Genomic DNA, 89,571 nt, shown 5'->3' with positions numbered 1-89,571 from the left:
GGTACTGCAGGGGGGACCCTGTGGGAGAGTAGGACGCCGCCGAACAATTATTCCGGGAAAGCCCCGTGCCCTTGTGGCACGGGGCTTTTCTGCGTTCGGAGCGTCTAGGGTCGAACCATGCGCTACGAACTGGTCATCTTCGACAACGACGGCGTGCTCGTCGACAGTGAGCCGATCTCCAACACGGTCCTGGCCGGCTACCTCACGGAGCTCGGTCACCCCACCTCGTACGAGGAGTCCCTCCGCGACTACATGGGGGCCGCCATCCACCGGGTCCACGACCTGGTGGACGAGCGGACGAGCCAGAAGCTCCCCGCGGACTTCGACGAGGAGCTGCACCGCCGCACTCTCGCCGCGTTCCAGGAGGAGCAGCTGGCGGCGGTGGACGGGGTCGAGGAACTGCTGGGTGAACTCGTGGCCGACGGGGTGGCGTACTGCGTCGCCTCGTCCGGAAGCCACCAGAAGATCGCGGCCGGGCACCGGAAGACCGGGCTCGACCAGTGGTTCGAAGAGGAGTGGATCTTCAGCTCCGAGGACGTGGGGCGGGGCAAGCCGGCCCCCGACCTGTTCCTCCACGCCGCCGAACGGATGGGCGTCGCCCCCGACCGGTGTGTCGTGATCGAGGACAGCCCGCTCGGCGTCGAGGCGGCACGGGCGGCCGGGATGGAGGTGTACGGATTCACCTCGATGATGCCGGCGGACCGGCTCGTAGGGGTCACCGGGCACTTCTCCGACATGTCGCAGCTCCGCAAACTGCTCGCCTGACCGATCTACTCAGCGGTAGACCGGGGCCTTACGCTCGCGGCCATGACGGATGCGCGGTTGCGGTACGGCAGGGCCTCCCTCGCCCTGAGCTTCCTGGTGCAAGGGGTGACCTTCGCACTGCTCGTGACGCGCATCCCCGCCATTCAGGACCGGTACGGGATATCCGACGGGCTGCTGCCCGTCTTCCTGGCCGCCGTGCCCGTCCTGGCGGGGGTCGCCAGTGTGGCCACCGAGAAGGCCGTCGCGCGGTTACGGCCCGGGGTCGTGCTCAGGTGGGCGCAGCCCGTCGTGCTGCTGGCCCTGCTGGGTGTGGGCGCCGGCAGCGAGCTGTGGCAGGTGGCTGTGGCGCTCGGCGTCTTCGGGCTCGCGGTCGGGGCCCTGGACGCCTCGATGAACATGATGGGTGTCAGCCTCCAGCGGGTGTACGGGCGCAGCATCATGCTCGGGTTCCACGCGGCGTACAGCCTGGGTGGCATCGCCGGGGCGTCGATGGCGTGGGCCGGGGCGCACTGGGATCTGTCGCTGCTGGTCTCCTATCTGCCGGCGGTGGTCGTCCTGCTGCCCGCGGCTCTGGTCGGGAGCCGGTGGTACACGGAGGGAAGGGCCGGCGGCCCGGACAGAGGGGCCGAGGCGTCCGCCCGGGGCGCGTCCGTGCCGTGGCGGCTGCTGCTGCCGCTCTGCCTCGTCATGGCGTTCGCGTACATCGGGGACTCGACGGTCTCCAACTGGAGCGCGAAGTACCTGCAGGACGTGCTGGGCAGCTCGGAGCAGCTGGCGACGGTTCCGTACAACGTCTACATGGTGACCACTCTGCTGGGGCGGGCCGTCGGTGACCTCGGGGTGCGCCGGTTCGGGGCGGTGGCCGTGGTGCGGGGCGGCAGTGTGCTGGCGGCCGTGGGGTTCGCGGTGGTGGCTGTGGCACCCGGGGCGTGGTGGGGGATGCTCGGCTTCACGCTGCTGGGGCTGGGGCTCTGTGTGATCGTGCCGCAGACCTTCGCTGCCGCGGGGCGGATGTTCCCGGGGGCGAGTGACGTGGCGGTGGCGCGGCTGAACGTCTTCAACTACGTGGGGTTCCTCGTGGGGTCGCCGCTCGTGGGGGCGCTCGGGGACGCGTGGAGCTACCGGGGCGCGATGCTCGTGCCCATGGTCCTGGTCCTGGCGACGCTCGTGTACGCCCGGTCGTTCGGCGAGGAACCCGCCCGATACGGTGGCGGGCATGAGCGGGCGCGCGCAGCTGATGTGGGATGAGGCAGTAACGGGATACGACTTCGGGTCCGGTCACCCCATGGATCCGGTCAGACTCGCCCTGACGATGGGGCTGGTGCGGGCGTTCGGGCTGGACGGGTCGGTGGATGTCCGGTCGGCCAAGTCGGCGGGGGATTCCACGTTGCGGCTCGTCCACCGTGAGGACTACGTGGCGGCGGTCCGGGCGGCGTCCGCGGAGCCGGGGGCCGCCGACCAGGCGTACGGGCTCGGGACCCTCGACGATCCCGCCTTCGCGGGTATGCACGAGGCCTCCGCGCTGATCGCCGGGCTGTCGGTGGGGGCCGCGGAGGCCGTGTGGCGCGGCGAGAGCCCGCATGCCGTGAACTTCACGGGTGGCCTGCACCACGCGATGCCGGGGGCTGCCGCGGGCTTCTGTGTGTACAACGATCCGGCGTTGGCCATCGCCCGGCTGCTGGAGCTGGGTGCGGAGCGGGTGGCGTACGTCGATGTGGACGTCCACCACGGGGACGGGGTGCAGGCGGCGTTCTGGGAGGACCCCCGGGTGCTGACCGTGTCCCTGCACGAGCACCCGCGCACGCTGTTCCCGCAGACCGGGTGGCCGGAGGAGACCGGTGCCGGGGCGGGTGAGGGAGGTGCGGTCAATGTGGCGTTGCCGGCGGGTACGGGCGACGCCGGGTGGCTGAGGGCTTTCCACGCGGTGGTGCCGGAGCTGCTGGAGGACTTCCGGCCGCAGGTGCTGGTGACCCAGCACGGTGCCGACACACATTTCGAGGACCCGTTGGCGCATCTCGCGGTGTCGCTGGATGCCCAGCGGGCCGTCATGACGGCCTGTCACGAGCTCGCGCACGCACACGCGGAGGGCGGCCGTTGGGTGGCGCTGGGCGGGGGCGGGTACGCGGTGGTGGACGTGGTGCCGAGGTCCTGGACCCATCTCGTGGGGATCGCCGCCCATGCGCCGGTGGACCCGGAGTCGGTCGTCCCGTCGTCGTGGCGGGACGAGGTCTACGCCCGTACGCGGCAGTTGGGCCCGGCGCGGATGACGGACGGCCGTGTGCCGTCGTGGCAGCCGTGGGAGGACGGGTACGACCCGGCGGACCGGCTGGACCAGGCGGTGCTGGCGACCCGGCGGGCGGCGTTCCCGCTGCGCGGGCTGCTGGCCTGAGGGCGGGGCGCTTCCGCGCCTGAGGGTGGGTTACGCCAACGGTGGGGCGGTATCCGGGTTCCTGCCCGGGGGTGCTTCCGGTGCGGGAGCATCGGGGGGTGTTGAGCACCGGAGCGCTGCGCGCTCATCTGCTGGCGGCCCGGCTCGCCGGGCCCGTGGCCACGCCGCGGGAGACCAGTCTGCGGAGTTACCGGCTTTTCGCGGCGAGGGACCCCCGGGTTCTGCTCGGGCTCGCTCCGGACCGGGCCTGGGGGGAGCGTGACCTGCTGCGGCTGATGGCCGACAAGTGTGGGGTGTCGGACGATCCTGGCCATGTGTCAGGTCCTGATGTGATCGATCCGGAGCGGACCCTGGCCGCTCTGGACGCGTTCGCGGAACGGCTCGCCGGGGCTGCGGAGCGGCGGGCTCCGGTGCTGTTCGGTACCGGGCATCCGCACCGGCTGCTCGGGTTCTACGCCGGTATCGCAGACGCTTTGTCGGCGGCCGGGTGCACGGTGCTCACCCCCGCGCAGGGCCGATGTGTCGACATAACGACCCGGTTCGGCGTACGCACGTACAACCTCGACTACGTACGGGGTGTCGCGCTGGTGCGCGAACCGGGCGTGCGGGTTCCCGGGAGTGCGACCGGCGCGCACACCCACTCGCCGCTGCCGGTCCGGGCGGTGCTGGAGGGGGCCGTGGAGGACCGGGGGGCGTTGCCCGAGCTGGTGGTCGGGGACCACGGGTGGGTCTGCGGAGCAGGTCAGCTGGGCATCGAGGCCATCGGGCTGGCCGATACGGATGACCCCGCGTTGTTCGTGGGTGAGGCGGAGGGGCGGGTGTCCGTCGCCGTTCCGCTCGATGACGGCGTGCGGTCGGACTACTACCGGCCCCTTACTCGGTATGTACTCAATAGGGCGTGTCTGTCACAGTAGGCGGCCGATCGTCTCACCTCTTCCCCACTCGCATCACCCGCCCCTAATCTGGGGAGTGAGCGCACAACGACGAAGAGTCACCGGAGGGGAAGCCGGTGCGCGTCGCGTGCGGAAGGTGCAGGTGGGTCATGGCTGCTGGCAGTGAGAGGCCTCTCAACGAGGTCAAGTTTCTGACCGTGGCGGAAGTCGCCTCGGTCATGAGGGTGTCGAAGATGACCGTGTACCGCTTGGTGCACAGCGGTCATCTGCCGGCGATCAGGGTGGGAAGGTCCTTCCGGGTCCCGGAGCAAGCGGTTCACGAGTACCTTCGTGAGTCCTTCGTGGGGGTGGAGTCAGCCTGACGTTGCCCTCGGATTACGTCCCTCACCCGGTGGCGGGTAGGCTAGGCCGACGTAGGTCGTGTGGGCCCAGACGCCCCGCACCAGTGAAGAAGAAGTGAGCGAGGGTAGTCGTGGGCTCTGTTATCAAGAAGCGGCGCAAGCGGATGGCCAAGAAGAAGCACCGCAAGCTGCTCAAGCGCACGCGCGTTCAGCGTCGCAACAAGAAGTAAGCGAACGCAGTTCGTGAGTACGAGGCCCTTCCGCCGTCCTGGCGGGAGGGCCTCGGCGCGTTCCGGGCTCGTTTCCGGGCTCGCTCTCCGTGGCCTGGTGCCGAGCGGCGCGGTGCGGCGGATCCGGTGGTATTACCGCCAACGGTTCGGTAAAGCCCGCCTGGGGTCGTCACAGGGCAACGTCCACCGGCTACGGTGACGGCCAGGGGAAGACCCCGCTCGGTGAACGATCGACGGAAGGCGCTGATCTTGGGGAAGATCGTGCTCGTCACAGGCGCGGCCCGGCAGCTGGGGGGCCGTTTCGTGCGGCGTATCCAGCGTGACCCCGGTGTGGACCGGGTGATCGCCGTGGACGCGGTCGCGCCGGAGCATGAGCTGGGCGACGCCGCATTCGTCCTGGCGGACATCCGGCAGTCGGCGATCGCCAGGGTCCTGGCGGAGTACTCCGTCGACACGGTCGTCCATCTGGACGTGTCGGCGAAGGCGGTCGGCGCGGGTGGCCGGACGACGGTCAAGGAGACCAACGTCATCGGCACGATGCAGTTGCTCGGCGCCTGCCAGAAGTCTCCGGCCGTTCAGCGGCTCGTGGTCAAGTCCAGCACCAACGTGTACGGGTCGGCTCCCCGCGACCCCGCGGTCTTCACCGAGACGACGCCGCCCAAGTCCCTGCCCAGCGGCGGTTTCGCCAAGGACGCGGTGGAGGTCGAGGGATATGTGCGCGGGTTCGCCCGCCGCAGGCCGGACGTGGCCGTGTGCGTGCTGAGGTTCGCCAACATCCTGGGCCCCGAGCCGGACTCGCCGCTCGCCGACTACCTGTCGCTGCCGGTCCTGCCGACGGTCCTCGGGTACGACCCGCGGCTGCAGTTCGTCCACGAGGACGACGTCGTCGACGTACTGGAGATCGCCTCCCGCGAACCCAGGCGCGGCACGCTGAACAGCGGCACGTTCAACATCGCGGGCGACGGTGTGCTGCTGCTCTCGCAGTGCTCGCGCAGGCTTGGCCGGCCGACCGTGCCGTTGCTGCTGCCGGCCGTCACGTGGGTGGGGTCGGCGCTCCGTACGATCGGCATGACGGACTTCTCCCCGGAGCAGATCCGTCTGCTCACGCACGGCAGGGTGGTCTCGACCGTGCAGATGCGCGAGACGCTGGGTTTCCGGCCGAAGTTCACGACGGCCGAGACGTTCGCGGAGTTCGCGCGGAGCCGGGGGCCGGGGCTGCTGCCTCCCGAGCGGGTGGCGAGGGCGGTCGGGAGGCTGGCCGAGCTGCCGTCCGGCGGGGGACCGGCGGGTACGACACATTCGACGCACAGCGCCAGGTAGAGGAGCGCGACCGACGATGGCGGACGCCAAGGTCATTCCCTTCGACGACGACCGTTCGCGCTCCGGCGCGGGGCGGCGCAGAGGTGTGCTGCCGGGTGGGCGGGCCCAAGGGCCCGCCCCGGCCGGTCCCGCACCTGTGAGCGCCCTGCCGGGCGGCCAGGTGCCGGAAGGGGCCGCTGAGGCTGTCGGTGACGCCTCCCAGGACGGCACGGGCGGCCCCGGGAGCGGCTGGGACCGGCGGATCGCCGGGGGGCTGGCGTTTCTGCGGCGCCGGCTGACGGGTGATTACGACGTCGACGAGTTCGGCTACGACAAGGAGCTGACCGACCAGGTCCTCATGTCGATGCTGAGGCCGCTCGCGGACAAGTACTTCCGGGTCGAGGTGAAGGGCATCGAGAACATCCCGTCCGACGGCGGGGCGCTCATCGTGGCCAACCACTCCGGCACCCTGCCGCTCGACGGGCTGATGCTCCAGGTCGCCGTCCACGACAACCACCCGGCGGAGCGGCATCTGCGGCTGCTCGCGGCCGACCTCGTCTTCATGCTTCCGGTGGTCAACGAGCTGGCGAGGAAGGCCGGGCACACCCTTGCCTGCGCGGAGGACGCGGAGCGGCTGCTCCAGGGTGGTGAGGTCGTCGGGGTCATGCCGGAGGGCTTCAAGGGCATCGGCAAGCCGTTCGGCGAGCGGTACAAGCTGCAGCGCTTCGGGCGGGGCGGGTTCGTGTCCACGGCGCTGCGGGCCGGGGTGCCGATCGTGCCGTGCTCGATCGTGGGCGCGGAGGAGATCTACCCGATGATCGGCAACTCGAAGACCCTGGCCCGGGTCCTGGGGGTTCCGTACTTCCCGATCACGCCGACCTTTCCGTGGCTGGGGCCGCTGGGTGCACTGCCGTTGCCGACGAAGTGGACGATCCAGTTCGGGGACCCGATCCCCACGGACGGGTATCCGCCGGAGGCGGCGGAGGACCCGATGCTGATGTTCAACCTGACGGACCAGGTGCGGGAGCAGATCCAGCACACGCTGTACAAGCTGCTGGTGCAGCGCCGGTCGGTCTTCTTCTGACGGCACTTCCGCCGGTGCGGCGCACGAGGAGGGGGCCGTCCGGTCGGGACGGCCCCCTCCTCGTGCGGTTGCCGTCAGGGCTCGACGTTCTCGCCGTCGATGCCCAAGCCGGGCAGGAGGCCCGGGAGCAGCGGCGGGAGGGTGACGTCGGGTGCGGGGGTCGCGCCGGACGTCCCGCCCGGGGACGACGGGGTGGTGCCGTCCGTCGGGAGGTCTTCCAGCAGGTCGCCCGTACCGCCGTCGAGCAGGCCGTCGGCCGGGCTGCTGCCGGAGCCGGACGGCTTGGGCGCGGTGCTGGTGGACGGGCTGTCCTGCGGGGTGGCGGAGGGGGAAGGTGCCTTGCGGTCCGGGGCCGACGAGTCCCGGTCCTCCTGTGTGGAGCCGGCGGGCGGCGCGCCCTCCTCGGTGCCCGGTGTGCGGGGCAGCAGGGATTTCAGTGGTGCGACTTCCTGGTCCATGGCCTCGAAGACGGAGCTGACCTTGTCGCTGATGTCGGTCAGCTGGACGGGCAGCCGGTCGCGGAGGCTGCTCCAGGTCGCGCGGTGCGAGCGGGAGAAGGAGTCCAGTGTCTGGATGGGGCCGAGGGAACCGTCGCGCTGATAGGCGGTGTGGAGCAGGCGGTGGCCCTCGGTGGCGTCGTGCGTCATGCCGTCGAGTGCGCGTCTGACCTCGCCGATCGATTCGTGGTCCAGGGCGCCCGAGCGGCCCCGCTCCATGAGCCGGCGGGCCTCGCTGAGACGTGTCGACGCCTGGTCGAGGTAGACCTCGCCGCGGTCGGCGTCGCCGTCGGCCATGCCGAGACTGATGTCCTCCATGCCGCGCTTGAGCGGGTAGAGGGAATCACCCGGCAGGGCGTCGGAACTGGCAGCGGCCACTCCGCCGAATGCTCCCGCGGCCACACCGACCGTGAGCCCGCCCGCGGTGAGGCCCTTCGCCCAGCGGGAGCGGGGACGCAGCCTCCGGATCGGGGAGGCCCGGTGGGCTCCCTTGCTCCGCTGTTCGGGCACCGTAGGGCCCGTGGACGCACCGCCTTCGGCGAACATGGTCTCCATGGCCGCGACGAGCTGGGCTCGTTGCACCACTTTGACCTCGGGATCGAATTGCGGCGCCGGTAGCTCACCGAGGCCGTTCGCCAGGGCCAACAGCGTTCCGTGGTCGGCCGGTTGGGCCGGGTCCTCGGGCTGTACGGCCGCCGCACCCTGGGGGGACTGCTCCTCCAGGGCCTGGGCGAAGGCGTTCGCCCGCCGGTGTGCCGAAACGTTTGCGATCACTGGCGGCACCTCCTCTCGTCATGACGGTCGACTCCCCTGAGGGTCCGGAAGGTTGCCCACCGGAGACGTTTCCACACGATCGAGCGAGTGGAAACGGTCAGGTGTGGCGACAGGGGGCCTGCATCCGGCACAACGAGTGGCGCGGCAGTTGGGTTACGGACTGAGGATGATCCGATCGGTGTGTCACGGACACGTCACGGATGGTGACGTCAGCGGGCGTCGTCCGGCAGGAGCCGTGCGAGCGTACGCACTGCCCGGTACTGCAAGGTTTTGATCGCGCCCTCGTTCTTTCCCATGACCCGGGCGGTCTCCGCGACCGAGAGCCCTTGCAGGAATCTCAGGGTCACGCACTCCTGCTGCTGCGGGTTGAGCCGGCGTACGGCTTGCAGCAGCGCGGCGTTGGAGAGGGATTCCAGGACGGAGTCCTCCGGGCTCCGCGCGACCTCGTTGGCGTCGAGCATCTCGCCGGTGGTCACTTCCAGTCGGAAACGACTGGATTTGAAGTGGTCGGCGACCAGATTCCGAGCGATCGTGACCAGCCAGGCGCCGAAATCGCGGCCCTGCCAGGTGAAGGTGGAGATACGGCGCAGTGCGCGCAGGAACGTCTCGCTCGTGAGGTCCTCCGCTGTCGCCTTGCCTCCCACGCGGTAGTAGATGTACCGGTACACGGTGTCGCTGTACTGGTCGTACAGGCGGCCGAAGGCCTCGGCCTCACCGGCCTGCGCGCGCTCGACGAGATCCATCATGCGCGCGCTGTCGCTGTCGGCTGTCGGACGGCGGACGGGAGCCGACGACGCAGCGGCCGCGGTGCCGCGGTTGCTGCGTCTTCCGACGGCAGCGCTGCGTTCGGCCAGCGCATAGCAAGGGCCGGCAGGTACAGGGGTGGCAAATTGGGGGACGGCGTACGCGGTGGGGACGAAGCCGCGCAAGTGGTCGAGGACCGTTGCGCGCAGCGTAGCCAGGCCCGAGGTGTCAACCCCGACGTGTGGGTACACGGGACTCCCAGAGGCAGAGCTTCCATCACGTGCAGTTCGAAAACCGTCACTCGTGGTAGCGGGTGGCGGGCTCCTTGTGCGTCTGAGGAGAATAACGCTTCGTACAGGCGGCGCTACACCCAGTTGCTCAAATCACCGATTACGTCGCTTCCCTAACCTCTAAGTGACGGTTTGGGGTGTATATCGTGACCGGTAATTGATCGAATAGCTTCGGGATCTGTCGTCGGCGGCGACGGGTTGTGGTCGCCCGGACGTAACGCGACTGGCCGGAGCGATGGGTGCCCGTGCCCGCTGTTCCGCTCCCGAATGGGCGTACGTCCCGGCATGCCGATCGCGCCCCCCGTGAAGGGGACGGGTGTACGGATTCGGGGTGAGGGGTCAGCGGCGGCGGCGGTGGAGCGCCACGGCGGCGGCCGTGCCGCCGGCCAGGGCGCCGACGCCCGCCGCGGCCGGGATGCCGACCTTGGCCGCCTTGCGGCCGGTCCGGTAGTCGCGCAGCCGCCAGTCCAGGGAGCGGGCGTGCTTGCGGAGTTTGGAGTCCGGGTTGATCGCGTACGGGTGGCCGACCAGGGACAGCATCGGGATGTCGTTGTGCGAGTCGCTGTACGCCGCGCAGCGCTCCAGGTCCAGGCCCTCGGCCGCGGCCAGTGCGCGTACGGCCTCGGCCTTGGCCGGGCCGTGCAGGGGCTCACCGACCAGCCGGCCGGTGTAGACGCCGTCGACCGACTCGGCGACGGTGCCGAGGGCGCCGGTGAGGCCGAGGCGGCGGGCGATGATCGTGGCGGTCTCCACCGGGGCGGCGGTGACCAGCCAGACCCTCTGGCCCGCGTCGAGGTGCGCCTGGGCCAGGGCGCGGGTGCCGGGCCAGATGCGGTCGGCCATGTACTCGTCGTAGATCTCCTCGCCGATGGACATCAGCTCGGAGACGCGGTGGCCCTTGACGATGGACAGGGCGCTGTCGCGGGCGTCCTGCATGTGTTCCGGGTCCTCGACGCCGGCCAGCCTGAACCAGGCCTGCTGCCAGGCGAACCTGGTCAGTTCCCGGCGCTCGAAGAACTTCCGCTTGTACAGGCCCCGGCCGAAGTGGAAGATCGCCGCGCCCTGCATCACGGTGTTGTCGAGGTCGAAGAAGGCGGCGGCCCGCGCGTCCCCGGCCACCGGGAACACGGGCTCCCGCGCGCCTTCGTGGAGGGCCGGCAGCTCTTCGGTGCCGTCCGGAAGCGCCGACTTCCGCGCGGCCTCGGCTGCGGCCTCGCCTGCGAGCACGCTGCGTGCCGTGGCGGGGCGCCTGCGGGGGGTGAGCCATCCAAGAGCGGCCATGGCGTGAGCATAACCATTCCGTCCGGCTCTGCCCGACCCGGCGGGATGCGGCGGCGTGAACTCTCCGGGGCCGGGGCGTTAAACGGGTGATTCCGCTCGCCCGCCGGCTCCGGAGGGGCCCGGCGGCAGGCGCAGAATGAAGGTATGAGTGCTCTGCTGCGTCGTACGAAGAAGAAGCCCGCGGACCGGGTGGTGACCCTCGTGGGGAAGCCGGGGTGTCACCTCTGCGAGGAGGCGCGGACGGTGGTGAGCGCGGTCTGCGAGGAGACCGGCGCGTCCTGGGTGGAGAAGGACATCACGCGGGACGAGGCGCTGTACAAGGAGTACTGGGAGCAGATCCCGGTGGTCCTGATCGATGACGAACAGCACACCTTCTGGCGGGTGGACCCCGCGAGGCTGCGCACGGCACTGCGTACGTAAGGGGGCTTCCCCGGTGAAACCCGGATAACATCATGGGCGTTTTGAGTGGTCTCGGGGGCGTGGACATGAGGAGTGTGTACCGTCTTGCCCCCTTCGGGCCCGCAACGGGCTGATGGCGTCCCGGGTTCCGGGATCGCGCAGGGAATATGCGTGACCCCGGTCACTTTGACCAGACAAAACGGACACCATCTTTGTGCACGCGTTCACAAAGACATAGCCTGCTGTGGACGGGGCGGTCATAGGACATACGGCCGCCTGCAGCCCCGCTCATCCCGCAGGAGCACCGTGGCAACTGGCCGAACTCACCGACCGGCGACCCGTAGCCGAGGAATTCCCGAGGCCACCGTCGCCAGGCTTCCGCTGTACCTCCGCGCACTGACAGCGCTCTCCGAGCGCTCGGTTCCCACGGTCTCCTCCGAGGAACTCGCCGCCGCGGCGGGAGTCAATTCCGCCAAGCTGCGCAAGGACTTCAGCTATCTGGGGTCCTACGGCACCCGTGGTGTCGGGTACGACGTCGAGTATCTCGTCTACCAGATCTCCCGCGAACTCGGGCTCACCCAGGACTGGCCGGTCGCGATCGTCGGTATCGGTAACCTCGGCGCCGCCCTCGCGAACTACGGCGGCTTCGCCTCCCGTGGTTTCCGGGTCGCCGCGCTGATCGACGCCGACCCCGCCATGGCGGGTACGCCCGTGGCGGGGATCGCCGTCCAGCACACCGATGACCTGGACCGGATCATCAGTGAGAACGGTGTGTCCATCGGTGTCATCACCACCCCGCCCGGTGCGGCCCAGCAGGTCTGCGACCGGCTCGTCGCCGCGGGTGTGACCTCGATCCTGAACTTCGCGCCGACGGTGCTCTCCGTGCCCGACGGTGTGGACGTGCGCAAGGTCGATCTCTCGATCGAGCTGCAGATCCTCGCCTTCCACGAGCAGCGCAAGGCCGGCGAGGAGGCCGCTGCCGACGGCAGGGCGCCCGTGGACACCGACGCCGACGAGGCGCCGCCGATGCGCGCCACCCCCACCGGCCGGAAGGGACCTGACGGGGACATGCCCGCCGTGATGCCGGCATGAGTCTCCTGGTCGTAGGGCTGAGCCACCGCAGTGCCCCCGTCTCCGTACTGGAGCGGGCGTCCCTGGCGGCCGAGGCCCGGACGAAGCTGCTTCAGGACACCCTCGCCGCGGAGCCCGCGACCGAGGCCACCGTCCTGGCCACGTGCAACCGCATCGAGCTGTACGCGGACGTGGACAAGTTCCACGCGGGTGTCGCCGAGCTGTCGACGCTGCTCGCGCAGCACAGCGGGGTCGGGCTGGACGAGCTCACTCCTTATCTTTATGTGCACTACGAGGACCGCGCCGTCCACCACCTCTTCTCGGTGGCGTGCGGGCTGGACTCGATGGTCGTCGGCGAGGGCCAGATCCTCGGCCAGATCAAGGACGCGCTCGCGCTGGGGCAGGAGCTCCACACGGCGGGCCGTCTGCTGAACGACCTCTTCCAGCAGGCTCTCCGGGTCGGGAAGCGCGCCCACAGCGAGACCGGGATCGACCGGGCCGGGCAGTCGCTCGTCACCTTCGGTCTCGAGCAGCTGGCCGACGGGGCCGAGGTGCCCGAGTGGGCGGCGGGCAAGCGCGCGCTGGTGATCGGCGCGGGCTCGATGTCCTCGCTCGCGGCGGCCACCCTGGCCCGGGCGGGCGTCGAGGAGATCGTCGTCGCGAACCGCACCATGTCCCGTGCCGACCGGTTGGTCGAGATCCTCGGCCAGGCGGGTGTCCCGACGGTGCGCGCCGTGGAGATGGCGGGTGTCCAGCACGAACTGGCACGTGCCGATGTCGTCGTGTCCTGCACCGGTGCGACGGGGCTCGTCCTGACCGCGGAGGCCGTCGCCGCCGCGCTCGGCGTCGACTTCGCCACCGCCGGCCATGCCCCGGAGGCCCCCGCGGCCGCCGCCCCCGACGCGCTGGACCAGCACGCCGCGTGGGTGGAGAACGGTTCCGCCACGGCTGCCGCTCAGGACCGGGCCGTGCGCCGGGTGCCCGTGCGGCCGGCCGTCACCGGCCCCGCCCGCCTGTACCTGCTCGACCTCGCGATGCCGCGTGACATCGACGGAGCGGCCCACCGCGTCGCCGGTGTGCGCCTCGTCGACATCGAGTCGCTCGCCGAGGCGTCCGCGGACGCCCCGATGGCCGCCGATGTGGACCAGGTGCGCACCATCGTGACCGACGAGGTCGCCGCCTTCGGAGCCGCCCAGCGGGCGGCCCACATCACTCCGACCGTCGTGGCTCTGCGCACCATGGCCGCCGATGTGGTGGCCGGCGAGATCGCGCGGCTCGACGGACGCCTCCCCGACCTGGACGTGAAGCAGCGCGCCGAGATCACGCAGACCGTGCGCCGCGTCGTCGACAAGCTCCTGCACGCGCCCACCGTGCGGGTCAAGCAGCTCGCGAGCGAGCCCGGCGGCGCCGGGTACGCCGATGCGCTGCGGGAACTCTTCGACCTCGACCCGCAGACGGTGGCCGCCGTCTCACGGGCCGACCTGAACGACCCGAATAGAGGGCGGTCATGACCGACAACTCACCCCTGGGCGGGGGAACCACCACACCGCTCCGGCTAGGCACCCGGCGCAGCAAGCTCGCCATGGCGCAGTCCGGCATGGTCGCCGATGCTGTCCGCGAGGTGACCGGGCGTGCCGTCGAGCTCGTCGAGATCACCACGTACGGGGACGTCTCCCGGGAGCACCTGGCGCAGATCGGCGGGACCGGTGTGTTCGTCGCCGCCCTGCGCGAGGCGCTGCTGAGCGGTGAGGTGGACTTCGCCGTCCACTCGCTCAAGGACCTGCCGACCACGCAGCCCGAGGGTCTCGTCCTGGCCGCCGTGCCGGTGCGTGAGGACCCGCGCGACGCGCTGGTGGCCCGGGACGGGCTGGCCTTCGAGCAGTTGCCGCCCGATGCCCGGATCGGCACCGGTTCGCCGCGCCGTATGGCGCAGCTCAACGCGTACGCCCGCTCGCACGGACTCGAGATAGAGACCGTCGCGATCCGCGGCAACGTGGATACGCGCATTGGTTTTGTACGAAGCGGGGAGCTGGACGCGGTGGTTCTCGCCGCCGCCGGGCTCAGCCGCCTCGGACGCACGGACGAGGTGACCGGCTTCCTGCCGGTCGACACCGTCCTGCCTGCTCCCGGCCAGGGAGCACTGGCGATCGAATGCGCTGAAAGCAGCGCGGACCTCGCCGCAGCGCTCGCCGAGCTCGACGACCCGTACACCCGGGTCGCCGTGACCGCCGAGCGCGCCCTGCTCAACGCCCTGGAGGCCGGCTGTTCCGCACCTGTGGGTGCGCTGGCCGACCTCTTGGCCGACGGGCAGGTTGTCAACGAACTGCGCCTGCGCGGTGTCGTCGGTTCGACCGACGGCACTTCCCTGGTGCAGCTGTCCATCACCGGTCCCGTCCCCACGTCGCACGACGACGCGGCGGCCCTCGGTCGCGAGCTCGCGGCCGAGATGCTCGCCAAGGGTGCGGCCGGTCTTATGGGGGAGCGAGCACTTTGAGCCCCACCGGCCCTGTCGTATCCGACTTCCCTGTCCTGTCCTCAGGGCATGTCACCTTCCTCGGCGCCGGTCCCGGCGACCCGGGACTGCTGACTCTGCGCGCCGTCGAGGCGCTTGCGAGCGCGGACGTCCTTGTCGCCGAACCCGAGGTTCTCGACGTCGTCCGCTGCCATGCACGGGCAGGGGTAAGCACGCCTGAGATGACGGTTGTTGACGTGGCGTCAACACCCGCCGGAGTACCCGTCCTCAGGGATGCCGCCAATCTTGTCATGGAGGCAGCGAAGGGCGGGAGGCGGGTGGTCCGTGCTGTCACGGGCGACCCCGGCCTGGACGGCAACACGGGTGCCGAGATGCTCGCCTGCGCTGCCGCGGGTGTGCCTTTCGAGGTCGTGCCCGGCATCGCGAACGCGGTCGGTGTGCCCGCGTACGCCGGTGTGCCGCTGCGCGACGCGCAGGGCGCCGATGTGCGTTTCGTCGACGCGCGTACGGCGTCGGACCGCTGCTGGTCCGAGGTCGGTGCGAGCGACGCGACGGCCGTCGTGTCCGCGTCCCTCGACTCGGTGGCCGCGGCCGCCGGTGAGCTGGTCTCGGCCGGACGCAAGCCGGACACCCCGCTCACGGTCACGATCGCCGGGACGACGACCCGCCAGCGCACCTGGACGGCGACCCTCGGGACGATCGCCCAGGTCCTCAAGCAGGCCAAGGTCCTGCCGTCGCCGGACGGGCACCTGCCCGTGATAGCCGTGGTCGGGGAGCGCAGCTCCGCCGCCCAGCGCGACCAGCTCGCGTGGTTCGAGTCCAAGCCGCTGTTCGGCTGGAAGGTGCTCGTGCCGCGCACGAAGGAGCAGGCGGCGTCGCTCTCCGACCAGCTGCGTTCGTACGGTGCCGTGCCGCACGAGGTTCCGACGATCGCCGTCGAGCCGCCGCGTACGCCCCAGCAGATGGAGCGCGCGGTCAAGGGTCTGGTCACGGGCCGTTACGAGTGGATCGCGTTCACCTCGGTCAACGCGGTGAAGGCCGTGCGGGAGAAGTTCGAGGAGTACGGGCTCGACGCCCGTGCCTTCGCCGGGATCAAGGTCGCGGCGGTCGGCGAGCAGACCGCCGCAGCGCTGATCGACTTCGGTGTGAAGCCGGATCTCGTGCCGTCGGGTGAGCAGTCGGCCGCGGGTCTGCTGGAGGACTGGCCGCCGTACGACCCGGTCTTCGACCCGATCGACCGGGTGTTCCTGCCGCGTGCGGACATCGCCACCGAGACTCTGGTGGCGGGCCTCATCGAGCTGGGCTGGGAGGTCGACGACGTCACCGCGTACCGCACGGTCCGCGCCTCGCCGCCGCCGGCCGAGACCCGGGAGGCGATCAAGGGCGGCGGTTTCGACGCGGTGCTCTTCACCTCGTCCTCGACCGTCCGCAACCTCGTCGGTATCGCGGGCAAGCCGCACAACGTGACGGTGATCGCGTGCATCGGTCCCGCCACGGCGAAGACCGCCGAGGAGCACGGCCTGCGGGTCGACGTGCTGTCGCCGGAGCCCTCGGTCCACAAGCTGGCCCAGGCGCTGGCGGACTTCGGCGCGCAGCGCCGGGACGCGGCCAAGGAGGCCGGTGACCCGGTGACCCGGCCGAGCGAGCGGCGCCCGGGTGCGCGGCGTCGCAGGTCGACGACCTGACAGGTCGGAACGGATGTGCGGGCCCGGCTGCTTCCTCGCGGAGCGGCCGGGCCCGTCCTGTTCCCGGTCCGCGGGTCCGCGCGTCGCGTACGATCCCGGGCGGGACGGGGCTCGTAGCGCAGTGGTCGTCGCGCCTTCACCGCATGTAGGAGGACGCCGGTTCGAATCCGGCCGGCCCCGTCCCGTCTCCCAAGGCACGCTTTTTCCGGCTCGGGTGTCGGTAAACCGGTGATGTGTGCGGGTCTAGTCTCGAAGGATGACCGATTACGGAAACTTCCCCGGCTCGCGGCCCCGCCGGCTGCGGACGACCCCCGTCATGCGGCGCATGGTCGCCGAGACCCGGCTCGACCCGGCGAACCTGATCCTGCCCGCGTTCGTACGCGAGGGCATCGACGCCCCGGTCGCCATCTCAGCCATGCCGGGCGTGCGGCAGCACACCGTGGACACGCTGCGGAAGGCCGCCGTCGACGCGGTCACGGCCGGTGTCTCGGGGATCATGCTCTTCGGCGTCCCGCTGGACGAGAAGAAGGACGGGCGGGGCACGGCGGGTACCGATCCGGAGGGCATTCTCCAGGTCGGCCTGCGGGCGGTGCGGGAAGAGGTCGGGGACGACCTCGTGATCATGTCCGACCTCTGTCTGGACGAGTACACCGACCACGGCCACTGCGGGGTGCTGACCGAGGACGGCCGCGTCGACAACGACGCCACGCTGGAGCGGTACGCCGAGATGGCCCAGGTCCAGGCCGACGCGGGCGCCCATGTGGTGGGCCCCAGCGGCATGATGGACGGCCAGGTCGGTGTGATCCGTGACGCGCTGGACCAGACGGGTCATGAGGACGTGTCGATCCTCGCGTACACCGCGAAGTACTCCTCGGCCTTCTACGGCCCGTTCCGGGAGGCGGTGGGCTCTTCGCTGAAGGGCGACCGCAAGACGTACCAGCAGGACCCGGCGAACATCCGCGAGTCGCTGCGTGAGCTGGCGCTGGACCTGGAGGAGGGCGCCGACATGGTCATGGTCAAGCCGGCCGGCCCGTACCTGGACATCCTCGCCAAGGTCGCCGACGCGGTGGACGTGCCGGTCGCGGCGTACCAGATCAGCGGTGAGTACGCGATGATCGAGGCGGCTGCGGAGAAGGGCTGGATCGACCGGGACGCGGCGATCCTGGAGAGCCTGACGGGGATCCGGCGCGCGGGTGCGCGGATGATCCTGACTTACTGGGCGACGGAGGTTGCGCAGAAGCTGCGGCGCTGAGGCCCTGCGCAGAGTCTTGGAGGCGGGTCACGACAGGTCGTGGCCCGCTTTTCATGACATAAAAAACCCTACCGCAATTAGTGAGAACCCCACTTCTCACAAGTGGCGCACCAATGAGGCTTCCCATCCGGGAAGAGAGGCGCTAGGTTTAACTCATCGCAGTGAGGGGGCGTCAGCTCGACTCTCACGGCGGGAACAGTGACGCCCTGCACTGCCTAATTGCGGTGGGCAGTACAGGGCGTATCACCAGGCTCTGCCCTGGGCTGTGTGCTATGCGGCGAAGCAAGCGGTGACAGGACTCCAAGGCGTACCCGGGAACCGTAACACGGGGACCGGTCGGAAGGAAGTGCAGGCGATGACGAACAGTGGCGAGGAGCAGTTAGTCCAGGCCATCTCTCCGGAGCGGTTCCAGCCGTTCCTGGACGAGTGCCGCGGTGACGTGGTGGTGGCGCTGCGGCTCTATGCCTGGGACGCGGAGGCGGCCCGGGCTCTGCACAGCCCACTGCGTGACCTGGAGGTGAGCCTACGCAACAGGATCCACCGGCAGCTCACCGGAAAGTTCGGCCGGAGTGACTGGTGGAACCTGCCGCGCGCGCAGCCGAACCGCTGGGCGATGGAGGACATCCGTGATGCCGAGGACAAGCTGAGGCGGCGGGGGAACGGCACTGCGCCGTGCGATGTCGTCGCCACTTTGTCGTTCGGCTTCTGGGTCGGCCTGGTCAGCACGGGCGGCCATGGAAACTACGACATGAAGTACTGGTACCCGGCGCTGCGGCACTGTTTCAAGGGAGTGCGCCGTACTGACCTCCACAAGCAGCTGGAGGTCATGCGGACCCTGCGTAACCGCGTCGCTCACCACGAGCGCATCTACCACCGTCGGCTGGACGAGGACTTCAGGACGGCCGTAGAGCTAACTGCGCTGGTCGCTCCCGCTCTGGCTGCCCGCCACGAGAAGTACAGCCAGGTCCCTGCGGTCCTGGCCCGCAGGGCCCGGGTTCTTTCGGGCGAGGAGGAGATTGTGCTGTGACGGAGCGGCGGTACGAACCGGTGACCCTCGGCGAGATCAAGGAGCTCGCCGAGGTGGGCCGGCCCACGGTCAGCAACTGGCGGCGCCGGCACGCCTCCTTTCCCGAGGCGGTCGGTGGCTCCGAGAGCAAGCCGTTGTTCGACGCGGAGGAGATCGCGGGCTGGCTGGACGAGCGGGCCGTGCCCGACGGCGAACGGCACCCGGACGGCACGCTGCCGACGTACGGAGAGCGATTCCGTGAGGGACTCCGGCTACGGCGGTTGGTGACGCTCGGGCACGGGACGCTGGGCGCGGACGAGCTGATCGTCCGGGCGCTGGCTGTCGCTGCTATGGAGGGGGAAGGCGGAGGCAGTAGCGAAGACAGCCTGCCTGCCGGCCTGCTGGCCGACTTCGACGCCGCCGATGCGGAGTTGCTCCGTACCGTGCACGGATTGATCGCGGATCTGGGGGGCACGGGGGCTGCTGCCGAGGCCGTGCTTCGACTGGCCGGGCGCCTGGAGTCCGATCTCACGATGGACATGACCCCCCGGCCCGTCGTCGAACTGATCGACGCCTTGGCCCAGCCCGTCCTGTCGACGGCAGGGCCTGTGACGATGCTCAACCTGTGCGCCGGTACAGGGGATGTGCTGCTGGAGCTCGCCGCCGAGGACGGAGAGAACCGCGTCGCGGCCGTGGAGCCGGATGCGTTGCGGCGCACGGTGCTGAGATACCGGCTGCTCGCGCACTGGGCAGCCGGGGAGACTTTCGTGTGTTCGGATCCCGGGGAGCTCGACGAGTACCGGCTGCCCTTCGATCCGTTCACGGAGCCGGACCTGGAACCGGTGCCACAGGGATTTCCACAGGCCGACCTTGTGGTGGCCGATCCGCCCTACGCCTCCGGGGAGCGCGAACGGGACGAGGAAGGCCCGCTGCGGTGGGCGGTGGAGACGCTTGGGCGCCTCAGGGAAGGGGGCAAGGGGTTGGTGGTCGTTCCATCCTGGACGCTCTCGCGGCCCCGTGGTGCGACGGGTACGGCCAATACCCGGATGCGCGAAGACCTACTGAAATCCGGCGCTGTGGAAGCGATCGTCCAGCTGCCTCGTCGCATTCACACCTTCCGCACCGGCGCTGAGCACGCCTTGTTGGTGCTGAGGGGAACCCAGCCACCGTTGGCGGACTCCCGTGTGCTGCTGATCGACGCCGACCGTCTGGCACGCCGGGTGGGTGACGCATGGCAGCAGACCGTCGTGGCGTTGTTGAGCAATGCCGGTACACCGGTGCCGCAGGAGGCCCAGCGTGTGCCGGTGGCCGGTGCCGGGCCCGGCAGTTCGTACCTGCTGGACGGGCGGTCCCTTCTGCCTGCACACCGGCTTGCAGCGCCGGAGAAGGGACTCGATCATTTCGCGGCGACGGTGGAGGCGCGTCAGAACGCCTATGTGGCCCTGCCCCATCTGAAGCAGTGGATCGGCGATCTCGGCGTCGGCAGGAAGGAGGACCGTGCCGGGCACTTCAAAGTCGGTGGGCAGCTGAGGGCAGGACAGCTCAGACTCCTGCCCGGCCACCGCATCAGGGAGAGCGACATCGGTGACGCGGGTGTCCCGGTGATCGGCCGGGAAGAGATGCTGGGCGCTCTGCCGATCGGGGAGCGGCGCATCATGCTGGAGGACCTCGCCGCCTACCCGCAGAGCCTGATGACCGAGCAGGGTGATGTCTTCCTGCTCACGGAACACGGTGTCCGCACACAGGTGGACGACGCGGGCGGCTGCGTCCTGCTGACGCCGGTGCAGGGGCTGCGGATTACGGCTTACCGGAAGTACCTGACCGACCTGGCGGAGGGGCGGACGGCTCGTCCGGAGAGTCTGTGGATGCGCCCTCATGCACTGGCCCGCCTGCTGGCCGCGCCCCGTAACCAGCAGCGGGGCAGCGGATCGCTCGTGCGGCGGGTGAGCGTGAAGGACATGGACCTGCCGCACCTGCCGGCTGAGGAGATCGCCGATCTCGAAGCCGTTCTGGCAGAGACCGAACGTCACCGTGCCGACGTACGCCGCCAGTTGTCGGCGCTGGACACACTGGCCGAACGGCTGGCGGCAGGCGTCGCGGACGGAGATCTGCGACTGCGCAAGCGCTCCGATCCGGGCTCCCGGGTCTGACACACCCTTTGTGAACCACGAGAGAAACGAGTGCCCCGTGCCACCCCGTAAGAAGAAGACCGAACCCGCCGACATGAAGCAGATCCTGTGGCAGGCCGCGGACAAGCTGCGCGGCAGCCTGGACGCCGCCGCGTACAAGCACTTCGTGCTGGGCCTCGTCTTCCTCAAGTACGTCTCCGCCGCGATGAGCGAGAAGCGCGCACAGCTGGAGGTCGAGCTGCGGGAGGAGGGCGGCTGGAGCGAGGAGGACATCCTCGTCACGTTGGAGGAGCGGCGCGAGTACACCGGCGCCGGCATCTTCTACGTGCCCCCGACCGCTCGCTGGGAGGCCGTCCTCGAACGGGCCGGCACGACCGTGGAGGGCCAGACCGTCGGTGAGGCGATCGACGCGGCGATGCTGGCGATCGAGGCGCAGAACCCGGCGTTGAAGAAGACCCTGCCCAAGATCTACGCCAGTGGGCGGGTCGACGAGGAACGCCTCGTCGGGCTGATCAGGCTGCTCGACCGGCTCGCCTTCCAGGAGCAGCTGGGCGACGACGGCCGCCGTAAGGGCGCGCGGGACATCATGGGGGAGGTGTACGAGTACTTCCTGGCCGAGTTCGCGCTCAAGGAGGGCCGTAAGGGCGGGGAGTACTTCACCCCGGAGAGTGTGGTGCAGCTTCTGGTGGAGGTGCTGGAGCCTCAGCCGGGCGAGCGGGTCTACGACCCGGCATGCGGGTCGGGTGGCATGTTCGTGCAGGCGGAGAAGTTCATCGAGTCGCACGGCGGCAACCCGCTGAACGTCGCGGTGTACGGGCAGGAGCTGAACCAGACAACCTGGCAGCTGGCCCATATGAACCTGGCCATCCATGGGGTCGAGGCCAACCTCGGGGACGAGCCGGCCGACACCTTCCGCAACGACCAGCACCCGGCGCTCAAGGCGGACGTGGTGATGGCCAACCCGCCGTTCAACATCTCCGACTGGGGCGGGGAGATGCTCGGCATGGACAAGCGGTGGGTGTACGGGGCTCCGCCCGTCGGCAACGCGAACTACGCGTGGCTCCAGCACATGATCAGCAAGCTCGCGCCGAGCGGCCGGGCGGGCGTGGTCCTGGCCAACGGCTCCATGAGCAGCAAGCAGTCCGGCGAGGGCGACATCCGCCGGGGCATGGTCGAGGACGACCTGGTGATGTGCATGATCGCGCTGCCGGGTCAGTTGTTCCGGTCGACGCAGATCCCGGCATGCCTGTGGTTCCTCGCGGAGGGGAAGGGCCGCCACTCGGGGTGGGTGCGGGGGCGCAAGGGCGAGGTCCTGTTCATCGACGCGCGCGAGTTCGGGGTGATGAAGAACCGGACGCTGCGGGAGTTGACCCCGGAGGAGATCGTCGGGCGCATCGGAGATGTGGTGCGGGCGTGGCGCGGGGTTGAGGGGGCGGCGCCGTACGCGGATGTGCCCGGGTTCTGCGCGAGCGTGGGCGTTGACACCATTGCGGAGCACGACTTCGTGCTGACGCCGGGGCGGTACGTGGGGACAGCGGAGGCGGAGGTCGACCCGGACGCGGAGCCGGTGGAGGCGAAGATTGCGCGGCTCACGGCGTTGCTGCGGGAGCAGTTCGCGGAGTCGGAGCGGTTGGCGAAGGTTGTGGACGAGCAGTTGGGGAGGGTGTGATGGGGGAGTGGCTGGAGCTGACCATCAATGATGTAGCTCAGGTCTTTGATGGACCGCACGCGACGCCGTCCAAGACGGAGGTAGGTCCTTGGTTCTTGAGCATCTCCAGTTTGGTCGGGGGGCGCCTGGTTCTCGGAGAGTCGGCTCACTTGTCCGAGGCTGACTATGGGCGATGGACCACCAGAGTCACGCCGCAGGCGGGTGACGTGCTGTTCTCGTACGAGACCCGGCTAGGGGACGCTGCGCTCATGCCTGCAGGTGTGAAAGCGTGCTTGGGCAGGCGTATGGGGCTACTTCGGCCTAAACGGAATATGGTCAAACCAGAGTTCCTCCTCTATGCCTATATGGGTCCCGAGTTTCAGCGAGTAATTGCTGAGCGTGCGATCCATGGAGCCACAGTCGACCGAATCCCGCTCGTGGACCTACCGAAATGGCCCATCCGCGTTCCAGTGCTAAGTGAGCAGCAAGCCATCGCCGAGGTGCTCGGTGCGCTGGACGACAAGATCGCGCTCAACGAGCGGATCCGCCAAACAGCGTTGAGCCTCGCCGGTGCTTGCTACGAGTCGGTGGGAATCGGCAACGAGCCCGAGGTGCTCGGTGACTTGGCGGAGCTCTTCGACGGTCCGCATGCCACTCCCCACAAGACACCAACCGGGCCATGGTTCCTCAGCATTAGCAGCCTCAAGAGCGGCTATCTGGATTTGGTGGAATCGGCGCACCTCTCCGAAGAGGATTTTCCTCGGTGGACGCGTCGCGTGCAGCCTCAGGGAGGAGATGTGCTCTTCTCCTACGAGACGCGCCTCGGTGATGCCGCACTCATGCCGCCAGGGGTGCGCGGCAGCCTCGGGCGCCGTATGGCGCTTTTGCGCAGCAAGTCAGCAGCAGTGAGCGGGTCGCTGCTGCTGCACGCCTATCTGGCGCCTGCATTTCAGGAGGAAATCAAGCGGCGCACGATTCACGGAGCCACCGTGGATCGGCTTCCGCTCAAGGAAATGCCCGGCTGGCGAATCAGCTTGCCTGCTGCGGGTGAGCGTGAGCGGCTCTCCGAGAAGCTTGACGCATTGCACACCACCGTGATGCAGACCGCCGACGAGAACCGCACCCTCGCCGACCTCCGCGACACCCTGCTCCCTCAGCTCATCACCGGCAAGCTCCGCGTCAAGGACGCCACCCGTGTCGTAGAGGAGGCCGTATGACAAGCACCCACCCCGCCGGCGAGCCCCCCACCGCCCGGCTCACCGAGAACGAGCTGGAGCTGCACGCCCTCGGCATTCTCGGTGAGATCGGGTGGCAGCACGTGCCCGGGGCCGAGGTCGGGCCCGCGTACGGGGTGAGGAAAGGGTGGGGGGACCTCGTCCTGTACCCGAACCTCCGTAAGGCCATCCGGCGCCGATATCCCCAGCTGCCCGAGAGCGTGGCCGACGACGTCATACCCCTGCTCCTCACCCAGCTCACCCAGCACGATCTGCGCGAGAACCACCGGTTCTACGACCGGCTGACCGGTGGCGTCTCCGTCCCCTACGACGACCCCGTCACCGGGGATACGCGGCACGTCAGGATCCGGCCCGTCGACTTCGGCGACCCGCATGCCAATGAACTGCTGGCTGTCAGCCAGGTACGGGTCAAGAGCGTCAAGGACCGGACGTTCATATTCGACATCGTCCTGTACGTGAACGGGCTGCCACTCGCCGTCGTCGAGCTGAAGAAGGCCGACAGCAACGACAGCGCCCGCACCGCCTACGACCAGCTCCAGGGCTACCGGCGCGAGCTGAAGCAGACCGGCACCTTCGCGACGTTCCTCGTCATGCTCGCTTCCGACGGGATCACCGCCCGGATGGGCACGCCGTTCACGCCCTGGCAGCACATGGCCCCCTGGCACGCCGACGACCAGGACCGCATGCTGCGCAAGCAACAGCGCGAGGACGGGAGGGCTCTGGAGCGCATGCTGTACGGGGCGTTCGAGCCGGGCCGTCTCCTGGACCTGATTGCGCACTTCCTCTCCTACTCCTCCGAGAAGTCCGGCGACGTCAACACGGTCAAGCTGGCCAAGGCGCACCAGTACATCGCCGTGAACAAGGCTGTCCGGGCGACCGAGTCGGCTCTTGCGACCGACGGCCGGGCGGGGGTCGTCTGGCACACGCAAGGGGCGGGGAAGAGCGAGGAAATGCTCTTCTACGTGGGGAAGGCGGCCTCGACGCCCGAGCTGTCCAGCCCGACCTTCCTCATGCTGACGGACCGGATCGACCTCGACGACCAGCTGTACCGGACGTTCGCCGCCAGTGACACCCTGCGTAAGAGGATCAAGGAAGAGCTGGAGACAGCCGATGACGCGGGGCGGCTGCGTGAGCTGTTGGACAGGCCGAAGAGCAACGGCGGGGTCGTCTTCGCCACCCTGCAGAAGTTCCGGCTGACCGAGGCCGAGCGCAGGGCAGGCGTCCGGCATCCGCAGATCTCGCCGCGCCGCGATGTGATCGTCGTCGTCGACGAGGCGCACCGCAGCCACTACGACTTCATCGACGGCTACGCCCGCAACCTGCGCGACGCCCTCCCGAACGCCACCTTCATCGCCTTCACCGGCACGCCCATCAACAATCACACGGGCAGCACCCAGGGCGTCTTCGGCGGGAACATCCATACCTACGACCTCACACAGGCCGTGGACGACGGGGCGACCGTTCCCGTCTTCTACGAGCCTCACCTCGTCCAGGTCGACCTCATCAGGGACGCGGACCTTGATGATCTGGACGCCCGCGCGGAAGGCCTGATCGAAGGGCTGAGCGAGGACGAGAAGCGCACCGCCCGGCAGCGGTTCGGGCGGTACGAGGAATTGATCGGGTCGCCCGCCCGAATCCGTGAGCTGGCCGGGGGCCTGCTGGCGCACTGGGATGCGCGCAGCACGGAGATGGAGAAACTGACGGGCTGGAAGGGCAAGGGCATGGTCGTCTGTGCCTCCCGAGCCATCGCCGCGCGGCTGTTCGAGGAAGTGATCCGCCGTAGGCCCGACTGGAAGGGCGAGCGCGACCCGAAGTCGCAGCTGCTGACTGACACCACGGGGCGTATCCGGGTCGTCTTCACCGGGAACGCCGCCACGGACACCGCAGAGGTTGCCGACTACATCCGCACGCCCACCCAGCTGAAGAAGATCCAGGAACGGGTGACCGACCCGGAGGACGAGCTGGAACTGGTGATCGTCCAGTCCCTCTGGCTGACCGGTTTCGACGCGCCGCCGCTGCACACCCTCTACCTGGACAAACGTATGCGCGGGGCCGCGCTCATGCAGGCCATCGCCCGCGTCAACCGCACCTGGCCCGGCAAGCCCTCCGGGCTGGTCGTCGACTTCCAGGGGGTCATACGGGAGATCAAGGAAGCCCTCGCCGAGTACTCCGAGCAGGACCAGGCGGACCCCATGCTGGGTGCCGACCTCGCAGGCGCGGTTCAGCTCGTCAGGGAGAGTCACCAGCAGATCGTGGACATCCTGCACGGGTGCCGGTGGAAGCAGACGCTCGCGGTCGGCGACCCGCGCTCCTACCGGGAGGCACTGGTCGAGGTCCTGGAGTTTCTGATCGCGCCGGAGCCGGGGCTGGAGTTCGAACAGGCCACTCGCAAGCAGCGGTTCATGTATCACTCAGGGCTGCTCCGCCAGGCTTTCTCTCTCTGCCCGACCGATCAGCGCGTACAGGACCTGCTGCCCGACATCCGGTTTTTCGAGTCCGTGCGGAAGTCGCGGGAGAAGTACACGGCCGACGAGCGGCAGGAGCAGGACACGGCCACAGCGGCGGACGTGGAGCCGCTCATCGCGCAGCTCCACGCGTCGGTCATCGCAGCCGATGGTGTCGTGGACATCTACGACGCCGCCGGCCTGACCAAACCGGACCTGTCCCATCTGGACGAGTCACTCCTGCGGAAGCTCCAGGCGTCCAAGCATCCGAACCTGGCCATCGAGGCGCTGCGGCGAGCGTTGCTCAAGGAGATCAGGGACGCCCACCCGCGCAACCTGACGCGGCAGGAGAGTTTCACGAGCCGGGTGCGGGCCGCAATGAACCGCTACACGAACGGGCTCCTGACAGCCGCCGAGTTCATGAAGTTCCTCATCGAGCTGGCACAGGAGGTGTCCGCCGACCGGGGCCGGGCCGAGACGCTCGGGCTGACGGAGGACGAGTTGGCTTTCTATGACGCCCTGGCCGCCGATCCTTCCGCGGTCGAGCAGATGGAGGACTCGGTTCTCGCGCGGATCGCGCACGAGCTGTACGAGCAGATCCGCAAGGACGTCACCGTCGACTGGAAGCTGAAGGAGCAGGCCCGGGACCGGATCATGGCCCGGGTGCTCCGGCTCCTGCGCAAGCACGGGTATCCGCCGGACAAGCAGCCCGCGGCGATCGAGCGGGTGCTGAAGCAGGCGGAGGACCTGGCGGAGGCGATGGCGTGAGCCCCGGTGCTCGACGCTTGGGCTCCGAGCACCGGGATTCGGGGGACGAGCTTCGGGAGGGGCGGTTCACCCTCCCGGGGGACGTTTCCGGTAGCGCGGGTCCGATGCTTGAGCTTCGGGATTCGGGCGCCGAGATGCGGACTTCGGGATTCGAGCGCCTTCTTTACCCGGTAGGTAGAAGAGGGTTTGGGTAAACCTCCCCGACCTCCCTGACCCGTCACGATCAGCAAGTATGACTAATCGTGACCAACTTGCAGCGGAGTGTGGCGACTGCTTACGGTGCGGAAAACAGAACGACCCCGACGCGGTGCTAGCAACACCGGGCCGGGGTCTCACCCTAAGATCGAAAGCACCGATCCCGTGGCTATCCAGCACCTTAGCTCCGCCCCGAGCGCCCCCGCCTCCTCGCGCCCGTATCCGATGGCCAGTCCCGGCTACGGCAAGCGACCCGCGCCGGACCAACAGCCGCGTCGCGCGGACGACTTCATGCTGCTGCCGCTGCGGGAGCGGAACATCGCCGGGTTCATCGACCAGCTCCCCGAGGGCGCGGCGATGGACGTCAAGGGGCTGGCCAAGCAGTTGCCGCTCTACGGTCAGCAGGCGGTCGGTTCGGCCCTCAAAGCTCTGTCCGTCGCCGGGTATCTGCGCCGTGTGCGTTGCCTGGTGACCGGTGAGGGCGGTCAAGTGCGCTGGGTCTTCCGCACGTTCTGGTCCCGCACGGCGCGCGACAACGAGTGGTGGGGCGCGCTCGTCGGCGCCGAGCGCGAGCAGCCGACGGTTGCCGAGCCCGTTGCCGTCCGGCCGGAGACCCCCGCCGTACCGCAGCAGCGGACGCCCGAGCCGGTTCCGCCCGCGCTGGAGGGTGACTCGGCCGCGTACGCCGCCCTGGCGCGACTCGGCCGCGTCGATGCCCGTCTGGCGCTCTCCGCCGCCGACTGCGCGGTCCTGGAGCCGCTGGCCGCCGAGTGGTTCACGCGCGGTGTGGACGCCGACTACCTCGTCCGGGCCCTCGTCGCCGGGCTTCCCGCCCGGGTCGACTCACCGGTCGGTCTCGTCCGCCGCCGTCTCACGGACAAGATCCCGCCCCAGGTGTCCGTCACCCCGGTGCCGCCCGCGCCTGGTACGCCGGTCCGGCGGGTGATGATGGAGTGCACCAAGTGCGGCGTGCCCGGACGCGCGGAGGCTCTTCCCGATGGCCTCTGCCGTGCCTGTCGGCAGCCGGATGAGGGGGCGCCGGAGGTCCCCGTCGAACTGCCCGCCGAACGGGACGTGCGTACCTACGTCGCCGAGCTTCGCGACCTGCTCAAAGCCCCCTGACCGTCTGCTGTTCGCCCGGTCAGCTCCGGGCCGCGAACGCGGCGAAGGCCGACCAGGCGGTGGGGGCGACGGTGACGGTGGGGCCCTCGGGGTCCTTGGAGTCGCGGACGTGGACGGCGGTGGGGTGCGTGGCGACTTCGAGGCAGGCCCCGCCCTGTTCACTGCTGTAGCTCGACTTGAACCACTCAAGTGCGGTGCTCATCGCTCTCCTAGAAGCCGTTCCAGCAAGCCCCGAGTTTCTTCGGTGTTGAGGGCCTGTGTTCGCAGCATCGCATATTTGCGTTCCAGGATGCTCACGTCATCTGGGGCCGAGATCAACTGGCTGCCGCGCTGGGTCTCGGTGTAGGCGAGGCGCTGGTGTTCAGGGGTCTCCAGAAGGATGAAAGGACCTGAGAGGCCCGCGTGCGTGCATCGGCCCAGCGGCATGATCTGGATGGTGACTCCTGGGATCTCGGTGCAATCACGTACGTGCCGGAGGGTGTCCGCGTACACGTCGTTCCCGCCGAGGCGATCCCGCAAGATCGCCTCTGAGATGACGAAACTTGCGGTAGGCGGCTCTTGCTGGTGCAGGATTTCCAGACGTCCCATTCTCGCGGAGGCCCGTCTGTCGACTTCCTCGTCATTGAGGGCCGGAACGTCGGTACGGAACACCGCCCGCGCGTAGCTCTCCGTCTGGAGCAGCCCCGGCAGCACCTGGTTCTCGAACCAGGACAGCGCCAGCGCCTCCCGCTCCAGGTCCATGTACTGCTCCGCCCACGCCGGGATCAGATCCACCTCCGGCATGTTGTCCACCGCCGTCTCCAGCGCCCCCTTCGTGTCCAGCAGTGCGTCCAGGCGCCGGGCCAGGTCGGGGAGGAGGGCGCGGCGGCCCTGTTCGATGGAGGCGATCGTCTCCAGCTGTACGGCTGCCCGGTCCGCGAGCTGGGCCTGGGTCAGGTCCGCCGTGACGCGGAACAGGCCGACCAGCTTGCCGACGAGTTTCATGGCGGACGCGTTCCTGCGCTGCCGGTTCCTGGGGTGCATACGGTGCGGCCTCCCCGCCCTGGTGCGTACTTCACACGTCGGCGACCCGTACAAGAGATCTGTACGTGCTCACCTACTGCTGAACAGTAGGCACACAGGGTGACGCTCGTCTCATGAACGAGACGATGCAACTCTCGCCGCTCCGCGAGCGCTTCTGCCGGCGTGAACGCTGCTCGGTCGCTGCGGTACGGGAGTTCGTCCGCGAGGCCGTGACCGACTGGGGGTTCGGGGCGCGGCTCGACGACGTGCTGGTGTGCGTGAGTGAGCTGGCGACCAACGCGCTGCTGCACGGGGTGCCGCCGGGGCGTGGGTATCTGGTCCGGCTGAGGCTGGAGGCGGAGGGATGCGTGCTGTCCGTGGAGGTGCACGACAGCGGGGGCGGGGTGCCCACGGTGCTGCGGCCGGAGGGGGAGTCGGGGCGTGGGCTGCTGCTCGTCGACGCGCTCGCCGATCGGTGGGGCGTGGGAGAGCGGGACCCGGGAAAGTTCGTGTGGTGCACGTTCACGCAGGACTGACGGTTCAGGACACCAGGCCCTGGCGGTAGGCGTAGACGACTGCCTGCACGCGGTCGCGGAGTCCGAGTTTGGTGAGGATGCGTGAGACGAAGGTCTTGACCGTCTCCCGGCTGATCACGAGGGACGCGGCGATCTCGTTGTTGGAGAGGCCGTCCGCGATGAGGCGCAGGACCTCCAGTTCGCGTGGCGTCAGGGGGATGTCGGGGCCCTTGCCGTCCGTGGGGCGGATCCGTGCGGCGTACCTGCCCACGAGCTGGCGGGTGACGTCCGGGTCCAGGAGTGCCGCGCCCGCCGCCACGGTCCGGATGCCGTGGAGCAGCCGGTCCGGCGGGGCGTCCTTGAGGAGGAAGCCGCTCGCGCCGGCGCGCAGCGCCTCGTAGACGTACTCGTCCAGGTTGAACGTCGTCACCACGAGCACCTTGACGGGGTGGGGCACTCCGGCGCCGGCCAGCAGGCGGGTGGCGGCGATGCCGTCGAGCACCGGCATGCGGATGTCCATGACCACGACGTCCGGGCGCAGTCTCTCCGCGAGGTCGACCGCCGTCCGTCCGTCCCCGCACTCGCCGGCGACCTCCAGGTCGGGCTGCGCGTCGATGATCGTCGCCAGCCCGGTGCGGATCAGTACCTGGTCGTCGCAGATCAGGACACGGATCGGCTCGGTCACGAGGGGCTCCCGGCTGGTATGCGGACCCGGACGGTGAAGCCGCCGTCCGGCTGTCGGCCCGCGCTGAAGTCACCGCCGAGCACGTCGACGCGCTCGCGGAGACCGGCCAGGCCCCGCCCGCTCCCGCCGGTGGGTGCGGCCTTCGAACTGGAGCGGTCCGTGCTGACCTCCACGGTGATCTCCCTTTCGCAGTGGCGCACACGGACCGAAGTGGCGCTGCCGTGAGCGTACTTGAGGGCGTTCGTCAGGGACTCCTGCACCACCCGGTAGGCAACGAGGTCGGCGCTGCCGGACAACTCGGCGGGTGCGCCCTCCTCCGTGAACTCCACCGGCTGCCCAGCCCGCCGCGTCTGTTCGACGAGTGTGAGGAGCCCTCCGACGGGCGGCGGTGCGGCCTGGGTGCTGTGGTCGGGGTTGAGCAGGTCGAGCAGGTGGCGCAGGTCGGTGATGGCCCGTCGGCCGGTGTCCGTGACGGCGGTCAGGCTCTGGTCGAGGCGGTCGGGCGCGGCGGTCAGATAGCGTGCCGCCTCGGCCTGCACGACCATCGCGGTCACGTGGTGGGTCACGACGTCGTGGAGTTCGCGGGCGATGCGCGTCCGTTCGGCGGTGCGGGTTTCCTCGGCGACACGGCGGCGGCGCTCGGCCTCCACGGCCCGGGTGTTGCGCAGCCACACTCCGACGCCCCACGCGAGTGCCACGGCCAGGTAGAACGTCACGAACTCGCTCGGCGGGTCGCCCGGGCCGAGCCGGTGGAGCGCGACCGCTAGCGGGATGTACGCGGCGGAGATGGCGATCGCGGTGGTTCGCCGGTGGTGTTCGACGAGGGACGCCACGCTGATCAGCGCGATCGGCAGCGCGGTGCCCGCGAGCGTGTGGTAGCCGCGGAGCTGGTCGAGGGCGAAGCCCAGGGACACCGCCGCGAAGCAGATGACGGGCCACCGCCGGCGCCCGGCGAGCGGGAGGCACTGGAGGGCGATCGCCACGACGGCCAGGGCGTCGAAGGGACGGTTCGGCAGGCCGCCGAGCTCCGTGCCGTTGTTACGGAACCCCGGCAGGAACGACGCGGCCAGGATCAGCAGTGCCAGCGGGGCGTACCAGAGCGCGGCGTCCGGCCGGCGCCACCGTTCCGGGATCCGCGGGAGTCCGGTCATCGGGGGAGTGTAGTGGCGGCAGCCTTGTCGACGCCGCGGCGGCGGGGCACCAGGTTGCCGCGCCGGTGGGCCAGCCACAGGAACGCGCCGGTGATCAGGGCTCCGAACACCACCGAGTACACGCTTCCTTCCGGGCCGAAGTCGCCGCCGGTGACCCATGCCGGGCCCGAGGTGACGGTGTCCAGCAGTCCCTGCGGGGTGTCGTTGCCGGAGACCTCGGTGCTGAAGATGCCGGCCGCCGCGAAATTCCAGCCGAAGTGCAGGCCGATCGGGACCCACAGGGTGCGGGTCGCGGCGTAGGCGGCGGCGAGCATCCCGCCGGCCTCGATAGCGATGGCGACGGCGCCCCACAGGTCGGCGTTCGGGTTCAGCAGGTGCGAGGCGCCGAACAGCACCCCGGTCAGCGTCAGCGCGATCCAGGTGCCGGTGCGCTCCTCGATGATCCGGAACAGGACGCCACGGAACATCACTTCCTCGGTCACGGCGGCGGCCGCCATGAAGCCGACGAGCCCGACGGCGCCGACGGGGGAACCCAGGCCGTTGATCTCGTAGTGCGCGTTGAAGTAGATGTTCGTGATGACGGCACCGAACATCGCGACGCCGATCAACAGCCCTCGGCCGAACGCGGCCCCGGCACCCTCGCGGGCCACCTCGGTGGACGGGCGGTGCTCCGTCCTGCGCACCACCCATCCGTAGACGAGTACGGCGGCCACGGCGGTCAGGAGCCCCAGGACGAGCTGGAGCCACGGGCTGCCCTCGACGGCGCCTACGGCCTGACCGCCGATCATGGCGACCAGAACGGCGGCCAGCAGTTGCCAGACGAACCTCATGAACGCTCCTTCGACGGGTCCGCGACCGGGGGGCCGCGGCGCCTCGAACGCTACGGATCGGGCGGTCTCGAAGCGTCACCTCACGGTGGACACCTGCGCGTAGCTCGCACGGGGGACAGGTGCCATGGGGGCGATCAATCCGGCTGAGGGCCGTTCCCGGCTACAGGGAGGGTCGCCCGCATGTCGTATTGACTGGACACGTTCAACATCGCCTACGGGCCCGGTCGGCACCGATGTGTTCCTGTCCTCGCCCACCGTGTTCGTCGACGAGCAGGGGCCGGTCCGATAACCCCGGTCCGCGCGGCGGCCAGGGTGTCGGACGGCATCGCGTCACCGAGCCCGGGGGGCGGGCCGGGGTTATCGGACCGGGCCAGGACTCCGGCGCCCGGCTCTCGAAGCCCGGGTTTCGAGAGAAGGGGCCGGGCACCCAGCAGGACGTCGGCCGGACCCAGCCACAGCCGGTATCCGCAGCGATGTCAGACCCGTGCGCGAGCATGGTGATCGTTCTTCGTGGACCGCACCGACAGGAGTCAGCGACGTGGAGCTGATCAGGGATCTCGGAGATCCGAAACGGCGGCGGGCAGCGGGTGAGGCGCTGACCGCCCTGGGGCCGGCGGCCGTACCGCCCCTGTTGCGGGAGATGCTGGACGAGTCCTCGCCGGTGGACTGGTTCCACATCAAGCTGCTCATCCATGCCATCGGGCCGGCGGCGTACGACGATGTGCTGGCCGTGCTGGCGACGGCACCCGACGACGAGACGAGGCGGCGGGCGAGCGCGGCGTTCGTCGGCCTGGGCGTGGTCGAGCGTTACACCGAGGCGCTGTCCCACCGCTCGGCCGACGTACGCGAATCCGCGGCGTCCGGTATCCAGTCCGCGTGCTCGGTGATGTTCGGGCGCACCCCCTCGTACCGGGGCGACATGGGCCCGGTCGTCGAGGCACTCGTCCCCCTCATGGCCGACGCGGACCCCGGTGTGGCGCAGCGCGTCCGCTGGGTGCTGCCGATGCTGGGGGACGTCGTTCTCGAACCGCTGCGGCGTGTACGGCGGGAGGGTCCGGGGGCCCTGCGGGCGGAAGCCCTCGCGGTTCTGGCGGCGGCCGGTGGCGAGGAGGCGCTGGCCGAGCGGGACCGGGCGGCCGTCGCACGGCTGATCAGGATCAAGGCGATCGACGACCGGGCCGAGTCCCTGGAAGGCTGCTCCACCTCCTGGTTGGCGGTTCCGAGCGGGGACCGCACGGGGATCGCGGACGTCCTGGGCCTGTCGGGGGAACGCCTCGTGACCTTCGCGCTGGGTCACAGCGTCGTCCTCCACGACAGCGACGACTGGCCTGATTGCCGCCGCGTGTACGTCACCCCGGAGGTGGACGGCTGGACACTGGTGATGGGGCCGTGGTGCAACCCCGTCGATGCGGAGCGCGCCGGTGAAGTGCTCGATTCCCTCGTCGAACTGAGCCGCCGTTATGGCCTCGCTCAGGCGTACTACTTCGGCGAGCACGGCGGGGGATCGGGCTGGGCCCTGGCCGAGAAGGGGGCCGTGGTCCGCCGCTTCGACGCCTCCACCTGGGGCGACGAGCAGCTCCCGGAGCTGGGCGGACAGCTTCCCGAGGAGGCCGCGCTGCACGCCGAGTGGGCGGAATCGGAGGCCGGCGCGGACGACGACTGGGAGGACGTCGCCCCGTACATGGCACCGGACCTGGCGCTGCGGCTGGGTTCGGTCAGCCCCTTCGCCCTGGGGCCGCAGACCAGGGTTCGTGGTCACGGCGTCGTCGCCCTCACCGCGCTCGCCGCCCAGCAGGGTGTGCCGGGGACGGGGGCTTACAGCATCTGAGTGCAGCCGCCTGCCTGGGGCGTACTCCGGTGTGGTGGGCGGCAGTCGACCGGTCAGCGGCGTTCACTCGTCCGAGGGGGCGTGGGGCGGGCGCGGTCCCGACGCCCGAGCTTCGGGATGCGAGGGCCGGGACCCGGGATCCGGGATCCGAGCGCCTTCTTACAACCGGTAGGAAAAAGAAGGGTGGGGAAACCTCCCCCCCTCCCTGACCCGTCACGGCCAGCAAGTATGACTATCCGTGGTCGACTTGCGGCGGAGAGTGGCGAGTGCTTACGGTGCCGGAACAGAACGACCCCGACGAGGTGCTGACAACACCAGGCCGGGGTCTCACCTCAAGGTCGAAAGAGCGATCTCGTGGCTACCGAGCACCCTAGCCCTGCCCTGCGCGCACCCGCATCCTCGCGCCCGTACCCGATGGCGAGTCCCGGTTACGGCAAGCGATCCGCCCCGGACCAACAGCCGCGCGGTGGGGACGACTTCATGCTGCTGCCCTTGCGGGAGCGCAGCATCGCCGGGTTCATCGACCGGCTGCCCGAGGGCGCCGCCATGGACGTCAAGGGCCTGGCCGGGCAACTGCCGCTCTACGGTCAGCAGGCCGTCGCCTCGGCGCTCAAGGCCCTTTCGGTCGCCGGGTACCTGCGCCGTGTGCGGTGCCTGGTCGGCGGCGGGGGCGGGCCGGTGCGCTGGGTGTTCCGCACCTTCTGGTCCCGGACCGCACGGGGCAACGAGTGGTGGGCCGCGCTCCTCGCCGACGAGGGCGAGCGGGCGGCCGTGCGGCCTGCGGGCGCCTTCGCCGTGCCGCAGCAGCGGACGCAGGAGCAGGCGCCCGCCCGGGCCGCTGGTCCTGCTCCGGCCGCTGGTCCTGCTTGGGCTGCTTCCCCCGTTCCGGCCGCCGGTCCTGCTCCGGCCGCTGGTCCTGCTTGGGCTGCTTCCCCCGTTCCGGCCGCCGGTCCTGCTCCGGCCGCCGGTCCTGCTCCGGCCGCTGGTCCTGCTTGGGCTGCCCCCTCCGTTCCGGCCGCTGGTCCTGCTTGGGCTGCTTCCCCCGTTCCGGCCGCCGGTCCTGCTCGGGCTGCGGCGCCCGTCTCCGCTGTAGCGCCCGCCCCGGCTGCTGCCCCTGTCGCCGCCGGGGTCCGTGCTCCGGTCGCGGAACGTCCCTCGCCCGCCTACCTGGCGCTGGCCGGACTCGGCCGCGTCGACGCGCGCCTGGCTCTCTCCGGCGCCGACTGCAAGGTCCTGGAGCAGCTGGCCGCCGAGTGGCTGGCGCGCGGAGTCGACACCGCCTACCTCACCCAGGCGCTCACCGCCGGGCTGCCCCCTCAGGTCGACTCGCCGGTCGGCTTCGTCCGCCGCCGCCTCACCGACAAGCTCCCGGCCCGGATGCCGTCGGTGGTCGTGCCGCCGGTGCCCGAGGGGCCCGTCCGGCGGACGATGATGGAGTGCACCAAGTGCCGTGTTCCGGGGCGCCCGGAGGCCCTTCCCGACGGCCTCTGCCGCTCCTGCCGGTCGCCCGGGCAGGAGGTGCGGGAAGCCCCGGTCGAGCTGCCCTCCGAGCGGGACGTGCGCGCCTACGTCGCAGGCCTGCGCGACGCGCTCAAGGCCCCCTGAGGCCCTGCGTGGTCCGGCAGGCCCTCGTCGCCTGCCGTGCTGCGGTGTACACGGCCGGCCGTCCCCCGGCAGGCCCCGCCCGGTGTTCGCCGACGGGTCGGGTCGCGTGGAGCGGGTGCTGCGGATCACCAGCGCGACGAGCGGCGTCCGGTCGCGCACCGGCTCTCATAACTGTACCTTTCGAAAGGTACAGTTACGAGGGAGCAGAGATGTCGGCGGATGGACGTGCGGGGATGGTTCTGAGTGCGCGGCGGCGGTGGCTGCTGCTGACGGTGGTGAGTGCGGGGCTCCTACTGATCACCCTGGACAACTCGATCCTGTACGCGGCGCTGCCGACGCTGGTGGAGGAGCTCGGGGCGAACAGTTCCGAGGGCTTGTGGATCATCAACGCCTATCCGGTGGTGATGGCCGGGCTGCTGCTGGGCAGCGGCACCCTGGGCGACCGGGTGGGGCACCGGAGGATGTTCCTGATCGGCCTGGCGGTCTTCGGCGTCGCCTCGCTGGCCGCCGCCTTCTCCCCGACTCCGGAGACCTTGATCGCGTCGCGGGCGTTCCTGGCCGTCGGTGCGGCGGCGATGATGCCCGCGACGCTCGCACTGATCCGCGTCACGTTCGAGGACGAGCGCGAACGCAACGTGGCGATCGCCGTCTGGGGCACTCTGGCGATCGTGGGCAGCGCCCTGGGTCCGATCATCAGCGGGCTCCTGCTGCAGAGCTTCTGGTGGGGGTCGGTCTTCCTGGTCAACGTCCCCGTCGTCATCGTGGCACTGGTCGCCACGCTGGTCCTCGCGCCGCCCAACGACGCGGACCCCACCAAGCGGTGGGACCTGCCCTCGTCGCTTCTCGCGCTCGTGGCACTGGTCGGCCTCGTGATGGCGATCAAGGAAACCGCGAAACCGGAACCCGCTCCCCTGTTCATCGGCGTCGCCGTCCTCGCTGCCGCCGTCGGCGGGTGGGCGTTCGCCAGGAGGCAGCGCCGCCTGCCCTATCCGCTGCTGGACTTCGCGATCTTCCGGAACCGGGCCTTCCTCGCCGGAGTCCTGGCCGCCGGGTTCTCCATGTTCGCCGTCGCAGGGGTCCAGCTGATCACCACGCAGCGGTTCCAGCTCGTGGAGGGCTTCACCCCGCTGCGGGCCGGGCTCCTGGTCGCCGCCGTCGCCGTGGGGGCACTCCCGACAGCCATGGCCGGGGGCGCCGTCCTGCACAGGGTCGGGTTGCTGCCCCTCGTCGCGGGTGGGCTGGCCCTCAGTACGGTCGGTTCCGTGCTGATCCTGCTCAACTTCGACACCAGCATGGGGCTGCTCGTCACCGGGCTGCTGATCACGGGCGCCGGCCTCGGAGCGGCCATGTCCGTCGCCTCCAGTGCGATCATCGGTAACGTCCCCGCCCGCCGCGCGGGCATGGCCTCCTCGGTGGAGGAGGTGTCCTACGAGTTCGGCAGCCTCATCGCGGTCGCGCTGCTCGGCAGTCTCATGACCGCCGTCTACGCCGCGACCGTCGACCTGCCCGCCGGGGCCCCGGACTCCGCACGCGACAGCCTCGACAGCGCGCTCGCGCTGGCCGGCGGGGACCCCTCGTTGATCACAGCCGCATCCGACGCCTTCGACGGCGCCTACTTCACCGTCATGATCGTGGTCACAGCCGTCATCGCCGCCGGTGCGATCGCGACCGGCCTCCTCCTGCGCCGCCACGGCCCCGGCTCGGCCCTGTCCGCCCCCACACACCCCTGACACCCGCCCCGGGAGCATCCATGCGGACCAGCAAGCGAACCCAGATCCTCGAAGCGGCCACCCGTGTCGTGGAGCGCGAGGGTGTCAAGAGCGTCACCTTCGACTCCGTCGCCGCCGAGGCCGGCCTGACCAAGGGCGGACTTCTCTACCACTTCGCCTCGCGCGACGAGCTCGTCCAGGCCATCCACCAGCACCTCGCCGGCCAGTGGGACGCGGAGATCGCCGCGGCGGCGGGTAAACCGGCCGACGAGGCGACCCCCGCCGAGCGGCTCACCGCCTACACCCGCGTCTCCACCCAGGGCGCCACACGGGCCGAGCTCCTCTTCATGCTCGAAGGTTCCACGACCCCCGGGCACGCGGCCCCCTGGGACGCGGTCATGGAACGGTGGGCCCCACCCCTGACCGCCACCGACGCCGAGGACCCGGCCGCGCTCGACCGCTTCATCGCCCGCCTCGCCGCCGACGGTCTGTGGCTGTACGAATCCCTGACTGCCGACCGGCTGACCCCTCGACTGCGCCGCGCCCTCGCCGAACGCATCGCCGCCGGTCTCACCAGCGACGACGTCTGAGCCCGAGGGACTCCGACCACCGGATCCGTGATCACGGCGGTGGTCATCGGCCGGACAGCGGCTAGGAGGCCCTGCTCAGGGCGGGATCGGTGCGCCAGACGAAGGCGAGCTCGGACAGCGGTACGCCGAGTACCTCGCTGAGCCGGACGATGGTGCCGAACGCGGGCGTCGGCAGCCGGCCGGTCTCGATCTTGCGGAGGGTCTCCGGGGAGATCTCGGCCTCCAGGGCCACTTCGGCGGGGTTGCGTCCGGCCCGGGCGGCGCGCAGCGCGGCCCCGAGGCGTCGGCCCGCCTCGATCTGTTCGGGGGCGAGCGGATGACGAACCATGCGCACATGCTAAAGCCGCAGGTCGTCAAGCGGCAACCACTGCTCCGTCTGGTATAAATATACCTATCGTCGTCCCCGGAACATGAGGATCGCAGTGATCGAGCACAAAAGGCCGGAAGACATCGAGCGCATGCACGTCACCGGGCAGTTCGTCGGCCAGGTGCTGGCCGAGCTCGCGGACCTCGCCGCGGTCGGGGTCGATCTGATGGACCTGGAGCGTCATGCCCGCCGCCGGATCAAGGAGCGTGGCGCGGAGTCCTGCTACTGGGACTACGAGCCCTCGTTCGGCAAGGGTCCGTTCCGCAACGTGGTGTGCCTCTCGGTCAACGACGCCGTCCTGCACGGGTTGCCGCACAGCTACAAGCTGCGCGACGGGGACCTGCTGACCATGGACATGGCCGTGGCCATCGACGGCTGGGCCGCCGACTCGGCCTACTCCGTCATCGTCGGTACCCCGGCCGCGGAGGATCTGCGGCTGATCGAGGCCACCGAGGTCGCCCTGGAGGCCGCGATCAAGGTCGCGCGGCCGGGCAACAGGCTCGGGGACATCTCGGCGGCCATCGGCGCCGTCGCCGCCGAGTACGGCTACCCGGTCAACCTGGAGTTCGGCGGTCACGGCATCGGCCGCACGATGCACGAGGACCTGCACATTCCCAACGACGGTCGTCCGGGACGCGGTTGGAAGCTGCGTACCGGCCTGACCATCGCGATCGAGCCCTGGTTCGCCGCCGGCACCGACAAGATCGTCTACGACCCGGACGGCTGGACGATCCGCTCGGCCGACGGTTCGCGCACCGCTCATTCCGAGCACACGGTCGCCATCACCGACGACGGCCCGCTCGTGCTCACCCGGCGCCCCTGAGCTGGTGAGCGCCTGGGCGGCCGGCGGGAGTCCTCGGCGACCGGACCGCTGACGAAGGCTCCGGCGAAGCGGGTTCCCGGGCCCCGTCTCAGTCCCACCAGAACGTCCAGACCTCCTGCCCCAGCAGGTGCGAGTGTGCGTAGCCACGCAGTCCGCCGGGCGGGGTGGCGCCGATGTTGTCCGGACAGAAGGCGAAGTGCTCGGCCGCCAGGGCGTACGCCTCCGCCTCGGTGGTGGGCGGCCGGCCCACGGACACCTTCAAGGTGTCGAAGCCGAGCTCGACGACCCTGATGTCGAACCGGTCCTCCCAGGAACGCAGCACCGCGCAGAGCCGGGCCACGTCGTTCTCGTGGTTCAGCGGCCCGGTCCAGCCGATCGCAGCGGGGATGTCCGCACTGCGCCGCGCGGGAACGAGGGCCGGCCGCGCCGTGTCCGCGAGCATGTCGGCCATCTCGGCGGCCAGTTCGTCAGGGGTACCGGCCGTGCTCGCGGCAGGGGCGGGGGCCAGGCCGGGCCACGGGGCGGGGACTTCCAGCTCGTCGGAGGCATACGCTTCCCAGGCCTCGCTGAGGACCTCCTCGGCGTCGTGGTCACCCGGGTAGGTCGTGTCGGCCGGCCGGAGCTCCCATTCGGTGGGGCCCTCATCGCGTCGGCCGCCGTCTATCAGGACCGGGAGCAGCCCGAGGGGGCGGCCGGTGGCCCGCAGCCGGGACCAGTCGCCGGGCCGCGCGGGCTCGTCGGCGTACCAGAGCAGAGGTTCGTGCCAGGGTCCGTCACCCGTGGTGTCCACGAGCGTGCCTGCCGGGAGCGTGATGCGGGGCAGCTGGTTCGGAAGGGTCGCCATGCCGGTCACCCTAGGGTTCGGCTCTGACAACGGCCGTGCCGGAACGAGTTCTGTCCGTGGTCAGCCGATGGCGCCTTGTACGGCACCAGTTGCCAGGTCCGGTGCGGAGTCCCGGCAGGGATACCGCGCGGGGTCGGCCTGGAGTGTCAGCGGTCCTCCATGAGGCGCTTGAGCGTCGCGAGGTCGGCGGATACCGCCGCCGCGTCGCGCCGGAATTCGTCGGCGCTCATGTCCGGCCGGCGGCGCAGGGTGAACACGACCTCGCACCCGGTGCCGTCGGCGATCACCCGCACCGGGTTGTGGACGGTCTCGCCCGACGGCAGTGTGACGTCGTGGTCCAGCACGCCGTAGTCGTTCTCGGGCGCGAGGGCCACCACGACCCTGCCCATGGGCGAGTCGGCGATCCACTGTCCGTCGATCTCCTCGATCGACCCGCCGAGCCCCGCCGCCCACTCGGGCAGGTGGGACGGATCCGCCGCATAGTCGTAGACCTCCCTGGTGGGACGGTCGACATGGATGCTGAGGTGACGGGTTCTGGTCTCCGAGGTGGTCATGGCGTCGACGGTATCCAGCCACCGGCGTCTCGTCTTGGACGGATCGGACATCGCGCCCCTCCGGTCACGCGGCTCATGGCCGGTCGACGAGGGCCATGAACGCCACGAAGGCGACGCCGACCAGGGAGGGCGCCCAGCGCTCCCTTCGTGTCGAGGAGCTCGTCCAGGCGGCGGGCCGGGTCGGGCGGGAGGGGGCGGCGTCCCTGTTCGATGGAGGCGATCGTCTCCAGCTGGACGGTGACTCGGTCCGCCGGCTGTCTCTGGGGCGAGCCCGCTGTGCTGCGGAACAGGCCGACGAGCTTGCCGACGAGCTTGCCGACGGGCTTCATGGCGTAGGCGTTCTCGCGCCACGGAGAGTGATGCCCGCCTCGTGGGTGAGGTGTCGCAACTCCTGCTGCCGCGCGAGCGGTTCCGCCGCAGCGAGCGCGGACTCGTCCCTGCCGCCGGGCGGTTCGTGGGTTCTGGTGTGACCGGCCGGGGCCCGGCGGGCGGCCGGGTACGCCGACGGGGCGGCGTACGCCGACCCGGTGTCGGAGTGCGCCGCCCTGGGGCGGGACGAGGTGCGGGGGGTGGCCCGCGGCGTCATGGCTGTTACTTCGGGTCGCGGTCGAACTGGGCCTTCGACCAGCGGTAGCCCAGGACGGCGAGGGCGAGGCACCAGCCGATGGTGAGCCACCCGTTGTTGCCGATCTCGGTGCCGAGGAGGAGTCCGCGCAGTGTTTCGATGGCGGGGGTGAAGGGCTGGTACTCGGCGATCGGCTGGAACCAGCCCGGCATCGAGTCGACCGGGGTGAAGGCGCTGGAGATGAGGGGCAGGAGGATCAGCGGCATGGCGTTGTTACTGGCTGCCTCCGCGTTGGGGCTGCCCATGCCCATCCCGACCGCGATCCAGGTGAACGCCAGGGAGACCAGAGCCAGCAGCCCCAGGGCCGCGATCCACTCCAGAGGGGTGGCGTCGGTGGAGCGGAAGCCCATGGCGACGCCGACGGCACCGACGAGGACGACGCTGATGACGGCTTGCAGGACGCTGCCGGCGACGTGCCCGAAGAGCACCGAACCGCGGTGGATGGCCATGGTGCGGAAGCGGGCGATGATGCCCTCGTTCATGTCGGTGGAGACCGAGACCGCGGTGCCGACGACGGTGGAGCCGATGGTCATCAGCAGGATGCCGGGAACGATGTAGGCGATGTAGGCGGAGCGGTCTCCGCCGCCGATGCCCGCGCTCATGGTGTCGCCGAAGATGTAGACGAAGAGCAGCAGGAGCATGACCGGGGTGAGCAGCAGGTTCAGGGTGAGGGACGGGTAGCGCCGGGCGTGCAGGAGGTTGCGCCGCAGCATGGTGGACGAGTCGCGGACGGCGAGGGAGAGGGAGCTCATCGGGCGTTCTCCTTGGGCTGGGTGGTCTGGGCGGGGACGGTGGTCGCGGTGAGGGCGAAGAAGACGTCGTCGAGGTCGGGGGTGTGCACGGTCAGTTCGTCGGCCTCGATGCCGGCGGCGTCCAGCCGGTCGAGGATGGAGCGCAGTTCGCGCTGGCTGCCGTCGTTGGGGATCTGGAGTGCGAGTGCCTCGTCGTCCTGAGCGACGTCGCCCAGTGCGGAAGCGGCTGTGCGGTAGGCGTGCGGGTCCGAGAAGCGGAGCCTGACGTGTCCGCCGGGGATGAGCCGTTTGAGTTCTTCGGCGGTGCCCTCGGCGGCGATCCTGCCGTTGTTGAGGACGGCGATGCGGTCGGCGAGTTCGTCGGCTTCCTCGAGGTACTGGGTGGTGAGGAAGACGGTGACGCCGCCGGTGACGAGTTCACGGATGATCTGCCACATGTTGTGGCGGCTGCGTGGGTCGAGGCCGGTGGTCGGCTCGTCCAGGAAGATGATCCGTGGGTCGCCGACCAGGGTCATGGCGATGTCGAGACGGCGCTTCATTCCGCCGGAGTAGGTGGAGGCGGGCTTCTTCGCGGCCTCCACCAGGTCGAAGCGTTCCAGGAGTTCGGCGGTGACCCGTCGGCCCTCGCCCTTGGACAGGTGGTGCAGGTCCGCCATGAGGAGCATGTTCTCCTCGCCGGTGATCAGCCCGTCCACGGCGGAGAACTGCCCGGTGACACCGATCGCGGCACGCGCCGCCTGCGGGTCGGCGGCGAGGTCGTGGCCGCCGACGCGGATCTCACCGGAGCCGGGGCCGGCGGAGATGAGGGTGGAGAGGATCTTGACCGCTGTGGTCTTGCCGGCCCCGTTCGGGCCGAGCAGGGCGAAGACCGTTCCTTCGCGGACGGTCAGGTCGATGCCGTCGAGCACGACCTTGTCGCCGTAGGACTTGCGCAGACCGTTCGCCGTGATGGCCGGGGTGGTCATGAGGGTGCTCCTTCGGAAGCTGCGGGCAGAGGCTGTGGGGTTCAGAGGCTGCGGGCGGCGATGTCGCCCTGGGCGGTGGTCGCCTTGATGGCCAGACCCGCGGTGCCGTCGGTGTTCTTCAGCGTGTTGGTGACCCGGCCGTAGCTGGTGCCGGCGTCCAGAGAGGCGGAGACACCGCGTGCGGCACCGACCGAGATGTCGCCCTGGAGGGTGTTCAGCGTGAGCGGGCCTCGCACGGCCTCGGTGACGTTCACGTCGCCCTGCTGGGTGCTGATCTCGCCGGGCCCGGTCAGGCGGCCGACCGTGATGGTGGCGTCGAGGCCGGTCAGCCGGGCGCTGTCGGCCTCATCGAGCTTGACGGTGCGGTGACCGCCGACGAAGACGACATCGCCGAGGCGTCCCACGCCGCGGAACTCGGCGGCGGCGGCCCTCGCCTCGACGTCGGAGCCGGAGGGCAGCTGGACCGTGACCTCGACGGACCCGGAGTTGCCCAGGATCCGGTTCTTCGCTTCGGGTGCCTGGACGCGCAGGACGCCGTCGGCGTAGGTGACCTCGGTCTGTTCGGCCGTCTTCACGTCGCGGCTCTTGGCGGGGTTGGCGGGCCGGACCTCGACGGTGGTGTCGGTGCGGTCGGCGGCGATGAACTGGATGCGTCCTGCGGGGATGTCGAGGACGGCCCGGACGCCGGCGGGGGTGTCGAACTTCTGCATCGTGCGCTCCTTCATCTGCTTCGCGTGCCCTGCGGCCCGTTGTTTCCGATGATGGAAAAGCTACGTTGCGTTTACGAAAGTGGCAACAGCTTCGTTGCGTGTTTTTGCAGTGTTTGCAGGTCACTGGGGTGAATCTGTTGCAATGGGTTCGAGCCTAATGCAACAGCCTGACTCGTTGCGTTGCAATGAAGTGAAGGTGAACGCTATGCTGGAGGCACCACGGGCCACGAAGGGGAGAACGCGATGCCGGGAGGCAGACTTACCCAGCAGGAACGCCAGCAGATCGCGCTGGGAGTAGCCGACGGCCTTCCCTACGCGGAGATCGCCAGAAGCCTCGACCGGCCGACCTCGACGATCACGCGCGAGGTGATGCGCAACGGCGGCCCCACCGCCTATCGGGCCGACCTCGCCCACCGCGCCACCGAACACCGCGCCCACCGCCGGAAGCAGGCCGCGCCGCGGGGTGCGGGGGCGTCCCCGCGGGCCGACGGACGCGACGCCGAGGCCGTCCGCGAGTTCGAGGAGGTGTTCACCACCGTCCTCACGGCTTCGGGCATGCCCAGGATGATGTCCCGGGTGTTCGCCTGCCTCACCATCACCGACGCGGGCAGCCTCACCGCGTCCGAACTCGTCCAGCGCCTCCAGGTCAGCCCGGCGTCCATCTCCAAGGCGATCGCCTACCTGGAGAGCCAGGCCTTCATCCGCCGGGAACGCGACGAACGCCGCCGTGACCGCTACGTCGTCGACGACGACGTCTGGTACCAGTCGATGATCGCCAGCGCCCGCTCCACCGCCCACGTCATAGAGACCGCACGGCAGGGTGTCGGCATCCTCGGCCCCGGCACCCCGGCCGCGGCGCGTCTCGAGAACGTCGCCCGTTTCCTCGACTTCGTCTCCGAGAACATGGAACGCGCCGCCGAGCAGGCCCGTGACGTGCTCCACACCAAGTCCGGCGCGACCTCGGACAGCACGACCTCGGACAGCACGGCCTCGGACAGCACGGCCTCGGACAGCACGGCCTCGGACAGCACGGCCGAGCCACGTGCGGGCAGCTGACGGACAGCCGGAAGCGGGCGTGACACCGGCTCTCCCGGTGCCACGCCCGCTGCGGAGTGGAGGTCAGTGCATGAGGGCGGCGTCCATGTCGGTCTGCCAGTACGTGACGGCCAGCGTGCTGTCGACGTACACGTCCTCGCCCAGCGGCACACTCACCATCTGTCCGGCCGAACCCGCGCCCGCGTCCTGGAAGCCGACACTCAGGTCACCGGTGCTGTAGCCACCCGTGCCGCTGCCGTCGGCGGACGAGGTCATGACCCCGGCGTAGGCGGACTCGCCGGGAGCGATGGTGACGACGGCCTGCGGCTTGCTCTCCTCGACGCTGCGGGGGACGGACTGCGCCTCGCCGAACCTCAGGGTCGGGTAGTAGTAGGCGTTGCACGCCTTCGAGCCGGTGTTGGTCACCGTGAGCAGCATGTGGTTGACGGGGCGCGGGACGCTCGTCATCGTGAGCTTCGTGTTCGCGCCGGTGCAGGTGGCAAGCGACTTGCTGCTGTCACCGCTGCCGCCGTCGTTCCCGCCGGCCTGGGACTGCTTCGCGGCGGGCTTCGTGTCGGAGGAAACGGAATCCTTTGCGGTACCCGAACCGGAACCGGAGGATCCGGAGCCCTCGGCCGTCTCCTTGTCCGTGGCGGCTGCCGGCGCCGCCGACGTGCCGGCGGCCGGCTTCTGGGACGCCGAACCCGCGGCGTCGTCCGCGGGGGCCGGGCCGCCGCTCTGGCAGGCCGTCAGGGACAGCGCGGCGAGCAGCGCGGCGGTGCCCAGGACGGAGGTGCGGGCGGTGCGGCGGAAGCGAAGGTTGCGCATGAGGTGGTTCTCCCCGTTCGAAGGTGTGGTGCCCGGGGCGCCGTTTTGGCGCGTCGAGGTGCGGGCGGGTGTACTGGTCGGTGACGTGTGGTCAGAGGCCTTACAGGAGCGTGATGACGACTGCGATGCAGACGATCAGCACTCCCGTGGCGACCGCGTCGGTCAGGCTGAGTTCAGGTCGAGTACGCACGGCGGCTCCCGGGACGGGTGAGGGTGGGATGTACGGGTCGCGGGGAACGCCGCGGTGTGTCCACATCCTTTCCAGGCCCGGAATCCGCTCGCAACGGCTGCCGGGGCATGCGGGACGCTGGAACGTTCGCACCTACTCTGACCTGCGCGAACAGCTCTACCCTGGAACGCCGTTCCGGGAGGGAACGAAGGGGAACGGTCGGGGTGGGCACAGAGATCCAGGACTTCGCGGCGCTGCTCGGAGGACTGAAGGAGCGGTCCGGTCTCAGCTACGGGGCGCTCGCGCAGAAGCTGCACATGAGCACTTCGACCGTGCACCGTTACTGCAACGGTGACGCCGTCCCTCATGACTACGCGCCTGTCGAGCGCTTCGCGCGGGTGTGCCGGGCGTCCTCCGAGGAGTTGATGGTCCTCCACCGGAAGTGGATCCTGGCCGACGAGGCGAGGCGCCGGGGCGGACGCAAGCCGGAGCCGGGGGCGGCCGTTGCCGGGTCCGGTGGGGCCGGGGCCGTCTCTCCCGAGCCGGCGGATCACCGTGAGCCCACCGCGTCCCGGCCGCCGGTTCCCGTGCCCGCTTCCCCCGAGGGCGCCGTGCACGGGGCGGAAGCGGAGGCGGAACCGCAGCCCGAAACGGAACCAGTTCCGGAGGGTGGGCCGGTTGCGGAGGACGTGACGCCCGAGGGTGCAGATTCCGGCGCCGCTCCCCCTTCCCGTCGTCGTACCACCAGGAGACTGCGTGTGTTGCTCACCGCGGTGGCGGTCGTGGCCCTCACCGTTCCCGCAGCACTCGTCGTCCACGGCCTCGGGAACGACGAGCCGGCGGACGACGGACGGGCGGAAGCGGTGCTCAGCGAAGCGCCGGTCGTCCCCAGCGGCCGGGTGAGCGCGAGCGGCAGTGTGAAACCGAGCCGGAGCGGCAGCCCGTCGGCCTCGCCCAGCCCGTCCGCTCCGGCGCCGACCGTCGGGAGCGGGGTCTCCGCCACGCCCTCGCCGTCCTCGCGCGTACCGAAGAGCACCGGGGCGCCCGTGCACGCCGGCATCAGCTCGTACAACTGGGAGTCGCCCTGCGGGCAGTACTACCTGTTCGACCAGGAGCCCGACGACCTGCCGCCGGCGCCCCCGCCTCAGGACACCCGTGGCTGGGCGCGGGTCCTCGACGGTGTGGACGGGGGTGACATGAAGCTCGAACTCACCCTCCAGGGGAAGTCCGACGAGGCGGTCGTGTTGAACGGGCTGCACGTGCGGGTGCTGGGGCGCAACGCCCCGCTCGCCTGGGGCGCGTATTCGATGGGGAACGGCTGTGGGGGAGGCATCACGCCGCAGACCTTCGACATCGACCTGGACGACAGCCGGCCGCGTGCGAAGCCCGTCGCGGGCGAGGACGCCGGGGTGGTCGTCCCCGCGAAGGACTTCCCGTACCGGGTGAGTTCCACCGACGTCGAGGTGTTCCACCTCGACGCGCACGTGGAGGGGCACGACGTGACCTGGTACCTGGAGCTCGAGTGGACCAGCGGCGGCAGGAGCGGAATGCTGCGCATCGACGACGGGGGCAAGCCGTTCCGTACGAGCAGCCTCACGGCCCGGCCGACCTACTACTACCGCTCGGACACGGCGCAGTGGGTCCCGGAGGAGGAGTACTGACGTAGGCGAGGACGCGGGCGGCCGCGTTCGCCGGTCGCGGGGCTACGGGGCCGCACCGCACGGGCCGGTGGTGCCCCTCCGCCGCCCGCTCCGGCCCACGCACACAGGGGGAGCACGGAGCCGGGGACGTCGACGCCGGCCCGCCCGGCTGCGGTGGCCTCGTCTCCGGCCTGCTCGTCTCCGGCCTGTTCTCCTCCGCTGCTCCGGACTGTCGCGTGCCGTCACGAATCGGATGCGTGGCCGCACCACATTCAGGTCCGTCGCAATACAGCTGGCGCAAATTGGTTGTCGGTGTGAAGCATTGATGTGCCAGAGGTTCATTTCTCTGCACCATTTCGACGCCCCACCAACTCCGAATCTGCTCAGGTGTCCCTGTTGACTGGGTTGATCGACGCGCACTTACCACGGCGATTCCTCCGGGTGCAGAGTTCGCGTCAAAACGTGAGCCATCGGCGTACTGGGCAGTTGGTCATATTTTCTTGCCCAGTTGGATGGTTAGCATGTGCCGTACTCGGTCGGAAGATCACCGTCCCTTTTTCGGCGACTGCCTTCACGACCTGCGGACGCCGTGTGTCGGCCGTCCCGTTTCTCCTGTTTTTACGGACCGAGGGACCGCGGAATGCCAGTGCCTGCACCGCCCATTCAGCACCGAACGCCGAGGGTGCCCCACATCTCGCCGGCCGTCCCCCTGACCGCGCTGGCGGTGAGTGCTGCGGCCGCCGGCGTGGCAGTCGTCCTGGCACCGTCCGACGCCCGTACCTGGACGCTGACCGTGGCCGCCGTCGCCTGGGTGTGCGTGGCGGTCGCCGTCCTCGCCGGCCGCCGGCTCGTTCAGCGGGCCGGGCGCACGGTCGCCGCGCAGAACGCGGAGAACGGCGGCCTCAAGGCGCAGGCGGCGCGGCTGTCGGCGGAGAGCGCGCACCTGGTCAACGTGACGCTGCCCGCCGTGGCCAAGCGGCTGCAGGACGGCACGAGCGCCGCCGCCGCGCTGGACAGCGCCCTGGCACCGACCGACCCGCAGCTGCGCCGGGTCGCGTACACCTTCGCCACCGCCCTCGAGGAGGGCGCGCAGCACGCGGTCGCCCTGGACGGCGAGCGCCGACAGGTCCAGCACGAGCTGGACCACATGACGGCCGAGCTGGAACGGCTCGTGCGGGAGACGCTGCCCGCCGCCGTCACCCAGCTGCGCGAGGGCCGGTCCGCCGCCACGGTGCTCGCCGGACTCGACCTGCCGCCGCTGCCCCTGATCCGCACCCCGGCCGAGTCGTTCGTCCGCGAACTCGCCCGCAGCGAACGGCGAGCCGCCGCGGCGCAGGCCGCCTCGGCCAAGGCTCTGGGCCGTGTCCAGGCCAAGGCTGTCAGCATGCTCGCCGACCTGCGGGAGATGCAGGAACGTCACGGCGAGGAGGTCTTCGGCGACCTGCTGAAGCTGGACCACAGCACCTCCCAGCTCGGCCTGATGACCGACCGCCTGGCGCTGCTCATGGGCGGCCGGTCCAGCCGTGCCTGGAACAAGCCGATCGTGATGGAGAGCATCCTGCGCGGCGCCGTCGGCCGCATCGCCGCCTACCAGCGGGTGCGACTGCACTGCTCCACCGACGCCGCGATCGCCGGCTTCGCCGCCGAAGGCGTCATGCACCTGCTCGCCGAACTGATGGACAACGCGGCGAACTTCTCCCCGCCCATCGACGTGGTGAACGTCTACGTGGATCAGCGCAGCGCAGGCATCGTCGTCACCATCGAGGACAGCGGTCTGAAGATGGCCGGTGCGGCGATGCGACGCGCCGAGGAGGCCGTGGCCGGCCGGATGACCGACCTCGCGTCGTTGCAGGGCACCCGGCTCGGCCTCACCGTGGTCGGACGACTCGCGGTGAAGCACGGCATCAGCGTCAACTACCGCCCCTCTTCACACGGTGGTACCGGCGTCGTCGTCCTGTTGCCCCCGCAACTGCTCGCGCAGCAGCGGGAACCGGCACCGCGTGAGGCATCCCGCTACGCCGGCGCCGTGGCCACGCCGGGCCCCGGCCTCGCGGCGCTCCCCGCCCCCGTGGCGCCTCCCGCCCCCGTGGCGCCTCCTGCCCCGGCGGCGCCCTTCGCTCCGGCGGCGCCTCCCGCCCCGGTTCCGGCGAGCGGCGACGTCCCGTACCGGGCCGTCGCGGAGCGTCCCGCCGCCCGGCCGGAGCTGCCCGGACAGGGGCGGGACCGGAAACCCGCCCGCTCCACGCCGAACGGACTGCCCGTCCGTCCTCCCGGCCGCACCATGGCCGAGGCGGAGCAGGAGCGCGAACAGCGTCGGCTGGCGTCCGAGGCGGCGGACAGCGGCACGCCGCAGCAACACCAGGAACGGGACGCGGGTTCGCGGTTCGGCGCCTTCCACCGCGGACGCCGGTCCGGAAGCGGCGGCACCGGCCCCGGTGCCCGGCCCGGGTCCGAACCGCCGGCCGCCCCCTAGCCCGACGCGCTTCCCGTGGTGCGTCCGGGGCCCCGGACGCACACTTCCCCGCTCGAGTTCGTGAGATTGGAGGAACGGGCCGGTGACCGGTCAGCCGGGCACCACCGTCCCGTCACCCAGCATGCAGACCACCGACAACACCCTCACCTGGCTCCTGCAGAGCCTGGTGGAGCGCACACCCGGCACCCGGCACGCCCTGGTCCTGTCGAGGGACGGCCTGAAGCTGTGCTGGACCGGGCACCTGACGCTCGACCGGGCCGACCAGCTGGCGGCGATCTGCTCCGGCATCCAGGCCCTCGCCCAGGGCGCGTCCATGGAGTTCGGCGACGGCACCGGCGGTGTCCGGCACTCCATGACCGAGTTCCACGGCGGCCTGCTGTTCATCGTGGGAGCCGGCGAAGGGGCGCACCTCGCGGTCATCGCGGTGGAGGACGCCGACCCCGGCGTGGTGGGACACCAGATGACGGAGCTGGTCGAGCAGATCGGCGAACACCTGCGAGCCGAGCCCCGACACTTCACCCGGGAAAGTCCCGCGTCGTGACGCGTAAACCCGTGGACACCGGCAGCCCGGACCGGCTCTACACGGTCACGGGCGGGCGGAGCCGCGCCGACGGCTTCTTCGACCTGGTCACCCTCGTCGTCAGCGAGTGCCGGCCCACGCCTGGAATGCAGTCGGAGCATGCACGGACGCTGGAGTTGTGCGAGCACCCGACGGCCGTGGTCGAGATCGCCGCGGAACTGAAACTGCCGATCACGGTGGTGAGGATCCTGCTCGGCGATCTGCTCGACATGGGCCGGATCACCGCCCGGCACCCGCCACCCACACGGTCCGCCGCCTCGCTCCCCGATTCCGACCTTCTCAAGGAGGTGCTCCATGGGCTCCGCAATCTCTGAACTGCCCTCCCACCGCACGCCCCTGGCCGACGCGGCGGAGACCGGCCTGAAGATCGTCGTCGTCGGCGGATTCGGCGTAGGCAAGACGACCCTGGTCCGCTCGGTGAGCGAGATCCGGCCGCTGAACACCGAGGAGGTGATGACGCAGGCAGGCGTCGGCGTCGACGAGACCGGTGACGTGGCGACGAAGACGACCACGACGGTGGCGTTCGACTTCGGGCGGATCAGCCTCAACGAACGCATGGTGCTGTACATGTTCGGCGCGCCGGGCCAGGAACGCTTCTGGTTCCTGTGGGACAGGCTCTTCTCCGGCACCCTGGGCGCGGTGGTACTCGTGGACACGCGCCGGATGGACGACTCCTGGTACGCGATCGACCGGCTGGAGCACCACCGGACGCCGTTCGTGGTGGCCGTCAACCGCTTCGACGACGACACCGTCCGGCACTCCCTGGACGAGATCCGGCAGGCGCTCGCACTGCCCGAGCACGTGCCGATGGTCGACTGCGACGCGCGGGTCAGGGAGTCCGGCAAGAACGTGCTGATCACCCTCGTGGACCACCTCTACGAACTGGCCATGGCCCAGGAGGCGACACCGTGACCGACCCCGGTTCCTCTTCCGCGTACCCGGCTCCGCCGGGCTGCCCCGCACACGCCCCGGACGCCTTGCGCCTGGGAGGGCTCGAGTACCAGCAGACCCCGGCGCAGATGTACCGCGCGCTGCGCAGGGAGCACGGCGCGGTCGCGCCGGTGCTGCTCGACGGTGACGTCCCGGCCTGGCTGGTGCTCGGCTATTCCGAGGTCATGTACGTGACCGACCACGACGAGCTGTTCGCCCGGGATTCCCGGCGCTGGCACCAGTGGAAGAACATCCCGCCGGACTGGCCGCTGATGCCGTTCGTCGGGTACCAGCCGTCGGTGCTGTTCACCGAGGGCGACGAGCACCGGCGGCGTGCCGGGGTGATCACTCAGGCGCTGGAGGAGGTCGACCAGTTCGAACTGGCCCGTGACTGCCAGCAGATCGCCGACCTGCTCATCGCCGACTTCGCGGGCAGCGGCACGGCGGAGCTGATGTCGGGCTTCGCGCACGCCCTGCCGATGCGGGCCGTGGTGCAGATGTGCGGGATGCCCATCTCGGGCGAGGACACCGCGCAACTCGTGGACGACCTGCGGATCTCGCTGGACGCGGCGGAGGGCGACGACCCGGTGGCGGCGTACGCGCGCGTGGGCGAGCGCCTGCGGCAGCTGGTGAAGGACAAGCGGGCCAGCCCCGGTCCGGACATCACCTCACACATGCTGCTGCATCCGGCGGGGCTGACGGACGAGGAGGTCGTCCAGGACCTGACCTCGGTGATCGCCGCGGCCCAGCAACCGACGGCGAACTGGATCTGCAACACGCTGCGTCTGCTGCTGACGGACGAGCGGTTCGCCCTGAACGTGTCGGGCGGCCGGCTCAGCGTGGGTGAGGCGCTCAACGAGACGCTGTGGCTGGACACGCCGACGCAGAACTTCATCGGGCGCTGGGCCGTGCGGGACACCCAGCTCGGCGGGCGGCAGATCCGGGCCGGTGACTGCCTGGTGCTGGGGCTGGCCGGGGCCAACACCGACCCGCAGATCTGGCCGGAGTCGTACGTGGGCGCGGAGAACGCCGCGCACCTGTCGTTCAGCAACGGCGAGCACCGCTGCCCCTATCCGGCCCCGTTGCTGGCGGACGTGATGGCGCGGACAGCGGTCGAGACGCTGCTGGAGCGGCTGCCGGACCTGGTGCTGGCGGTGGAGCCGGAGGAGCTGGCCTGGCGTCCGTCGGTCTGGATGCGAGGGCTGACAGCGCTGCCGGTGCGGTTCACGCCGGTGGTGCAGTAGGCCGGCACGTGGGCCCCCGGGTGGGGGTCCACCGTCCCGGCGTGGCGTGGCGTGGGTCAGGCGGTCACGGGGGTGAACCGCACCGGCAGGGACTGCGGCCCGCGGGTGAAGACACCCTCCTCGACGGGGTCGAAGCCGTCGGCGATGCGCATGTCGGGCATGGCGTCGAGCAGATGGTTGACCCCGGTCTCGACCTCGGACTTGGCGAGCAGGGCGCCGACGCAGAAGTGGCGGCCGAGCGCGAAGGCCAGGTGGTCGGCGGCGGCGGAGAAGGCGGTCGTGGTGGTGAGGTCCTCGCGGAAGATGTCGAACCGGTCGGGGTCGCGGTAGCGGTTCTCGTCCCGGTTGGCGGCGCCGATCAGGCAGGTGACGGTGGAACCCGGCGGTATGGTGCCGCTGCTGAGCGTCACCTCGGTCGCGGACTGCCGCATGATCATGTGGACGGGCGGGGTGTAGCGCAGGGTCTCGGCGAAGGCCTGCGGGATCAGGCTGCGGTCGGCACGGACGGCGGCGAGCTGGTCGGGGTGGAGCAGCAGGTTCGTGAAGATGCCGGCGATGGCCTTGTCGGTGGTCTCGCCGCCGGCGGCGAGCAGCAGGCTGCAGAACGCCTTGATGTCCTCGTCGCTCATCCGCACGCCGTCGACCTCGGCGGCGCACAGGGTGGACAGCAGGTCGTCGCCCGGGTTCTCACGGCGTGCACGGATGATCGGCAGCATGTACTCGGCGAACTCGACGCGGGTCCGTTCACCTGCCGAGGCCACCGCGGGGTCGCCCGAAAGGTTGCCGAGGAAGGCGATGACGGCCGTGTACCAGCGGTGGAAGCGGGTGTGGTCGGCCTTGTCGAGGCCCAGCATGTCGGCGATCACGTTGACCGGGAAGCGGGTGGCGTAGTCGGTGACCAGGTCGGCGGAGCCGGTGTGACGGAAGGTGTCGACGAGCTCGCGCGAGTTGCGCTCGATGACCGGCAGGAACTTCTCCCGCAGGTCGCTCCCGCGGAAGGCGGGGGCGACGAGGGCGCGGCGGACGGCGTGGTCACGGCCGCTGAGCTGGAGGATCGTCTTCCCGTGCACGGGCTCGATCTGCCAGTCGTAGTTGTCGGTGGTGAACTCGCTGTTCCTGTCCTTGAAGACGCGTTCGACGTCCTCGTAGCGCGAGACGACGTAACTCCGTGTGGCCTCGTGCCAGATGAGGGGCGCGGTCTCGCGCATCGCACGGTAGGCCGCATAAGGGTCCGCAGCGAACTCGGGCGAAAGAATGTCGGGCACGTGCTGCGCGGTGGACATGGGACTCCCTTGGATCAGCAGCTGATCTACCGGACCAAACTATTGATCAACCGCCGGACAGGACAGCCCCGACGGTGCCCCGGTTGGCCGGAAATCGCTCTCGGCTGACGGGTTTCGCGGCGGTCGGTGCCGGCCCGTCGCAGGCACACGGAGGACGGCCCCGCATCGCACCTCTCCGGTGGGATGCGGGGCCGTCCTCCGTGTGGGGACGGTCGGAGCCGCTCGGGCGTCCTGACGCGGAGAAGCGTCACGCCGCGCCGCGGGGTGCGGGCGGTGAAGGGCGGTGAACTCGACGAGGAACAGCCGGTTCCCGACGACCGCGGCAAGCCGTTCCGCACGAGCGGCCTCACCGCCCGGCGCCGGCGCCGGGCGGTGAGGCGCCCGGCGCCGGCCCCCGGGTTCAGCGGCGCAGGGCGGTCGCCTCCCGCATGTACGACAGTTTCTCGGGGTTGCGCACGGCGTAGAGCCCGGTGATGAGGCCGTCGTCGACGCGCACCGCGACGACGGTGTCCATCTCGCCGTCGAGCCGGATGACCAGCGCCGGGCCGCCGTTGACCTCGGCCGGCCGCAGCGACAGCCCGGTGACCTTTCCCATCCCGCCGATCAGCAGCCTGGCCACCTTGTCGGCGCCGACGACCGGCCTGGGGAGGGCCTGCTTGATCCCGCCGCCGTCGCCCATGAGGACGGCGTCCGGCGCGAGGATGTCGAGCAGGCCCTGCAGATCGCCGGTCTCGACCGCCCGTCCGAACGCGTCGAGCGCTTCGCGGGTCTCGTTCGGGGAGACGGCCCCGCGCGGCCGGCGCGCCGCGACGTGTGCCCGCGCCCGGTGCGCGATCTGGCGGACCGCCGCCTGGCTCTTGCCGACGGCGTCGGCGATCTCCTCGTACTCCAGGTCGAACACCTCGCGCAGCACGAACACGGCCCGCTCGCTCGGAGTGAGCGTCTCCATCACCAGCATCATCGCCATCGAGACGCTGTCCGCCAGTTCCACGTCCTCGGCCACGTCGGGCACGGTGAGCAGCGGCTCGGGCAGCCAGGTGCCGACGTAGGACTCCTTACGGCGGCCGAGCGTGCGCAGCCGGGTCAGCGCCTGGCGCGTGGTGATCCGTACCAGGTACGCACGCCGGTCCCGTACCGTCCCGAGATCGACACCGGCCCACCGCAGCCAGGTCTCCTGCAGGACGTCCTCCGCGTCGGCGGCCGAGCCGAGCATCTCGTAGGCGACGGTGAACAGCAGGTTGCGATGGGCGACGAACGTCTCGGTGGCGGGGTCCGGGCGTCCCTCGCCGACGCGCTGTCCGTCCGCGTCCTCGGTGTGCGTGCGCTCGTTCCTCACCGGCTGCTCCTGCCTGTCCGCTGTCGAAGGTGCCACGCGCACAAGACGCCGGCCACCGCCACTCCGTGACACCCGAGGGCGGTGGCGCACGTCACACGGGCGCCCCGTCACAGGGAGCGGGCGGCCGGCATCTCGTGTTCGTCACGTGCAACAGCGACACCACGAGTGAGGACGACGTCATGGACGCACGGTTCAACCTGTTCGAGAACGAGCTCGCCGGCCGCTTCGCCAAGCGCTTCGCGGGCGTGGGCCACCTGATCCAGCAGTCCCCGCTGCCGAAGTCGACGCAGGAGCTGGTGTCGCTGCGCGCCAGCCAGATCAACGGCTGCGGTCACTGCATCGACATGCACGTCAAGGAGGCGGCGGCCGCCGGTGAGACCGCGGTCCGGCTCCACCTGGTCGCCGCCTGGCGCGAGTCCACCGTGTTCACCGAGGCCGAGCGTGCCGCGCTGGCGCTCGCCGAGGAGGGCACCCGGCTCGCCGACGCCCACGAGGGCGTGTCCGACGAGACCTGGGCACTGGCGCGCAAGCACTACGACGACGACCAGCTCGCCGCGCTGATCTGCCTGGTCGCGGTGATCAACGCCGCCAACCGGCTCGCCGTGATCGTCCACATGCGGGGCGGTTCCTACGAGCCCGGCATGTTCGCCGCCGCGCTGGACTGACCCCGGAACACGGAAGAACCGCCCGTGCGGGGGTGTGTGCCGCACGGGCGGTTCATGCGTGGTGCGGTCCGGAGCCGAGGCGGCTGCCGGAGGCCGGATCAGAGGCGCTCGGGCGTCCTGATGCCGAGCAGCTTCATGCCCTGGTGCAGGGTGCGGGCGGTGAGCTCGACGAGGAACAGCCGGTTCTCGACGACCTCCGCCGGGTTCTCGTCGCTCAGCACCTGGCACTGGTCGTAGAACGTGGTGAGGTGCGAGGCGAGCTGGTAGAGGTAGGCGGCCAGCTTGTGCGGCTCGTACCCCTCGGCCACCTCGTCCAGGACCGCGCCGAACTGGTCCAGGTGCAGGCCCAGCGCGCGCTCGGCCGGGGCCAGCTCCAGCTCCGGGTGCGCGGCGGGCTTCGCGTCGCCCGCCTTGCGCAGGATGGACCGGATCCGGGCGTAGGCGTACTGGAGGTAGACCGAGGTGTCGCCGTTCAGCGACACCATCTGGTCCAGGTCGAACTTGTAGTCCCGCACGGCGGAGGTCGACAGGTCCGCGTACTTCACGGCGCCGACGCCGACGTACCGGCCGTTCTCGATGATCTCGTCCTCGGACAGGCCCACCTTCCCGGCCTTCTCCCGGACCACGGTGGTCGCCCGGTCGACCGCCTCGTCGAGGAGGTCCTCCAGCCGGACGGTGGTGCCCTCACGGGTCTTGAACGGCTTGCCGTCCTTGCCGAGGACCGTGCCGAAGGCCAGCTGGTGCGCCTTGACGTCCTCGTTCAGCCAGCCGGCGCGGCGGGCCGTCTCGAAGACCATCTTGAAGTGCAGGGACTGCCGGGCGTCCACGACGTAGACGAGGGTGTCGGCCTTGAGGTTCTGCACCCGGTCGCGGATCGCGGAGAGGTCGGTGGCCGCGTAGCCGTAGCCGCCGTTGGTCTTCTTGACGATCAGCGGGACCGGGTTGCCGTCCGGGCCCTTCACGTCGTCGAAGAACACGCACAGCGCGCCCTCGGAGCGGACGGCGACGCCCGTCTCCTCCAGGATCCGGCAGGTCTCCTCGAGCATGTCGTTGTAGCCGGACTCGCCGACGATGTCGGGGTCGTCGATCTCCATGTCGAGCTTGTTGAAGACCGAGTAGAAGTAGATCTTCGACTCGTCGACGAAGCGCTGCCAGTGCGCCAGCGTCTCCGGGTCTCCGGCCTGGAGGGCCACCACCCGGTCGCGTGAGCGCGCCTTGAACTCCTCGTCGGAGTCGAACAGGACCCTCGACGCCTTGTAGACGCGGTTCAGCGACGACATCGCCGCCTCGCCGTCGGCCTTGTCGTCTTCGTGCTTCAGCTCGTCCGGGTGCTCGAAGAGGTACTGGATGAGCATGCCGAACTGGGTGCCCCAGTCGCCGATGTGATGGCGCCGGACGACGTTCTCACCGGTGAATTCGAGGATCTGGACCATCGCGTCACCGATGACCGCCGACCGCAGGTGGCCGACGTGCATCTCCTTGGCCACGTTCGGCTGGGCGTAGTCGATCACGGTCGTGCCGGGGGCGGCCTTCGGCGGGACGCCGAGCCGGTCGCCGTCGGCGGCGCGCGCGGCGAGCGTGCGGATGATCGCCCCGTCGGTCAGCGTGACGTTCAGGAAGCCGGGGCCGGACACCTCGATGTCCTTGATCAGGTCACCGGCCGGGAGGGCCGCCGTGACCTTGGAGGCCAGCTCGCGCGGGTTGCCCTTGAGCTTCTTGGCGAGCGCGAGGATCCCGTTGGCCTGGAAGTCGGCCCGGTCGCTTCGGCGCAGCAGCGGGTCCGCGGTGCCGGCTTCCGGCAGTGCTGCCGTCAGGGCGTCCGCCAGCTGCTGCTGGAGCGTGGAAGCGAGGGAGGGGACCGAAGCCATGAGACGGCTGCCGTTTCGGTAGAGGACAAGGGATCACCCCAGTATCCCACGGGGCGTAAAGCCGTTTTCGCGCTGCGGGTGGTACCTGGGAGAATGGGGTTCCCCTGCTGGGGGACGCCCCTACGAGTCCTACACGAGAGAAGGACGTGCCGACCGTGGCTTCGAGTCAGAGCAGCACCGAGACCGACTGGGTCTCCCGCTTCGCGGACGATGTCATCGCCGAATCGGAGCGACGTGCGCCTGGCAAACCGGTCGTCGTCGCCTCCGGCCTCTCCCCGTCGGGCCCGATCCACCTGGGCAACCTCCGCGAGGTCATGACCCCGCACCTGGTCGCCGACGAGATCCGCCGCCGCGGGTACACCGTGCGGCACCTGATCTCCTGGGACGACTACGACCGCTACCGCAAGGTGCCGAACGGAGTCGAGGGTGTCGACGACACCTGGCAGGCGCACATCGGCAAGCCGCTGACGTCCGTGCCCGCCCCGGCCGGGTCGGCGTACCCGAACTGGGCCGAGCACTTCAAGGCCGCGATGACCGGGGCGCTGGACGAGCTCGGCGTCGAGTACGACGGCATCAGCCAGACCGAGCAGTACCTGGCGGGCACCTACCGCGAGCAGGTCCTGCACGCGATGAGGCACCGGGCGGACATCGACGCCGTCCTGGACCGCTACCGCACCAAGAAGGACGGCGCGGCCGGCGCCAAGGGCGGCAAGAAGCCGCAGCAGAAGAAGGTCGACGAGGCCGAGCTGGAGGCCGCCGAGGGCTCCGGCGCGGCGGACGAGGACGACGGCAGCTCCGGCTCCGCCGGCTACTTCCCGTACAAGCCCTACTGCGGCAACTGCGAGAAGGACCTCACGGTCGTCACCTCCTACGACGACGACACGACCGAGCTGAACTACACCTGCTCGGCCTGCGGCTTCGCCGAGACGGTCCGGCTCAACGAGTTCAACCGCGGCAAGCTGGTCTGGAAGGTCGACTGGCCGATGCGCTGGGCCTACGAGGGTGTGATCTTCGAGCCCAGCGGCGTGGACCACTCCTCGCCGGGCTCCTCCTTCGTCGTCGGCGGCCAGATCGTGCGCGAGGTCTTCGACGGCGTCCAGCCGATCGGGCCGATGTACGCGTTCGTCGGGATCTCCGGCATGGCGAAGATGTCCTCCAGCAAGGGCGGCGTGCCGACCCCGGCCGACGCGCTGAAGATCATGGAGGCTCCGCTGCTGCGCTGGCTGTACGCGCGCCGCAGGCCGAACCAGTCCTTCAAGATCGCCTTCGACCAGGAGATCCAGCGTCTGTACGACGAGTGGGACTCGCTGGCCCGCAAGGTGGCCGACGGCACGGTGCTGCCCGCCGACGCCGCCGCCTACGCACGGGCCATCGGTACGGCCGCGGGGGAGCTGCCCAGCACCCCCCGCCCGCTCCCGTACCGCACGCTCGCCTCGGTCGCCGACATCACCGCCGGTGCGGAGGACCAGACGCTGCGCATCCTCAGCGAGCTCGACCCGGAGAACCCGCTGACCTCGCTCGACGAGGCACGGCCCCGGCTCGACCGCGCGGAGAACTGGATCACCACCCAGGTGCCGGCCGAGGCCCGCACCATCGTCCGTGACGAGCCCGACAAGGAACTGCTCGGCTCCCTGGACGAGCAGGGCCGTGAGTCGCTGCGGCTGCTGCTGGAAGGGCTCGACTCGCACTGGTCGCTGGACGGCCTGACCACGCTGGTCTACGGGGTGCCGAAGGTGCTGGAGGGCCTGGCACCCGACGCCAAGCCGACGCCCGAGCTGAAGGTGGCCCAGCGCTCCTTCTTCGCACTGCTGTACCGGCTGCTCGTCGGCCGGGACACCGGTCCGCGCCTGCCCACGCTCCTCCTCGCCGTCGGGGCGGACCGGGTGCGGACGCTGCTCGGCGCGTGACGCCGTAGGCGAGGGAAAGGGGCCGCCGCCCGGGACATCCCGGGCGGCGGCCCCTTTCTGCGGCCTCTCCGCGGCGGGAGGCCGAGCCGGCAGGCCTCAGGCGCTCTGGTCGGCCGTCGACTGCGCCGGCACGTACGCCTGCCTGAAGTCCGGCATCAGGCGCAGGAGCAGCTCCCGCGAGCGGGGGTGGCTGACGTTGCGCGTGTCGGAGAGGTGTATGTCCAGGATCTCCGCGGTCGGGAACTGGCCCTCCTGGTCCGTGTACGCGCTGTACACCTCGAAGGCCATGTCGGCGAACTCGGCGTCCTCCTGGGACCACTCCTCCAGCTGCGGAGCGTCCTCGGGGTCGAGGACCTGGGCCGTCTCGGCGGGCTGGGGCTGAGGGGCAGCCTGGGGCCGGCCCTCGGGGGTCTCTTCGTGGCGCGGGTGCGGCACGGTGCCCACGTCGCCGAGCGGGCGGGTGCGGCCGGGGCCCGAGGGAATCATCACCGGGCCGGGATCGGAGCCCTCGTCGTACCCGGGGTCGTACGCGCCCTCGTACGCCTCGTCCGGCACCTTGGGGGCAGCGAACCACGGGCTCTCGTGCGATCCAGGGGCCTCCTGGAGGTCTTCCTGCCGCGCGAACTCGTCCTGCTGGACGAAGCGTTTCTGCTCGTCGTACCGGTCGTGCCGGTCGTAGCGGTCGTACCCGTCCGGCCGGCTGTGCTGGTCCTGCCGAGGGCTGTGCTGCTGCTCCTGCGGCTGCGGGACGTACGGGAGTTGGGGGTGCTGCTGCTCGGCCTCGACCGCTGCCGGCGCCGGCGCCGGCGGGAGCAGAGCCGGCTCGATGCCCGCGGCGGCGAGGCCTGCCGGGGCGGTCTCGGCGAGCGGGACGCCGTACTTCGCCAGGCGCAGCGGCATCATCGACTCGACGGGTGCCTTGCGGCGCCAGTTGCGGCCGAAGCGGGCCTGGAGGCGGGCCTGGTAGATCAGCCGGTCCTGTTCGAGCTTGATGACCTGCTCGTAACTGCGCAGCTCCCACAGCTTCATCCGGCGCCACAGCTTGAAGGTGGGGACGGGGGAGAGCAGCCAGCGGGTGAGGCGGACGCCCTCCATGTGCTTGTCGGCCGTGATGTCCGCGATCCGGCCCACCGCGTGCCGTGCGGCCTCGACGGCGACGACGAACAGGATGGGGATCACGGCGTGCATGCCCGTGCCGAGCGGGTCGGGCCAGGCGGCGGCGCCGTTGAAGGCGATCGTCGCCGCGGTCAGCAGCCAGGCGGTCTGACGCAGCAGCGGGAAGGGTATCCGCATCCACGTCAGCAGCAGGTCCAGCGCCAGCAGGACGCAGATGCCCGCGTCGATACCGATCGGGAAGACGACCGAGAACTCGCCGAAGCCCTTCTCCTCCGCGAGTTCGCGCACGGCGGCGTAGGAGCCGGCGAACCCGATCGCGGCGATGAGCACGGCGCCGGCGACGACGACCCCGATGAGTACGCGGTGCGTGCGTGTCAGCTGCATTGCGGCCACCCGCGATCCCCTCCCGACTTCGATGAACCGGCCTCACTTCGGCATCCGGCGCGGGCACAGCCTGGCACATGCCAGGCGGGAGTGTTGCGTGGGGATGGGCCGAAGCCCGGTACTCGCGGGAGCACCGGGCTTCGTCAAGGCGCCTCCGGGCAGGGCGATCCGGGCCCCTGCCGGGCGCTGGTCACGACTTGCTGACGGCCTTCGCGGACGACTTGCCCGTCGCCTTCGCGGTCGCCTTGTCCGACGCCTTCGCGGTCGGCTCGGCGGACGGGGAGGCCGACGTCTTTGCCGAGGGGGAGGTCTTCGCACCGTCGTCGGCGCCGACCGCCGCGACGGCCTCCTCGGCGGCCTTCAGGGCGTCCTTCAGGATGTCGGCGGACGAGGGGGACTTGGCGCCCGCGAACCCCGCGCCGTTGTAGGTGACGCTCACGACGACGTTCCCCGTGCGGGCCACGAGCGTCGCGTACTCGAAGTCCTCGCTCGACTTGGTGAGGCCGTACGTGACCGAGGTGGCCTGCTCACCGAGACCGGCGGCGGGCTTGGCCGACACCTTCTTGGCCCCTTCGGTCGCCTGGGTCTTGGCGACCTGCTTCGTGTACTCGTCCGTCGCGCGCTTCGCACCGCTGCCCAGGGACTGGTCGGAGTCGAAGCGGGTGAATCCGACGTCGAGCCAGCGGTACTGGGAGCCCTTCACGCCGTTGTCGTCCAGGCCGTTCCAGGAGCAGCCGCCGCGGACCGAGGTGTCGCTGGACTTGCCGGGGGTGCCGCCCTTGTTCTTGGTCTTCGGGACCAGGTCCTCGATCGTCTTCTTGCCGATCGACGTGCAGGCGTCGGGCAGCGCGTCGAACTTGGCGGGCTCGACGGTCGGCTCGGCCTTCTTCGCGCTCGGAGAGGCCGAGGAGCCCGACTCCTTCGCGTCGCCGGAGTCCGACGAGCAGCCGGCGACGACGAGCATCACCGGAACGGCGGCGCAGGCGAGTATGCGGGACAGTCGCGGGGCTGATCGGTGCATGGTTCCTTCACTCGGACGGCACGGCGGTCTCGGTCGTGCGGGCGGTCGGACGGTACGCCGGTCGGGCGTTCGCGGTTTCGGACGGTACGTCGGGCCGTACGTCGCGGTCGTACACCTTCGGGCACGCCGCTCGGTACGTCGGTCGGGGGCCACGGTACGACGGACCGGGACCGGATGCCGCCTCCGGCCGAAGACCCCGGGGTGCGCAGGAGGCCCCGGCCGGGGCGGTCGTGGGGCCCGGTCAGTCGATGAGCGTCTCGGCCAGCTTCCGCGCCAGGGCCTGGGCCTTCTCCTGCAGTTCCCTGCTGTCGGGGACCGCGGTGACCCGGGCCGGCTGCTCGGTGTACTGGACGGTCACGATGACGTTCGATGTGCGGAACACCACGCTCACGGTGCGGTGCTGTGCGGTGGAACCTGCCCGGGTGAGCTCGTCGTCCAGGAACGCGGCATCCCCGAGCTCGTCGAGCAGCCGCGGCCGGAGATCCTCGTCGGGGTCGACGCCGGCGGTGCTGCCGGACGGGTCGGCGGAGGGCGAGGCGGAGGAGGCGCCGCTCGGGGAGGCGGAAGGCGTGCCGGCGGCCGGCGCTGAGGCGGAGCCGCTGGGCTTCTCGCTGGGGGTGACCCCGGCCGACGTGGGGAGAGAAGCGGCCTCCTCCTTCGTGGCGTACACCTCCCGTGCGCGGTCGTCGTCGCTCACCGAGGGGTCGTACGACACGACGCGCTCGAAGTCGATGGACAGGTTCCTGGAGGCGTCCGGGGCGTCCGACTTCCAGCGGCAGCCGACCTTGCGGTCGGTGTCGTAGGTGACGGTGGCCGTGCCCCCGTACACCTTCTCCTGCTGCTCCTCGGACAGTCCGGTGGCGCCCGGCAGCAGGTCCTTGAGCATGGCGACCGGCACGGCGCGGCAGGATTCGGGCAGCGTCCGGTACTTCCCCGGGGGCGCGGCGGTGACCGTCGGGCTGCCGGGCTTGCTGTCGGCGTCGGGGTCGTCGGCGCCGGAGCCGGCGCTGCAGCCGGCGACGAGCGCGAGGAGGAGCGCGACGCCGGGTACGTACGCCATGTGTCGCACGGTCCCAGGCTCCCTTCGGTACGAAAACGGGTTGCCGCTCGATGGCGGCCGATGGACACAATGTGTATCGCACGCGCCGCTGTGAATGCCGGTCGGCCGACCTTTATGCCGACCTCGGCACCGGTTTTGCGCTTTCAGTCTTTTCGGGGGAATCGAGGGGTTATGTCTTATGTAGAGGTGCCGGGGGCACAGGTTCCCATCCGTATGTGGGCGGATCCGGCGTCGGTCGAGGACGGCGCGATGCAGCAGCTGCGCAACGTCTCCACGCTGCCCTGGATCAAGGGCCTCGCGGTCATGCCGGACGTCCACTTCGGCAAGGGCGCGACCGTCGGTTCGGTGATCGCGATGCACGGCGCGGTCTGCCCGGCCGCGGTGGGCGTGGACATCGGCTGCGGGATGTCGGCAGTGAAGACGTCGCTGACGGCCAACGACCTGCCGGGAGATCTCTCGCGGCTCCGGTCGAAGATCGAGCAGGCGATTCCGGTGGGCCGGGGGATGCACGACGACGTGGTCGACCCGGGGAAGCTCCACGGCTTCCCGACCGCCGGCTGGGACGACTTCTGGTCGCGGTTCGACGGGGTCGCCGAGGCGGTCAGGTTCCGTCAGGAGCGGGCCACCAAGCAGATGGGAACGCTCGGGAGCGGGAACCACTTCATCGAGTTCTGCCTCGACGAGGCCGGCTCGGTGTGGCTGATGCTGCACTCCGGTTCCCGGAACATCGGCAAGGAGCTCGCCGACTTCCACATCGGGCAGGCCCAGAGGCTTCCGCACAACCAGGGCCTCGTCGACCGTGACCTGGCGGTGTTCATCGCGGACACCCCGCAGATGGCGGCGTACCGCAACGACCTGTTCTGGGCCCAGGAGTACGCCAAGTACAACCGCTCGATCATGATGGGTCTCTTCCAGGACGTGGTCCGGAAGGAATTCAAGAAGGCCGGGGTCACCTTCGAGCCGGTCATCTCCTGCCACCACAACTACGTGGCGGAGGAGCGGTACGACGGGATGGACCTGCTGGTCACCCGTAAGGGCGCGATTCGCGCGGGGTCCGGGGAGTTCGGCATCATCCCCGGATCGATGGGGACCGGTTCGTACATCGTGAAGGGTCTGGGGAACGCGAAGTCGTTCAACTCCGCCTCGCACGGCGCGGGCCGGCGGATGAGCAGGAACGCGGCCAAGCGGAGGTTCTCGACGCAGGACCTGGAGGACCAGACGCGGGGCGTGGAGTGCCGCAAGGACTCCGGTGTGGTGGACGAGATCCCGGCGGCGTACAAGCCGATCGAGCAGGTCATCGACCAGCAGCGGGACCTGGTCGAGGTCGTCGCGAAGCTCAAGCAGCTCGTGTGCGTGAAGGGCTGAGGCCGGGCACCACGTGAGCGGCAGGCCCCGGACCGGTCTCGGTCCGGGGCCTGCCGGTCGCTGTGAGCGTGCGCTGTGCGCTGTGAGCCGGTGGCCGCGGGGATCAGGAGACGGCGGCGGCCGTTCCGCCGCCGCCGGCCGCGACGCCGCCGCTCGGCCGGGGGGCGGAGAAGGGGGGCGTGTCCTGGCGGCACGTCGTCCCGGCCGGCGGGAGCGTGCCGTCGACGAAGTAGCGGCTCTCGTACTCCTGTACGCAGCTGCTGGGGTTGAGCAGGGCGGTGTGCCCGTATCCCTCGTTGGTGAGCAGGCGGGCGTCCGCCAGGGCATCGGTCATGGCGCGCGAGTTCGGGTAGGCGGTCGAGGGGTCGTACGTGGTGCCGACCACGAGGACGGGGTTCGCGGTCGGCCTGTCCCAGGGGCCTGTGTAGCGGTCGGGGGAGGCGGGCCAGGTGGCGCACCCCGCGGCCGCCCAGGTCCAGAAGCGCCCGCTGTCGCCCGCCCGGACTGCGGCGGCCTCCTCCAGCGCCTGGTAGCCGGCGGCCTCGCGCGGGTTGGGGCTGTCACCGCAGAGCACGGCGGCGGCCTGCTCCTCGCCCAGGTACGGATTCGGATCCGGTACCGGTGGAGCGGGCGGGAACGGCGCCGTCTCCGGGGTCCGGCCGTGCCACAGGGCCTCCAGCCGGGCGGCGAGGTCCGCCCACCCGCTGACGAGGTAGAGGGCGTTCACCGCGTCGGCGACCGTCCGGGCGTAGGTCCACGTGTCCACGGGCTCCTCCCGGAGCCGCTGCGTCAGCCGGCCGAACTTGTCCCGGGTGGCTTCCGGGGAGCCGGCCGAGAAGGCGCACCGGGCGGTGGGGGCCGAACCGCAGAGCTCGAGGAACTCGTCCAGGGTCGCGGCCGCGCTGCGGTCCGACCCCACGCGCAGGAACGTCGTGAGCCGGGCGTCGTCGGCCCCGTCGTTCGTCCAGGCGTCCGGGCCGATGTTGCTGTCGAGGGTCATGGCCCGGACCTTGTCGGGGAAGAGGTTGGCGTAGGTGGCGCCCAGGATCGTGCCGTAGGAGATCCCGTAGTAGTTGACCTGCCGCTCGCCCACAGCACGGCGGAGCTGGTCGAGGTCGCGAGCGGTGTCGGCGGTCGACACGTGGCTCAGGAGTCCGGGGTCCCGCTGCTGACAGCGCCGCGCCAGATCCTCGTACGCGGCGACGAAGGCCGCCCGCTCCTCCTCGCCCACCGGGAAGCCGGCCGCTTTGCCCGCGTTCCAGCCGGCGGCCTCCTGCGGACTCGCGAAGCAGTTCACGGCGGTGCTGCTGCCGACGCCGCGGGGATCCCAGCTGACGATGTCGAACCGTTCCCGCACCTCACGCGGGAAGAACTCGTAGTTCTGCGGCATCTGCACCGTCCCGGGCCCGCCGGGGCCGCCCGGGTTGAAGAACAGGGTGCCCATGCGCCGTCCGGGACCGGTGGCCTTCCGTCTGACGACGGCCAGCTCGATGGTGCGGCCACCTGGTCTCGTGTAGTCCAGCGGCACCTGCGCGGTCGCGCAGTCGAAGGGGCTGCCCTGCACGCAGGACGTCCAGTCCAGCTTCGGGGCGGGCACGGAAGGGGTGGACGCACCGTCGGCCGTGACGCGGTCCTGCCCGGTCAGTACCGCCGAACAGGTCATCACCGCGGCGATGACCGCGGCGTGACGTCGCCGACCCGCTATGAATCCGCGCAGGGGTTGTATGGGCATGCTCCGGCCTTCCCTCTCGGTGACTGGGCGCCCGGGGCCGCGGTCGACCGGTGCCGGGCACACTTCCGTGTCCACAACACAGGGGCCCGGTACCGCGCGCGAGGCGGCCGCATCCATATGGCCGATCCGGTCCGTGCCGGGGGTGCGGGCGGGCCCGGCAGCGGGTAGGAGGGGCCGCTCACGGTCCGTGGGGCCCGCCCGGCCGTCGCGACGAGGCCCTGCCGGGCCGCCGGATCCGTACGCGCGCGAGCCCCGGCACCCCCTCGCGGTGGAGGTCCGGGGCTCGCGCGCGTCGTCAGCCGGGGCGGGCCGGCCTTCAGAGTGTGCGGTGGACCTTGGAGTTGGAGGCCTGGGCGCGGGGGCGGACCACCAGGAGGTCGATGTTGACGTGGCTGGGGCGGGTGACCGCCCAGGTGATCGTGTCGGCCACGTCGTCGGCGGAGAGCGGGGCGTCCACACCCGCGTAGACCTTGGCGGCCTTCTCGGTGTCACCCCGGAAGCGGGTGGTGGCGAACTCCTCGGTCTTGACCATGCCGGGCGCGACCTCGATCACGCGGACCGGGGTGCCGACGATCTCCAGGCGCAGGGTCTCCGCCAGGACGTGCTCGCCGTGCTTGGCGGCGACGTAACCGCCACCGCCCTCGTAGGTGGAGAGACCGGCCGTCGAGGACAGGACCACGATCGTGCCGTCCCCGCTCGCGGTGAGGGCGGGGAGCAGGGCCTGGGTGACGTTGAGGGTGCCGATGACGTTGGTCTCGTACATCTGGCGCCAGTCCGCGGGGTCGCCCGTGGCGACGGGGTCCGCGCCCAGTGCGCCGCCCGCGTTGTTGACGAGGACGGCCAGGGACCGGAACGCGGTGGCGAACTCGTCGACCGCCGCGCGGTCGGTGACGTCCAGGGCGTAGGCCGCTGCCTGGTGGCCCGCTTCGGTGAGCTCGGCGGCCAGTGTCTCTATGCGGTCCTTGCGGCGTGCGGTGAGCACCACGCGGTATCCGGCTGCGGCCAGCTGCCTGGCGGTCGCGGCGCCGATGCCGCTGCTCGCGCCGGTGATGACGGCGATGGGGGTGGCGGCCATACGAACTCCTCGGGCGGCTGATCGGTACGCGGCCAGGATAGGCGGGCGTTCCCGGCGCGGGTTCAGTGGTTACGGGGGGCGTACATGATCAACGCCATGCCGGCCAGGCAGACCAGTGCGCCGGTCACGTCCCAGCGGTCGGGCCGGTACCCGTCGGCGACCACGCCCCAGGCGATCGAACCGGCGACGAACACCCCGCCGTACGCCGCCAGGATGCGGCCGAAGTCACCGTCCGGCTGGAGGGTGGCCACGAAGCCGTACGCGCCGAGGGCGATGACGCCCGCGCCGATCCAGATCCAGCCGCGGTGCTCCCGCACGCCCTGCCAGACGAGCCAGGCGCCCCCGATCTCGAAGAGCGCGGCGACGACGAAGAGGGCGACGGAACGGGCGACGAGCATGCGGCCAGGGTGTCACGCGGGTGCGGGGGAACAGCGCGGAGGCCCGGCTGCGTGTGCGGGCCGCGGCGGGGAGCGTGCCGGGCGGGCGGGGAGGGCCCGTCAGGCCGTCGGCGCCTGGCTCCCCGCTCCGCCGAAGTCGCGCACCGCCTCCGCGACGACGGCTTCCAGGCGGGCGTGGTGGGCGCCCCTCCAGTACACCCGGCCGCAGGCGGTGCACTGCGCGAACACGTCGTACGACGCCTGCGTGCCCTGCTCCAGGCGGGCGCTCACGGAGTCCTTGTCCGCCTCCGTCAGTTCCCCGTTGCAGGCGGTGCAGCGGGTCCACGGCGCGAGTGCGGGGGCGAAGCGGCCCAGCACGTCGCGGAGCTGCTCGTCGGGCCGGTCGCTGTAGACGTACGCCCCCGCCCAGATCTCCCTGCGCCGGAGCAGCCCCCGGTCGCGGGAGAGCATGACGCGTCGCTGCTCCGCCGAGAGGGTGGCGAGCGCCGGGTCGCCGATGTCCTCGCTCTCGTACGCCGCGTCCACGCCCAGGAGCCGCAACCGCCGGGCGAGGGTGCCGAGATGGACGTCGAGCAGGAAGCGCAGCGGTGCGCCGGGGACCTGCTGGGGGCGTCGCACCGCCCGTACCTCGACCAGTTCCCCCGCGCCGGGGATGTGTGACACGGGCACGGGGCGGCCGTCGACCAGGAGCTGCCCGGCCTCGGTGAGCGGCACGCCGAGGGACTCGACGACGTGTCCGAGGGTCGACGAACCGTCCGTGGTGACGGAGGTGCGCCCACGGCGGCGGTCGTGTGCGACGAAGAGCCGCAGTTCCGGCGCTACTTCGACGGTGATCTCGGGTCCGTTCACCCGGTCAGGATGCCACCCCGCCGGGCGCTGCAGCGACAGGTTTCCGGCTGCCGCGGCTCGGTGACGGCCCGCCCCGGCGCGTTGCCGGAGGGCGGGGGGCCGCCGAGGGCCCGTCGCCCTCCGGCCGGGAACGCCACGCGCGGCACACCGGGGCAGGGGCCGCGCCGGTGGCGGGGGCGTCAGTGCTGCGCGAAGGCGGTCGGGGGTACCCCCACCGTGGCCGTGAAGTCCCTGACCAGGTGTGCCTGGTCGCTGTAGCCGAGATCGGCGGCGAGCTCCGCCCAGTCGGGCTCCGGGTCCGTCCCGGCGCGCTGCAGCGCCTCGTGGATGCGGTGGCGGAGGATGACCCACTTGGGCCCGACTCCCACATAGGCGGAGAACAGGCGCTGCAGCGAGCGCACGGACAGACCACCCGCGCGGGCGAGGGCGTCGACCCGCAGCAGCGAGCGGTCCGTGCGCGCGAGTTCGGCGAGCTCGGTGGCGAGTCGCGCCTGGGGGTCCGGAGGAGGGAGGAGCGGCACCAGGTACGAGTCCAGTGCTCCGACGCGGGCGTCCTCGTCGGCAGGGTCGAGCACCGTCCGCGCCGTCGCCGACGCGGAGGGCCCGTGCCCGGCGACGGCCAGAGCCTCGTCGGCCGGGACCCGGCGGCCGGTCCACTCCGACACGGGCCGGTCCGGGGCGAACGGCCGGAAGGCCCCGGGCCTGAACTTCACGCCGCACACCCGGCCCCTGCCCTCCAGCCGCCGGCTGAACAGGCCCTGCACGACGCCGTAGACCTCGGCGGAGCCGGCCCGCTCCCGTTCACCGCCCGGCTCCGTCCGCTGGAAGACCAGGTGGACGCTCGGGTGCGGCACCACGTGCGAGGTGTAGGGCTCGGACAGGTCCCAGTCGATCAGCCAGTAGTGCTCGACGTGGGCCCGCAGCGCGGGGGCGGGGTCGCGGAGGCGGAAGTGGACGCGGGTGAACAGGTCAGGGGCGTCGACGATGCCCCGTGTCTCGCGTCCGGATCCGGCCATGGCGGGATCTTAGGGCGCGCGCGAGCCGCCGCTGTCGTGTTTCTTCAAGACGCCGTGTCCTGCGGGGGGCATCGTCGGAGGCATGAAGACGATCAGTGAACTCCTCGAAGGAGCAGCCGCGCGGGCGGTCCCCGTCGTGCGGGGCGTCGAAGACGACCAGCTGGCCCTCGCCACACCGTGCAGCGAGTACGACGTCCGGGCCTTGCTGAACCACCTCCTTCTCGTGATCGAGAACTTCCGGGCCCTGGCGGCCAAGGGGTCCACCGACTTCAGCCGCACGGAGGACGTCGTCACGGGGGACTGGCGCGGCCGGTTCGACGACGAGACGGCGCTGCTGGTGAAGGCCTGGGCCGCGCCCGGCGCGGAGGAAGGGACGACCGGGGGCATGCAGATGCCGGCCAGAACGGTGGGGCTCATGGTGCTGGGGGACCTGACCGTGCATGCCTGGGACCTGGCCCGGGCGACGGGCCAGGACTTCGTGCCCGACCCTGTCGTGGTCGCGGAGCTGGAGCCGGGCTTGGCCGCCATGGCCCCGCAGGCCCGGGAGATGAAGGTGTTCGGCGAGCCGTTCCCCGTGGCGCCCGGGGCTACGGCCTTCGAGCGGGTGCTGGCCGTCACGGGCCGCGATCCCGGCTGGCGTCCGCCCCGCCGCTGACGGCGGCGGTGTGGCCGGCCGGGTGCGGCTGGAGATCACTCCTCGGCCACGGGATCGCGGTGACGGTCGTCACGGTGATCCGCGCCGTCGGATACCTCACACTCGCCCGTCACGACCGCGCCCGAGCGCCTCGGGCGCGGTCGCGACAGGCCGCCAGGAAGCGACGTGAGGGGCCCGTCCGCCCGGCGGATCCCGCCGGGCGGAGCCGGGGTGGCCCGGCCCGCCCGAGATGTGTGCCGCTCGTGAAGGTTCGCGGTGGGGGCTGTGTGCCCGTCCCCCCGGGGCCTCCCCGGTACGAGGGGGTGGGTTGCCATCCGCTCCCCCGCTGGGCAATGGTTGCCGAAGGGAAAGCAATTTTCGTCCAGTTGGAAGGTGGTGCGACTCGCCGTAGGCGGGTCCCCCCTCATGGCCCGTCAGAAGGAACAGATCGATTCGAGAACTCAGCAGCTTCCGCAGTCCGACCGGTGGGGCTCCGCCCCCTACGCCGTGATCGTCGTCGACAGGACGGGCACGGTCGTCGACCTCAACCCGGCCGCCACCGCGCTCCTGGAGGACGCGGCTCAGGGCGGCGCGCTGTCGGAGACCGTGCCGCCGTGGCTGGCACGGGCCCATCAGGAGACGACGCACCCGACCGGCCGCCCGCTCGGTGACCACCCCCTTCCCGCAGCCCGCCCCGCCTTCCGGGGCCGGATCGGTGCCCGGAACTTCGAGGCCCACCCGGTCCCCCACCAGGACGGTGACGTGGCGTGGTGGCTGGTCGACGACACCGGCCGCCTCCTCGTCGAGGAGGAACTCGCCTCGGAACGGGAGCGAACCGCCTTCCTGGCCGAGGCGTCGAACGTACTGCTGGCGTCGCTGAACACCGATCGCTGCATGCAGGTCACCGCCCAGCTCGCCTCCCAGCACCTCGCCGAGGCCGCCGTCGTCATCATGCCCGCGGCGGGCCGGCAGCTCCCCATGGCGTACGCGGTCGGAGGCGGGGCGGCGGTCCGCGGGACGGTGACGGCGGACCCCGTCCAGGTCCCCGGCCTGAGCGAGGCGCTGCAGGGCTTCCCGCCCGTCCCGTCCCGGTGGATCGACCCCGCCGCACTGCCCGACTGGCTCATCCCCGAGGGATTCACCGGCACCGTGGGCTCGGCCGCCGTCACCCCTCTGCCGGGCCACGGGGTCCCGGCCGGCGTCCTGGTCCTGCTGCGCAGCACCGGGACCACCGAGTTCAACGAGAGCGAAGAGGTCTTCGCCCGGCTGTTCGCCGCACGGGCCGGTGCGGCCCTGTCCGCGGCGCGGCTGTACGCGGAGCAGAGCGACATAACCCGCACCCTGATGCGGGACCTGCTGCCGCCCCGGCTGGACCGGGTGAACGGGGTGGAGTTCGCCGGCGGCTATCAGCCCGCCGCGGCGCGGGACCGGGTGGGCGGCGACTTCTACGACGTACACCCCGGCAGCACACCTGACGACCCGTCCCTGGCGGTCCTCGGCGACGTGTGCGGAAAGGGCCTGGACGCAGCCGTCCTCACCGGAAAGATCCGCAACACGCTGCAGGCGCTGACACCGATGGCGGGCGACCACGAGCGGATGCTGCGGCTGCTCAACGGGGCGCTCCTCAACTCGCACCACACCCGCTTCGCGACCCTGGTGCTCGCTTCGGTCCGGCGCAAGGAGAACCGGGTGCGCCTGCGCCTCACGTCGGCGGGGCACCCCGCCCCCCTGGTGATCCGCAACGACGGCCGTGTCGAGGAGATCGAGACCCGGGGGACCCTGGTCGGGGCGCTGCCCCACATCGAGGTCCGCACCGTGGAGACCGACCTCCGTCCGGGCGAGACGTGCCTGCTCTACACCGACGGCGTCACCGAGGCACGCGGCGGGCCCCTCGGCGACGAACTGTACGGTGAGGAGCGGCTGATGCGGGCCCTCGGGGAGTGCGCCGGCATGCCGGGCACGGCCGTGGTCGAGCGTGTCCAGATGCTCGCGTCCCAGTGGCTGCACGACGGCCGGCACGACGACATGGCCCTCGTCGCGATCACCGCCCCGCTGACCACGCATCTGAGCGCGGTGGACGGCCACACCCGGGGCAGGTACACGGCATGAGCACTCACACTCCTGCCGCGCCCCGGGTGCGCGGCCTCCAGGACCGGCTGTGGGCCGCGGTGACCGACCGGGACGAACACGCGGCCGCCGAAGTGGTCTTCACCGCGCTGGACGACGGAATCGACGCGGAGACCGCGCTGCTGGACGTCATCGCCCCCGTGCAGGAACGGGTCGGCACCGAATGGGCGGCCAACCGCCTCAGCGTGGCGCAGGAACACGCGGCGAGCGCCATCGCCGAGCGGGTCATCGCCGCGCTGGCCCACCACCCCGCCGGACGCACCGAGCCGTGGCGGGGCCGGGTCACCGTGGCGTGCGTGGACCAGGAATGGCACGTGCTCCCTGCGCGTCTGCTGGCCGAGGTCCTCACCCTGCGCGGATGGCAGGTCGACTTCCTCGGGGCACAGGTGCCCACGCCGCACCTCATCGGGCACCTGCACAACCACGGTGCGGACGTGGTCGCGCTCTCCTCCTCGATCCCCACCCGGCTGCCCACGGCTCACGCGGCGATCACCGCATGCCAGGCGGTGGGGGTACCCGTACTGGCCGGCGGTGCGGCGTTCGGGTCCGACGGCAGGCACGCACGCCGGCTGGGTGCCGACGCCTGGGAGCCCGACGCGCGCTCCGCGGCGCGCCGCATCGCGGACGGCCTCCCGGTGCCGATTCCCGCCGCCGGCAGGCAGCAGATAGACGATCTGCCGCACCTGGGCGACCAGGAGTACACGCTCGTCGCCCGCAGCAGGACGCAGCTGGTGCGGGAGGTGCTGGCACAGCTCGAGAGCCGCTTCCCCGCGGCGGCGGCCTACACGGAGCAGCAACGGGAGCACACGGCACAGGACATCGCCCACATCGTCGACTACCTGGGCGTGGCCCTCTACATGGACGACGACGAACTCTTCACCGGCTTCCTGGAGTGGACGGCGGGCATTCTCGAGGCCCGCCGGGTCCCGGCCGCGTCCCTGACACCGGTCCTCGACGTCCTGGGGACGGAGCTCAAGGACTTCCCCCGGTCCACCCGGCTGCTCGGCCGCGCACACACCGTCGTGGACGCCTTCCTGGCAACCGCCGGTCCCCGACCCCGGAGACTCGGATGACCGAACACCCGTGTCCGCCCCTCACGCTGGCGGTCGAGGCCGGTCCGGGTGCCGTACGGCTGCGTCTCGCCGGTGACCTGGACTACGACACCAGCGAGCAGTTCGTGGAACGGGCCCAGGCGTGCCTCGCCGCCGACCACGCCGTGCGCGACCTCTTCCTGGACTGCTCCGGGCTACGGCTGTGCGACTCGATGGGGGTCGCCAGCCTCCTGCTGATCCACCGTGGCACGGCGTCCCGCGGTGCGGTGCTGCACCTGGAGCACCCGCCCCCCTTCCTCCGCAGGATCCTGGACGTCACGGGGACCCTGCACCTCTTCGCCCTCGACGAGGCCGGCCGGGAGGCCGAGCAGGCGGAGGACGGCCCGCCACCGGCCGACGCCCGCTACCGGGCGGCCCCGCCGCCCGCCCCCTCCGGCTGACGCGCTGTCGCGTCAGCCGTCGCCGCCCGGTGGCCAGGGAGCGGCCGGCGGCGCGCCGAGGGCCGCGTCGAGCGTCGGATAGCTCCGGAGCACCCGGTCGACACCCGCGACGCGCAGGAGCCGCGTCAGGGCCGTGCCCGGCGCGGCGATGCGCAGCTCCGTCCGCTGGTGCACCTCGATGAGGAGACTGAGGAACGACGAGTCCGCGAAGGTGATCCCGGACGCGTCCAGTACGACGACCTCGTACCCGGCCACGGCCTGCCACAGGGCGAGGAAGAGCGGATCGATGGTGTCGGAGTCGAGATCGCCCCGGGCCCGGACGACCCAGTGACCGTTGATCTCGCCTTCGGCCGCCACCACGGGCAAGCGGGCCGGGGCGGAGTTCTCGAGGGGCTCGCGGACCATGCGGGAAATTATGCCAACTCTCCGGCCCCCGCCGTGCGGACGCCCGGCTCCGGCGTGCGGCACCCTCCCGTGGCACGTCGCCGCCGCGAAGACGGCCGGCGCGGCCTGTCACTCAGACGAGGGCGACCAGCGCGACGATGTGCTTGCCGCCGGGGAGGTCCGTGACGGAGACCCGCTTGGTCAGGCGGCGCACCAGGAGCCAGCCGTAGCCACCGACGGGGGCGGCGGCCGGATCGCGTTCCGCGGTGACCGGCGCCCGCGTACTGGCGTCGGCGACGGTGAGGAGGAGCCCCTCGTCGGTGATCTCGGCGGAGAACCCGGTGAGCCCGCCGCCGTGCCTGAAGGCGTTGGTCACCAGCTCCGAGGTCACCAGGAGGGCGTCGGCCACCACGACGTCGGCCGGGACCTCCCCGCCCAGTCCGCAGAACCGCGACTCCAGGAGCCGGGTGACGACGTCACGAGCGGCGGCCGCGTTGGGCGGCACGGAGGGCATGCGGCCCCCGCCCGCCGACTCCTCCGGAGCAGGCGGGCCGACGGCATTCTCCGGCCCCTCTGCCGTGGTCCTGCCGCCCCGCGACACTTCTCGATCCCCGTTCATACTTCCTGCGCCTGCCCGGACGGGCCCACGTCACACTTCCTGCCGGAGGCCGGCGGGGGACGGCGTGGCCCGCGGCCGGTCAGCATGTCAGTGCCGCGTCCACCGTGTCGGCGAACGTGAAGGCGCCCAGCGTGCCGGAGACCTCGAAGAGCCGGCGGACTTCCGTGCCCAGCGGTCCGGCCAGCACCAGCCGCACCCCGGCCGCGGCATGGCGGTGCTGGGCGTCCAGCAGGACGTGCAGCCCTGTCGAGTCGGCGAACTCCAGCCGGGACAGGTCCGCCACGGTCAGCCGCCCGCCGCCGTCGGCGGCCGCCTCCAGCGCCTCGACCAGTCCGGAAGGACCCGACCACCCGTCCAGGCTTCCCCGGACACGGATCAGCACCACACCGTCGTCGGTGGCCTCCACGGCCACACGCAGTTCATCTGCCGCCATGCGTCACATGTTCCTACACCGGGGGCGAGGCGTGGAGCCCGCACCCGGTCACCCCTCGTCGGTGCCGCGTACGGGGCGCCCCTCGCCGGACCGTCCGCTGCCGCGTCAGGGCCACACCAGGCAGTACGCCTGGTGTCCCGCGTCGTGCAGCCGGTGCGAGAAGTCCTGCCACTCGTGGAGCAGCTGGTAGACGTTGAACGCGTCGCGCGGGCCGCCGCGGTCCGGGACCGTGGACCAGATGAAGGCCGCCGCGCCGACCGATTCCTCACCGACGTCCCGCAGGGGGTCGACCACGGTCATCGGCAGCTTGACCACCGCGTAGTCGGGATGGAGCACGACCAGCTCCAGCGGGGGGACCTTGTTCAGGGGTATGCCCTGTATGCCGGTGAGGACCATGGCCGCCACCGTCTCGGGCTTGATCTTGCTGAACATGCCGCCCATGCCCAGTTCGTCGCCCCCCAGCTCTTCGGGGCGCATCGAAATCGGCACACGTGCGGCGGTGGCCCCGTCGGGGGCACCGAAGTACTTGTAGGTCACCCCCACCCGTCCACTGCTCCTGCTCCCCGAACCGTCGACGCCGCCCGCCTGGGCGTCCCGTGCGCGCTCGGCCTCGCGCTCGGCCCTGCGCCGGTGCCGCCCTCGCCGGGCAGGCTCGGGCCCCAGGTCGTCGGTCCCTTCGCCCACTCCGCCACCGCGATGCATATCTCATCCACCCGACTACTTCTTAGGAGACACAGCCCCGCCGCGCAACCCGATCATCGTCAGTGACCTCCCCCACGGGCGTGCGGTGAAACACCTGTCCGCAAGACCGTCGACGCCTCTGACACCATGGCATGTGTGAGCTTTCCCTATGACGCCCCAGTTTCGCAGACGCGAGGAGACTGACGCCCTTTCGTTGTACGAGCCTCATACGGGGAGAGCGCGCTCCCTGCTCACCGGCGGCCGGGAATTCCGGCCAGGCCCCCCGAACCCCGAATCGCAGATCAGGACCAAAGTGGCGTATTCATACGAAGCCCCAGTTTCGCAGACGCTTTTCGACCGCGCGTCCCTCGTGACGCCCGGCGGCGTGAACTCTCCCGTGCGTGCCTTCCGGGCCGTGGGCGGTACGCCCAGGTTCATGGTGTCCGGTACGGGTCCGTACCTCACCGACGCCGACGGCCGTGAGTACGTCGACCTCGTGTGTTCGTGGGGGCCGATGATCCTCGGCCACGCGCACCCCGAGGTCGTCGCGGCCGTCCAGGATGCCGTTGCCCGGGGTACCTCGTTCGGCACGCCCGGTGAGGGCGAGGTCGCGCTGGCCGAGGAGATCGTGGCCCGGATCGAGCCCGTGGAGCAGGTGCGGCTGGTGTCGTCCGGCACCGAGGCGACCATGTCCGCGATCCGGCTCGCCCGTGGATTCACCGGCCGCGCCAAGGTCGTGAAGTTCGCCGGGTGCTACCACGGGCACGTCGACGCGCTGCTGGCCGCGGCCGGCTCCGGTGTCGCCACCTTCGGCCTGCCCGACACGCCCGGTGTGACCGGCGCCCAGGCGGGCGACACGATCGTGCTGCCGTACAACGACCTGGAGGCCGTGCGCGCCGCGTTCGCCGCGCAGCCGGGTGAGATCGCCTGTGTGATCACGGAGGCGTCGCCGGGCAACATGGGCGTCGTGCCGCCGCAGGACGGTTTCAACGCCGGGCTGAAGGAGATCTGCGCGGCCGAGGGCGCGCTGTACATCTCCGACGAGGTGATGACCGGATTCCGTACGTCGAAGGCCGGCTGGTACGGCATCGACGGGGTGCGGCCCGACCTGATGACCTTCGGCAAGGTCATGGGCGGGGGCTTCCCGGCCGCCGCCTTCGGCGGCCGTGCCGACGTGATGGCCCACCTCGCCCCCGCCGGCCCCGTGTACCAGGCGGGCACCCTCTCCGGGAACCCCGTCGCCACCGCGGCCGGCCTCGCCCAGCTGCGGCTGCTCGACGACGCGGCGTACGCCAAGGTCGACGCGGTCTCCGCGGAGCTGCGCTCCCTGGTCGGCGAGGCGTTCGCCAAGGCGGGGGTCGCGCACACGGTCTCGGCGGCGAGCAACATGTTCTCCGTCTTCTTCACCGAGGAGCCCGTCCGGAACTACGAGGACGCGAAGAAGCAGGAGGCCTTCCGTTTCACCGCCTTCTTCCACTCGATGCTGGAGCAGGGTGTGTACCTGCCGCCGTCCGCGTTCGAGTCCTGGTTCGTCTCCACCGCCCATGACGCGCGGGCTCTGGAGCGGATCGCCGCGGCGCTTCCCGCAGCCGCCCGCGCCGCGTCGGAGGCCACGTCATGAGCGAGTACACGGAGAAGGACATCACCGTCGTCCACCTGATGCGCCACGGTGAGGTGCACAACCCGGACGGAGTGCTCTACGGGCGCCGCGCCGGCTACAGCCTGTCCGAGCTCGGCAGGCAGATGGCGGACCGGGTCGCCGAGCACCTGGAGAAGCGCGACATCACGTACGTCGTGGCCTCCCCGCTGGAGCGCGCCCAGGAGACGGCCGCCCCGATCGCCGCGTCGCACGGTGCGGACCTGGCCACCGACGGGCGCCTGATCGAGGCCGGCAACGTCTTCGAGGGCAAGACCTTCGGGGTCGGCGACGGCGCGCTGCGCAGGCCCGAGAACTGGAAGCACCTCACCAACCCCTTCAAGCCGTCCTGGGGCGAGCCGTACATCGAACAGGTCGTGCGGATGATGGGTGCCCTGGACGCGGCGCGTGACGCCGCGCGCGGGCACGAGGCGGTCTGTGTCAGCCACCAGCTGCCGATCTGGATCGTGAGGAGCTTCGTGGAGCGGCGCAGGCTGTGGCACGACCCCCGCAAGCGGCAGTGCACCCTGGCCTCGCTGACGAGTTTCACGTACCAGGGCGACAAGATCGTGTCCGTCGGGTACACCGAGCCCGCCCGGGACCTGGTGCCGCCTCATCTGCTCGCGGGGGCGAAGCCGGTCAAGGGGAAGTCCAAGGCGTTCGGCGCGTAGCCGCCGCGCTCCGGGCGCCCGCGGGTCCGTGTGTCATGTGCGGCACCTGCAAGGGTCTCCGCACGCCACAACTTTTGTGATTATCGGCGGAACCCTCGTGTTGTTTTCCTCATCTAAGCCATCGCCAGTTTGTATGGGCTTGAGGTAATACGACCGTAGATGGGGACGCCATGCGTGAAATCAACCGAAGGGGCCTGCTCGGGGCGGGAATCGGAGCCGCAGCCGCACTGTCGATGACCGGCTGCGGCTCCCTCGGCTCTTCGGGCGGTGGTGGGCCGGAACCGGAAGAGGGACCCCACGGCGGCAAAGGGACGCACGGGAATGGCGGAGGTCATCCCGGGAAACAGGTCAGGCTGATCGGTGACGGTTCGACGGCGGACACCGGAAAGCAGCCGAATCAGCCCGCCGCTCCCGTTCCGCTCGAGCCCGGCCAGAAGCCTCCGCAGTTCGTGATCTTTTCCTGGGACGGGGCGGGCGAGGTCGGTAACGGGCTCTTCCCGCGTTTCCTCGAACTCGCCGGGCAGCACGGCGCGGCGATGACCTTCTTCCTCTCCGGCCTCTATGTGCTGCCCGAGTCGAAGAAGTCCCTCTACCGCCCGCCCAACAACCCCAGGGGCGCCTCCGACATCGGCTATCTCACCGATGACCACGTCAAGCAGACCCTGAAGTACGTCCGCCAGGCCTGGCTCGACGGGCACGAGATCGGGACCCATTTCAACGGCCATTTCTGCGGGGGCCCGGGCTCGGTCGGCAACTGGTCGCCCGCGCAATGGCGGAGCGAGATCGACCAGGCGGTCTCCTTCGTCACCGAATGGCGGACGAACACCGGCTGGACGGATCTCGACCCCCTGCCGTTCGACTACCGGAAGGAACTCGCCGGAGGGCGCACCCCTTGTCTGCTCGGCCAGGAGAACCTCCTCCCCACCGCGAAGCAGCTCGGATGGCGTTACGACGCGAGCTCACCCGGTGGCACACAGATGTGGCCCGAGAAGCGTCAGGGGCTATGGGACCTCCCGCTGCAGGGCATCCCGTTCCCCGGCCACACCTTCGAAGTCCTCTCCATGGACTACAACATCCTCGCCAACCAGTCGAAGAATTCGACCAAGGGCATGCCCTCGCGCTATCCGGGATGGCGCACCCAGGCCACCGAGGCGTATGTCGCGGGATTCGACCGCGCCTACGAGACGAATCGCGCGCCCTTCTACATCGGCAACCATTTCGAGGAGTGGAACGGCGGCATCTACATGGACGCCGTGGAGGACGCGCTCAAACACATCGCGGGCAAACCGGATGTGCGCCTCGTCTCATTCCGGCAGTTCGTCGACTGGCTCGACGTACAGGACCCCGCGGTGCTCGCGAAGCTTCGTACGCTCCAGGTGGGACAGTCTCCCGACGGCGGCTGGAACACCTTCTTTAAACAGGCCTGACAAGGGGCTTTACGGGCACCCAGGGGGGTGCCCAAGATCCCTGGAACTGCCATGCGAAACTTTTCACATGAGCTCTGGCCGCGCACCCCGACGCCGCTCCACCCTGCTCGCCGCCACAGTCGTGGCCGGTGTCCTGGTCCTGTCCGCATGCAGTGGCGGCACCAAGGCCGGCGGCGGCGGCAACACGAACTTCGTCACCGGCAGCGGTGGCATCTCCACCGTGGCCAAGGGCGACCGCACGGACGCGCCGAAGCTCGACGGCGCGACACTGAACGGCGAGGCGCTCGACGTCACCGACTACAAGGGCAAGGTCGTCGTCCTGAACTTCTGGGGATCGTGGTGCGGCCCCTGCCGCGCCGAGGCCAAGCACTTCCAGAAGGTGTCGGAGGAGACCGCGGCCCAGGGCGTCCAGTTCGTGGGCATCAACACCCGGGACCCCCAGAGGACGAACGCCGTCAACTTCGAGCAGGACTTCGGGGTCACCTACCCGAGCATCTACGACCCGACCGGGAAGCTGCTCCTGCGCTTCCCCAAGGGCACGCTGAACCCCCAGGCCATCCCGTCGACCGTGGTCGTCGACCGGGACGGGAAGCTCGCCGCCCGCACGCTCGCCGCCCTCGACGCGGAGAAGCTGCGGAAGATGATCGACCCGCTGATCGCGGAGAAGTGACTCCGGTGCTCGGACTGGCCGCGGTCACCGGCGGAAACGAGACGGTCCTCAGCGGGGCCCTCATAGTGGCCCTGCCGATCGCCCTGCTCGGAGGGCTCGTCTCCTTCTTCTCGCCGTGCGTCCTGCCGCTGGTGCCCGGTTACCTCAGCTACGTCACCGGGGTGAGCGGCGCCGACCTCGCCGAGCGGCGGCGGGGCAGGACCGTCGCGGGGGCCTCCCTCTTCGTCCTCGGCTTCACCGTCGTCTTCGTGTCCGGGGGCGCGCTCTTCGGCTACTTCGGCCAGACGCTCCAGGAGTACAGCGGGACGCTCTCCAGGGTCCTCGGCGTACTGATGATCCTCATGGGGATCTTCTTCATGGGCCTCATGCCCTGGATGACGCAGCGCGAATTCCGCATCCACAAGCGACCGGTGACCGGGCTGGCCGGCGCACCGCTGCTCGGCGCACTCTTCGGGATCGGCTGGACCCCGTGCCTCGGCCCGACGCTCGCCTCCGTCAACGCGCTCGCGTTCGACCAGGCGACGGCCGGCCGAGGGGCGGTCCTGTCCGTGGCGTACTGTCTCGGGCTCGGTGTCCCCTTCGTCCTGGCGGCGATCGCCTTCCGTAGGGCACTCGGCGCGTTCGGCTGGGTCAAGCGGCACTACGCGTGGGTCATGCGGATCGGCGGCGGCATGATGATCGTGACCGGAATTCTCCTGCTGACGGGCGCCTGGGACGTGCTCATCCAGGAGATGCAGGTCTGGTCCAACGGCTTCACTGTGGGGATCTGAGTTTTGATGAGCAACACGAACACCACGGACGAGCGCGACCTCGGCCGGGCGGGGGAGCAGCTCTCCACCGCCCCGCGCGAGGAGTCCGCCACGTCCGTGCCCGCGATGGGCGTCATCGGATGGGCCCGCTGGTTCTGGCGGCAGCTCACCTCCATGCGGGTCGCGCTGATCCTGCTCTTCCTGCTGTCGCTGGGCGCCATCCCGGGATCGCTGATCCCGCAGAACAGCGTGGACGAACTGAAGGTGCAGACCTTCAAGGAGACGCACACCACCGTCACCCCGATCTACGAGAAGCTGCAGTTCTTCGACGTCTACAGCTCGGTGTGGTTCTCCGCGATCTACATCCTGCTGTTCATCTCGCTGATCGGCTGCATCGTCCCGCGCACCGGCCAGTTCGTCGGCCAGTTGCGCGGCCGCCCGCCCGGCGCCCCGAAGAAGCTGACCCGGCTGCCCGCGTACACCACCTGGCGCACGGACGCCGGACCCGACCAGGTCCGCGAGGCCGCCCTCGGCATCCTGCGCAGGCGGCGTTTCCGCTCGCACACGGTGGGCGACGCCGTGTCCGCCGAGAAGGGCTATCTGCGCGAGACCGGGAACCTGCTGTTCCACATCGCGCTGATCGTCATGCTGGTCGCGTTCGCCGGTGGACAGCTCTTCAAGTCCGAGGGCGGCAAACTCGTCGTCGAGGGCGACGGGTTCGCGAACACGATCACCCAGTACGACGACTTCAAGTCCGGCTCGCTCTTCGACAACGACGACCTCGCCCCCTTCAGCTTCGACCTGCAGGACTTCGTCGGCACGTACGAGCGCGGCGGCCCCCAGCGCGGTACGCCCCGGACCTACGAGGCCAGGGTGACGTACTCCGAGGGCGCGGACGGGGAGACGAAGAAGAAGGTCATCGAGGTCAACAAGCCGCTCGACGTCGACGGTACGAAGGTCTACCTCAACGCGCACGGCTACGCGCCGGTCGTCTCGGTCAAGGACGGCAGGGGCAAGGAGGTCTACAGGACCGCCGTGCCCCTGCTGCCCATCGACAACAACGTCACCTCGACCGGTGCGATCAAGGTGATGGACGGCTACAAGGACAGGAACGGCAAGAAGAGCCAGCTGGGCTTCCAGGCCTTCTTCGTCCCGACGTTCGCCGGTGACGGCCAGGGGACGATGTTCTCGCAGTACCCCGGCCTCGACTATCCGGTCCTCGCGCTCAACGGCTACCACGGCAGCCTCGGCGTCGACTCCGGACTGCCGCAGAACGTCTATCAGCTCGACACGTCCAAGATGAAGGAATTCAAGGACAGCAACGGGGACCAGCTCAAGAAGCGGCTGCGTCCCGGCGAGACCATGAAGCTCCCCGATGGCGCCGGCTCGATCACCTTCGAGAGCGTCGAGGAATGGGCCAGTTTCCAGATCTCGCGCCAGCCCGCCAGCGGCTGGGCGCTCACCGGCGCCATCGCCGCCATCGCCGGTCTCGCCGGCTCGCTCTTCATCCAGCGCCGCCGGGTGTGGGTGCGGGCCGTCCGCGGAACGGACGGCGTCACCGTCGTCGAGATGGCGGGCCTGGGCCGCAGCGAGTCCGCGAAGCTCCCCGAGGAGCTGGGCGACCTCGCGGCCGCGCTCCACACCGTGGCGCCGACCGCACCCGACCCCGATCCCGACCCCGATCCCGACCCCGCGCCCGAGACCGAGCCCGGACAACCTGCCGAAGAATCTGCCGAAGGGGCTGAGAAGTGAATCTCGCCGCCGCAACCAACGAGAATCTGGCGAACATCAGCAACACGCTGATCTACTCCTCGATGGCCGTCTACACCCTGGCCTTCTTCGCGCACATCGCGGAGTGGGTGTTCGGCAGCCGCAGCAAGGTCGGCCGCACGGCCGCCGCGCTGAAGGAGGACTCGGCCACCGGCGGTTCCGCGGGGAAGGCGCAGGTCGCGCAGGGTGGCGGCACCGCGCTGCTGGAGCGCCCCAAGGTCGTCACCCGTTCCGCCGCCGGGACCAGGGACGTCCCGGACGGCCCCGGAGCCGCGGGCGGCACCTTCAAGGGCGACCTGTGGGGGCGCATCGCGATCTCCCTCACCGTGGTCGCCTTCGCCGTCCAGGCGGGCGGAGTCGTCGCGCGCGCCCTGTCGGTGCAGCGGGCCCCCTGGGGCAACATGTACGAGTTCTCGATCACCTTCTCCACCGTGGCGGTCGGTGCCTACCTGACCCTGCTGGCCCTGCGGAAGAACGTCCGCTGGATCGGTCTGCTGCTGGTCACCACCGTCCTGCTGGACCTCGGCATCGCGACCACCACGCTCTACACCGACAGCGACCAGCTGGTGCCGGCGCTGCACTCGTACTGGCTCTGGATCCACGTCTCCACCGCCATCATCTGCGGCGCGGTCTTCTACCTGGGTGCCGTGGGCACGCTGCTCTACCTGTTCCGCGACAGCTACGAGAGCAAGCTGGCCAACGGTGGCACGCCCGGGAAGTTCGCCACCTCCGTCCTGGAGCGGCTCCCCGCCGCGAAGACCCTGGACACCTTTTCGTACCGCATCAACGCCGCCGTCTTCCCGCTGTGGACGTTCACGATCATCGCGGGCGCCATCTGGGCGGGCGACGCGTGGGGCCGGTACTGGGGCTGGGACCCCAAGGAGGTCTGGTCCTTCATCACCTGGGTCGCGTACGCCTGCTACCTGCACGCCCGCGCGACGGCCGGCTGGAAGGGGCGCAAGGCGGCCTACCTGGCGCTGATCGCCTTCGGCTGCTGGCTCTTCAACTACTACGGCGTGAACATCTTCGTCACCGGCAAGCACTCCTACGCCGGAGTCTGACGACCGGAACGGCCGAGAGGGCGCGACCGCTTCGATGCGGTCGCGCCCTCTCGGTCTGCGGGCCTCAGCCCAGCGGGGTGTCCAGCACCGCCTTGCGGTGGCTGAACGTCTCCAGGGAGTAGCGGCCGTGGTAGTTGCCCATGCCGCTCTCGCCGACGCCTCCGAACGGGAGGTCCGAGACGGTCAGATGGGCGAGCGGCAGTCCCATGCCCACCCCGCCCGACGAGGTCTCGGACAGCAGCCGTTCCCGTACGGAGGGGTCCTGGGTGAACGCGTACAGGGCCAGCGGCTTGTCACGGTCGTTGATGAAGCCGATCGCCTCGTCGAGTCCGTCCACGGTGAGGATCGGCAGGACCGGGCCGAAGATCTCCTCCCGCATCACGGGGGAGTCCGGGGCGACATCGGCCAGTACGGTCGGAGCGATGTACTTCTCGTCCCGGTCGTGGGCGCCGCCCGTCACCGTACGGCCGGAGTCCAGGAGGGCCACCAGCCGGTCGAAGTGGCGCTCGTTCACGATCCTGCCGTACTCGGGGCTGGCGGACGCGTCCTGCCCGAACAGTTCCTCGACCGCCGCCGCGAGGGCGTCCGCCAGGGCCGGGGCGGTCTCCGGGTCGGTCAGGACGTAGTCGGGGGCGACGCACGTCTGGCCGGCGTTGAGGAACTTGCCCGAGGCCAGCCGGGCGGCCACGGTCTTCAGGTCCGTGTCGCGGTCCACGAACGCCGGCGACTTGCCGCCCAGCTCGAGTGTCACCGGCGTGAGGTGCTTCGCCGCGGCGGCCATCACGATCCGGCCGACCGTGCCGTTGCCGGTGTAGAAGACGTGGTCGAAGCGCTCGGCGAGCAGGGCGGTGGTCTCCGGGACCGCGCCCTCCACCACGGCGACGGCGTCCGTGTCCAGGTACTCGGGCAACAGCCGGGCCACGGCGGCGGAGGTCGCGGGCGCCAGTTCGCTGGGCTTGGCGACGACCGCGTTGCCCGCGGCCAGCGCGCCCACGACGGGGGCGAGCAGCAGCTGCACCGGGTAGTTCCACGGAGCGATGACGAGGACGACCCCGAGCGGGTCCTGCACGGTGTGCGCGGTGGCCCCCGCGAGGACCGCCGGTACGGGGGCCGGCTCGGGCTCCAGCCACGCCTCCAGCCGTTCCAGGGTGTGGTCGATCTCGCGGACCGTGAAGTCGATCTCGGTCCGGTAGGCCTCCTTGCGGCTCTTGCCGAGGTCGGCGCGGAGCGCCTCGGCCAGTTCGTCGCCCCGCTCGGTGAGCAGGGCGCGCAGCCGCGTCAGCTGGGTGGTGCGCCAGGCGAGGTCCTTGGTGCGGCCGGTGCGGAAGGTGGCGCGGAGCCGGGCGACGGTGCCGGCCGGGGTCTCCCGCACGGTCTCGGCGGGGCTCACAGGGCCGCCACGATCTCGCGGGCCAGCTGTTCGGAGGAGGCCGGGTTCTGGCCGGTGTGCAGGTTGCGGTCGTGCACGGTGTGCACCGCCCACGGCTCGGCGGCGGCGTAGTCGGCGCCGAGTTCCACGAGGCGGTTCTCCAGCAGCCACGGTGCCTTCGCCGCGAGGCCGGCCTGGGTCTCCTCGGCGTTGCTGAAGCCGGTCATGCGGTAACCGGCGAACGGCCAGCTGCCGTCCTCGCGGCGGGCGGGCAGCAGGGCCGCGGGCGCGTGGCAGAGCACGGCGACGTGCGTGCCGGAGTCCAGGGCCGAGGTGAGCAGCCGGCCCGACACCTCGTTGACGGCGAGGTCCTCCATGGGGCCGTGGCCGCCGGGGTAGAAGACGACGTCGTACGACGTGGGCACGACGTCCTCGAGCCGGGAGGGGATGCGGAGCGTCTCGTCGATCGCGGCGAGGTACGAGGCGACGGCGTCGGCCTGTTCCTGGCCCCCGTTGGCTTCGGCGGCGAGACTGGCGGTGTCCACGGTGGGGGCGACACCGCCCGGCGTGGCGATGGTGATGTCGAAGCCGGCCTGGGTGAAGACGCGGTGGGGGGCGGCGAGTTCCTCGGCCCAGAAGCCGGTGGGGTGGGTGGTGCCGTCGTTGAGGGTCCAGTGGTCGGCACCGGTGAGGACGAAGAGTACGGAGGGCATGGGGGATGCTCCCTACGAGACGCGGGACGTGGGACGCCTGAGAGGTGAAGCTTGATATGCTCAAGCAATACCCTTCATGTAACGGGTCAAAGTTGAGCATGTCAAATGAATGCGGGTGCGTGGCGGACAGAGTCCGGGCCTCCGGACCGCGCGTACCGATCGAAGGATGACCGACCATGACGACGGAACCGGCACCCCGCGCCGTCCCTACGCCGGACGAACTGCTGGAACCCCTCGCAGTGGTCGTCCGTGGCCACCACGACGACCTCACCGCCGTCGCCGGCCGCCACGGCCTCAGCACCTCGCAGGCCAGGGCGCTGATCGCCCTCAACGAGCCCATGCCCATGAGCGCGCTGGCCAGTCATCTGGTGTGCGACGCGTCCAACGCCACCGGCCTCATCGGCCGCATGGAGGCCCGCGGACTGGTGACGCGCACCCCGGCGCCCGGCGACCGCCGCTCCAAGGTGGCCTCCCGCACCGCGGAAGGCACCGAGCTGGCGCACCGGATCCGTGCCGAGATGCGCGTGGTGCACGGCGCCCTGGAGGCCCTCACCCCCGAGGAGCGCACGGCCCTGCTGCCCCTGCTCGACCGGCTGGGGCGCCTGCTGTCCTCATGAACCGCCGGCCGCGTGAACCGCGTGAACCGCCGGCTGTGTGCGTCAGGCCTTCATGAGGCGGTCGGCGGAGCCGAGTCGTCGGGTCCGGCACCGCCTTCGCGGCGTTCGGCCTCCTCCTCGCGGCGGCGCAGGTCCGCCTCCCGGTCGTCGGGGAGCGACTCGTCCTTCGCGTTCTCCGCCTTCAGCGACTTCAGGAAGTCCGGGTTGTCGTCGGGCGCCACCCACGTCGTGCGGTTCCGGCGGGGCCACTCCGAGGGCGTACGGCCCCCGGCGGGCGCGCGGCGGGCCTTGCCCGCGGCGATCCAGACGACCGGCCCGACGACCCAGAACAGCAGGATGATGAAGACCCAGGCCACCTTCGGCAGGTGCTTTACCTCGTCCTCCGGTGTGTTCAGGCAGTCGATGAACGCGTAGATCGTCAGTGCCAGCGGCAGAAGAATGATCAGGGCCCTGAGCATCGTGCAAGATCCCCCGAGGTGAGGTGAGGAGGCGCACGGACCGCCCCCGGTGACGGGCCCAGGGTATCGGGTGTCCGATACTGGACCTTATGGCTTACGACGATCTTCGCTCCCTGCTCCGGGCTCTGGAGCGCGAGGGCGATCTCAAGCGCATCAAGGCCGAGGTCGACCCGTATCTGGAGGTCGGCGAGATCGTCGACCGGGTGAACAAGGCGGGCGGCCCCGCGCTGCTCTTCGAGAACGTCAAGGGGGCGTCCATGCCCCTGGCCATGAACGTCTTCGGGACGGACCGGCGGCTGCTCAAGGCGCTCGGGCTGAAGTCCTACGCCGAGATCAGCGACAAGATCGGCGGCCTCCTCAAACCGGAGCTGCCGCAGGGCTTCGTCGGGATCCGTGAGGCGTTCGGGAAGCTCGGCGCGGTGACCCATCTGCCGCCGAAGAAGGTGAAGTCCGACAGCGCCCCGGTCCAGGAAGTCGTCCTGACCGGCGACGACGTGGACCTCGACCAGCTGCCCGCGCTCTTCACCTGGCCCGAGGACGGCGGCTCCTTCTTCAACCTGGGCCTCACCCACACCAAGGACCCGGAGACCGGGATCCGCAACCTCGGGCTCTACCGGCTCCAGCGCCACGACAAGCGCACCATCGGGATGCACTGGCAGATCCACAAGGACAGCCGTAACCACTACCAGGTCGCGGCCAGGCGCGGGGAGAAGCTGCCCGTGGCCATCGCCTTCGGGGCGCCGCCCGCGGTCACGTACGCCTCCACGGCACCGCTGCCGGGGGACATCGACGAGTACCTCTTCGCCGGCTTCGTCCAGGGCAAGCGGATCGAGATGGTCGACTGCAAGACCGTCCCGCTCCAGGTCCCGGCGCAGGCGGAAGTCGTCATCGAGGGGTGGCTGGAGCCGGGCGAGATGCTGCCCGAGGGGCCGTTCGGCGACCACACCGGCTTCTACACCCCGCAGGAACCGTTCCCCGCTCTGACGATCGACTGTGTGACGATGCGGAAGCGTCCGCTGCTGCAGTCGATCGTCGTGGGCCGGCCGCCCACCGAGGACGGCCCGCTGGGGCGCGCCACCGAACGGTTCTTCCTGCCCCTGCTCAAGATCATCATCCCTGACATCGTGGACTACCACCTGCCGGAGGCGGGCGGTTTCCACAACTGTGCGATCGTGTCGATCGACAAGAAGTACCCCAAGCACGCCCAGAAGGTGATGAGTGCCATCTGGGGGGCGCACATGATGTCGCTGACCAAGCTGATCGTCGTCGTGGACGCCGACTGCGACGTCCACGACCTGCACGAGGTGGCCTGGCGGGCGCTGGGCAACACCGACTACGCCCGTGACCTGCTGCTCACCGAGGGCCCGGTCGACCATCTCGACCACGCCTCCTACCAGCAGTTCTGGGGCGGCAAGGCCGGGATCGACGCGACGCGCAAGCTGCCCGAGGAGGGGTACACCCGGGACGGCGGCTGGCCGGAGATGGTCGAGTCCGACCCGGAGACGGCGGCGAAGGTCGACCGCCGGTGGAAGGAGTACGGCCTGTGAGCGCCTCCGCCGCTGCGGTGCCGCAGCCCCGCAGCAAGCCCCGCGCGTTCCTGAGGCTGGTGATGATCGAGCACTCGGTCTTCGCCCTGCCCTTCGCGTACATCGCCTCGCTGACCGCGATGTTCCAGCTGGACGGAACGTTCCACTGGGGCACGCTGCTGCTCGTGACCGTCGCGATGGTCGGACTGCGGACCTTCGCGATGGCCGCCAACCGGATCATCGACCGGGAGATCGACGCCCGTAATCCGCGCACGGAGGGCCGTGAACTCGTGACGGGCGCGGTCACGGTGAAGTCCGCGTGGACCGGCGCGATCGTGGCCCTCGTCGTCTTCCTGGGCGCCGCGGCCCTGCTGAACCCCCTCTGCCTGGCGCTGGCACCGGTCGCCGTCGTGCCGATGGTCGTCTATCCGTACGGCAAGCGGTTCACGAACTTCCCGCACGCGATCCTGGGCCTCGCCCAGGCCATCGGGCCGATCGGCGCCTGGCTGGCGGTGACCGGGAGCTGGTCGTGGGACGCGGTGATCCTGGGACTGGCCGTCGGCATCTGGATCGGCGGCTTCGACCTGATCTTCGCCTGCCAGGACGTCCAGGCCGACCGGGCCCACGGAGTGCTCTCCTTCCCCGCGCGCTTCGGGATCCCCGCCGCGCTGTGGGGCGCGCGGGTCTGTCACGTCGTGACGACCGGGCTGCTGGTGTGGTTCGGAGTGGCGACGGACGCGGAGATCTTCTACTGGATCGGCATGGTGATCGTCGCCGTGGCCTTCGTGTACGAGCACCGGGTCGTGCGCCCGCACGACCTGTCCCGGCTGAACCGGGCCTTCTTCTCGGTCAACGGCTTCATCGGCATAGCGCTCTTCGCCTGTGCGCTGCTCGACCTGCTGGTGCGGGGCCTCACACCGTGACGTAGTCCGGTCCTCGCGGGCGGCGCGGGCGGCGGAAGGCGAACGCCGCCGCCACCCCGCCTATGAGG

At 70.5% G+C, this 89,571-nt stretch carries 84 protein-coding genes, 1 tRNA gene and 1 pseudogene (1 of these 86 cut by a window edge); 51 read left to right on the top strand and 35 right to left on the bottom strand.

What is annotated here, in order from left to right; all coding sequences use genetic code 11:
• Positions 1-117: 117 nt before the first annotated feature.
• The 8 genes from OO67_RS18655 to OO67_RS18625 all read left to right on the top strand — a co-directional run bounded on the left by OO67_RS18655 (position 118) and on the right by OO67_RS18625 (position 7,001).
• Positions 118-765: an HAD family hydrolase gene (locus OO67_RS18655; protein ID WP_033301734.1), complete on the top strand. Its 648-nt coding sequence runs from the start codon at positions 118-120 to the stop codon at positions 763-765.
• A gap of 42 nt (positions 766-807) precedes the next feature.
• On the top strand, positions 808-2,013 hold the full coding sequence (locus tag OO67_RS18650; RefSeq protein WP_033301733.1) for an MFS transporter: 1,206 nt from the start codon (positions 808-810) through the stop codon (positions 2,011-2,013).
• Positions 1,982-3,154 (top strand): acetoin utilization protein AcuC, encoded by a 1,173-nt coding sequence (locus tag OO67_RS18645; protein ID WP_033301804.1) that lies wholly within the window; start codon positions 1,982-1,984, stop codon positions 3,152-3,154. The genes OO67_RS18650 and OO67_RS18645 overlap by 32 nt, the downstream gene beginning before the upstream one ends.
• A gap of 98 nt (positions 3,155-3,252) precedes the next feature.
• Positions 3,253-4,068 (top strand): phosphatase, encoded by an 816-nt coding sequence (locus OO67_RS18640; RefSeq protein ID WP_033301732.1) that lies wholly within the window; start codon positions 3,253-3,255, stop codon positions 4,066-4,068.
• Positions 4,069-4,196: 128 nt separating this feature from the next.
• Entirely contained in the window at positions 4,197-4,409 is a 213-nt protein-coding gene (locus OO67_RS18635; protein ID WP_014046653.1) for a helix-turn-helix domain-containing protein, read from the top strand.
• A gap of 110 nt (positions 4,410-4,519) precedes the next feature.
• A complete protein-coding gene (locus OO67_RS36825) occupies positions 4,520-4,618 on the top strand; it encodes a 30S ribosomal protein bS22 (protein ID WP_003948845.1) in 99 nt (32 codons plus the stop codon).
• A gap of 249 nt (positions 4,619-4,867) precedes the next feature.
• Positions 4,868-5,938 (top strand): NAD-dependent epimerase/dehydratase family protein, encoded by a 1,071-nt coding sequence (locus OO67_RS18630; protein WP_033301802.1) that lies wholly within the window; start codon positions 4,868-4,870, stop codon positions 5,936-5,938.
• A 16-nt stretch (positions 5,939-5,954) separates the two neighbouring features.
• On the top strand, positions 5,955-7,001 hold the full coding sequence (locus OO67_RS18625; RefSeq protein ID WP_033301731.1) for a lysophospholipid acyltransferase family protein: 1,047 nt from the start codon (positions 5,955-5,957) through the stop codon (positions 6,999-7,001).
• A gap of 74 nt (positions 7,002-7,075) precedes the next feature.
• Here the strand turns inward: OO67_RS18625 and OO67_RS18620 are convergent, their stop codons facing one another.
• From OO67_RS18620 to OO67_RS18610, 3 genes are all read right to left on the bottom strand, one after another.
• Positions 7,076-8,272: a DUF5667 domain-containing protein gene (locus OO67_RS18620; RefSeq protein WP_033301730.1), complete on the bottom strand. Its 1,197-nt coding sequence runs from the start codon at positions 8,270-8,272 to the stop codon at positions 7,076-7,078.
• 209 nt (positions 8,273-8,481) lie between these two features.
• Positions 8,482-9,267 (bottom strand): ECF subfamily RNA polymerase sigma factor, BldN family, encoded by a 786-nt coding sequence (locus OO67_RS18615; RefSeq protein ID WP_033301729.1) that lies wholly within the window; start codon positions 9,265-9,267, stop codon positions 8,482-8,484.
• Positions 9,268-9,645: 378 nt separating this feature from the next.
• The gene (locus OO67_RS18610) at positions 9,646-10,587 is read right to left on the bottom strand and encodes an HAD family hydrolase (RefSeq protein ID WP_033301728.1); all 942 of its coding nucleotides are present in this window, start codon (positions 10,585-10,587) and stop codon (positions 9,646-9,648) included.
• Between the two features lie 144 nt (positions 10,588-10,731).
• On the opposite strand from OO67_RS18610, the gene OO67_RS18605 reads away from it, so the two are divergent.
• The 13 genes from OO67_RS18605 (at position 10,732) to OO67_RS18545 (ending at position 28,014) form a co-directional block, all read left to right on the top strand.
• On the top strand, positions 10,732-11,007 hold the full coding sequence (locus OO67_RS18605) for a glutaredoxin family protein (protein ID WP_033301726.1): 276 nt from the start codon (positions 10,732-10,734) through the stop codon (positions 11,005-11,007).
• A gap of 285 nt (positions 11,008-11,292) precedes the next feature.
• Positions 11,293-12,078, top strand: a complete 786-nt coding sequence (locus OO67_RS18600) for a redox-sensing transcriptional repressor Rex (RefSeq protein WP_033301725.1) — start codon at positions 11,293-11,295, stop codon at positions 12,076-12,078.
• Complete coding sequence (locus OO67_RS18595) at positions 12,075-13,568, top strand: glutamyl-tRNA reductase (RefSeq protein WP_033301723.1); 1,494 nt, start codon at positions 12,075-12,077, stop codon at positions 13,566-13,568. The genes OO67_RS18600 and OO67_RS18595 overlap by 4 nt, the downstream gene beginning before the upstream one ends.
• Complete coding sequence (hemC, locus tag OO67_RS18590; RefSeq protein WP_033301722.1) at positions 13,565-14,551, top strand: hydroxymethylbilane synthase; 987 nt, start codon at positions 13,565-13,567, stop codon at positions 14,549-14,551. Before OO67_RS18595 ends, hemC begins: the two co-directional genes overlap by 4 nt.
• On the top strand, positions 14,548-16,215 hold the full coding sequence (locus OO67_RS18585) for a bifunctional uroporphyrinogen-III C-methyltransferase/uroporphyrinogen-III synthase (RefSeq protein ID WP_033301720.1): 1,668 nt from the start codon (positions 14,548-14,550) through the stop codon (positions 16,213-16,215). The genes hemC and OO67_RS18585 overlap by 4 nt, the downstream gene beginning before the upstream one ends.
• 106 nt (positions 16,216-16,321) lie before the next feature.
• Positions 16,322-16,395, top strand: a tRNA-Ala gene (locus OO67_RS18580).
• Between the two features lie 76 nt (positions 16,396-16,471).
• A complete protein-coding gene (gene hemB / locus OO67_RS18575) occupies positions 16,472-17,467 on the top strand; it encodes a porphobilinogen synthase (RefSeq protein WP_033301719.1) in 996 nt (331 codons plus the stop codon).
• Between the two features lie 355 nt (positions 17,468-17,822).
• On the top strand, positions 17,823-18,494 hold the full coding sequence (locus OO67_RS18570; protein ID WP_063746159.1) for an Abi family protein: 672 nt from the start codon (positions 17,823-17,825) through the stop codon (positions 18,492-18,494).
• Positions 18,491-20,623 carry an N-6 DNA methylase gene (locus tag OO67_RS18565; RefSeq protein WP_033301718.1) on the top strand — a complete coding sequence of 711 codons (2,133 nt, stop codon included), beginning with the start codon at positions 18,491-18,493 and terminating at the stop codon, positions 20,621-20,623. The genes OO67_RS18570 and OO67_RS18565 overlap by 4 nt, the downstream gene beginning before the upstream one ends.
• 37 nt (positions 20,624-20,660) lie before the next feature.
• On the top strand, positions 20,661-22,271 hold the full coding sequence (locus OO67_RS18560) for a class I SAM-dependent DNA methyltransferase (RefSeq protein ID WP_033301716.1): 1,611 nt from the start codon (positions 20,661-20,663) through the stop codon (positions 22,269-22,271).
• A complete protein-coding gene (locus tag OO67_RS35740; protein ID WP_051709528.1) occupies positions 22,271-23,467 on the top strand; it encodes a restriction endonuclease subunit S in 1,197 nt (398 codons plus the stop codon). The genes OO67_RS18560 and OO67_RS35740 overlap by 1 nt, the downstream gene beginning before the upstream one ends.
• Complete coding sequence (locus OO67_RS18550) at positions 23,464-26,697, top strand: type I restriction endonuclease subunit R (RefSeq protein WP_051709526.1); 3,234 nt, start codon at positions 23,464-23,466, stop codon at positions 26,695-26,697. The genes OO67_RS35740 and OO67_RS18550 overlap by 4 nt, the downstream gene beginning before the upstream one ends.
• A gap of 360 nt (positions 26,698-27,057) precedes the next feature.
• A complete protein-coding gene (locus tag OO67_RS18545; protein WP_208861047.1) occupies positions 27,058-28,014 on the top strand; it encodes a MarR family transcriptional regulator in 957 nt (318 codons plus the stop codon).
• A 19-nt stretch (positions 28,015-28,033) separates the two neighbouring features.
• Here the strand turns inward: OO67_RS18545 and OO67_RS18540 are convergent.
• Together OO67_RS18540 and OO67_RS18535 are read right to left on the bottom strand one after the other, a co-directional pair.
• Positions 28,034-28,201: pseudogene (locus OO67_RS18540) on the bottom strand (DUF397 domain-containing protein); the annotation flags it as partial.
• An 11-nt stretch (positions 28,202-28,212) separates the two neighbouring features.
• Complete coding sequence (locus OO67_RS18535) at positions 28,213-28,998, bottom strand: helix-turn-helix domain-containing protein (RefSeq protein WP_244300258.1); 786 nt, start codon at positions 28,996-28,998, stop codon at positions 28,213-28,215.
• 152 nt (positions 28,999-29,150) lie between these two features.
• On the opposite strand from OO67_RS18535, the gene OO67_RS18530 reads away from it, so the two are divergent.
• The gene (locus tag OO67_RS18530; protein ID WP_033301712.1) at positions 29,151-29,552 is read left to right on the top strand and encodes an ATP-binding protein; all 402 of its coding nucleotides are present in this window, start codon (positions 29,151-29,153) and stop codon (positions 29,550-29,552) included.
• 4 nt (positions 29,553-29,556) lie between these two features.
• Here OO67_RS18530 and OO67_RS18525 read toward each other — a convergent pair whose 3' ends face one another.
• The 3 genes from OO67_RS18525 to OO67_RS18515 are packed head-to-tail and all read right to left on the bottom strand — an operon-like array spanning position 29,557 to position 32,197.
• Positions 29,557-30,216, bottom strand: a complete 660-nt coding sequence (locus tag OO67_RS18525; protein WP_033301711.1) for a response regulator — start codon at positions 30,214-30,216, stop codon at positions 29,557-29,559.
• Entirely contained in the window at positions 30,213-31,367 is a 1,155-nt protein-coding gene (locus OO67_RS18520; RefSeq protein WP_033301710.1) for a sensor histidine kinase, read from the bottom strand. Before OO67_RS18520 ends, OO67_RS18525 begins: the two co-directional genes overlap by 4 nt.
• Positions 31,364-32,197: a CPBP family intramembrane glutamic endopeptidase gene (locus OO67_RS18515; RefSeq protein WP_033301709.1), complete on the bottom strand. Its 834-nt coding sequence runs from the start codon at positions 32,195-32,197 to the stop codon at positions 31,364-31,366. The genes OO67_RS18520 and OO67_RS18515 overlap by 4 nt, the downstream gene beginning before the upstream one ends.
• Positions 32,198-32,735: 538 nt before the next feature.
• Between OO67_RS18515 and OO67_RS18510 the strand changes: the two genes are divergently transcribed.
• From OO67_RS18510 to OO67_RS18495, 4 genes are all read left to right on the top strand, one after another.
• Entirely contained in the window at positions 32,736-34,025 is a 1,290-nt protein-coding gene (locus tag OO67_RS18510) for a HEAT repeat domain-containing protein (RefSeq protein ID WP_033301707.1), read from the top strand.
• A gap of 354 nt (positions 34,026-34,379) precedes the next feature.
• A complete protein-coding gene (locus OO67_RS18505; protein WP_033301706.1) occupies positions 34,380-35,630 on the top strand; it encodes a hypothetical protein in 1,251 nt (416 codons plus the stop codon).
• A gap of 233 nt (positions 35,631-35,863) precedes the next feature.
• Positions 35,864-37,360 (top strand): MFS transporter, encoded by a 1,497-nt coding sequence (locus tag OO67_RS18500; RefSeq protein WP_033301705.1) that lies wholly within the window; start codon positions 35,864-35,866, stop codon positions 37,358-37,360.
• Between the two features lie 20 nt (positions 37,361-37,380).
• The gene (locus OO67_RS18495) at positions 37,381-37,929 is read left to right on the top strand and encodes a TetR/AcrR family transcriptional regulator (RefSeq protein ID WP_033301704.1); all 549 of its coding nucleotides are present in this window, start codon (positions 37,381-37,383) and stop codon (positions 37,927-37,929) included.
• A 61-nt stretch (positions 37,930-37,990) separates the two neighbouring features.
• Here the strand turns inward: OO67_RS18495 and OO67_RS18490 are convergent, their stop codons facing one another.
• Complete coding sequence (locus OO67_RS18490) at positions 37,991-38,257, bottom strand: helix-turn-helix domain-containing protein (RefSeq protein ID WP_033301795.1); 267 nt, start codon at positions 38,255-38,257, stop codon at positions 37,991-37,993.
• 94 nt (positions 38,258-38,351) lie between these two features.
• Here OO67_RS18490 and map point away from each other — a divergent pair, with 94 nt between their 5' ends.
• Complete coding sequence (map, locus tag OO67_RS18485; RefSeq protein ID WP_033301702.1) at positions 38,352-39,119, top strand: type I methionyl aminopeptidase; 768 nt, start codon at positions 38,352-38,354, stop codon at positions 39,117-39,119.
• 88 nt (positions 39,120-39,207) lie between these two features.
• On the opposite strand, the gene OO67_RS18480 is transcribed toward map, so the two are convergent.
• The 6 genes from OO67_RS18480 to OO67_RS18455 all read right to left on the bottom strand — a co-directional run bounded on the left by OO67_RS18480 (position 39,208) and on the right by OO67_RS18455 (position 43,569).
• Positions 39,208-39,963, bottom strand: coding sequence for a DUF4253 domain-containing protein (locus OO67_RS18480; RefSeq protein WP_033301699.1), 756 nt, complete (start codon positions 39,961-39,963; stop codon positions 39,208-39,210).
• A 146-nt stretch (positions 39,964-40,109) separates the two neighbouring features.
• Positions 40,110-40,517: an SRPBCC family protein gene (locus OO67_RS18475; protein WP_033301793.1), complete on the bottom strand. Its 408-nt coding sequence runs from the start codon at positions 40,515-40,517 to the stop codon at positions 40,110-40,112.
• 325 nt (positions 40,518-40,842) lie between these two features.
• Complete coding sequence (locus tag OO67_RS38080; protein ID WP_106972770.1) at positions 40,843-41,103, bottom strand: hypothetical protein; 261 nt, start codon at positions 41,101-41,103, stop codon at positions 40,843-40,845.
• 5 nt (positions 41,104-41,108) lie between these two features.
• Positions 41,109-41,894 (bottom strand): ABC transporter permease, encoded by a 786-nt coding sequence (locus tag OO67_RS18465; RefSeq protein WP_033301694.1) that lies wholly within the window; start codon positions 41,892-41,894, stop codon positions 41,109-41,111.
• Positions 41,891-42,859, bottom strand: a complete 969-nt coding sequence (locus OO67_RS18460) for an ATP-binding cassette domain-containing protein (RefSeq protein ID WP_033301691.1) — start codon at positions 42,857-42,859, stop codon at positions 41,891-41,893. Before OO67_RS18460 ends, OO67_RS18465 begins: the two co-directional genes overlap by 4 nt.
• 41 nt (positions 42,860-42,900) lie before the next feature.
• Positions 42,901-43,569: a DUF4097 family beta strand repeat-containing protein gene (locus OO67_RS18455; protein ID WP_033301791.1), complete on the bottom strand. Its 669-nt coding sequence runs from the start codon at positions 43,567-43,569 to the stop codon at positions 42,901-42,903.
• Positions 43,570-43,812: 243 nt separating this feature from the next.
• Between OO67_RS18455 and OO67_RS18450 the strand changes: the two genes are divergently transcribed.
• Positions 43,813-44,625 (top strand): GbsR/MarR family transcriptional regulator, encoded by an 813-nt coding sequence (locus OO67_RS18450; RefSeq protein WP_033301688.1) that lies wholly within the window; start codon positions 43,813-43,815, stop codon positions 44,623-44,625.
• Between the two features lie 63 nt (positions 44,626-44,688).
• Here the strand turns inward: OO67_RS18450 and OO67_RS18445 are convergent, their stop codons facing one another.
• Positions 44,689-45,432: a DUF4232 domain-containing protein gene (locus tag OO67_RS18445; protein ID WP_033301686.1), complete on the bottom strand. Its 744-nt coding sequence runs from the start codon at positions 45,430-45,432 to the stop codon at positions 44,689-44,691.
• Positions 45,433-45,825: 393 nt separating this feature from the next.
• Between OO67_RS18445 and OO67_RS18435 the strand changes: the two genes are divergently transcribed.
• The 6 genes from OO67_RS18435 (at position 45,826) to OO67_RS18410 (ending at position 52,468) form a co-directional block, all read left to right on the top strand.
• Positions 45,826-47,262 carry a helix-turn-helix domain-containing protein gene (locus OO67_RS18435; RefSeq protein ID WP_033301681.1) on the top strand — a complete coding sequence of 479 codons (1,437 nt, stop codon included), beginning with the start codon at positions 45,826-45,828 and terminating at the stop codon, positions 47,260-47,262.
• A 619-nt stretch (positions 47,263-47,881) separates the two neighbouring features.
• On the top strand, positions 47,882-49,714 hold the full coding sequence (locus OO67_RS18430; protein WP_051709524.1) for a sensor histidine kinase: 1,833 nt from the start codon (positions 47,882-47,884) through the stop codon (positions 49,712-49,714).
• Positions 49,715-49,796: 82 nt separating this feature from the next.
• On the top strand, positions 49,797-50,255 hold the full coding sequence (locus tag OO67_RS18425; protein WP_033301678.1) for a roadblock/LC7 domain-containing protein: 459 nt from the start codon (positions 49,797-49,799) through the stop codon (positions 50,253-50,255).
• Complete coding sequence (locus OO67_RS18420) at positions 50,252-50,608, top strand: DUF742 domain-containing protein (protein WP_033301675.1); 357 nt, start codon at positions 50,252-50,254, stop codon at positions 50,606-50,608. Before OO67_RS18425 ends, OO67_RS18420 begins: the two co-directional genes overlap by 4 nt.
• Positions 50,589-51,206, top strand: a complete 618-nt coding sequence (locus tag OO67_RS18415; protein WP_033301673.1) for a GTP-binding protein — start codon at positions 50,589-50,591, stop codon at positions 51,204-51,206. Before OO67_RS18420 ends, OO67_RS18415 begins: the two co-directional genes overlap by 20 nt.
• On the top strand, positions 51,203-52,468 hold the full coding sequence (locus tag OO67_RS18410) for a cytochrome P450 (protein ID WP_033301671.1): 1,266 nt from the start codon (positions 51,203-51,205) through the stop codon (positions 52,466-52,468). The genes OO67_RS18415 and OO67_RS18410 overlap by 4 nt, the downstream gene beginning before the upstream one ends.
• A gap of 56 nt (positions 52,469-52,524) precedes the next feature.
• On the opposite strand, the gene OO67_RS18405 is transcribed toward OO67_RS18410, so the two are convergent.
• Positions 52,525-53,751, bottom strand: a complete 1,227-nt coding sequence (locus tag OO67_RS18405; RefSeq protein ID WP_033301669.1) for a cytochrome P450 — start codon at positions 53,749-53,751, stop codon at positions 52,525-52,527.
• 400 nt (positions 53,752-54,151) lie between these two features.
• Positions 54,152-55,087 carry an RNA polymerase sigma-70 factor gene (locus OO67_RS18400; protein WP_033301667.1) on the bottom strand — a complete coding sequence of 312 codons (936 nt, stop codon included), beginning with the start codon at positions 55,085-55,087 and terminating at the stop codon, positions 54,152-54,154.
• Between the two features lie 179 nt (positions 55,088-55,266).
• Between OO67_RS18400 and OO67_RS18395 the strand changes: the two genes are divergently transcribed.
• Complete coding sequence (locus OO67_RS18395; protein WP_033301785.1) at positions 55,267-55,752, top strand: carboxymuconolactone decarboxylase family protein; 486 nt, start codon at positions 55,267-55,269, stop codon at positions 55,750-55,752.
• Between the two features lie 98 nt (positions 55,753-55,850).
• On the opposite strand, the gene argS is transcribed toward OO67_RS18395, so the two are convergent.
• Entirely contained in the window at positions 55,851-57,620 is a 1,770-nt protein-coding gene (gene argS / locus OO67_RS18390) for an arginine--tRNA ligase (RefSeq protein ID WP_033301665.1), read from the bottom strand.
• A gap of 146 nt (positions 57,621-57,766) precedes the next feature.
• On the opposite strand from argS, the gene lysS reads away from it, so the two are divergent.
• Positions 57,767-59,527, top strand: a complete 1,761-nt coding sequence (gene lysS / locus OO67_RS18385; protein ID WP_208861045.1) for a lysine--tRNA ligase — start codon at positions 57,767-57,769, stop codon at positions 59,525-59,527.
• Between the two features lie 96 nt (positions 59,528-59,623).
• Here the strand turns inward: lysS and OO67_RS18380 are convergent, their stop codons facing one another.
• The 3 genes from OO67_RS18380 to OO67_RS18370 form a co-directional block, all read right to left on the bottom strand.
• Positions 59,624-61,036: a DUF2637 domain-containing protein gene (locus tag OO67_RS18380; protein WP_033301662.1), complete on the bottom strand. Its 1,413-nt coding sequence runs from the start codon at positions 61,034-61,036 to the stop codon at positions 59,624-59,626.
• 181 nt (positions 61,037-61,217) lie between these two features.
• Entirely contained in the window at positions 61,218-62,048 is an 831-nt protein-coding gene (locus OO67_RS18375; protein WP_033301660.1) for a DUF3558 domain-containing protein, read from the bottom strand.
• A 241-nt stretch (positions 62,049-62,289) separates the two neighbouring features.
• Entirely contained in the window at positions 62,290-63,108 is an 819-nt protein-coding gene (locus OO67_RS18370; protein WP_033301657.1) for a hypothetical protein, read from the bottom strand.
• 171 nt (positions 63,109-63,279) lie between these two features.
• On the opposite strand from OO67_RS18370, the gene OO67_RS18365 reads away from it, so the two are divergent.
• Entirely contained in the window at positions 63,280-64,473 is a 1,194-nt protein-coding gene (locus OO67_RS18365) for an RtcB family protein (protein ID WP_033301655.1), read from the top strand.
• A gap of 103 nt (positions 64,474-64,576) precedes the next feature.
• On the opposite strand, the gene OO67_RS18360 is transcribed toward OO67_RS18365, so the two are convergent.
• The 5 genes from OO67_RS18360 to OO67_RS18340 form a co-directional block, all read right to left on the bottom strand.
• A complete protein-coding gene (locus tag OO67_RS18360) occupies positions 64,577-66,205 on the bottom strand; it encodes an alpha/beta hydrolase (RefSeq protein WP_033301653.1) in 1,629 nt (542 codons plus the stop codon).
• Between the two features lie 316 nt (positions 66,206-66,521).
• The gene (locus tag OO67_RS18355) at positions 66,522-67,280 is read right to left on the bottom strand and encodes an SDR family NAD(P)-dependent oxidoreductase (protein WP_033301652.1); all 759 of its coding nucleotides are present in this window, start codon (positions 67,278-67,280) and stop codon (positions 66,522-66,524) included.
• A 62-nt stretch (positions 67,281-67,342) separates the two neighbouring features.
• Positions 67,343-67,678 carry a YnfA family protein gene (locus tag OO67_RS18350; protein WP_033301651.1) on the bottom strand — a complete coding sequence of 112 codons (336 nt, stop codon included), beginning with the start codon at positions 67,676-67,678 and terminating at the stop codon, positions 67,343-67,345.
• A 99-nt stretch (positions 67,679-67,777) separates the two neighbouring features.
• Positions 67,778-68,527, bottom strand: coding sequence for a Mut7-C RNAse domain-containing protein (locus OO67_RS18345; protein WP_033301649.1), 750 nt, complete (start codon positions 68,525-68,527; stop codon positions 67,778-67,780).
• A gap of 179 nt (positions 68,528-68,706) precedes the next feature.
• Positions 68,707-69,543 carry a helix-turn-helix domain-containing protein gene (locus OO67_RS18340; protein ID WP_033301647.1) on the bottom strand — a complete coding sequence of 279 codons (837 nt, stop codon included), beginning with the start codon at positions 69,541-69,543 and terminating at the stop codon, positions 68,707-68,709.
• An 82-nt stretch (positions 69,544-69,625) separates the two neighbouring features.
• Here OO67_RS18340 and OO67_RS18335 point away from each other — a divergent pair, with 82 nt between their 5' ends.
• From OO67_RS18335 to OO67_RS18320, 4 genes are all read left to right on the top strand, one after another.
• The gene (locus OO67_RS18335) at positions 69,626-70,198 is read left to right on the top strand and encodes a TIGR03086 family metal-binding protein (RefSeq protein WP_033301645.1); all 573 of its coding nucleotides are present in this window, start codon (positions 69,626-69,628) and stop codon (positions 70,196-70,198) included.
• Positions 70,199-70,603: 405 nt separating this feature from the next.
• Positions 70,604-72,286 (top strand): SpoIIE family protein phosphatase, encoded by a 1,683-nt coding sequence (locus tag OO67_RS18330; RefSeq protein ID WP_078598067.1) that lies wholly within the window; start codon positions 70,604-70,606, stop codon positions 72,284-72,286.
• Complete coding sequence (locus OO67_RS18325) at positions 72,283-73,377, top strand: cobalamin B12-binding domain-containing protein (protein WP_033301643.1); 1,095 nt, start codon at positions 72,283-72,285, stop codon at positions 73,375-73,377. The genes OO67_RS18330 and OO67_RS18325 overlap by 4 nt, the downstream gene beginning before the upstream one ends.
• A complete protein-coding gene (locus tag OO67_RS18320; RefSeq protein WP_033301640.1) occupies positions 73,374-73,796 on the top strand; it encodes an STAS domain-containing protein in 423 nt (140 codons plus the stop codon). Before OO67_RS18325 ends, OO67_RS18320 begins: the two co-directional genes overlap by 4 nt.
• Before the next feature lie 12 nt (positions 73,797-73,808).
• On the opposite strand, the gene OO67_RS18315 is transcribed toward OO67_RS18320, so the two are convergent.
• The 4 genes from OO67_RS18315 to OO67_RS18300 all read right to left on the bottom strand — a co-directional run bounded on the left by OO67_RS18315 (position 73,809) and on the right by OO67_RS18300 (position 75,934).
• A complete protein-coding gene (locus OO67_RS18315; protein WP_033301637.1) occupies positions 73,809-74,201 on the bottom strand; it encodes an STAS domain-containing protein in 393 nt (130 codons plus the stop codon).
• A 112-nt stretch (positions 74,202-74,313) separates the two neighbouring features.
• A complete protein-coding gene (locus OO67_RS18310; protein WP_051709523.1) occupies positions 74,314-74,694 on the bottom strand; it encodes an ATP-binding protein in 381 nt (126 codons plus the stop codon).
• Between the two features lie 184 nt (positions 74,695-74,878).
• Positions 74,879-75,232, bottom strand: a complete 354-nt coding sequence (locus OO67_RS18305) for an STAS domain-containing protein (RefSeq protein ID WP_033301634.1) — start codon at positions 75,230-75,232, stop codon at positions 74,879-74,881.
• Between the two features lie 105 nt (positions 75,233-75,337).
• A complete protein-coding gene (locus tag OO67_RS18300; protein ID WP_078598065.1) occupies positions 75,338-75,934 on the bottom strand; it encodes a hypothetical protein in 597 nt (198 codons plus the stop codon).
• A gap of 292 nt (positions 75,935-76,226) precedes the next feature.
• On the opposite strand from OO67_RS18300, the gene hemL reads away from it, so the two are divergent.
• The 7 genes from hemL to ccsB all read left to right on the top strand — a co-directional run bounded on the left by hemL (position 76,227) and on the right by ccsB (position 83,897).
• Complete coding sequence (hemL, locus tag OO67_RS18295) at positions 76,227-77,534, top strand: glutamate-1-semialdehyde 2,1-aminomutase (protein ID WP_078598063.1); 1,308 nt, start codon at positions 76,227-76,229, stop codon at positions 77,532-77,534.
• Positions 77,531-78,220 (top strand): histidine phosphatase family protein, encoded by a 690-nt coding sequence (locus OO67_RS18290; protein WP_033301631.1) that lies wholly within the window; start codon positions 77,531-77,533, stop codon positions 78,218-78,220. The genes hemL and OO67_RS18290 overlap by 4 nt, the downstream gene beginning before the upstream one ends.
• 170 nt (positions 78,221-78,390) lie before the next feature.
• A complete protein-coding gene (locus OO67_RS18285; RefSeq protein WP_033301630.1) occupies positions 78,391-79,647 on the top strand; it encodes a polysaccharide deacetylase family protein in 1,257 nt (418 codons plus the stop codon).
• Between the two features lie 67 nt (positions 79,648-79,714).
• On the top strand, positions 79,715-80,317 hold the full coding sequence (locus OO67_RS18280) for a TlpA family protein disulfide reductase (RefSeq protein ID WP_033301628.1): 603 nt from the start codon (positions 79,715-79,717) through the stop codon (positions 80,315-80,317).
• 5 nt (positions 80,318-80,322) lie between these two features.
• Positions 80,323-81,087: a cytochrome c biogenesis CcdA family protein gene (locus OO67_RS18275; RefSeq protein ID WP_382056483.1), complete on the top strand. Its 765-nt coding sequence runs from the start codon at positions 80,323-80,325 to the stop codon at positions 81,085-81,087.
• Positions 81,088-81,093: 6 nt separating this feature from the next.
• Complete coding sequence (resB, locus tag OO67_RS18270; RefSeq protein WP_033301624.1) at positions 81,094-82,818, top strand: cytochrome c biogenesis protein ResB; 1,725 nt, start codon at positions 81,094-81,096, stop codon at positions 82,816-82,818.
• Positions 82,815-83,897 carry a c-type cytochrome biogenesis protein CcsB gene (ccsB, locus tag OO67_RS18265; RefSeq protein ID WP_033301620.1) on the top strand — a complete coding sequence of 361 codons (1,083 nt, stop codon included), beginning with the start codon at positions 82,815-82,817 and terminating at the stop codon, positions 83,895-83,897. The genes resB and ccsB overlap by 4 nt, the downstream gene beginning before the upstream one ends.
• 64 nt (positions 83,898-83,961) lie before the next feature.
• On the opposite strand, the gene OO67_RS18260 is transcribed toward ccsB, so the two are convergent.
• Together OO67_RS18260 and OO67_RS18255 are read right to left on the bottom strand one after the other, a co-directional pair.
• Positions 83,962-85,287 carry an aldehyde dehydrogenase family protein gene (locus OO67_RS18260; protein ID WP_244300256.1) on the bottom strand — a complete coding sequence of 442 codons (1,326 nt, stop codon included), beginning with the start codon at positions 85,285-85,287 and terminating at the stop codon, positions 83,962-83,964.
• A complete protein-coding gene (locus tag OO67_RS18255) occupies positions 85,284-85,979 on the bottom strand; it encodes a type 1 glutamine amidotransferase domain-containing protein (RefSeq protein WP_033301618.1) in 696 nt (231 codons plus the stop codon). Before OO67_RS18255 ends, OO67_RS18260 begins: the two co-directional genes overlap by 4 nt.
• A gap of 176 nt (positions 85,980-86,155) precedes the next feature.
• Between OO67_RS18255 and OO67_RS18250 the strand changes: the two genes are divergently transcribed.
• Complete coding sequence (locus OO67_RS18250; RefSeq protein WP_033301617.1) at positions 86,156-86,596, top strand: MarR family winged helix-turn-helix transcriptional regulator; 441 nt, start codon at positions 86,156-86,158, stop codon at positions 86,594-86,596.
• A gap of 50 nt (positions 86,597-86,646) precedes the next feature.
• Here OO67_RS18250 and OO67_RS18245 read toward each other — a convergent pair whose 3' ends face one another.
• Complete coding sequence (locus OO67_RS18245; protein WP_033301615.1) at positions 86,647-87,054, bottom strand: PLD nuclease N-terminal domain-containing protein; 408 nt, start codon at positions 87,052-87,054, stop codon at positions 86,647-86,649.
• An 89-nt stretch (positions 87,055-87,143) separates the two neighbouring features.
• Here OO67_RS18245 and OO67_RS18240 point away from each other — a divergent pair, with 89 nt between their 5' ends.
• Complete coding sequence (locus OO67_RS18240) at positions 87,144-88,601, top strand: menaquinone biosynthesis decarboxylase (RefSeq protein ID WP_033301613.1); 1,458 nt, start codon at positions 87,144-87,146, stop codon at positions 88,599-88,601.
• Positions 88,598-89,503: a menaquinone biosynthesis prenyltransferase MqnP gene (mqnP, locus tag OO67_RS18235; protein WP_033301612.1), complete on the top strand. Its 906-nt coding sequence runs from the start codon at positions 88,598-88,600 to the stop codon at positions 89,501-89,503. The genes OO67_RS18240 and mqnP overlap by 4 nt, the downstream gene beginning before the upstream one ends.
• On the opposite strand, the gene OO67_RS18230 is transcribed toward mqnP, so the two are convergent.
• Positions 89,493-89,571, bottom strand: partial view of a rhomboid family intramembrane serine protease gene (locus tag OO67_RS18230; RefSeq protein WP_033301773.1) — the 3' portion only. 524 nt of this gene lie beyond the right edge of the window; 79 of the gene's 603 nt are visible here — the last part of the coding sequence; the start codon falls outside the window, past its right edge — the gene reads right to left on this strand; its stop codon occupies positions 89,493-89,495. The genes mqnP and OO67_RS18230 overlap by 11 nt on opposite strands.

The organism is Streptomyces atroolivaceus (assembly GCF_000717025.1).
Taxonomy (GTDB): Bacteria; Actinomycetota; Actinomycetes; order Streptomycetales; family Streptomycetaceae; genus Streptomyces; species Streptomyces atroolivaceus.
This window is presented reverse-complemented; position numbering and strand designations above follow the sequence as displayed.

Coding starts and splice junctions, on each gene's coding strand:
- OO67_RS18655 (WP_033301734.1), top strand. CDS start 118: ATGCGCTACGAACTGGTCATCTTCGACAACGACGGCGTGCTCGTCGAC.
- OO67_RS18650 (WP_033301733.1), top strand. CDS start 808: ATGACGGATGCGCGGTTGCGGTACGGCAGGGCCTCCCTCGCCCTGAGC.
- OO67_RS18645 (WP_033301804.1), top strand. CDS start 1,982: ATGAGCGGGCGCGCGCAGCTGATGTGGGATGAGGCAGTAACGGGATAC.
- OO67_RS18635 (WP_014046653.1), top strand. CDS start 4,197: ATGGCTGCTGGCAGTGAGAGGCCTCTCAACGAGGTCAAGTTTCTGACC.
- OO67_RS18625 (WP_033301731.1), top strand. CDS start 5,955: ATGGCGGACGCCAAGGTCATTCCCTTCGACGACGACCGTTCGCGCTCC.
- OO67_RS18610 (WP_033301728.1), bottom strand. CDS start 10,587: ATGGCCGCTCTTGGATGGCTCACCCCCCGCAGGCGCCCCGCCACGGCA.
- OO67_RS18605 (WP_033301726.1), top strand. CDS start 10,732: ATGAGTGCTCTGCTGCGTCGTACGAAGAAGAAGCCCGCGGACCGGGTG.
- OO67_RS18595 (WP_033301723.1), top strand. CDS start 12,075: ATGAGTCTCCTGGTCGTAGGGCTGAGCCACCGCAGTGCCCCCGTCTCC.
- hemC (WP_033301722.1), top strand. CDS start 13,565: ATGACCGACAACTCACCCCTGGGCGGGGGAACCACCACACCGCTCCGG.
- hemB (WP_033301719.1), top strand. CDS start 16,472: ATGACCGATTACGGAAACTTCCCCGGCTCGCGGCCCCGCCGGCTGCGG.
- OO67_RS18570 (WP_063746159.1), top strand. CDS start 17,823: ATGACGAACAGTGGCGAGGAGCAGTTAGTCCAGGCCATCTCTCCGGAG.
- OO67_RS35740 (WP_051709528.1), top strand. CDS start 22,271: ATGGGGGAGTGGCTGGAGCTGACCATCAATGATGTAGCTCAGGTCTTT.
- OO67_RS18550 (WP_051709526.1), top strand. CDS start 23,464: ATGACAAGCACCCACCCCGCCGGCGAGCCCCCCACCGCCCGGCTCACC.
- OO67_RS18535 (WP_244300258.1), bottom strand. CDS start 28,998: ATGAAACTCGTCGGCAAGCTGGTCGGCCTGTTCCGCGTCACGGCGGAC.
- OO67_RS18530 (WP_033301712.1), top strand. CDS start 29,151: ATGAACGAGACGATGCAACTCTCGCCGCTCCGCGAGCGCTTCTGCCGG.
- OO67_RS18520 (WP_033301710.1), bottom strand. CDS start 31,367: ATGACCGGACTCCCGCGGATCCCGGAACGGTGGCGCCGGCCGGACGCC.
- OO67_RS18515 (WP_033301709.1), bottom strand. CDS start 32,197: ATGAGGTTCGTCTGGCAACTGCTGGCCGCCGTTCTGGTCGCCATGATC.
- OO67_RS18500 (WP_033301705.1), top strand. CDS start 35,864: ATGGTTCTGAGTGCGCGGCGGCGGTGGCTGCTGCTGACGGTGGTGAGT.
- OO67_RS18495 (WP_033301704.1), top strand. CDS start 37,381: ATGCGGACCAGCAAGCGAACCCAGATCCTCGAAGCGGCCACCCGTGTC.
- OO67_RS18490 (WP_033301795.1), bottom strand. CDS start 38,257: ATGGTTCGTCATCCGCTCGCCCCCGAACAGATCGAGGCGGGCCGACGC.
- OO67_RS18480 (WP_033301699.1), bottom strand. CDS start 39,963: ATGGCGACCCTTCCGAACCAGCTGCCCCGCATCACGCTCCCGGCAGGC.
- OO67_RS18475 (WP_033301793.1), bottom strand. CDS start 40,517: ATGACCACCTCGGAGACCAGAACCCGTCACCTCAGCATCCATGTCGAC.
- OO67_RS38080 (WP_106972770.1), bottom strand. CDS start 41,103: ATGACGCCGCGGGCCACCCCCCGCACCTCGTCCCGCCCCAGGGCGGCG.
- OO67_RS18465 (WP_033301694.1), bottom strand. CDS start 41,894: ATGAGCTCCCTCTCCCTCGCCGTCCGCGACTCGTCCACCATGCTGCGG.
- OO67_RS18460 (WP_033301691.1), bottom strand. CDS start 42,859: ATGACCACCCCGGCCATCACGGCGAACGGTCTGCGCAAGTCCTACGGC.
- OO67_RS18455 (WP_033301791.1), bottom strand. CDS start 43,569: ATGCAGAAGTTCGACACCCCCGCCGGCGTCCGGGCCGTCCTCGACATC.
- OO67_RS18450 (WP_033301688.1), top strand. CDS start 43,813: ATGCCGGGAGGCAGACTTACCCAGCAGGAACGCCAGCAGATCGCGCTG.
- OO67_RS18445 (WP_033301686.1), bottom strand. CDS start 45,432: ATGCGCAACCTTCGCTTCCGCCGCACCGCCCGCACCTCCGTCCTGGGC.
- OO67_RS18430 (WP_051709524.1), top strand. CDS start 47,882: ATGCCAGTGCCTGCACCGCCCATTCAGCACCGAACGCCGAGGGTGCCC.
- OO67_RS18415 (WP_033301673.1), top strand. CDS start 50,589: ATGGGCTCCGCAATCTCTGAACTGCCCTCCCACCGCACGCCCCTGGCC.
- OO67_RS18405 (WP_033301669.1), bottom strand. CDS start 53,751: ATGTCCACCGCGCAGCACGTGCCCGACATTCTTTCGCCCGAGTTCGCT.
- OO67_RS18395 (WP_033301785.1), top strand. CDS start 55,267: ATGGACGCACGGTTCAACCTGTTCGAGAACGAGCTCGCCGGCCGCTTC.
- argS (WP_033301665.1), bottom strand. CDS start 57,620: ATGGCTTCGGTCCCCTCCCTCGCTTCCACGCTCCAGCAGCAGCTGGCG.
- OO67_RS18375 (WP_033301660.1), bottom strand. CDS start 62,048: ATGCACCGATCAGCCCCGCGACTGTCCCGCATACTCGCCTGCGCCGCC.
- OO67_RS18370 (WP_033301657.1), bottom strand. CDS start 63,108: ATGGCGTACGTACCCGGCGTCGCGCTCCTCCTCGCGCTCGTCGCCGGC.
- OO67_RS18365 (WP_033301655.1), top strand. CDS start 63,280: ATGTCTTATGTAGAGGTGCCGGGGGCACAGGTTCCCATCCGTATGTGG.
- OO67_RS18360 (WP_033301653.1), bottom strand. CDS start 66,205: ATGCCCATACAACCCCTGCGCGGATTCATAGCGGGTCGGCGACGTCAC.
- OO67_RS18355 (WP_033301652.1), bottom strand. CDS start 67,280: ATGGCCGCCACCCCCATCGCCGTCATCACCGGCGCGAGCAGCGGCATC.
- OO67_RS18350 (WP_033301651.1), bottom strand. CDS start 67,678: ATGCTCGTCGCCCGTTCCGTCGCCCTCTTCGTCGTCGCCGCGCTCTTC.
- OO67_RS18340 (WP_033301647.1), bottom strand. CDS start 69,543: ATGGCCGGATCCGGACGCGAGACACGGGGCATCGTCGACGCCCCTGAC.
- OO67_RS18335 (WP_033301645.1), top strand. CDS start 69,626: ATGAAGACGATCAGTGAACTCCTCGAAGGAGCAGCCGCGCGGGCGGTC.
- OO67_RS18330 (WP_078598067.1), top strand. CDS start 70,604: ATGGCCCGTCAGAAGGAACAGATCGATTCGAGAACTCAGCAGCTTCCG.
- OO67_RS18325 (WP_033301643.1), top strand. CDS start 72,283: ATGAGCACTCACACTCCTGCCGCGCCCCGGGTGCGCGGCCTCCAGGAC.
- OO67_RS18320 (WP_033301640.1), top strand. CDS start 73,374: ATGACCGAACACCCGTGTCCGCCCCTCACGCTGGCGGTCGAGGCCGGT.
- OO67_RS18315 (WP_033301637.1), bottom strand. CDS start 74,201: ATGGTCCGCGAGCCCCTCGAGAACTCCGCCCCGGCCCGCTTGCCCGTG.
- OO67_RS18310 (WP_051709523.1), bottom strand. CDS start 74,694: ATGCCCTCCGTGCCGCCCAACGCGGCCGCCGCTCGTGACGTCGTCACC.
- OO67_RS18305 (WP_033301634.1), bottom strand. CDS start 75,232: ATGGCGGCAGATGAACTGCGTGTGGCCGTGGAGGCCACCGACGACGGT.
- OO67_RS18300 (WP_078598065.1), bottom strand. CDS start 75,934: ATGCATCGCGGTGGCGGAGTGGGCGAAGGGACCGACGACCTGGGGCCC.
- OO67_RS18290 (WP_033301631.1), top strand. CDS start 77,531: ATGAGCGAGTACACGGAGAAGGACATCACCGTCGTCCACCTGATGCGC.
- OO67_RS18285 (WP_033301630.1), top strand. CDS start 78,391: ATGCGTGAAATCAACCGAAGGGGCCTGCTCGGGGCGGGAATCGGAGCC.
- OO67_RS18280 (WP_033301628.1), top strand. CDS start 79,715: ATGAGCTCTGGCCGCGCACCCCGACGCCGCTCCACCCTGCTCGCCGCC.
- resB (WP_033301624.1), top strand. CDS start 81,094: ATGAGCAACACGAACACCACGGACGAGCGCGACCTCGGCCGGGCGGGG.
- OO67_RS18255 (WP_033301618.1), bottom strand. CDS start 85,979: ATGCCCTCCGTACTCTTCGTCCTCACCGGTGCCGACCACTGGACCCTC.
- OO67_RS18250 (WP_033301617.1), top strand. CDS start 86,156: ATGACGACGGAACCGGCACCCCGCGCCGTCCCTACGCCGGACGAACTG.
- OO67_RS18245 (WP_033301615.1), bottom strand. CDS start 87,054: ATGCTCAGGGCCCTGATCATTCTTCTGCCGCTGGCACTGACGATCTAC.
- OO67_RS18240 (WP_033301613.1), top strand. CDS start 87,144: ATGGCTTACGACGATCTTCGCTCCCTGCTCCGGGCTCTGGAGCGCGAG.